This window comes from Oryzihumus sp. JJN4-3R (assembly GCF_057747915.1).
Map to the genome: position 1 here is coordinate 1251768 of NZ_CM173229.1, position 111201 is coordinate 1362968.

Below are 111201 nucleotides of genomic sequence, written 5' to 3' on the forward strand. Positions count from 1 at the left end.
GCGAGCGCCTCGGCCGCGCCGTACTCGGCCACCAGCCCGGCGGCCACGACGTCGCCGGGCTCGGCCACCCGGCTCCAGGCAGCCCGCGCCCAGCGCTCCTCGGCGAGCAAGCCCGTGCCCGGACGGCTGCTCATGCCGCCACCGCCGCATGGGCGCGCAGGGTCAGCGCCAGGCCGACGTCGTCGCGCGTCGGCGGACCCCCGTCGCCGAGGTCGCGCAGCGTCCACGCCAGCCGCAGCACCCGGTCGTAGCCGCGCAGGGTCAGCAGGCCCCGGTCGATGGCCCGGTCGAGGTCGGCGGTCACCGCCGAGGGCAGCCGCAGGTCGCCGCGCCGCAGCACGTCGCCGGGGACCTGGGAGTTCAGGCGCCACGTCGTCCCCGCCAGGCGCCCGGCCTGGCGCTCGCGCGCGGCCGCGACCCGCGCCGCGACGACCGCTGTGGCCTCCCCCGGCTCTGCGGCCAGCGCCGCGCGGGAGACCGCACGCACCGGCAGCTGCAGGTCGACCCGGTCCAGCACCGGGCCGGCGAGCTTGCCCAGGTAGGCACGCTTGGCGATCGGCGTGCAGGAGCAGTCCGCGCCCTTGCCGAACCCCAGTCCGCAGGGGCAGGGGTTGGCCGCCATGACCAGCTGGAAGCGCGCCGGGTAGGTGACGACCCCCGAGGCCCGGGCGACCACGACCCGGCCGGACTCGGTCGGCTGGCGCAGCGCCTGGAGCACGCTGGTCCGGAACTCCGGCGCCTCGTCAAGGAAGAGCACCCCGTGGTGGGCCTGCGAGATGGCGCCGGGCCGGATCTGGCCGCTGCCGCCGCCGATGACCGCGGGCATCGAGGCCCCGTGGTGGGGCGCGACGAACGGCGGTCGCCGGACCAGGCCGCCACTGGACGGGACGAGGCCGAGCACGGACTGCACGGCCGTGACCTCCAGCGCCTGCTGGTGGTCCAGCCGGGGCAGCAGCCCGGGCAGCCGCTCGGCGAGCATCGTCTTGCCCGCGCCCGGCGGGCCGACCATGAACACGTGGTGCCCACCGGCGGCCGCGATCTCCAGGGCGAGGCGGGCCTCGTCCTGCCCCACGACGTCCCGCAGGTCCGGCAGCAGCGGCTCGACCGTCGGCGGCTGCGGGGACTCGTCGGGCTCGGCGGCCACCCCGCCCCGGCCCAGCGTCCGGTAGCGCTCCACGAGCTCGGCCAGGTTGTGGGCCGTGTACACCGACACGTTGGACACCAGCCTGGCCTCCGCTGCGTTGCCGGCCGGCACGACCACCTCGCGCACCCCGGCACGCGCGGCGGCCAGCACGGCCGGGAGGACGCCGCGCACCGGGCGGACGGTGCCGTCCAAGGCCAGCTCACCGAGGTGGACGACGTCCTCGACGAAGGCACCGGGCAGCTCGCCGGCGGCCGCCAGGACCGCGACGGCGATGGAGAGGTCGAACCCGGAGCCGGCCTTGGGCAGCGACGCCGGAGAGAGGTTGACCGTCCAGCGCCGCTTGGGCACGGGCACCCCGGAGTTGGCCGCGGCGGCCATGATCCGGTCTGGCGACTGCCGGCAGGCGGCGTCGGGCAGGCCGCCGACCGCCCAGTGCGGCAGCCCCTGGGTGTAGTCCGCCTCCACCTCGACCAGCGCCCCCTCGATCCCGCTGAGCGCCACGGCCCGGGTGCGGCCCAGGGTCATGCCATCACCCCCACGAGGTGCTCCACGACCGCACGGCCGTGCCGCGGCCGCAGCACCCCGATCACGTCGATGCGCACGTCCTGCACCGCGGTGTCATGCTCGGCCAGCCAGCAGGCCGCCAACCGGCGCAGGCGAGCCGCCTTGCGCCAGGTGACCGCCTCCACGGGCGAGCCGAACTCCAAGCTGCGCCGGGTCTTCACCTCGCACACGACGAGGCAGTCACCATCCAGGGCGACGATGTCGATCTCGCCCTGGTCGCACCGCCAGTTGCGGTCCACCACCTCCAGCCCCGCCTCGGTGAGGTAACGCGTCGCCAGCCGCTCGCCATACGCCCCCACCGCACCGGCGACCCGGTGCGGCATCCCGCCGCCGCCCCGCCCACTCCCCTGCCCTGTCGCCCCCACGGCAACCACCTCCGGTCACCGATGCTGGCCGGGCCGGCACGGCGGGGACAGCCCCGGCCACCGGCCTGTGGACAGTGGGACGAGGCGCGGACCCCATGTGGACAACCCGCGCGGGGTCAGTCCCGGGGGTCCTCGGACACCCCGCGGGCGGCGAGCAGCTCGGAGCGCTTGAACGCGTAGCCGACCATCCACGTCGGCTCGATCCGGCAGTAGACGATGTCCTCACCCCAGCTCGACGGGGAGCTGCCGTAGTGGGCGGTCAGGTGCGCCTCGACCTCGGCGCGGTCGGGGTGGTCGGTCCCGAGGAACTCCACCTGGCCGTGGGTGAACACCCCCAGGTCGTCGCCCTCGAGGTAGGCGGCGCTGGTCGCCGGCCGCACCCGCAGGTGCCGCGCCTTCCAGGCGCTGCCGCTGGTGGTGAACACCCAGCGGCCGTGCAGGAGGTGGCCGTCGAGGCCGCTGATCCTCGGCTCCCCCGCGGCCGTCACCGTCGCCACGGCCAAAGTGCGCATGCCGGTCAGCAGCCCGGTGAGCTCCCGCGCCGTGAGGGTGCGCTCGTCGCGGATGATGTCGCGAAGGTGTCCGCCGGCCCCGGCGTGGGAGCGATCGAGAAGCGCCTGCAACCGGTCGAGGTCAGCGGAGGTCTCGAGCATGACCCGATCATCGCGCCGCGCCCCGACAAACGGCAGCAGCGACGGCGTCGACCACCCGGGCCGCGTCAGCCCGCGAAGCCACCCTCCTTGGGCAGCTCGAGGTCGGACTTGGCCAGCTCCTCGACGTTGACGTCCTTGAACGTCACGACGCGCACGTTCTTGACGAAGCGGGCCGGGCGGTAGACGTCCCACACCCAGGCGTCGGCCATCGTCACGTCGAAGTAGACGTCGCCGCCGTCGTTGCGCACCTGCACGTCCACGGAGTTGGCCAGGTAGAACCGCCGCTCGGTCTCCACCACGTGGGAGAACAGGCCGACGACGTCGCGGTACTCCCGGTAGAGCTGCAGCTCCATCTCGGTCTCGTACTTCTCGAGGTCCTCGGCACTCATACGACGCTCATCTCCACGATCTGCGGCGGGTCCGTCCCGCCCCCCTCATCATCGTCCATCGCCGCGTCCGGCGTCCCGCCCCGCGCCGAGGCCACGCCGGGCAGCCGCCACGAGCGTCGGTGGTGCTCGCACGGCCCGTGCAGCTCCAGGGCGGCCAGGTGCTCGGGTGCGGAGTAGCCCTTGTTCAGGGACCAGCCGTATGCCGGGGCCTCCTGCGCGAGCGCGACCATCATCGCGTCGCGCTCGACCTTGGCCAGGACGCTGGCCGCCGCGACCGAGGAGCACCTCATGTCGGCCTTGATCATCGTCGTCACCGGCGGCACGACTGGGCCGGCGGCCGGGTCGTCGACGAAGCCGAGCAGGCCGACCCGCTCGGGGTCGGTGAGCCAGTCGTGGTTGCCGTCGAGGATCACCAGGTCGGGCACGACCGGCAGCTGCGCCAGGGCGCGGGTGCCGGCCAGGCGCAGCGCGGCCATGATGCCGACCTCGTCGATCTCGGCCGGTGAGGCGTGCCCGACGGCGTGGGCGAGGGCCCACCGCTGGATCCGGGGCACCATGCGTTCGCGCGCCTGGGGCGTGAGCAGCTTGGAGTCGGCCACCCCGGTGGGGGCGGAGCGGCACTCCTCGTCGATCACGACGACCCCGACGCTGACCGGACCTGCCAGGGCCCCCCGGCCGACCTCGTCCATGCCGGCGAGGACCCGGTGGCCCTGACGCTGCAGCGTGCGCTCCACCCGCAGCGAGGGCTTCCGGCTGGGCGTCGCCCCGGCCATCAGTGCCCCGAGGCGCTCGTCTGCGGCGGCGGCACCTTGGCGAACGTCTCGTCCGGACGGCTCAGCCAGGACCAGTCGGCGACCGGCCAGACGACGCTGACGGCGCGCCCGACGATCTTGGACTCGGGCACCGAGCCGGTCTTGCCGCCGTCGCCGTTGTCGTGGAAGCGCGAGTCGGAGGAGTCGGAGCGGTGGTCACCCATGACCCAGACGCGGCCGGCCGGCACGGTGATGTCAAACTCCTGGCGGCTGGGCGCGTCGCCCGGCTTGAGGTAGGGCTCGTTCAGCGGCTGGCCGTTGACGGTCACCCGGTGCTGGTCGTCGCAGCACACGACGTGGTCCCCGGGCAGGCCGATGACCCGCTTGATGAGGTGGTTGCCCTCGTCGGTGGGCAGCAGGCCCACGAAGGTCAGGCTGTCGTGGATCGCCGCGCCGATCGGCCCGCGCTCGACGTGCTGCGGCTCGCCCAGCCAGTTGGCCGGGTCCTCGAACACCACGACGTCGCCGCGCTCGAGCGCGAACGGGCCGGGCGTCAGCTTGCTGACGATGACCCGGTCGCCGCTGACCAAGGTGTTCTCCATCGACCCCGAGGGGATGTAGAACGCCTGCATCAGCCAGGTCTTGACGACCAGGGAGAGCACCAGGGCCATGCCGACGACGATGGCGGCCTCGCGGACCGCCGACATGATGGCGGCGCCGGGGCGCGGGTGCTTGCTGTAGGTCTCGACGTACTCGTCGTCGTCCTCGTCGAGCTCGTGCTCGTGCTCGGGCGCGGTGTCGACGGGGCCGGCCTGCTCATGGCGGCCCTGCTCGTGCCGGCCCTGCTCATGCCGGCCCTGCTCGTGCCGGCCAGGCTCGTGGCCAGCCGGCTGAGGGCGGCCCTGCTCGGGCGCGGTCGGCGTCTGCTCGACGTCGGCCGCCTCGCCGAGACCGTCGGGGCGGGGGTCCTCGGTCACGTTCACCGGGGACCTTCACCGTGGGGCAGCGCAGCCAGGCCGCCGGGCGCCGGGAGCGTCGCCGTGCGGCCCAAGGGCCAGTACACGAACGCCGCGCGCCCGATCACGTCATCCAGCCGCACCATTCCTCCTCCGGGGTCGCCCAGGTGGGCGCGTGAGTCTGCCGAGTCGCTGCGGTGGTCCCCGAGCACCCAGATGTGGCCGGGCGGCACCGTGACGTCGAACGTCAGGTCGCTCGGCTTGTCGCCGGGGTAGAGGTACGGCTCGTGCACCGCCTCCCCGTTGACGGTGATCCGGCCCTGGGCGTCGCAGCAGACGACGTGGTCGCCGGGCATGCCGACGACCCGCTTGACGAAGTCGCTCTCGTTCGCGTTCACCGACAGCATCGAGGCGGCCGCGGAGACCACCTTGCTGATGACGCCCGCGGGCGCCGGCTCGGCGCCGCCGTGGGCGGCGAACGTGGTGCTGCCGTCGAACACGACGACGTCCCCCCGGTGCACGCCCCCCACCTTGGTGACCAGGATCCGGTCACCGGGCTGCAGGGTCGGCTGCATCGAGGCCGACGGCACGAAGAACGACTGCACGAAGAAACCCCGGACCACCAGGGTCAGCACCAGCGCGACAGTCACCACCACGAGCCAGCGGAGACCGCTGGCGTGGCGGGGGACGACCTCCCGGTCAGGGGCGGTCGTCGGCGTGTCGGCAGATGCCGTCGGTGGTCCGGGGTTCATCGATCCCGAGCCTAGTCCGCGAGCCTGTGAACGCTCGCGCAGGCGCAGCAGTCGAGCCGTCGAGGACTCAGCGCGCCGGGGTGGTCTCGCGCTTCTCCTTGATCTTGGCAGCCTTGCCGCGCAGGTCGCGCAGGTAGTACAGCTTGGCGCGACGCACGTCACCGCGGGTCATGACCTCGATCTTGTCGACGATCGGGGTGTGCACCGGGAAGGTGCGCTCCACGCCGACGCCGAAGCTGACCTTGCGGACGGTGAAGGTCTCGCCGACACCGCGGCCGTGGCGGCGGATGACCACGCCCTGGAAGACCTGGACACGCGAGCGGTTGCCCTCGACGACCTTGACGTGGACCTTGAGGGTGTCACCGGCGCGGAAGGCCGGGATGTCCTCGCGGAGGCTCGCCTGGTCGATGGCGTCGAGCTGGTGCATGATCAGTTCGCTTTCCCGCCGGTGCCACAGGTCACCGTGCGCGTCAGGTGCCGGGCAGGAGTGCCTGACCCGGCGGATTCTCGTATGGGTGCTCTTGCGGGCCGTGGTTCGCTGCACTCCCCCTGTGGCAGGGGCGCGAGTCGGTGCAAGACGCGAGGAGTCAGTCTGCCACAGCGGGGGGCGCGGGCTGAAATCCGCCGGCGGCCTCCGCCAGCACCTCGCGGTCGCGGGCGTCGAGCGCGCCCGGGTCGAGGGCGGCGACCATGTCGGGGCGCCGCTGCGCGGTGCGCCGCAGCCGCTCGTCGCGCCGCCATCGCGCGATCCGGCCGTGGTGCCCGGACAGCAGCACCTCCGGTATGCCGCGCCCGCGCCACACCGGGGGCTTGGTGTAGACGGGGTACTCCAGCAGGCCGTCCTCGTGCGACTCCTCCACGAGGGACTCGGCGTTGCCGATGACGCCGGGCAGGAGCCGGGCGATCGCCTCGACCATCGCCAGCACGGCGACCTCTCCGCCGTTGAGGACGTAGTCCCCGAGGGAGAGCACGCTGACCGGCATGTGCTCGCGGGCCTCGTCGTAGACGCGCTCGTCGATGCCCTCGTAGCGCCCGCAGGCGAAGGCCAGCCACGGCTGGGCGGCCAGCTCGCGGGCCGTCTCCTGGGTGAACGGGCGGCCGCCGGGGCCGGGCACGACCAGGTGCGGCACTCCCCCACCGACGGCCGGGGCGCCCGTGGCCACGACGTGGTCCAGCGCCTCACCCCAGGGCTCGGGGCGCATCACCATCCCGGCGCCGCCGCCGTAGGGGGTGTCGTCGACGGTGCGGTGCCGGTCGTGGGTGAAGTCGCGCAGGTCGTGCACGTGCAGGTCGACCAGCCCCTCCCGTCGGGCCTTGCCGATCAGCGACAGGTCCAGCGGCGCGAGGTAGTCGGGGAAGATCGAGACGACGTCCAGCCTCATCGGCGGGGCCCTCAGCCCTCGTCCAGGTCGAGCAGACCGCCCGGAGGGTCGATGACGACGCGGCCCGCCTCGACGTCGACCTCGGGCACGATCTGCTTCACGAACGGCACGAGCGCCTCGCGCCCGCCGGCCAGGCGCACCACGAGCAGGTCCTGCACCGGCCGACTGTCCAGGGCGGCCACCTCACCGACGTCCTCGCCACCGACGGTGACGACGCGCAGCCCGATGAGGTCCTTCTCGTACCAGGAGTCGCCGTCGTCCTCGGCCTCGTCCTCGACGTCGGCGAGCAGCAGCGTCCCGCGCAGCCCCTCGGCGGCCGTGCGGTCGGTGGCCTCGTCGAAGCCGAGCAGGGTGATGCCGTTGTGGTCGCGGACGCTGCGCAGGTGCAGCGGGCCGACCTTGGCCGGGTCGGTGGTGAACTCCGCCCCCACGACGAACCGCTCCTGCGGCGCGTCGGTGCGCACCTCCACGGTCACCTCTCCACGCAACCCGTGCGCCTTGCCGATGCGTGCCACCACGACGTCCATGCCGCAGATCCTCTCAGGTCGCGCGGACCCGGCCGGACGGCATACCCGCGGGGTGCGCCACCGGTCCGGTCAGGGACCGGGATGGGCTTGGTCAAGATCGCGTATGCACCGTTGACCCCACCTGTCGCCCGTCCCTAGCGTCGGCCCACTTTCGTTGACCAGTCACCAAACTGGAGGCACCCCCGTGGTCGACAGCTCGAGCAAGGCCCTGCACGAACAGCTGCAACGCATCTACGTCCTGCTCGACGACGGCGACCGTCGGGCCCTGCGCGGCGCGGGGGTGAGCCCGACCCAGTACACGCTGCTGCGCCAGCTGGCCGGCTCGCCCTCGGACGCCCTGACGATCAGCCGCCTCGCGGAGGTCCTGCTCTGCACCCGCGGCAACGCCACCCGGCTGGTGCGCCGCCTGGTCGAGCACGGACTGGTGTCAACCCACGGCGACGAGGCCGACCTGCGGGTCGTGCTGGTCTCGCTCACCCCGGAGGGGCAGCGCCGCCTCGACATCGCCGAGCGGGCCCTGGACAAGGCCAACCACCGACGCTTCGGCGGCCTGACCCCCCAGGAGCGGTCGGCCCTGCACGACCTGACCCAGACCGTTGCCGAGGTCCTGGGCAAGGACCTGGAGAACCACCCGTGAGCGCCTTCGCCCGCCGCCACCTCGGCGTCCTCGCCGTCGCCTGCGGCCTGCTGGCGACCCCCGCCATGCTGCCCGCGGCCCACGCCGACGCCCCGGTCAGCAACCGGGCCAGCCTCAAGCAGGACCTGTGCTACCAGGTCATCACCGACCGGTTCGCCGACGGCAACACCGCAAACGACGACCCGGCCAAGAGCCCCGGCATGTATGACGCGACCAGGTCGAACTGGAAGCTCTACTGGGGCGGGGACTTCGCCGGCATCCAGCAGCACCTTCAGTACCTCAAGGACCTCGGCGTCACCGCCATCTGGATGTCCCCGCACGTCGACAACATCGACAAGCCGGCGGTCTACAGCGGGGTCCCCAACGCCGGCTACCACGGCTACTGGGCCCGGGACTTCAAGCGGCCCGAGGAGCACTTCGGCACCCTGGCCGAGTTCGACTCGCTGATCAGCGCCGCCCACTCGATGGGCATCAAAGTGATCATGGACTGGGCGCCCAACCACACCAGCCCGGCCGACCCGGCCAACCCCTCCTTCGCCGAGGGCGGGGCGCTCTACGACGACGGGGTGCTCAAGGGCACGGCGGTCAACGACACGAGCGGCTACTTCCACCACAACGGCGGCATCAGCAACTGGGACGACCGCTACGAGACGCAGTACAAGAACCTCGCCGACCTCGCGGACCTCGACCAGCAGCAGACCACCGTCAACAGCCTGCTCAAGACGGACGCCAGCTACTGGATGAACCGCGGCGTGGACGGCATCCGGATGGACGCCGTGAAGCACATGTCCAGCGGCTGGCAGCGCTCCTTCGCCGACACAGTGCTCGCCAACAAGGACGCCTTCCTCTACGGCGAGTGGTACCTCGGGTCCAAGACCGACCCGCTGTATGCCGACAACGTGCGGTTCGCGAACGACAGCGGCGTCTCGGTGCTGGACTTCTACCTCAACATCGCCATGCGCGAGACGTTCGGCTCGGGCGCCTCGATGACCAACCTCGACGCGGCGATCGCCAAGACCGGGACCGACTACACCTACAAGGAGAACCTGGTCACCTTCCTGGACAACCACGACATGTCCCGGTTCCTGACCCTGAAGAACGACACCACCGCGCTGCACGACGCGCTGGCGTTCCTGCTCACGGTCCGCGGCACGCCGTGCCTCTACTACGGCACCGAGCAGTACCTGCACAACGACACCAGCGGCGGCGGCGACCCCTACAACCGCCCGCAGATGCCCGGCTTCGGCGAGACCACCACGGCGTTCAAGGAGATCCAGAAGCTCTCCGCGCTCCGCCAGAACCAGCCGGCGCTGGCCTGGGGCACCCACCAGCAGCGCTGGATCAACAACGACGTCTACGTCTACGAGCGCCGGTTCAACAACGACACCGTGCTCGTGGCGATCAACAAGTCCGGCACGGCCTACCCGATCACCGGCCTGAACACCGCCCTGCCCGCGGGCAGCTACACCGACCAGCTCGGCGGCCTGCTCGGCGGACAGTCGATCACCGTCGGCAGCGGCACCGGCGGCAACAACCCGGTCACCTCCTTCACCCTCGGGGGCGGCCAGGTCGCGGTGTGGTCGTACAAGGGCCCCGAGCCCACCTCCCCCACGATCGGCAGCGCCGCGCCCACGCTGACGCGGGCCGGCAACACCATCACCGTCGAGGGCCGCGGCTTCGGCACCTCGGGCACCCTCAAGGTCGGCGGCGTCACGGCCACCGTCTCCAGCTGGGGCGCCAACCGGATCACCGCGACCGTGCCGACCGGCACCCCTGCGGGCACCGACCAGGTCACGGTGAGCACCGCCGGCGGCACCAGCAACGGCTACGCCCTCAAGGTGCTCTCCGGGGCGCAGGTGCCGGTGACCTTCACGGTCACCAACGCCACGCCGACCAACCCCGGCGACAACATCTACATCAGCGGCAGCATCCCCGAGCTGGGCAGCTGGTCGACCGACCGCAACACCGCCGTCGGCCCGCTGCTGGCACCGAGCTACCCGAACTGGTTCGGCGTCGCCAGCGTCCCGGCGTGCACGACCTTCCAGTACAAGTTCCTCAAGATCGCCGCCGACGGCACCGTCACCTGGGAGAACGGCGCCAACCACAGCTACACCGCGCCCTGCTCGGGCACGAGCGCGACCACGGTCGGCTGGCAGTACTGAGCCGGCATCCCGGCCCGCGCACGACAGCGCGGGCCGGGACGCCTGGCGCGAGCACGACGAACGGCGGGGTATGCCGCGGACGTGAGTCCACGGCATACCCCGCCGTCGTGTGTCGTGCAGGCTGCGTCAGGGACGCAGCCGGAGGTCAGCGGGCGCGGTCGGTGTCGACGATGTCGACGCGGACCGGCTGCCCGCCGGCCAGCGCACCCATGACGGTGCGCAGGGCGCTCGCGGTCCGGCCGGAACGGCCGATCACGCGACCGAGGTCGTCCGGGTGGACGCGGACCTCGAGGACCTCACCGCGGCGCAGCTCCTTGCGCCGGACGGCGACCTCGTCCTCGTGGTCGACGATGCCCTTGACGAGGTGCTCGAGCGCCTCCTCGAGCACGCTCAGGCCTCGGCCTTCGCGGTCTCGTCGGCCGCAGCCTCGGTGCCCTCGTCAGCCTTGGGCTCCTCGACCTTCTTGGTGGCCTTCTTCTTGGCGGTGGTGGCGCCGTCCTTGGTCTCCTCCGCCTTGCCGGCGGCGGCGATGGCAGCCTCGTAGAGGTCCTTCTTGGAGGGCTTGGCCTCCTTGACCTTCAGCGTGCCCTCGGCGCCCGGCTCGCCCTTGAACTTCTGCCAGTCACCGGTGATCTTCAGCAGCTTCTCGACCTGCTCGGTCGGCTGGGCGCCGACGGCGAGCCAGTGCTGCGCACGCTCCGAGTTGATCTCGATGAGCGAGGGCTCCTCGGTCGGGTGGTACTTGCCGATCTCCTCGATCGCACGACCATCGCGCTTGGCGCGGGAGTCCATGACGACGACGCGGTAGAACGGTGCACGGATCTTGCCCATGCGCTTCAGACGAATCTTGACGGCCACGGTTGTGGTGTCTCCTGTTTCTGTTGAGTGAGCACGGCGAGACCGGGTGGGGAACACGCGGGGTGCCGACGCTCGGTGTGTAGGCGTTCCAGCCAGCCGAGAGGGTGGTGGCTGGACGGGTACAGCCGACCATTCTGCCAGATGGCCCGCGGCACCCTGACCACGCGCAGGTCAGCGGTTCTGCCACGCCCCGGGGTCGGTGGCCAGCTCGCGGACCAGGCTCGGCAGCTCGCCGGTGCGCAGCTGCTCCAGGGAGGTGTCGTCCAGCACCCGCCGCAGGCTGGCCCGCACGGCCACCCACACGACGGGCAGGTGCCGGGCCACCCCCTGGTATGCCGTCTCGTGCGGCCGCAGGCCCCTCACCTCCGCGAGGGGCCCGTCCACGACGCGGAACACCTCACCGAGGGAGATCTCCCCCGCGGGGCGGGCCAGGGTGTAGCCGCCGGTGGCGCCGCGCTGGCTGGTGACGATGCCGGCCCGGCGCAGGTCGGACAGGATCGCCTCGAGGAACTTGCGCGGCAGCTGCTGGGCCTGCGCGAGGGTCTCCACCGACACCGGGCCGCCGGGGCTGTCGGCCAGCGCCAGCAGCGCCCGGATCGCGTAGTCGGTCTTGGCGGAGATGTCCACGCTGCTGATTCTGTCCCACGCGACCGGCTGCGGCGACGCACCCGGCCGGTGCACGATCGCGGCATGTCCTTCTTCCCGCCCCTACCCGAGCCGGAGCCCGAGCAGGTCCAGCCGCGCTACTACCCCGCCTGGCCCGGCCAGCAGCCGCAGAACTGGCTGCCCGGGGCCCTGGGATGGGCGGTCGAGCTGGCTCGGACCGGGGACACCGCGGTCTGGCTGTCGCAGGCGATGGCCTACCCGCAAGGGCTGGCCTTCACGGTCGGCACCCTGCTGCGGCCGGGGACCGAGGGCGACGAGCCGCACTTCTGGGGGCACCGCCGGTCGTCCGGCGCCGGCCTGCGGGTCGGCGTCGCGGCGGCGGACGGCCGGCAGGCGCTGGCCGAGGACGAGCACCTGCCCTCCGAGGAGGCCGCCGCGCAGGACCCGTCGGCCCTCCACCTTTCGCCCCACGGGGGCGGCGGGGGCGGCCTGAGCTTCCAGCAGGACTTCTGGCTGTGGCCCCTGCCACCGGCCGGGTCGCTGCGCGTCTACTGCGAGTGGCGGGACCGCGGCATCAGCGAGACCAGCGTCGAGGTCGACGCCACCGAGGCCGTGGCCGCCGCTGCCCGGGCCGTCGAGCTGTGGCCCATGCCCCAGCCGCCCGAGGACGAGGAGTCCGCGGGCGGCTGGTGGATGTTCGGCGGAAGGTGAACCTCAGGCGCTGACCCCACGCCGGCGGCGCAGGCCGGAGTCGACCGAGGCGAAGACCGCGTCGACGACGATGCCGATCACGAGGATGGCGATCATCAGGGCGATCATGTAGGTCGTGTCGCCGAGCTCCCGGCTCTGGGTGAGGAAGACCCCGAGGCTGGGGCGGTTGGCGATCGAGACGAGCAGCTCGCCGGCCAGCAGCGAGCGCCACGCGAACGCCCACCCCTGCTTCAGCCCCGAGACGATGCTCGGCAGGGCCGCCGGCAGCACCACGTGGCGGTAGAGCGCCAGGCCGCTGGCACCGAGGTTGCGCCCCGCCCGCACCAGGATCGGCGGCACGTAGTCGACACCGCCGATGACACCGTTGGCGATCGAGGGCACTGCGCCGATGAGGATGACGAACAGGATCGCCTGCTCCGAGAGCTGGAACAGCAGGATCGCCAAGGGGAACCACGCGATGGACGGCATGGTCTGCAGCCCGGTGATCAGCGACCCGATCGCCGCGCGGAGCACCCGCGAGCGTGCCACGAGCACGCCGAGCGCGAGGCCGACCACGGTGGCGATGGCGAAGCCGACCAGGCCGCGCGTCATCGTGATCGAGACCGCCTGCCAGAAGTCGCCGGTCGTGACCTGGTGGGCCAGCTCGGCGAACACCGGCGCCGGGCCGGGCAGCAGGTAGCTGGGCTTCCAGCCGCTGAGCACCACGAGCTGCCACGCACCGAGGGCGATGACGACCGCGGCGAGCTTGGGCCAGGTGGCCTGCCACAGCGCCCCGCCGCGACGCGGGGGCCGGTCGCCGAGGTCCAGGGCGTCCAGCCCGCGCAGCTCGGTGCCCTGTGAGGCCTCGGCCCGATGGGTCAGGTCAAGCGCCATGACGGGCCACCTCCTCCCGCAGGGCGCGGGTGATCTCGCCGGCGAGGCGGGACACCCCGGCGTCCTCGATCCGGCGCGGGCGGGCGATGTCCACGGGGTACTCCTTCACGACGCGGCCGGGCCGGCTGGACAGCAGCACGACACGGTCGCCGAGCCGGACCGCCTCGCGGACGTTGTGCGTCACGAAGAGGACGGACAGCCCGCGGTCACGCCAGATCGACTCGAGCTCGTCGTGGAGCAGGTCGCGGGTCATCGCGTCCAGCGCCCCGAACGGCTCGTCCATGAGCAGCACCGGAGCCTGGGTGGCCAGGGTCCGGGCCAGGGCCACGCGCTGGCGCATCCCACCGGAGAGCTCGTGCGGGCGCCGGTCGGCGAACTCGGCCAGGTGCACGGCGCCGAGGTACTCCCGCGCCTGGGCCTCCCGCTCCTTGCGGCCGATGCCCTTGAGCCGCAACGGGGTGGCGACGTTGTCCAGGGCCGACAGCCACGGGAACAGCGCCGACTCCTGGAACATCAGTGCCGCGTGGCCTTCCACGCCGACCTCCCCGGAGCTGGCCCCGTCGAGTCCGCTGACGATGTTCAGCAGGGTCGACTTGCCGCAGCCCGAGGCGCCGACGAGGCAGACGAACTCCCCGGGCGAGACCTGCAGGTCGATCCCGTCGAGGGCGAGCACCCCGTGCTCCCCGGCATACCGCTTGGTGACGCCCCGGAGGGTGACGGCGTGGCGGGTGCTGTCCGCCACGCCGTCCCTCCCCCCAACGGTGGGCGCCGTGACGGCCGCTGTCACGACGCCACCGCCGGCTTGCCGCGCTCCTTGAGGAGGGCGTTGAGCAGGTCGAGGTTGATCAGGTTGCCGAGCTCGGGCTCCTTCTTGAGCACGCCCACGTCGTAGGCGTTCTTCGCCCCGGTGAGGATCGAGGAGGAGACCGGGTCGACGGTGAAGGTCAGCTGTGGCCATGCCGCCGTGATGACCTCGGGCTTGAGCGGCTTGCCGGAGACCGTGGCGATGACGTCGGCGACGTCCTGCTGGCTCTTCTTGGGGTCCTTGGCGATGAAGTCCGCCGCATCCAGGTCACCCGCGAGAAGAGCGCGAACGGTGCCGGGGTGGGCCTTGAGGAAGTCGGTGCGCACGGCGAGCACCGTCGTGGCGAACTTCTTGTCCGGCCACAGCGAGCGCTCGTCGACGAGGACCTTGCCACCGGCCTGGACCATCCGGGTCGCGTAGGGCTCGGGCACCCATGCGCCGGCGATGAGGTGCTGCTTGAACGCGTCCAGCGTCTGGGAGTTGTCCTGCGGGGCGATGTTGACGTCGCCGCCGCCCTGCAGGTCGGTCTTGAGGCCCTGGCCCTTGAGCCAGTGACGCAGCGCGATGTCCTGGGTGTTGCCCAGCTGCGGGGAGCTGACCTTCTTGCCCTTGAGGTCGGCCGCACTGCGGATGGACTTGTCCACGACGAACGACGCCCCGCCCGAGGCCGCGCCGGCCACGATGGTGACCGCCTGGCCGCCGGTGTTGATGTACGCGTTGGTGGCCGGCCCGGGGCCGACGTAGGTGGCGTCGATGGCGCCGGACTTCAGCGCCTCGATCGCCGCCGGGCCGGCGTTGAAGGTCTTGACCTCCAGCTTCGTCCGGCCGAGCTCCTTGGTGAAGAAGCCCTCCTTGTCGGCCACGATCGCGGTGGCGTGGGTGAGGTTGGGGAAGTAGCCGAGCTTGACGCTGGACGGCGCCTTGTCGGAGGCCTGCGAGTTGCCTCCGCAGGCGGCGAGCGACAACGCGGTGCTCACGACACCCATCGCGAGAGCGATACGGCCCAGGGGTCGGGACATGCGGTTCTCCTTGCCTGCACTGGCCGGCACCGGGATCGACACCGACTTTTCCTATGCTTGTAGTAGGACTTCAACCGCCACCACTGTGCGGTCCGCACGGCGGCGACGGACTCGATGAAGCGCGGATCTGCCCTCACCCCTTCGGTGGAAAGCCAGGGCCTCCAGCCGGAGGAGGCGACGAGCGCCTCAGCGGTATGCCGTGCCGCTCACCTGGGCAGGTGCGCGGCGCCGCCGCATCCTCTACGTCATGGGTAGGAGTTTTGGATAGCGTCACGTTATTGGTCAAATAACGTGGCGTTACTTCTCGCATGCTGGAAGCCGGCGCGGTCGACGGACGTGACACCCCCGGCACCGGGAGGTGTGCCTTCCGTCGACCTCGGCGCGGGCGGGCGACCCTCGGCGACCCGCGAGCTGCCCGCGGACCCGGCGCCTGCTCCATCAGCCCGACGGGCGCCCGGCGGGCCGGCGCACCATCGACGGGGTCGGGAGGCAGACCGGGGGTCGCGGGGCAGACCCGGGGGTCGCGCGTCAGACCCCCGGGCGTCGGGCGCACCGCGGGTTGGCGCAGCCCGGGTCGGGAGGCAGGAGGGTTCGCCTCAGGCGGAGGCGGCGCGGACTGCGAGCGCCAACCTGGCCACCTGGCCGGCACTCACGGGCGTCGACGTGTCCACCCGGTGCACCGGCCCCACCCCCAGCGGCTGCATGGTGGCCTCACCGGCGGGCCCCTCGCACCAGACCTCGGGCACGGCGGCCGGGTCCAGCCCCGCGCCGGCCAGCCCCTGCCGCAGCTGGTCCTCCTGCTGCGCCCCGAAGGACGCCGCCACGACGCCCCCCACCGGCGAGTCGGCCAGGAGGCGCCACACGGCGTCGGCGCCGACCACGTCGGTCGAGTAGAGCGGCACCCCGAGCTCCTCGGCGAGCGCGCGAGCCAGCGACGTCTTGCCCGAGCCGGGCACGCCGTTGACGAGCACCACCGAACGACGCCGTCGCTGCGGGGCGTAGGCCGCCGCCGGCCACTCCTCCAGCGTCAGGGCGTAGCGGTCGTGGTCGCGCCAGGCATCACGGCCGCCGGTGTCGGACAGCCACAGCATCCGGGGGGTGAACCCCTCGTGCCGGAAGCCCATCGAGCGCAGCAGGCCCGCCGAGACGGCGTTGCCGGGCTGCACGCTCGCCTCGAGCCGGTGCAGGCCCATCCCGTGCGGCTCGGGGCTGAAGGCCAGCCCGATGACCAGCCGCATGCCTTCGGCGAAGAGTCCGCGACCGGCATACGGGTCGTAGGCGTCGTAGCCCATGGCGGCCGAGAGGAACCGCCCGTGGACGACGTTGGTGACGTTGACCTTGCCCACGATGTCGTGATCGCCCTCGGGCTGCCGCGCCCGGATGACGAAGGTGCGGTGGGCACGGGACTGGGCGCCGAGGTGGGTGGCCAGGTCGTCGGGGTTGACCGGGTTCCACCGGGCCAGCCGCGGGCGGGACCGCTCCACCGCCCGGCGGTAGGGGCGCAGGTCGGCGGCCCGCACCGGGCTGACCCACACGCGCTCCCCCACCGCGTGCAGGTCGGCCGAGGCGCCCGGTGGCTCAGGCGACAACGCGGCCCCGCAGCACGACGTGGGCCGGGTGGGCCAGGACGGCGATGTCCTCGCGCGGGTCGGCCGCGTAGACGACGAGGTCGGCGCCGGCGCCCTCCTCCAGCCCGGGGCGGCGCAGCCAGCGGCGGGCACCCCAGCTGGCCGCCTCCAGCGCCTCGGCGGTCGAGAGGCCGGCCTTGACCAGCTCGGCCGCCTCGGCGGCGACGAGCCCGTGCGGCAGCGAGCCGCCGGCATCGGTGCCGAGGTAGATCGGGATGCCCGCGTCATGGGCAGCCGCCACGGTCTCGAACCGGCGGGCGTGCAGGTCGCGCATGTGCTTGGCGTAGAGCGGGAACTTCTCCACGGCCGATGCCGCGATCGAGGGGAAGGTGTCGATGTTGACCAGGGTGGGCACGATCGCGATGCCCTGCGCGGCGAACGCGTCGATCGTGTCGGGCTCCAGGCCGGTGGCGTGCTCGATGCAGTCGGTGCCGGCGGCGGCGAAGTCGCGCAGCGACTCCTCCCCGAAGCAGTGCGCGGTGACCCGGGCGCCCTCCTCATGGGCGGTGGCGATCGCCGCGACCAGGGCCTCCCGCGGCCAGCACGGCGACAGGTCGCCGGTCTCGCGGTCGATCCAGTCCCCCACGAGCTTGACCCACCCGTCGCCGCGCCGGGCCTCCTGCCGGACGTACGCGGCCAGGTCCTCGGGCTCGATCTCGTGGGCGTAGTTGCGGATGTAGCGCCGGGTGCGGGCGATGTGCCGGCCGGCCCGGATGACCCGCGGCAGGTCCTCGCGCTCGTCCACCCAGCGCGTGTCGGCCGGCGAGCCGGCGTCGCGGATCAGCAGCGTGCCGGCCTCCCGGTCGGCCAGCGCCTGCGCCTCGCTCGTCGCCTCGTCCACGGCGCCGTGGGCGTCCAGCCCGACGTGGCAGTGCGCGTCGACCAGACCCGGCAGGACCCAGCCGGAGACGGTCTGGACGTCGGCACCCGCGTGCGGCGCCGCATACGAGATCCGGCCGTCGACCACCCAGACCTCGTCGCGCACCTCCTCCGGACCGACGAGGACCTGTCCTCTGACGTGCAGCACCGGCGCGCTCATGGCGCGACCCTACCCACCGCCCGCGGATCCGGCGTCCCGGCCCGTGAGCGCATCGAGCTCGCGGGTGAGCGCGACTCCGAGCCCGTCGAGCTCGGGCACACGCTCCGGGTCGGCCAGTACGGCAACCGCGAGGGTGCCCGCGTAGGAGAGCACGCCGAAGGTGACTGTCACGTTGCCGGGGGTCGGCGCCACCGGGACGAGCGCCTCCACCGGCACGCCGGCGAGAGTCCAGCGCTCGGGCGGTCCGCGCAGGTCGGTGACGAAGGTGTGCACCAGCCGCTGGTGGTCCACGAACCACCGGAACAGCCCGAGCGCAGCCAGCAGCCGGAACCCCGGAACCAGCAGCGCCGCCGACCCTCCGCGCTGGGTGGCGAGACGGCCGGCCGTCAGGGCGGCGACGCGGCGCAGGCGCTCTGCGCGGTCGGCACGCAGGTCGACCGCCACGGGCATGGCGCCGACCTGGTTGCCCAGCTGGGTCGCGGAGGTGTGCGTGCGGGCGCTCACCGGCACCGACACCACGATCTCGGTGAGCGGCTCCCCCCGTGCCGCGACCAGCTCACCCAGAGCGCCGCCGATGGACGCGACCACCGCGTCGTTGACCGTCGCCCCATGCCGGTGCGCAGCCTCGCGGACCCCGGCCAACGGCACCGAGACGACGAGGAGTCGGCGGCGGGGGCCGGTACGGACGTTGAGCGAGGTCCGACGCGCGAGCCGTACCCCGCGCAGCAGCCCCAGCTCCCTGGTCGCCGCCCCCAACCGCCGCACCGCGAGCGGCAGCCGACGGATCGCCCGGGCCCGTCCTGCCCAGGCGTCCCGCGCCAGGACCGTCGCCGGCGGCAGGGAGTGGTGGCCGCCGGCCGAGGCCACCGGGCGAGCGCCGTCGGCGAGTGCCCCGAGCACCGCCAGGCCCCCTACGCCGTCGGCGACCACGTGGTGCATCACGAACACCACCGCCACTCCCCCGCCGGCCAGGCCGTCGACGACCACAGCAGCCCACAAGGGGCGATCCGCGGGCAACCGCGTGGTGACCAGCGCGGCGGTCAGGTCCAGCAGGTCGCCTTCGAGCGTCACCCGCCGCACGTGCCGTTCAGCCCTGAACGCCGCGTCCTCGACCCACACCGGCCGGCCGCACCCCGGCGGCGTGCGCAGCAGCCGATGCCTGAGCCGGGGCACCCGCCCGCAGGCGGCGCCGACGGCGGCCGCCACCACGCCGGCATCGGCCCCCTCGGCGAGGAGCAGCAGGGCCCCCACCTGCATGGGCACGGGGCCGCGGTCGACGGCGAGCGCCATGAGGTCGTCGGCGCTGGCCCGGTCGACCGACGCCCTCGCCATTCCCGTCCCCGCAGCGCTCAGCGGTACTCGGGGTTGAAGTCGAAGCGCTGCCCGGACTCCCACGCCGAGCGCTGGTTGCCCCACGCCGGGATGCCGCCGGCGTCGCGGATCATCTTCGCCAGGTGCATGAGGTTCCACGTCATGAACGTCGTGTTGCGGTTGGTGAAGTCGTTCTCCGGACCGCCGGAGCCCGGGTCGAGGTAGGACGGCCCCGGCCCGACCTCCCCGATCCAGCCGGCGTCGGCCTGCGGCGGGATGACGTAGCCGAGGTGCTGCAGGCTGTAGAGGATGTTGCTGGTGCAGTGCTTGACCCCGTCCTCGTTGCCGGTGATCAACGCGCCGCCGACCCGGCCGTAGAAGGCGTACTGCCCCTGCTCGTTGAGCAGGCTGGACTGGGCGTAGAGCCGCTCGATGACCCGCTTGGTCACGCTGGAGTTGTCCCCCAGCCAGATCGGCCCGGCCACGACGAGGATGTGCGCCGCCTGCACCCGCGGCCACAGCTGCGGCCACTCGTCGGTCGCCCAGCCGTGCTCGGTCATGTCGGGGTAGACGCCTGTCGCGATGTCGTGGTCCACCGCGCGGAGCTGGTCGACCTCGACGCCGTGCTTGCGCATGATCCCGGCGCTGACCTCGACCAGCCCCTGGGTGTGCGACATCTCCGGAGAGCGTTTGAGCGTGCAGTTGATGAACAGGGCCCGCAGGCCGGTGAAGTCCCAGGTGCGCTGACCGTCGTCGCTCATGGGCCGGACGCTACGCCCGCCCCCCGGGTCGGGCACCCGCTCCGCGACGTATGCCGTGGGCCGGCTCGAGCGACCTGCCGGCTCTCGCGCGCCGCTCGCGCGCTCAGCCCGCGAGCGGCGCGGGCACGGCCACGACGTCCACCAGCGCGTCGCCGCGGACCGCGGTCAGCTCGGTGCGTCGGCCGACCGCCTCGGCGAACAGCAGCCGTTGCAGCGACTGGGCATCCCGCAGCGGCTGGCCGTCGACCGCCAGCAGCAGGTCACCCCGGCGCAGGCCGGCCTGCTCGGCCGGGCTGCCACCGACGACCTCGACGACCCGCAGCGCGGTCCGCTGGCCGGTCGACTCGGCGAACCGGGGCGGCAGCGGCGCCGGGGTGGTGACCAGGCCGAGGTAGGCGCGGCGCACCCGGCCCTCGGCGCGCAGTGCGTCGATGATCCGCCACGTCGTGATGTTCATGGGCACGGCCAGGCCGACACCGATGCCGGCGACCGCGGTGTTGATCCCGACGACCCGGGCCCGGGCGTCGGCGAGCGCCCCGCCGGAGCTGCCCGGGTTGAGCGCCGCATCCGTCTGGATGACGTCCTCGACGATCCGGCTCGCCGTGCCCGAGCGGGTCGGCAGCGAGCGCCCCAGGGCGCTGACGACGCCGGCGGTGACGCTGCCGGCCAGCCCGAGGGGGTTGCCGACGGCGACCACGAGGGTGCCCACGCGCAGCCGGTCGGCACTGCCGAAGTCGGGCGGGTCGGGCACCTCGCCCTCGGCGCGGAGCACGGCCAGGTCCGAGAGCGGGTCGGCGCCGACGACGTGCACGCGCACCATGACGCCGCTGGAGAACTCCGCCGTGCCGCCCACGGCGCCGTCGACGACGTGGGCGTTGGTCAGCAGGTGCCCCTGGGCGGACAGGACCACTGCCGAGCCCCCGGCCTCGGCCTCGCCGCCGCGCACCCGGCGCCGGACCCGGATGCTGGCCACGCGCGGGATGAGCCGGTCGGCCACCCCGGTCACGACCTGGGAGTAGGCGTCCAGCGCCTCCTGCTCCGACCGGTCCTCGAAAACGTCCATCGCTTGCTCCCGCTTACACCGTTACAGGTGCAAACGGCGGTGCGGGTGCGCGTGTTCCGCCGCACGCCGGCGGCGCGTGGCCGACCTAGCCGGCGAGGGGCGGGGCCAGCCCGTTGGCGGCCAGCGTCTTGTAGGCCGCGATGACGATCTCCTCGATGTGGTCCTGGGTGGGGGCACTGTTCACGCCCGTGGCCATGAGGATCCCCGAGGTCGGGAGCCAGACGTGCAGGGTGCGGAAGCCGAGCGTCTCGCCTTCGTAGAACCAGACCGTGCCGAACCCGGGGAAGGTCGCCTGGGCGACCCCGAGGCCGAAACCACCGGGGTCGCTGGGCGACGTGGTCGCGATGGGCTTGCCGGTCATGGTCGAGACCAGGCTCAGCAGCTCCGCCTGCTGCCTGGCGGGCAGCAGGTGGCCGCCGTACATCGCCCGTTCCCAGCGGACCATGTCGGCGGTGGTGCCGATGATGCCGCCGGCGCCGCGGGCCCATGAGAGCGAGTCACGGCTGACGTCCCGGCCCTTGAGCCCCAGCAGCACCGGCGGCTGGTCGTTGAAGTAGTAGCCGGCCGGTTCGCGGGCGGTCACCGAGCGCGGGTAGACGTCAGTCCGGTACCAGAGGTCGCGCAGGTTCAGGGGACGGATGAGCCGGGAGTAGAGCTCGTCCCGGTAGCTGTGACCGGTCGCCTTCTCGATGACCATCTCGGCGAGGACGTAGTTGGTGTTGGAGTAGTGGTACCCGGTGGTGGCCGGCGCCCCGACGGCGAACGAGACCAGGGTGGCCGCCGGGAAGTACCGGTGCGGGTGCGCCGCGTAGGCGGCGAGCATCGGGTCCTGGTCGGAGTAGTTCGGGATGCCGCTGGTCATGTTCAGCAGCCGCTTGATCGTGACCCCACGCCACTGCGGGTACTGCGGCAGCCATCGGCCCAGCGTGTCGTCGATGGACAGGCGGTGCTCGGCCTCCAGCCGGAGCAGGAGCACCGACGTGAACGCCTTGGTGTTGCTCCCGATCTGCCATACGCCGTCGCTGCGCACAGGCGCGCCGCCGCCGTACCGCGTCGTGCCGGCCGCCACGTCGATGCCGCCCTGCCCAGGCAGGCTCACGGTCAGCCCCGCGGCCGAGGCGTGCTCCGCCGCGCCGTGCGCCTTCAGGTAGCCCTGCAGGTCGGCGCGCAGCTCCCCCGCCAGGCAGGTGCGGTCGCAGGAGACGGCCGCGCCGACCGCGCGGGTCGGCGCCGCCGGTGCCGCACGGGCCCCCGTGATGGGGAGAACTGCCGCGACGACCGCCACCAGGGCGGCCACGACGGCCCGGGCCAGACGCACCCGGCTGGACGGAGGGCGTGCTGATCGCTGCATGGTGGCCGGCTTCCGCGCCGAAGGGTCCGCCGGGCCCGCGTCGCGGGCCCGGCACGCTCCCTCAACCCTTGTCGCCGGCGGCTGAAGGCGTCAATCGCCCCAAAGCGTGAGCCTGCCTGCGTCAGAACGCTGGCAGGCCCCCGCCGTAGGCCGGTCGGTCCGGTCCGCGGGTCAGCGCCCGAGGAACTTCTCGAAGCCCTTGGGCAGCTCGACGTTGGCGGGGTCGGTGGCGCCCTTGGCACCCTCGTCCTCACCCGGCATACCGAAGGCGGCGTTGGCGGCGCTGATCCGGGCGTTGGCCGCCTTCTCGGCGGCGGCCTTCTCCTCCTGCGCGCGCTTGGCGGGGTTGCCGCTCTTGCCCTTCTTGCGCTGGGGCGCCTTGGCCTTCTTGCCGCCGCCCATGCCCGGCATGGCCGGCATCCCCGGCACGCCGGGCATCCCGCCGCCGCGGCGCAGCTGGCGCATCATCTTCTGGGCCTGGGTGAAGCGCTCGAGCAGCTGGTTGACCTCGGAGACCGACACGCCCGAGCCCCTGGCGATGCGCGCGCGGCGCGAGCCGTTGATCTGCTTGGGGTGGGTGCGCTCGAACGGGGTCATCGAGCGGACCATCGCCTCGACCCGGTCGAACTCCCGCTCGTCGAGGGAGTCGAGCTGGGCGCGCATCTGGCCCATGCCCGGCATCATGCCGAGCATCTGCTTGAGCGAGCCCATCTTCTTGATCGCCGACATCTGCTGCAGGAAGTCGTCGAAGGTGAAGTCCTCCTCCTCGAGGAACTTCCGCGTCATCTCTTGCGCCTGGCGCTGGTCGAAGGCCTTCTCGGCCTGCTCGATCAGCGTCAGGACGTCACCCATGTCGAGGATGCGCGAGGCCATCCGGTCGGGGTGGAAGACCTCGATGTCCTTGGTCTGCTCGCCGACGGAGGCGAACATGATCGGCCGGCCGGTGACCTTGGCGACCGACAGCGCGGCACCACCGCGGGCGTCGCCGTCGAGCTTGCCGAGGACGACACCGGTGAAGTCGACGCCCTCGAGGAAGGCCTGCGCCGTGTCCACGGCAGCCTGGCCGATCATCGCGTCGATGACGAAGAGGACCTCGTCGGGGTTGATCGCGCTGCGGATGTCGGAGGCCTGCTGCATCAGCGCGGCGTCGATCGCGAGGCGGCCGGCGGTGTCGACGATGACGACGTCGTGCTGGCGGGCACGCGCCTCGTCGATGCCCTGGCGCGAGACGGTGATCGGGTCGCCGAAGGAGCGGGTGCCCTCACCGGACTCCATCGCGGCGTCGTAGCCGGCGACGTTGCCCCGCTCGGGGGCGAACACCGGCACGCCGGCACGCTCGCCGACGACCTGCAGCTGGGTCACCGCGTTGGGGCGCTGCAGGTCGGCGGCCACGAGCATCGGGGTGTGGCCCTGGTCCTTGAGCCACTTGGCCAGCTTGCCGGCGAAGGTCGTCTTGCCCGAGCCCTGGAGGCCGGCGAGCATGATGACCGTCGGCGCCGTCTTGGCGAACCGGATCCGGCGCGTCTCGCCGCCCAGGATCGACACCAGCTCGTCGTTGACGATCTTGACGACCTGCTGGGCCGGGTTGAGCGCGCCGCTGACCTCGGCACCGAGGGCACGCTCGCGCACCGCAGTGGTGAACTCCTTGACGACGGGCAGCGCCACGTCGGCGTCGAGCAGGGCCATCCGGATGTCGCGGATCGTCGCGTTGACGTCGCTCTCGGAGAGGCGGCCCTTGCCCCGGAGGTTCTTGAAGGTCGCGGTCAGGCGGTCAGACAGGCTGGTGAACACCGGGCAAGGCTATCTTCCCGGCGCACCGGTGCCGTCGCATGCGTCGATCAGCACCGCCACGGCCTGCGCGACACGGGCCGGCGGGAGCTCCCGACCGGCGAACTCCGTGAGGTAGAAGGTGTCCAGCGTCTGCCCGGCGTAGGTGGCGATGTGGGCGCTGCGCACGCTCAGCCCGGCCTTGGCGAGGGCCAGCCCGACGTCGTGCAGCAGCCCCGGCCGGTCCTGCGTGCGGACCTCGATGACCGTGGCGTCCAGCGACGCCTGCGGCACCACCATCGCCCGGGTCTGCCCCGGCGAGCCCGAGCTGGCGTTGGCGCTGGCGGTGGGCCGGGGCGCTCGGCGCCGCTCCAGCGCCATCAGCGGCGCCCGGTCGCCGCGGGCCAGGCGGAACAGGCCACGGGACAGCTCGACCCCGTCGGGGGTGTCCCCACCGGGGGACTCCACCTGCCACTCGTTGGCCGCGATGCCGTCGACGGTGCGCACCACGGCGGTCCGCACGACCAGGCCGTGGGAGGCCAGCAGCCCCGCGGTGTCGGCGAACAGCCCGAGCCGGTCGCGGTCGTAGACGTCGAGCCGGTGCACCCCGCCGACGCTGGTGACCTCCACGTGGGGCTCCCCGGCCACGACGGAGGCGACGACCTCCGCGGACAACGGCCCCTCGAGCTCGTCGGGGGCGGGCAGCGCCGCCTCGTCGCCCAGTGCGGCGCGCACTCCCCCGGTCAGGCGGTCCAGCAACTGAGCCCTCCAGTCGGTCCAGGCGGCCGGGCCCGCAGCGCAGGCGTCGGCCTCGGTCAGCGCCCGCAGCATCTCCAGCACCCGGCGGTCGCCGCCGACCGTCTCCACGACGGCGGCCACGGTCTGCGGGTCCTGCGGGTCCCGGCGGGTCGCCAGGTTGATCAGCGTGAGGTGCTCACGCACGAGCAGGGTGACCAGCTCGGCCTCGGCGGGCGGCAACCCCATCCGGGTGGCCACCGTCCCGGCGACCGGCGCCCCGACCGCGGAGTGGTCGTGGGCCCCGGCGACCTTGCCGATGTCGTGCAGCAGCGCGGCCAGCAGCAGCAGGTCCGGGCGCTCGACGTCGGGCAGCAGGCCCTTGGCCTGCACCACGGTCTCCACCAGGTGCCGGTCCACGGTGTGCCGGTGCACGGGGCTGCGCTGCGGGCGGCTGCGGACCGCCGCCCACTCGGGGATCCACCGCTCGACCACCCCGGCCAGGTCCAGCCCCTCCCACACGGGGATCAGGCCGGGTCCGGCGGCGAGCAGGTCGGCGAACAGGCCCCGGGCCAGAGCCGACCACGGCTCGGCCAGCGGCGCGCTGTGCTCGGCCAGGTTGGCCAGCGTGGCCGGGGAGATGGGCAGGTTGTTGCGCGCCGCCGTGACGGCCGCCCGCAGCGCCAGCAGCGGGTCCCGGGCCGGGTCGACGCTGGGGCCGAGCACGACCTCCCCGTCGTGCTCGAACAGGCCGTAGCCGAGCGGGGTCAGCTGCGGGCGACGCGGCCCGATGCGCAGGGTGCGCGCACGCTGGGACTGGCCGGCGCGGCGTACGGTCGCATCGAGGGCGAAGGCGATGGTGCGCGCCGAGGTGGCCACGCCGGTGAGCATGGCGTCGGCGTCGGGCTCCCCCAGCAGCGCGGCGACCGCGTCGTGGTCCTCCCGGGTGAGGCGGTCGCGGCCGCGACCGGTGACGACGTGCAGCGCGTCGCGCACGTCCAGCAGGTGCTCGTATGCCGTGTCGACCGCCCCGTGCGGACGGTCGGCCAGCCAGGCCGAGGTCAGGGCGCGCAGGACGGTCATGTCGCGCAGCCCGCCGCGGGCCTCCTTCAGGTCCGGCTCGATGACGTGCGCCAGGTCGCCGTGCCGGCGGTGCCGGGTCTCCAGCGACTCCAGCAGCTCCGGCAGCCGGCGGCGGGCGTTGGCCCGCCAGTCGTGGGCCAGCGTGGCGCTGGCCGCCTGGACGACCTCCTGGTCACCGGCCACCCAGGTGAGGTCCAGCAGGCCCACCGCGGCGGACAGGTCGCCGGCGGCCACCGAGCGGCACTGGTTGACCGTGCGGACGCTGTGGTCGAGCTTGGCGCCGCCGTCCCAGATGGGGTACCAGACGCGGTCGGCCAGCTCGGTGACCTCGGTGGCGCTCAGCGAGCGCCCGTAGTGCAGCAGCACCAGGTCGTAGTCGCTGAGCGGCCCGCCGTCGCCGCGGGCCAGGCTGCCGACGGCGGCCAGGGCCACGCCCTCGTAGCGGGCAGCCTTGGTCGCCTCCGCCCAGATCTCCTGCAGCTGCTCGCGGGCGAAGGTGGCCAGCGTCGCCCGACGCTGCCGGCCGGCACCCGGAGCGCCGAAGCTCCGGGTGCCGGCCAGGTCGAGCCGCTGTGCGGTCAGGTCCATGTCGCGGGCCATGCCCTTACAGGGCGTCCGGGCCGCGCTCGCCGGTGCGGACGCGGGCGACGTCCTCGACGGGGACGGTCCAGATCTTGCCGTCGCCGATGCGCCCGGTCTGGGCGGACTTGAGGATGGCCTCGACGACGCTGGGGGCGTCCACGTCGTCGACGAGGACCTCCACCCGCACCTTCGGCACGAAGTCCACGGTGTACTCGGCGCCGCGGTAGACCTCGCTGTGGCCGCGCTGGCGGCCGTAGCCGCTGGCCTCGCTGACCGTCATCCCGGCGATCCCGAAGGCCTCGAGCGCCTCCTTCACCTCCTCGAGCTTGTGCGGCTTGATGATGGCGGTGACGAGCTTCATACCGAGGCTCCCTGCGTGGTCGTGGCGGGCTGGGGCGTGGCGGCGGGGGCACCCGCGACCGGGGGCGAGCCGCCGAAGCGGGAGCCACCGCTGAGGGTGCCGAGGTCGTACGACGTCTCAGCGTGCTGGTCGAGGTCGATGCCCGCCACCTCGGCGTCACGCTCGACCCGGAAGCCGAGCACCTTGGCGAGGACCGTGCCGATGGCGTAGGTCATCACGAAGGAGAAGGCCAGGACGGCGAACGCCCCGACGGCCTGGCGCCAGAGCTGGTCCACGCCGCCACCGTAGAACAACCCGTCGACCCCGGCGGGGGCCGAGGCGGAGGCGAAGAAGCCGATGGCGAGGGTGCCGACGATGCCGCCGACGAGGTGGACGCCGACGACGTCGAGGCTGTCGTCGAAGCCGAAGCGGAACTTCAGCCCGACGGCCAGGGCGCAGACGACGCCGGCGATGACGCCGATCGCGATGGCGCCGACGGGGGTGACCGCCGAACAGGAGGGGGTGATGGCAACCAGGCCGGCGACGATGCCCGAGGCGGCGCCCAGGGAGGTGGCGTGGCCGTCACGGAAGCGCTCGGTCGCGAGCCAGCCGACAGCGGCAGCCGCGGTGGCGACCATGGTGTTGACCCAAGTGACGGCGGCGGTGTTGTTGGCACCGAGCGCGGAGCCGGCGTTGAAGCCGAACCAGCCGAACCACAACAGGCCGGCGCCGAGCATCACCAGGGTGAGGTTGTGCGGGCGCATCGGCTCCTTGCGGAAGCCGATCCGCTTGCCGATCACCAGCGCCAGGGCCAGGCCCGCCGCACCGGCGTTGATGTGGACCGCGGTGCCGCCGGCGAAGTCGATCGCCTTGAGCTGGTTGGCGATCCAGCCGCCCTTGTCCGCGGCGTAGCCGTCGAAGGCGAACACCCAGTGGGCCACCGGGAAGTAGACGATCGTGGCCCACACGACGGTGAAGACCATCCACGTGGAGAACTTGGTGCGATCGGCGATGGCGCCGCTGATCAGCGCCACGGTGATGATCGCGAAGACGGCCTGGAAGGCCACGAAGGCCAGCGCCGGGATGCCGCCGTGGGCCGGGGCCCCGTCAGCGGCGGCGACGTAGCCGAAGATCGAGTCCTTGCTGAGCAGGTTGCTCAGGCCGAAGTGCTGGAAGGGGTTGCCGATGAGGCCGTTCCACGAGTTGCCGAACGCCTCGCTGTAGCCCCAGAGGACCCAGACGACGCCGACCGACGCCATGGCCCCGAAGCTCATCATCATCATGTTCAGGACGCTCTTGGCCCTGACCATGCCACCGTAGAAGAACGCGAGACCGGGGGTCATCAGCAGTACCAGCGCGGCACTGGCGAGAACCCAGGCGGTGTCGCCGCTGTCGATTGTCATGCCGATGAGGATGGCCAGCGCCCGTTTCACCGGATGCGGCGTTGTGTTACGGGCGTGTTAGCGATCCCCTCCCCACGTAAGGATCAGGTGAACGCCGGACGCTGGCACAATCGGCCCCATGACCCCCTCGCGGGAGGAGCCGGGACGGGTCGCGCCGATGGCGTCGGCGCGCACCCTGCTCGTGCGAGCGGTCCTGGCCGGCGGCCTGATCGCCGTGGCCTGCGCCCTCATCGGCCGCTTCGAGTTCGACAGCGAGTGGCTCTACGTGCCGTGGGGCTTCGGCCTGGTCGTGGGTCTGGCCCTGACCGTGGTCGGCCTGGCGATGTGGGGTGTGGCCCGGCTCGCACTCGGGGCGGGGCACGAGGCGGGCCGCGCCAGCCTGGGGCGGTTCTTCGCCCTCGTCGGCGCCGGAGCCCTGACGGTCTTCCTCCTGCTCTCGGCCCTGGGCCTGGTCCAGGGCGAGAAGCTCTTCTGACTCAGCCGGCCCCCCGGCAACAGCAAGCCCCTCCAGCCCCTGCGCGTGGGAGAGCAGGTGGGCCTGTATGACGGGCAGGAGCCTGCCGCACTCGGCCGCCGCGGAGTGGCACCTCGCGCTCCACGGCGGCCACGCCCTCAGGAGATGAGCGCGTCGACGAAGGCCTCGGGGTCGAACGGGGCCAGGTCGTCCGGGCCCTCGCCGAGACCGACCAGCTTGACCGGCACGCCGAGCTTGCGCTGCACGGCCACGACGATGCCGCCCTTGGCGGTGCCGTCGAGCTTGGTGAGCACGATGCCAGTGACGTTGACGACCTCGGAGAACACCTCGGCCTGGCGCAGGCCGTTCTGGCCGGTGGTGGCGTCGAGGACCAGCAGCACCTCGTCGATCGGGGACTGCTTCTCGATGACGCGCTTGACCTTGCCGAGCTCGTCCATCAGGCCGACCTTGTTGTGCAGCCGGCCGGCGGTGTCGATGAGCACGACGTCGGCCTCGGCCTCGGCGGCGCCCTTGACCGCGTCGAACGCGACCGCGGCCGGGTCGGCGCCGTCCCGGTCGGATCGGATGGTCGGCACGCCGACCCGCTCGCCCCAGGTCTGCAGCTGGTCCGCGGCGGCGGCGCGGAACGTGTCGGCCGCACCGAGCACGACGTCCTTGTCCTCGGCGACGAGCACCCGGGCGAGCTTGCCGACGGTGGTGGTCTTGCCGGTGCCGTTGACGCCGACGACCATCACCACGGCCGGGCGGCCGTCGACCCGCGAGGAGGCGATCTCGCGGTCCATCGAGGGGTCCACCAGGGTCAGCAGGTCGGCACGCAGCCACTCGCGCACGGTGGCCTCGTCGGTGGCGCCCTCGACCTTGACCCGGGTGCGCAGGGAGTCGACCAGCTCGGTGGTGGCCTCGACCCCGAGGTCGGAGGTCAGAAGGGTGTCCTCGACGTCCTCCCACGCCTGCTCGTCCAGGCCGCCCCGGGACAGCAGCGAGAGCAGCCCCTGGCCCATGGCCGAGTTGGAGCGGGCCAGGCGGGCGCGCAGCCGCTGCAGTCGGCCGACTGCCGGTGCGGGGGTCTCGACCGTGGGCGTCGGCTCGAGCACCGGCGGCTCGAGCAGGTCGACCCCGCCGGTCGTCTCGACGGGGCGCTTGGGGGTGTCCCGCGGCGGGGCGGAGTCGTCACCGACCGACGGCTCCCGGGTGGCCGGGGGCGCGCTGGGGCCCTGGGGCGGCAGCTGCTTGTCCTTGCCGCCGCGGCCACGCAGCAGGCCGACGAGCAACCCGACACCGACGAGGGCGATGACGACGACGAGGGCGAGGATCTCCTGGGTCTGGCTCACAACGCGCCATTCTCCCAGACCTCACGGGACGTGACGCCCGCGCCGCCGCCGGCCAGCGTGTCCGCCGGCCCCGGACGCAGGTATGCCGTGCCCCTCACCGGGAGGTGAGGGGCACGGCATACCGGTGCTGGGGTCACTGCGGGGCGGGGACGCTCCAGATCCCGCGACCGTGGGTGGCCACGTAGATGTCGCCGTCCGGGCCGGCCTCGACGTCCATCACCGTGGTGGTGGGCAGACCGGTGCCGAGGACCGACCAGCTGGTCGCGCCGGGGGCCCGGTAGAACGTCGCCAGGTCGGTGCCGAGCACCAGCCCGCCGTTCGCCAGCTGCTTGACCGAGCTGGCGGGGACGTCGGGCAGGTTCGCCGAGATGTCCGACCAGGTGGCGCCGCCGTCGGTCGTCTCGTAGACGTGGCCGACCCCGGCGCCGGGACCCTCGGTGAAGCGGCGGGAGAAGCCGTTGACCGCGAGGTAGGCGTGCTGGGTGTTGGTCGGGTCGATGCCGACACCGGCGAGGAACCGGTTCGGGACCGAGGCCGGCAGCGTCACCGCCTGCCACGTGCCACTGGCATTGGTGGCCACGCCGCGGGTGAAGCCGGCGTTGTTGCACGGCCCACACCAGGTGACGTAGCCGACGCCGCCGTGCATCGCGACCGCGGTGGCCGAGTGCCCGGCGCCGAGGTCGAACGCCTTGGTCCAGTCGCTGGCGCTGCGCATGCCCCAGCCCTTGGTGGAGGTGTAGACCCAGCGCCCACCGGTGATGAAGCCGCTGGAGTCCTTGGAGTCCACGGCGATCGGGGCGATGAACCGCGGCGAGGGGTCACCGGGGTTCAGGCTCCACGACGTGGCGTCGGCCTCGCTGAGCGCGCCCTTGTTGAGGGCACAGTTGTTGGTGATCTTGATGGCGAGGTTGACGTACTCCTGCAGCTGGTTGCAGCCGTTGGCCGGGTCGGCGGCGCCGTCGCCGCCGTCACCACCGAAGTTGGACCCCATGCCGGTGTCGCCGTTGGTGCCGTCGGGCTTGACCGCGAACAGGTTCGAGACGCCGTTGTCCTGCAGGCCTCCGGAGACGACCACGCCACCGTTCTTGGTGTCCTTGCCGACCGAGACCGAGTAGTACTGCAGGGCATCCATCGTGCCGTCTGCGGTCATCGAGGCCCAGTCGGTGCCGTTGCCGTTGGCGTTGTTCGTGCCGTTGACGGGCCGGCGGTAGATGCCGCCGTCGTTGCCGATGAACACGACCGGCGATGTGCCGGCCATCCCCACCGCGACCGAGTGCTGGTCGGAGTGCGGCGCCATCGGGCAGGTGTTCTTGGCGTCGCTGATGTCCCAGCACGGGAAGCCGAAGTTCCAGTAGGGCGCCACGGCGGCCCAGTGCGAGCCGGCGTCCTTGGTCTCGAAGACCTCCTCCAGGCCCGCCCAGACGTGGTCGGCGTTGGCCGGGTCCACCTGGAGGAACTGGTTGTACCAGGCCTGCACGCCGACGGCGTAGCCCTTGCGGTCCAGCGCCGAGCCGGAGTTGTGCAGCTGCGAGGACGTGGCGATCTGGTTCCACGGACCGGTCGGCGAGCCCGTCTTGGACACGTAGATGCCGGCCAGGCTGCTGGAGGAGTTGATCTTGCTCGGCGCCTGCACCATCGCGTAGAGGCGGGAGCCGTCCTTGCTGAACGCGAACGTCGTGTAGCCGATGTCCGAGCCGTTGCTGATGCCGCCGAGGACGACCGAGAGCTTCTTCCAGCTCGACGGGCCCTTGGTGAAGTCCTGCGTCTCGTAGAAGCCGTTGTAGGTGTCGCCGGAGCGCCAGCCGATGGCCGCGATGACGTGCTTGGGGTTCTTCGGGTCGACCGCGATGTCGTTGACGATGTTCTTGTACGCCGCGTTGGTGGGCCCGGAGGCCGCGTCACCCTGCCACTGCGACCCCGCGGGGACGAGCACCGTGCCGGCGTCGTCGGTGATCTGCGGCATCCAGTCGGGGTTGGGGTAGAACGCCGGCTTCCAGTCGCCCGAGGTGGTCGAGGCGTCGTGGTACCAGACACCACGGTTGGTGGCGGCGAACACCGTCCCGCCACCCCAGCGCAGGCGCCCGATCGTGGTCGACTCCAGCTCCTTGCCGCCGACCCGGTCGGTGGGGGCGAAGGTGCCCGCGGCCGGCGTGGCCAGGCGGTAGACCCCGGCGCCGACGTAGGAGGTGCCGCCGGTGTTCGCCTCGCCGGTGGCGTACCAGAGCGAGCCGTCGCCGGCGAGCTGCAGGTCACCGCCGCTCAGCGAGGGCAGGGAGTCGGCGATGGGCGTCCAGGCCCCGCCGCCGGTGCTCGAGCGCCACACGCCGCCGTTGGCGCCGGCCGCGTAGACGTGGCCCACCGTGTCGGCGGCCAGGCCGGTGATGCGGCCGGTGACGTGGCCGGCACCGCCGCTGGAGTTGGAGTACCAGTCGCGGTAACGCGGGTCGTCCCCGTCGTAGGGGACCTTGGTGACCTCGTGCCACGCCCCGCCCGTGTGGGGCATCGAGCTCAGGGCGGTGAAGGCCGCCCCGTAGGCACCCGGCGCGACGATGCCGGACGGCGCGGTGCGCGCCTGGGCGAACTCGTCGGCGATCGAGAAGGCCTCCTTGGACTCGTCCTGCGCCTCGGCGGGGTTGCCGCCGGCGATCATGAGCGCCTTCTCCATCACGGCGGCGTTGTAGTGCCGCCCCTCGAACTGGTGCTCCAGCCACTTCTCGCGCAGCTCGTAGCGGCCGAGGTAGCCGCCGACGGCACCGGCCGCCAGGGCCAGGCCGAGTGTGCCCGCGATGATCTTCCGTCGCTTGGTCAGCGAGGTCCGCATGTCCCCTCCTGGGAGAACCCGTCGGGGCTGGGCCCCGGGGCGACAGGGGCCGTGCTCTCGACCCCCGCAAGAAGGTCCCGTATGTCCGGGACCTGAGCGGACCCTAGGCCCGCGGGAGGGCGCACGGAAGAACGGTCGCGCTTCTTGACGAAATCTTTGAACTTGGGGTCACAGCGAGCCCACAGCGGGCATCCAGCGGTCCTGCAGGCAGCTCCGACGACGGGATCGCGTCCGCCCCGCCGGACAGCTCAGTCCTGGGGGCGGGAGGTGGCGTCGGTGACCTTGTCCTTGGCGCTGGAGAGCGCCTCGCCGGTCTTCTCCATGGCGGCCTGGGTGACCTCGCTGGTCTTCTCCACCGCCGTCTCGACGGCGGCGCCGGTCTTCTCCTTCACCAGGGCGACGACCTCCTCGCCCTTGGGGGTCAGCACGTCGCGCCCCTCCCGGCGTGCCGGCACGGCGACCATGCCGACGACCGCGATGGCAAGCCCCAGGCACAGCAGCATTCCGACGATGAGCACGACCATGGCTCAACGATGCCCGTCGGAGCTGTGACCCGACAAATCAGCCGGGGCTGGTGTGACGGGCGTCACCAGAGGGTCAGGTGGTGCAGCGCTGCCGGCGAGAGAGCCACTCCTCCGCCGCAGGTCAGGCCGGGGCCAGGCTCAGGCGGGCTGGACGTCGCGGATCCGCTGGGAGACCACCGTCGTCACGCCGTCGCCGCGCATCGTCACGCCGTAGAGCGCGTCGGCGATCTCCATGGTGCGCTTCTGGTGGGTGATCACGATGAGCTGGCTGGAGTCGCGCAGCTCCTCGAAGAGGGTGATCAGCCGGCCGAGGTTGGTGTCGTCGAGCGCCGCCTCGACCTCGTCCATGATGTAGAAGGGGCTGGGCCGGGCCTTGAAGATCGCCACGAGCAGGGCCACCGCCGTCAGCGAGCGCTCGCCGCCGGAGAGCAGCGAGAGGCGCTTGATCTTCTTGCCGGGCGGGCGGGCCTCGACCTCGATGCCGGTGGTGAGCATGTTGGCCGGGTCGGTGAGCACCAGCCGGCCCTCGCCGCCGGGGAAGAGCCGCTGGAAGACGCGCTCGAACTGCGCCGCGGTGTCGTGGTAGGCCTCGGTGAACACCCGCTCGACCCGCTCGTCGACCTCGCGGACGATGTCGAGCAGGTCGCGCTTGGAGCTCTTGAGGTCCTCGAGCTGCTCGGTGAGGAACTTGTGCCGCTCCTCCAGCGCCGCGAACTCCTCCAACGCCAGCGGGTTGACCCGGCCGAGCTGGGCGAGCTTGCGCTCGGCCGACCGCAGCCGCTTGGCCTGGGCCTCCCGGACGTAGGGCTGGGGCTCCAGCGCGTCGGCCTCCTCCTGGCTCATGTCGGGGTCGGGCACGACCGGCACCATCTGGTGCGGGCCGAAGTCCTCGACGAGCACGTCGGGGTCGATGCCGAGCTCCTCGACCGCCTTGGCCTGCAGGGTCTCGATGCGCAGCCGCTGCTGCGCGCGGGCCACCTCGTCGCGGTGGACCGAGTCGGTCAGCTCGCGCAGCTCGTCGCCGAGGCTGCCCATCTCGCCGCGCACCTGCGCCAGCGCCGTATCGCGCTCGGTCCGCTCCTGCTCGGCCGTCGCCCGTGCGCGTGCGGCCAGCTCGAGGGAGCGGCCCACCGCCTCCACCGCATGGGCCGCGCCACGGCGGACCGCCTCGGCCACGGTCGCCTGGCGGCGGCGGCGCTCGCGTCGGGCGGCGGCGCGCTCGCGGGCCGCCAGCTCGTTGCGGGCGGCGGCCTCGAGGGAGTCCGCCCGCCCCGACATGGCGCGGGCGCGTTCCTCGCGGGTGCGCAGGGTGAGCCGGAGCTCGGTCTCGGCAGCGCGGGCCGCGGTCGCGGCCGCGTCGAGGCGGTCCCGCTCGTCGGTGGAGGGGTCCTCCTCGGTGGGCTCGGCGGAGGCGTCCTCGAGGCGCTGCTCCAGGGCGGCCAGCTCCTCGCGGTCCGAGACCAGGGCGGCCTCGGCTGTGGCGATCGCCTTCTCCGTGCGCTCGGACTCCCCGCGCGCCGAGCGCACGGAACCGCCGAGGTGTCCGAGGCGCTCGGCGACCGCCGCCATGCGGGCGTCGGACTCGTGCAGGCGCTCGAGGGCCTCCTCCACGGCCTGCCCGAGGCCGGCCGCGCGCTCCTTGGCCGAGGCCAGGGCGAACCTGGCCTGCTCCCCCCGGCGCGTGGCCTCCTGCGCCCGCTCGCGCGTCTCGTCGACGGCCGCCTGGACCTCGATGAGGCTGGGAGCGGACGCGCTGCCGCCGCGGACGTAGCCGGGGGCGAAGACGTCGCCGTCGGGCGTGACGGCGGTCGTCCCGTCCGCGCGGCGCAGCAAGGCCGTGGCCGCGTCGGCGTCGGGCACGAGCACCACCCGGTCGAGCAACTGCGCCAGGGCCGGACGCACCGTGTCGGGGCTGGTCACGACGTCGAGCGCCCACACGGCACCGTCGGGCAGGGCCGGCCAGCCGGCGCGGTCACCGGGGCGGGCCGTGGCCGCCACGAGGAGACCGGCCCGGCCGGCGTCGTCGTCGCGCAGCGTCCGCACCGCCTGCGCCGCAGCAGCGACGGACTCCACGGCCACCGCATCGGCGGCCCAGCCCAGCGCGGCTGCGACGGCGCCCTCGTGGCCGGGGGCCACCTGCAGCAGCGCGGAGACCGACCCGAGCACTCCGTCCACGCGGTCGGTCGCGGCGAGCAGCGCGGCAGCGCCGTCCTTGCGGCGCAGCCCCAGCTCCAGGGCCTCCAGGCGCGCGGTCAGGCTGCCCCGGTCGCGCTCGGCGGCACGCTCGGCCTCCCGCCACCGCTCGACCTCGGCCTCGGCGGTCTCGAGCTCGGCGGCGGCCGACTCGTAGGCGGAGTCCAGCCCCTCCTCGCCCTCCTCGTCGACGGCGACCGAGGCCTCCAGCTCGGCGAACTCGGCCTCCGCGGCCGCGGCCCGCTGCCGGCTCTGCTCGGCGCTCTGGCGCAGCCGGCCGATCTCGGCCTCGCCGGCCTCGATCCGGCTGCGCCGGGCGGCGACCTGCCCGGTGAGACGGGCCAGGCCCTCGCGCCGGTCGGCTGCGGCGCGCACCAGGCGCGCCAGGCGCTGCTGCTCCTCCGCGAGCGCCTTCTCGAGCGCGCCCCGCTCGGTGCTCGCCTGCTCCAGGGCCAGCTTGGCCTCGGCGATCTCGGCGTGCAGCGCCCGCTCCTGCTCGCGGATCGTGGCTGCCTGGGCGCGCAGCTGCTCGGGGTCGCGCCCCTGGCCCTGGGAGACCTCGGCCTCGTCCTCGGAGAGCAGGCGCACCCGCTCGGCGGCCAGCGACCCGGTCGCGGTGAGCCGCTCGCGCAGCGAGGACAGGGCGAACCAGCGCTCCTGGGCACGGGCCAGCTCGGGAGCGGCCTCGCTGGCCTGGCGCTCCAGCTCGCTCATCCGCGCGCGCACCTGCGCCAGGGACTCCTCCACCTCGGTGCGCCGGGCGATGAGGGCGCTCTCGTCGGCGACCTCCTGCTCCAGGGTGCTGGTGAGCTGGATCAGGTCGTCGGCGAGCAGCCGCAGCCGGGCGTCGCGGGCGTCGGCCTGGATGACGGCGGCCTTGCGGGCGGCCTCGGCCTGACGGCCCAGCGGCCCGAGCTGGCGGCGGATCTCGCCGGTGAGGTCGGTGACCCGGGTGAGGTTGGCCTCCATCGCCTCGAGCTTGCGCAGCGCACGCTCCTTGCGCTTGCGGTGCTTGAGGACGCCGGCGGCCTCCTCGATGAAGCCGCGGCGCTCCTCCGGCGTGGCGCGCAGCACCGTGTCGAGCTGGCCCTGCCCGACGATGACGTGCATCTCCCGACCGATGCCGGAGTCGGAGAGCAGCTCCTGGACGTCGAGCAGCCGGCACGGGGTGCCGTTGATGGCGTACTCGGAGCCGCCGTTGCGGAACATCGTCCGCGCGATCGTCACCTCGGTGTAGTCGATCGGCAGGGCGCCGTCACTGTTGTCGATGGTGAGGGTCACCTCGGCCCGGCCCAGCGGCGGGCGCCCGGAGGTGCCGGCGAAGATGACGTCCTCCATCTTGCCGCCGCGCAGGCTCTTGGCCCCCTGCTCCCCCATCACCCAGGCAAGGGCGTCGACCACGTTGGACTTGCCGGAGCCGTTGGGTCCGACGATGCAGGTGATGCCCGGCTCGAGCCGCATGGACGTTGCGGAGGCGAAGGACTTGAAGCCCCGCAGGGTCAGGCTCTTGACATACACGAGCGATGGGCTCCTCTAACCGGTGGTGGTCGCGCCAACTGTACCGGCGAGGGGTCCCGTGTCCGGGTATTCGGGAGTTCTGCGGAGAGGCCGCCTAGCTGACCGGCTCCGGCACCTTCAGCTCCTCCTGCTCACGCAGGTTGTCGCGAAGGCGGTCGTTGTCGTGCTGAAGGTGTTCGATCAGGGTCTCGAGGTCGCGCACACGGGTCCGCAGACGCGCCGCCTCGAGCACGAGGCGATCGTCCCGGAATGCACGCTGACCCAGCAGGGCCTTGGCCATACCAACTCCGACAGGATCCTTCGCGCGTGCGAAGGGCGATGGATGGGGTCCGGGGACTGCGACCGACGCTGCCCCCTCGACCCAGAGTGACACCGCCATCGCCGCAGGTCAACGGCACGACCCCCGGCCCCAGGCGCCCCGCTCACCGTTCGTGGAACCCGGAGAGCCCCTCCCGCGGCACCCCGTGCTGGACCGCCACCGACTCGACCCGGCCGGGTCGCCGGTGCCGGCTCGGGGACTCCCGCAGCAGCGTCTCGAGCGCCGCGACGGCCTCCTCAGTGCCCTGGGCGACGACCTCGACGCGGCCGTCCACGGTGTTGCGGGCGTGCCCCACCAGGCCCAGCTCGAGGGCCCGGGCGCGGGTCCACCAGCGGAAGCCGACGCCCTGGACCTGCCCCCGCACGAAGATGACCGCCCGGATCATGCCTGCGGGGCCTCCTCCAGCCAGCGACGGAACGCCTCGGCGTTGTAGGGCCGGCCGAGGAAGTCCTCGACGAGGTCCGCGGCGTCCTTGCTGCCCCCGGCGGCAAGGATGTGGTCGCGGTAGCGGCGGGCCGTCTCCGGGGCGAAGAGATCCGCCGCGTCGAAGGCCGAGAACAGGTCCTTGGCGATGACCAGGCTCCACATGTAGGTGTAGTAGGCCGAGGAGTAGCCCTCGAGGTGGCCGAACGCCGCCTGGAAGTGGGTGCCCTCCATGTAGGGGAACAGGTCGTAGTGCTCCTGCAGCGAGCGCACCAGGGCCGTGGTGTCCTCCACCCGCTCGCGGTGCAGCCGGTAGGACACCGACGCGTAGAACATCTGCGTGCGGGCCTGGTAGCCCTTGCCGAAGTCGTCGGCGGCCTTCATCCGCGCCACGAGCTCGGCCGGGATCGGCTCGCCGGCGGCGTTGCGGGCGAAGGTGCGCAGCACGTCGGCGTCCCAGGCCCACTCCTCCAGCATCTGCGAGGGCGCCTCGACGAAGTCCCACTCGGTGGCGACGCCGGAGAAGCGCGCCCAGGCGTGCCGGCCGGCGAGCACGTGGTGCACCAGGTGGCCGAACTCGTGGAACAGGGTCACGACGTCGGAGTGCTCCATCAGCCCGCGGGGGAAGTTGCAGACCAGGACGCCCTCGGCCAGCTGGCGGCCGGCGATGCCGGGCTGGAGGTCGAACTGGGCGGCGTGCTTGTACTTGCCCTCGCGGGGGTGCAGGTCCAGGTGGATCCGCCCGACCGGCGCCCCCTCGAGCAGCACGTCGTAGACGGCGACGTCCTCGTGCCACGCGGGGGCGTCCTCGACCCGGCGGTACTCCAGCCCGAACAGCCGGCCGGTCACGTCGAGCAGGCCCTGGCGCACCGCGGCGAAGTCGAAGTAGGTGCGCACCTGCTGGGCGTCGACATCGAAGTTCTCGCGGCGGATCACCTCGGCGTAGTAGGAGGCGTCGGAGCCGGCGACCTGCGTGGCCTCCGGGCGGTCCTGCTGCAGCCGCGCGAGCAGCACCGCGACGTCGCGCCGCCCGGACTCCTCGGCGGCCTCGGCGATCTCGTCGATGAACTCCGCGATCGCGCTGCCGCGGGCGATCATCTTGACCTCGGCGTCGAAGTCCGGCCACCCGTCGTAGCCGAGCAGCCCGGCGTGCTCGGCGCGCAGGGCCAGCAGCTCCTGGAGCACGCCGTCGTTGGCGGGCCACGCCCGGTTGAGGAACTCCCGGCGCAGCGCCGCCCGCGCCTCGGGGTCGTGGGCGAAGGACATGAACGGGATGACGTCGGGGTAGTCGGTCGTCACCTCGACCCGGCCGTCCTCCCCCACCGGGTGGGCCTCGACCCAGTCCTGGGGCAGGCCGGCGAGCTGCTCCGGGGCCAGGTGCACGCGCCGCACGTCGTCGCGGATGTTCTTGGAGAACTGCTGGCCGACGAGCGTCTCGCGCTCGGCGAGCGCGCGCAGCCGCTCGCGCGTGGTCTCGTCCCGGTCGACGCCTGCCCGGCGGAAGTCACGCAGGGTCAGGTGCAGCACGCGGCGGCCGCCCTCGTCGAGGGCCTCGGGGTCGACCGCGGCGAGCACCTCGTAGAGCGCCCGGTCCAGGCCGAGGTCGGTGAGCAGCTTGTGCCCGGCCTGCTCGGCCGCCTCGGCCCTGCTGCGCACGGCCTCGCGCGGGTGGACCTGGCTGGTGAGGCTGGCCGCGGCCAGGGCGTTACCGAGCGCGATGCTGGCGTCGTTCCACCGCGCCATGACCTGGTCCGCCCCGGCGGACGGGTCGGCCTTGAGCTCCTCCACGACACGACGGGCCTGCTCGAGCTGGCCGTCGCAGCGCTGCTCCAGCCAGTCCTCCCAGGCCTCGTCCGCGGCGGGCAGGGTCAGCGGCGCAGGCGTCTGCGGGGTGGTCATCCCTGCACGATAGCCACGCCGGACGGAGGCGGGCAGGTGGGTCAGCGGCGCGTCGCGCGGGGTCGCGGCTGGCAGCGCGGGCAGGAGAAGGACGAGCGGTTCATGAACGCCTCGCGCCGGATCGCCGTCCCGCACCGGGGGCAGGGGCGACCCTCCTGGCCGTAGGCCGCCAGCGAGCGGTCGAAGTAGCCCGAGGCCCCGTTGACGTTGACATAGAGGGCGTCGAAGCTCGTGCCACCCTGACCGAGCGCCTCGCTCATCACGTCGGTCGCGTGGTCGAGCAGCCGGCCGAGCGCCGGCCGGGTCAGCGTCGCCGCCTCGCGCTCGCCGTGCACCTGCGCGCGCCACAGGGCCTCGTCGGCATAGATGTTGCCCACCCCGGAGACCAGCCCCTGGTCGAGCAGGGCCCGCTTGACCGCCGTATGCCGTGCCTTCAGCCGCGCGACGACCGCACCGCGGTCGAAGGCCGGTTCGAGCGGGTCCGGGGCGATGTGCGTGATCGTGGAGGGCACGCCCCACGGGCGTGGCTGGGAGGTGGGGTCGGGCACGAGGTCCGCGAGCGCCATACCGCCGAAGGTGCGCTGGTCGACGAAGCGCAGCTGGGGCCCCTCGTCGTGGAAGTCGAACGTGGCGTGCAGGTGCTTCTCGCGCGGGGCGTCGGCCGGCTCGACGAGCAGCTGGCCGCTCATGCCCAGGTGCACGATGAGGGCCTGGCGATGGCCGTCCGGGGCGCTGAGGACGAGCCAGAGGTACTTGCCTCGGCGCTCGGCGGCCTCGACGGTGTTGTCGGTCAGCCGGGCGGCCAGATCGGCCGGGCCGGGCACATGCCGGCGCGCCACGCGGGCGCCCAGGAAGCCGGCCGAGTCGATCCGGCGGCCGACGACGTGGTCGGCCAGCCCCCGTCGGACGACCTCGACCTCGGGGAGCTCAGGCATCCACCGGGGTGGCCGCGGCCTCGGTCTCCGGGCCCGGCTCGCGGGAGGCCGTGGGCCCGCCGTTGAGCTCGGCCCAGGCGCGCTCGGCGGCCTTCTGCTCGGCCTCCTTCTTGCTGCGCCCCACGCCCTCACCGAGGGTGCGCTCGCCGACGACGGCGCGAGCGGTGAAGACCTTCTCGTGGTCGGGGCCCTCCTCCGTGACGCGGTACTCGGGCACGCCGAGGCCGCTGGAGGCGGTGAGCTCCTGCAGGCTGGTCTTCCAGTCCAGGCCGGCGCCGAGGCTGGCCGAGGACCGCATCAGCGGGTCCAGCAGGTGGTGCACCAGCGCGCTGGCCGCCTCGAGCCCGGCCGAGAGGTAGACGGTCCCGATGACCGCCTCCATCGTGTCGGCGAGGATCGAGGCCTTGTCGCGACCGCCGGTGCTCTCCTCGCCCCGCCCGAGCTGGAGGTAGTCCCCCAGGCCGATGGCCCGGGCGACGTCGGCCAGGGCACGCATGTTGACCACCGCGGCCCGCAGCTTGGCCAGCTGGCCCTCGGGCAGGTCGGGGTGGTCGGCGTAGAGCGTGTCGGTGACGACCAGGCCCAGCACCGAGTCCCCGAGGAACTCGAGGCGCTCGTTGTGCGGGAGGCCACCGTTCTCGTAGGCGTACGAGCGGTGGGTGAGGGCACGCACAAGCAGCGGCTCGTCGATGTCCGTGCCGACCACCTCACGGAGGTGTTCGACCAGACCGTCGACGGGCCGCTGCGTCGCGCCGTCCCCCTTGGGGGGCTGGGACGAAGTCACGCGTGAAGGGCTTGTCAGCCCTGGTGCTCGGTGCGCTCCGCGACGCCGTAGTGGCGACCGGCGTAGGTACCGCAGGACGGGCACGCGATGTGCGGCTGCTTGGGGGCAGAGCACTGCGGGCACGCGGTCAGCGTGGTCGCCGTCGTCTTCCAGTTCGCGCGACGCGAACGGGTGTTGGAGCGCGACGTCTTCCGCTTCGGGACAGCCACGTCAGTTCCTTTTCTCTTCGGTACCGCTGTTGGTCAAGTTCTGCAGGGCCGCCCACCGGGGGTCGAGCACCTCGTGGTGGTGGTCCGGGTCGTCCGCGAGCTTGGCTCCGCACTCGGAGCACAGCCCGGGACAGTCCTCCCGGCACACCGGCTGGAACGGCAGGGCGGGCACCACTGCGTCCCGGAGCACGGGCTCGAGGTCGAGCAGGTCGCCCACGAGCACGTACTCGTCGGCCTCGTCGTCGTCGGGCGCCACCTCGTGGTGGTGCTCCGCGCGATCGGCGTAGGCGAACAGCTCCTGGAACCCTACGTCGACCGGCTGGTCGACGGGGTCCAGGCACCGCACGCAGGCGCCGGTCGCCGTGGCGCGGGCCGAACCGGTGACGAGGACACCCTCCACGACGGACTCCATGCGCAGCTCCAGCTCGACGGGCTGGCCGGGCGCCACGGCGATCACGTCGCTCCCCAGGTCCTCCGGGGCCTCGATCGTCCGTGACAGCTTCGCCATCGAACCGGGTCGGCGGCCGACCTCCTTGGTGTCGAACACCAGGGGGTGGCGCGGGTCGAGTCGGGTCATGGCTCCGTTGCGTGCAGGTCGTCCAGTGGCGCGTGCGCGTCACAGGCTCGGCCCCCATCCGTGCTTGGACGAGGACCGACGTATGAGGTTACCGGAGGGTGGACCCCGCACCCAAATGCGGTGCTAGTGGGTCCGCGCAGGCGCGTTGGCCGGCGACGCGGCGCCCTGCTCCTCGCCCGCCACGTCGTCATCGCCCTCCGGCGTCCGGGCCGGCAGGTCGCGCACGGCACTGAACGGCTCGGTGAGCGGGTCGGCGTCGGCCTCGGCCTCGGCTGCCGCGCGGGCCAGGTCGGCCTCCCGGCGGGCCGCGAGGCGGTCGCGGCCGTTGCCGACCTGCGCGGCGAGCTGGCCGAGCACCACCTCGAACTCCCCCAGCTTGCGGTCGACGTAGTCGTCGGCGTCGCTGAGCAGCCGGGTCGCCTCGGCCCGCGCCTCGGCGACGACGGTCGCGGCGCGCTCCCGGGCCGCCACCAGGACGTCGGTCTGCTCGAGCAGCTGCTCCCGCTCGGCATGGGCGTCCTCGAGGAGCTGCCGCGCCTGCGCCTCCCCCGAGGCGACGATGGCGTCGCGGTCGCTGAGCAGCGCGTCGGCGTGCTCGAGGTCGGCCGGCAGCGCCGCTCGCAGCTCCTCGAGGTCCTCGAGGAGCTCGGCCCGGTTGACGAGGCAGGACGCCGACATCGGCATGGCCTTGGCCTCGCGCACGGTGGCGGTGATCCGGGCCAGCCGGTTCTGGACGTCCATGTCAGCTCCCCTCGGTGGGCCTCAGCCGTGCGTGCAGCGCCGCCCGGGTCTCGTCGTCGACCAGCCCGGTGATGTCCCCGCCCAGCGCCGCGACCTCCTTGACCAGGGAGCTCGAGACGTGCTCGAACCGCGGGTCGCCCGGGAGGAACACGGTCTCGACCCCGGTGAGGTGGCGGTTCATCAGCGCCATCGGCAGCTCATAGGCGAAGTCGGTGCCGCTGCGCAGGCCCTTGACGATGGCCTGGGCGCCCACCTCGTGGCAGACGTCCACGAGCAGGGTGCTGGCGAACGCCTCGATGCGCAGGTTGGGCACGTCGGCCAGCGCCGCCTTGAGCAGCTGGAGGCGCTGCTCGACCGGCAGGGTGCCGGCCTTGGCGGGGTTGTGCAGCACCGCCACGACAACCTCGTCGTAGAGCGCCGCCGCGCGACTGATGACATCGACGTGACCCACGGTCACGGGGTCGTAGGACCCGGGACAGACGCAGCGGCGCACGGTGCTCACGTCACCGAACCTAGCAGCGGGCCCGGGGTGTCGAGGCTCACCCCGGGACTACTCGCCGGATGCCGTGTGCGCCCTGACGCACCCCGGGCCCGCCGCGCCGCGGCCCCCTCGGTCCGCGCCGGCTCACTCCCCGGAGTCGTCCCCGTCGTCCTCGAGCTTGCCCTCCTGCTCGGCCTGCTCCACGAGTCGGCGGACGTTGTCCACCGAGCCGGGTCGCTCGTCGAGCAGGGCGTTGCGGGCTTGTGCGAACTGCGCGCCGAGCTCGGCCCGTGCCGCCTCGGAGACGTCGGTGCGGGCGGGGTTGAGGATCGTCTGCTCCTCCTCCCCGATGTGGTGCATCAGCGCCTTCTGCAGCTCCTCGACCGCGTCGTCGAACTTCTGGGTGTCGGTGCCCTTGCACTCCAGCAGGGCGAGCAGCTTCTCGTTGCCCTCGGCATGCTCGTGCTCACCGTGCTCGGCCTCGTGGGTGCCGATGGCGTCCTTGCGCACGAGCTTGGGGTAGACGTGCTGCTCCTCCGCCTCACCGTGGGCGATGAGGGCGTCGGCCAGGGCCTCGCGGGCGGCCTCACGATCGGCGGTCGCGTCGCGAAGCTGGCGCAGCAGGTCCTCGAACAGGCGGTGGTCGTCGAGGATCAGCTGGACCACGTCGCCGGCGGTCGGGCGCGGGATGTAGAGGTTCGTCATGGCCGAAGCATTACCCATGGCCCTGCTCCGGAAACGCCGGCGACACGACGTGGGACGGCCCATCGGGCCGCGCCGGCGGGGTCGACCCGGGTCAGGCCACCTCGGGGTCGCCGGCGAAGTCGGCGAACCACATCTTCGTCTCCCCGTAGCGTCGCTCCCCCGCCTCGTCCAGGCCGGCCGGCCAGCGGGGCTCCGGCGACCGGGCCGACCGCTCGACGACGACGAGTGCCTCGGGGCTGAGCCAGTCGTGGGTGACCAGCAGCTGAAGGACGTCGCCGAGCGCCTCCTCGGTCACGTCGTAGGGCGGGTCGGCCAGGACGAGGTCGTAGCGACCCACGGACGGCGCCGGCCCGGACAGCAGGGCCCGCTCGACCGTCTCGGCCCGGACGGTGACGCCGGGCAGACCGAGGTCGGCGATGTTGCGGCGCGCCACGGCGGCCGCGCCCCGGGCGGACTCCACGAGCAGCACCGTGGCCGCCCCGCGGCTGGCCGCCTCGAGGCCGAGGGCGCCGGAGCCGGCATACAGGTCCAGGACGTTGGCGCCGTGGACCACGTCGAGGTGCTCGAGGCGGGAGAAGAGCGCCTCCCGGACCCGGTCGCTCGTCGGGCGGGTGCCACTGCCCGGCGGTGTCTGGATCCTGCGACCGCCGGCACGGCCGCTGATGATGCGCGTCACGGGGTTGCTCAGCCTCGTTCCAGGTAGGCGGCCTGCTCGTCGTCGAGCGCGGCCGTGATGCGGTCCCGCAGCGTCGGGTGCTGCGCAAGGTGGGGGTCTGCCCGGACCAGGGCCACGGCGTCCTCGCGCGCCTGCAGGATCAGGTCCTCGTCGCGCAGCAGGCTCAGGTGGCGCAGCGCCCGGCGGCTGCCGCTCTGGCGCGCGCCCAGCACGTCGCCCTCACGGCGCTGGGTGAGGTCGAGGCGGGCCAGCTCGAAGCCGTCGGTGGTGTCGGCCACGGCCGTGAGCCGCTCCATCGCCACCTCGGCCTCGGAGTCGGTCATCAGCAGGCACAGGCCCGGCGCGCTGCCCCGGCCCACGCGGCCGCGCAGCTGGTGCAGCTGGGAGACGCCGAAGCGCTCGGCGTCCATGATCACCATGACGGTGGCGTTGGGGACGTCCACGCCGACCTCGATGACCGTCGTCGCGACCAGGACGTCGGTCTTGCCGGCGGCGAAGTCACGCATCACGGCGTCCTTGTCCTCCGGGGCCAGGCGGCCGTGGAGGACCCCGATCGACAGGCCCTCCAGCGCCGGGTTGGCGCGCAGCTCGGCCTCGACGGCGTGCACGCTGCGCAGCTCGCGCGCCGGGCCGGTCGTCTCGTCCTGCTCGTCCGGCTCGGCCAGCTCGACGCCGTCGTCGGAGGCGTCGGGGCCGCCGGCCGGACCACCGGGGCCGGCCGCCTCGTCGGCGTCACCGATGCGCGGGCACACGACGTAGGCCTGGTGCCCCTGGCGCACCTCCTCGGCGACCCGCTCCCAGGTGCGCTGGACCCAGCCGGGCCGGGAGCCCGGGACGACGTGGGAGGCGATCGGCGAGCGGCCCCGGGGCAGCTCGGACAGCGTCGAGGTCTCCATGTCGCCGAAGACGGTCATGGCGACGGTGCGCGGGATCGGCGTGGCCGTCATGACCAGCATGTGCGGGGGCTGGGCGCCCTTGCCGCGCAGCGCGTCGCGCTGCTCGACGCCGAAGCGGTGCTGCTCGTCGACGACGACGAGGCCGAGGTCGAAGAAGCCGACGGTGTCCTGGATGAGCGCGTGGGTGCCCACGACGATGCCGGCCTCGCCGGTCTGTGTCTCGAGCAGGGCGCTGCGGCGGGCGGCCGTGGACTGGCTGCCGGTCAGCAGGGCGACCCGGGTGCCGACCTCGCTGCCCCCGAGCATGCCGCCCTGGGCCAGGTCGCCCAGCATCGCCGTGATCGAGCGGTGGTGCTGGGCGGCGAGGACCTCGGTCGGGGCGAGCAGCGCCGCCTGGCCCCCGGAGTCGATGACCGAGAGCATCGCGCGCAGGGCGACCACGGTCTTGCCGGAGCCGACCTCGCCCTGGAGGAGGCGGTGCATGGGGTGGGTGCTCGCGAGGTCCTCGGCGATGGTCTCCGACACCGCCCGCTGCCCGGCGGTCAGCTCGAACGGCAGCCGGGCGTCGAAGGCCTCGAGCAGGCCGCCGGGCCGTGGCACCCGGGCGGTGGTGCGCAGGTCCTCGTTGGCGAGCCGGCGCTGGGCGAGGACCGTCTGCACCGTGAACGCCTCGTCGTAGCGCATCCGGCGCAGCCCGGCGTCACGCTCGGCCCAGCTCTCCGGCAGGTGGAGCATGCGGTAGGCCTCCCGCAGCGGCGGCAGGTCGCGGTGCTGGCGCACCTCCTCCGGCAGCGGGTCATCCACCTCGTCGAGGACGTCGAAGACCATCCGGACCGTCTTGGCGATGGTCCACGAGCGCAGCCCCGGGACGTCGAGGTAGACCGGGACCAGCCCGGTGTAGGTGCCGACCGCCTCGTCGACGGTGTCCTCGTCGACGAGCTCGTAGTCGGGGTGGTCGAGCTGCCACTTGCGCCCGAACCGCTTGGCCCGCCCGGCGAACAGCCCGACGCGACCCGGCCGCAGCTGCTGCTCGTGGTAGCCCGCCCGGGCGAAGAAGGAGATCGACAGGTCGTTGGTGCCGTCCGTGAGGACCACCGTGAGCATGTGGCCCTTGCGCTGGCGCATGGAGCGTGTCTGGGCCGAGCGCACCCGGGCCACGACGACGGTGTCCTCGCCCTCGTGCAGCCGGCTCAGGTCGGTCGGCTGGCTCAGGTCGCGGTAGCGGCGGGGCAGGAAGTCGAGCAGGTCGCCGACCGTCCTCAGGTCACGCCCCTTGGCCAGCTTGGTGGCCGCCCCGCTCACGACCCGGGACAGCGGCGTGGAGGTGTCGACCACGGCTCACTCCACCCCGAGCAGGAGCGGGTATGCCGGCTGGCCGCCGGCGATGACGCTCACCTCGACGTCGCGGCGGCGGACCCGCGCGGCCGCTGCGACGGCCTCGCCGAGGTCGGCCGGGGCCTGCTCGCCGGTCACGACCGTCAGCAGCTCGCCGCCACTGGCCAGCAGCCGCTCGACGACGTCGCCCCCCACGGCGCCGAGGTCGTCGCCGATCGCGACGACGTCGCCGTCGACGACCCCCAGGACGTCACCCTCCCGGCACCAGCCGGCGCTGGTCAGCGCCTCGCGGTCGGCGACCGTGACGGCGCCCTGCCGGGTCGCCGCCGCGGCGCTGCTCATGGCCAGGAGGTTCTCGCGCACCCCCGTGGTGGGGTCGAAGACCGCGAGCGCCGCGATGCCCTGGACGGCGGCGCGGGTCCTGACGACGTGGACCTCGATGCCCTCGTCGGCGGCGACCCGGGCCGCGGCCTGGGCGGCGAGCCGGGTGTCGGCGTCGTTGGGCAGGACGAGCACGGCCAGGGCGTGGGTGCGCCGCACCGCATCGAGCAGCTGCCCGGTCGAGGCGCGCCGGCCGGGCCCGCTGTCCACGACCTCGGCGCCGGCCTCGCGGAACACCGCGGCCAGGCCGGGGCCGGGGGCGCAGGCCACCACGGCGACCGGCGTGACGGCCGCCAGCGCGGCCGGCTCCCCGCCCTCCCGGGCGGCCCGGTCGGTGAGCAGCGTGACCCGGATCCGGTGCGGCCGCCCGGCCTCGATGCCGGCCTCGATCGCGGCGCCGACGTCCTCGGTGTGCACGTGGACGTTCCACAGGTCGCCGCCGCCGACGACGAGGACGGAGTCACCGAGGGCGTCGAGCCGCCGGCGCAGGGCCCGGACCGCCTCCTCGTCGCTGTCGGCGAGGAGGAACATCACCTCATGGCCCGGATCCCCGACCGGCTCCGCGGCACCGTGCCCGACCAGCCGGTGGGCACTGCCGTGGCCCGGGCCCGGCAGGGCGGCACCCTCGAGCGGGTGCGGCGCCGGCTCGGCGCCGGTGACCACCCGCTCCAGCGCCTCGAGCAGCAGGACGTAGCCGGCGCCACCGGCATCGACCACGCCGGCAGCCTCCAGCGCCGGGAGCTGGGCCGTCGTGGCGGCCAGCGCGTCGCGGGCCGCGGACAGCGCGTCCGTCACCACGGCATACAGGTCGGAGCCGGTGGCCACGGCTTTCTCCGCGGCCGCGGCGGCCGCGTCGCCCACCGACAGGATGGTGCCCTCGACCGGCCGGCTGACGCTGTCGTAGGCCAGCTCGCTGGCCCGCCGCAGGGCGTCCGCGAGCTCGCCCGGGCCCAGCCCGCACGGGTCCTGCCCGGTCACCCGCGCGACGACCTCGCTGATGCCGCGGACCATCTGGCTGAAGATCACGCCGGAGTTGCCGCGGGCGGCCAGCAGCGTCGAGCGCGCCAGGGCGGCGGCGTCGGCGGCGAGCGACGCCTCCCCCTCGGAGGCCCGGGCGGTGCTGTCCGAACGCGCGGCGTCGAGCGCGGCGTCGAGGGTGAGGTAGAGGTTGGTGCCGGTGTCACCGTCGGGGACGGGGAAGACGTTGAGCGCGTCGAGCTCGCTGCGCCGCGCCGCCAGGGCAGCGCGCGCCGTGACGGCCCACCGGCGCGCGGCGACCGCGTCGATGCGCGCCAGCCGGCTCTCGGGACCGGGCCCGACCTCGCTCATGCACACCTCCTCGTCAGCCGTGAGGGTAGCGGGGCTGTGCGACGATGGGCTCCCGCCCGCCGGTGGCACGCCGAGCGTCCCACGCGGTCCGGGTGGCGCATTTTGGTCGCAGGGTCCGCCTCGGCTACTCTTGACCGGTTCCCCGGGTCGGCTCACCATCGAGCGCTGCCCTCGGGGAGCACCCGTACTTCCGATGTATCAAACGAGTTCAGGAGATCACCCGTGGCTGCCAACTGCGATGTCTGCGGCAAGGGACCGGGCTTCGGTCACAACATCTCGCACTCGCACCGCCGCACCAAGCGTCGCTGGAACCCCAACATCCAGCGCGTGAAGGCTCTGGTGGGCGCGGCCGGTGTGACCCCGAAGCGTCTCAACGTCTGCACCTCGTGCCTCAAGGCCGGCAAGGTCAAGCGCTGACCAGCGCCCCTGCCGCCTGACCCCAGGCACTCGACGAAGGCCGGTCCCGTGAGGGGCCGGCCTTCGTCATGCCCGAACACTGCGTGCCCGTCCACTGCGTGCCCCGCCCGCTGCGTGCCCGCCCGTCCCGGACGCGGGCGACGCGGCCGGTCTCACCCCGCGAAGTGGTCCCACCCGCCGGGCCCCTGCGGGCTGCCGTCGAGGGTGACCCCCGCGCCGGCGTGGACGCGGCCGACCCGGCGCCAGCCGTCGGGCAGCTCGACCGAGGCCGGGAAGCAGGCGAGCAGGGAGTGCTCCTCGCCGCCGGTGAGGACGCACTCCCAGGCGGTCTCCTCCCCCACGGCCGGCGCCAGCGCCGCGACGTCGGGCCGCAGCAGCTCGCGGTCGAGGTCGATTCCCACGCCGCTGGCCGCCGCGACCCGTCCGGCGTCGCGCACGAGGCCGTCGCTGAGGTCGAGCATGGCGCTCGCGCCCGCCCGCGCGGCCAGCGGACCCTGCGCGTAGGCCGGTCGCGGGCGCAGGTGCCAGGCCACCAGCTCCGGGGCCGTGTCCGCGGCGCCCCGCTCCAGCAGCTGCCATCCGGCGTGGGAGTGCCCGAGGCTGCCCGAGACCGCGACGACGTCACCCTCCCGGGCGCCGGATCGCAGCACGGGCTCGCGGCCCTCGAGGTCGCCGAGCGCCGTCACGGAGACCACCAGCATCCCGGGCGGGGCCGAGGACAGGTCGCCACCGACGACCGGCGCACCGGCCTCCCGGGCGGCCTCGGCCAGCCCGGTGGCGAAGTCGTGGACCCAGGCCAGCTGTGTGGCGGGGTCGGCGATCAGCGTGACGAGCAGGCCGGTCGGCACCGCGCCCATCGCGGCCACGTCGGCGAGGTTCTGCGCCACCGTCTTGGCGCCGACGTCGGCGCCGGTGGACCAGTCGTCGCGCCAGTCCCGGTCGCGCACCATCGCGTCGGTCGTGGCGACCACGCTGCCGCCGGGCGCCGACACCAGCGCCGCGTCGTCACCGGGCCCGAGCAGCACGCCGTGGCCGCCCGGCAGCAGCGGGAAGATGCCGGCGAGCAGCTCGGACTCGCTCACCTCGGCGAGCGTGGGTCCGCCGGAACCGTTGTGATCCTTGACCACTCGTCGACCTCCTGCTGGGACGAAACCTGCGTCGGCACGGTAGCGTCTGCGGTGTCCGGAGCCACCTCGGCCCCGGACCAGGTTTCCTCGGGACGCGCCTGCGTCCCGGCCAACCCTTGGAGGCATCGTGGTGGTCCAGGCCTACATCCTGATCCAGACCGAGGTGGGCAAGGCTGCCACCGTCGCCGAGGCGATCGCCGGCATCTCCGGGGTCACCCTGGCCGAGGACGTCACCGGCCCCTATGACGTCATCGCCCGTGTCGAGGCCCGCAACGTCGACGAGCTGGGCAAGCTCGTCATCGCCAAGATCCAGGACGTGCCCGGCATCACCCGCACCCTGACGTGCACGGTCGTCCACGTCTGACCAGACTGCTCGTCCCGCGTATGGCGGCCGGTCGCCCGAGGCGACCTGGCCGCCATACGCGTTGTGTGGCAGTGCTGTCCGCGCTGGGGGTGGTGCTGACGCTGCCTGCCTGCTCTCGGGCCCTGGAGGTCACGGTCGCGCCCGAGGCCGGCTCGGCGGCCTGCCGGGCGGCTGCGGCGAGGTGGCCGGCGACCGTCGGGAACCAGGGGCGCGTCGACACCACCTCCGACTCCCCCGCCGTGCGCGCCTGGGGCGACCCGGCGGTGATCGCGCGGTGTGGGGTGGCCCCGCCCGGGCCGACCACCGACCAGTGCCTCGACGTCTCCGGCGTGGACTGGGTGGCGCACCGGCTCACCGACGGCTACCGGTTCACCACCTACGGGCGGACCCCGGCGATCGAGGTCCTGGTGCCGTCGCAGTACTCCCCGGAGCCGTTGCTGCTGCCTGCGTTCGGCGCGGCCGCCCGGGCGATCCCCCAGGGCACCCACCGCTGCCGCTGAACCCGGGCCCGGGCGGTCCTCAGCGCAGGCCGGTCCGCCGGGCCAGGGCCAGCTGGAGCAGCTCGTCGATGAGCTGGGGGTAGTCGATCCCCGAGGCCGCCCACATCCGCGGGTACATCGAGGTGGGGGTGAAGCCGGGCATCGTGTTGATCTCGTTGATCACCACGTCGCCACCGGTGGTCCAGAAGCAGTCGACGCGGGCCAGGCCCTCGCAGCCGAAGGCGTCGAACGCCGCGGCGGCCAGGCGGCGCACCTCGTCGGACACCTCGGCCGGGACGTCGGCCGGGCAGGAGAGCTGGACGTCGGCCTCGGCGATGTACTTGGCCTCGAAGTCGTAGAAGTCGTGGCCCTGGACGACCTCGACCTCGGCGACCTCGCTGGTGCGGGTCGGCTCGCCGTCACGGCCCTCGAGCACACCGCACTCGATCTCGCGGCCGACGATCGCGGCCTCGACGATGACCTTGGGGTCGTGCTCGCGCGCGGCCTCGATCGCCGCCGCGAGGTCCTCCTTGGCGGTGACCTTGGTGATGCCCATGCTCGACCCGGCACGCGCCGGCTTGACGAACACGGGGAAGCCGAGCGAGGTCACCGCGTCGAGGGCGGCGGCCGGGTCGTGGCGCCACGCCTTGTCGGTGATGACGGTGTAGGGGCCGACGGGCAGGCCGTGACCGGCGAGGACGACCTTCATGTAGTGCTTGTCCATGCCCGCGGCCGAGGCCAGCACGCCGGAGCCGACGTAGCGGATGTCGGCCAGCTCGAGCAGGCCCTGCAGGGTGCCGTCCTCACCGAACGGGCCGTGCAGCAGCGGCAGGACGACGTCGACGTCACCGAGCGCCCGCGGCGGCTGGCCGGGCTCGAGGACGGCCAGGCTGCGGTCGGTGGTGCTCAGCGGCACGATCACGCCGTCGGCGGCGTCGTCGACCTCGGGGGTGTGGCCGGGGGTGAGCGCGAGGCGGTCGGGGTCGTCGGCGGCCAGGACCCACCGGCCGTCCTTGGCGATGCCGATCGGCAGCACGTCGTAGGTGTCGCGGTCGATCGCGCGCAGGACACCGGCGGCGGTGGAGCAGGACACGGCGTGCTCGGAGGACCGGCCACCGAAGACGACGGCGACCCGCGGCTTGCGGCCGGGCTGGGGGGACGGGGTGCTGGGGACGATGTCGGAGGCGCTCATCGAGAGGTGACCCTACCGCCCGGCATACGGCCACCGGCACTCCCCGCCGCCCGGCTGCACCTACTGTGTGGGCGTGGACGCGACGCACGACGACGACCTGGCCCCGGCCTCCCTCCTGGTCTCCGCCGGCCGCCCGCCGAGGGTGCCCGGAGCGCCGGTGAGCCCCCCGCTGGAGCTGACCTCGACCTACGTCGCCGACGGCGCGGTCAACTACGCGCGCGCCGGCAACCCGACGTGGACGGCCTTCGAGGAGGCCCTCGGGGCGCTCGAGGGTGGTGCGGCGCTGGTCTTCGCCTCCGGTATGGCCGCCGTGGCGGCCGCGCTGTCCCTGGCACCCGAGGGTGGGGTCGTCGTGGCGCCCACCCACGCCTACAACGGCACGGGCTCGATCCTGGGTGACCTGGCCGACGCCGGGCGCCTGACGGTGCGGCGGGTGGACATCAGCGACACGGCCGCGGTGGTCGCCGCCCTCGACGGGGCCGACCTGCTCTGGGTGGAGTCCCCGACGAACCCGATGCTCGAGGTCGCCGACCTGCCCGCCCTGGTTGCCGCGGCCCACGAGCACGACGCGATCGTGGTGTGCGACAACACGTTCGCCACCCCGCTGCTCCAGCAGCCGCTCGCCGAGGGCGCCGACGTGGTGATGCACTCGGTGACCAAGTTCCTCTCCGGGCACTCCGACGTGCTGCTCGGGGCGACGGTCACCGCCGACTCACCTCGCGGTCGCGCCCTCCAGGAGCGGCTCGCCCACCACCGGCTGATCCACGGCGCGGTCGCCGGGCCGATGGAGACCTGGCTGGCGCTGCGCGGGATGCGCACGATGCACCTGCGGGTCGAGCGGGCCGGCAGCAACGCGGCCGAGCTCGCCCTGCGCCTGGAGGGACACCCGGCGGTGGAGCGGGTGCGCTACCCCGGCTTCGGTGCCGTCGTCTCGATCGAGGTGCGCGGCGGTGCCGACGCCGCCGAGCGGGCCTCGGCCGCGGTGCGCCTGTGGACGCATGCCACGAGCCTGGGCGGGGTGGAGTCGCTCATCGAGCGGCGCCGCCGGATCAGCACCGAGCCGCTCACCGTGCCGGAGAACCTGCTGCGCCTCTCGGTGGGCGTCGAGGACGTCGAGGACCTCTGGCGCGACCTCGACCGCGCCCTCGGCCAGGTCTGACCTCCCCATCAGGCCGATCTCCCCATCAGGCCGACCCCGCGTCCGACCCCGCGCCTGCCCGCCGACCCGGGTCCTGCCACCGCAGGCCCACGGGCGCGCGCAGGGTCGTCCAGACAGGCCCGGGGCCGTCGGGCTGACCTAGTTCTTCTCGGCCTTGCGGGCGCGGGTCATCAGCGCGGTCACGACCTCCTCGGGTGTGCGCCCGTCGTGCACCACCGCCGCGACGTTCTCGATGATCGGCACGTCGACGCCGTGGTGCCGGGCCAGGTCGAGGATCGACTCGCAGGACTTCACACCCTCGGCCGTCTGCTTCGTGGCGGCGATGACCTCCTCGACCGTCATCCCCTTGCCGAGGTTGACCCCGAAGGTGCGGTTGCGCGAGAGGGGCGACATGCAGGTGGCGACAAGGTCACCGACGCCGGCCAGGCCGGAGAACGTGGCCGGGTCGGCCCCCAGGGCCACCCCGAGGCGGGTGGTCTCGGCCAGGCCCCGGGTGAGGATCGAGGCCTTGGAGTTGTCCCCCATGCCCATGCCCTCGGCCATGCCGACCGCGAGCGCGATGACGTTCTTGACCGCCCCGCCGAGCTCGGTGCCGATGACGTCGGTGTCGGTGTAGGGCCGGAAGTACGGCGCCGCGCAGGCTTCGGCGACCCGCTCGGCGACGGCGTGGTCGGCGCAGGCCACGACGCTCGCAGCCGGGTGCTTGGCCGCGATCTCCGGCGAGAGGTTCGGCCCGGAGAGCACGGCGATGCGCTCCGGCTCGACCTTGCCGACCTCGGCGATGACCTCGCTCATCCGCTTGGTCGTGCCCAGCTCCACGCCCTTCATCAGGGAGACCACCGCGGCGTCGCGCGGGATCAGGTCGGCCCAGCGGCCGAGGTTGTCCCGCAACGTCTGTGACGGCACCGACAGGACGACGATGTCGACCCCGTCCATGGCCTCGGCCGGGTCGGTGGTCGCCGACACGTTCTCCGGCAGGACGAGCTGGGGGTGGTAGTCGCCGTTGATGTGCGTGCGGTTGATCTGGTCGGCGACCTCCTGGCGCCGGGACCAGAGCCGGACCGAGGTTCCGGCATCGCCGAGCACGGCGGCGAAGGCGGTGCCCCAGCTGCCGGCGGTCAACACTGCGGCCCGTGTCATGCCGCTCCTCCTGTCGTGCCTGTCGGCGGCTTGTGCGCGGCCCGCCGCGGGTTTCCGGTCTCCGGGACGCCCGCCGTGCGCGGGTCGAACCGCCGTGCGGGGGCCTTCTCGCCGCGGATCTGCTCCAGCAGCGCGGTGATCGCCCCGACGATCCGGTCGGTCGCCTCCTGCAGGGTGGCCCGGTCGAGCGGTTGACCGTACAGGTCGCTCAGGTCGACCGCGGGACCGGCCCAGACGTGCATGGTCCTGCGCGGGAACGGGTGCGGCTTCCTGCCGTAGGGCGCGAGCAGCTCCTGCGGACCCCACTGCGCGACCGGGATGACTGGGCACCTCGTGGTCAGCGCCACCCGCGCGGCACCGGTGCGGCCGGTCATCGGCCACAGGTCCGGGTCACGGGTGAGCGTGCCCTCGGGGAAGATCGGCACGCACTTGCCGTCGCCGATGGCGACCACGGCGGCACGGAACGCCTCCACGGCCTGGCTCGTCCCGCGATACACGGGGATCTGGTCGGCGCCCTTGAGGATCCGGCCGATCACCGGGATGCGGAAGACGCTCTCCTTGGCCAGGAAGTACGGCGGGTGGCCGTTGTCGTAGAGGAAGTGCGCGAACGCCAGCGGGTCGGCGTAGGAGATGTGGTTGGGGCTGACGACGAAGCCGCCCTCGGCCGGCAGGTGCTCGGCGCCACGCCAATCCCGCCGGGTGATCAGGAACATCAGCGGTCGCAGCAGTGCAGCGGCGAACCGGTAGGCCAGGGGCAGTCGTCTCCGTGGTCGAATCCGCCGCACCAGTGCCCCGCCTTCCCTGCGTCCGCACCCTGCGGCCGTCGCCGTCATCTTCCCGGTCGGCGAGGGTGCGTGTCGAGGCGGGGGCGACGGCTGGGACGATCGTGGCGATGCGCACACCAACGGACCGGGGATGGCGCCTCGTCGTGCCCGTGAAGGGGCAGCTGTCGGCCAAGAGCCGGCTGCACCCGCCCGCCGGTGTCCGCCGCTCCGACCTCGCCCACGCCTTCGCGCTGGACACGCTCGATGCGGTCCACGCCTGTATGCCGGTGGGGCAGCTTCTCGTCGTGACCTCCGACGTGCCCACGTCGGAATGGGCGGCGGCGCGGGGGGTTCTGGTCGTCCCCGACCCGGGCGGCGGTCTCAACGATGCCGTGCGCGAGGGGATCGCGGCGCTGCACCGGGACGGCGACGGCCCGACCGCAGTCCTGCTGGGAGACCTGCCGAGCCTGCGGCCGGAGGACCTGACCGTCGCGCTGGAGGCGTGCGCGGCCCACGAGCGCAGCTTCGTGCCGGACGCCGAGGGCACCGGGACCGTACTGCTGGCAGCGCGGTCGGCGACCGGCCTGCGGCCCCGCTTCGGCACCGGCTCCGCCCTGGCCCACGCGCGGGACCACACCAGGCTCGAGCCGGACCTGCCCACGCTGCGCTCGGACGTCGACGACGACCGCGCCCTGGCACGCGCCCTCTCCCTCGGCGTGGGGCCGCACACCAGCGCGGTCCTGGCGGCGGCCCGGCGCTAGCCTTGCCGGCATGCAGGCCAGCGTGCACCGCTTCGATCCCGACACGGGCGCCGGCAGCGTGCTGCTCGACGACGGTCGCGAGCTGCCGTTCGACGGCGCGGTCTTCGACGCCAGCGGGCTGCGCCACGTCCGTCCCGGGCAACGGCTCAGCATCACCAGCGACGGGGAAAGACTGACCCGCCTGTGGATCGTCGGCATCGGCGAGGGAGAGCCGATCCGCTGACTCGCCCGCGATGACGAAGGGGTCGGCACCCTCGGGTGCCGACCCCTTCGTCGTGAGCGTGGTGCGTCAGGCCTTCTTCGCCGCCCGCTTGGCCGGAGCCTTCTTCGCGGGCGCCTTCTTGGCGGCGGCCTTGGTGGCCGGCGCCGTGGTGACCTTCTTCGCCGGCGCCTTCTTGGCCGGAGCCGCCTTGGTGGCGGTCTTGGTCGCCGCCTTCTTCGCCGGCGTCGCCGCCTTGGTGGTCGTCTTCTTCGCCGCCGTCTTGGCCGGAGCCGCCTTGGTGGCGGTCTTGGTCGCCGCCTTCTTCGCCGGCGTCGCCGCCTTGGTCGTGGTCCTGGTCGTCGTGGTGGTCGCCTTCTTGGCCGCCGTCTTGGCCGGAGCCGCCTTGGTGGCGGTCTTGGTCGCCGCCTTCTTCGCCGGCGCCGCCGCCCTGGTGGCGGTCTTCTTGGCCGGTGCCGCCACCTTGGCCGCACCACCGGCAGCCCTCTTGGCCACGGCCGTGCCGGCCTTGGCCGCCGTGCCTGCCGCGGCACGGGCCCCGGCAGCCGCCGTCTTCGGCAGCTGGCGCGGGTCGGCCACGACCGTGCGGAACGCGGTGCCGGCCTTGAACTTCGGCACCGAGGTCTTCTTGATCTTCACCGTCTCACCGGTGCGCGGGTTGCGGCCCGTGCGCGCGGCCCGGGCTGCCTTCTCGAAGGTGCCGAAGCCGGTGATGCCGACCTTCTCGCCCTTCGCGACGGCCCGGATGATGACGTCGAGCACCGCTTCGAGAGCTTCTGCCGCGGCCTTCTTGCTGCCGAGGCGCCCTTCAAGGGCGTCGATCAGTTCTCCCTTGTTCACGTCTTCCCCTCCCGAGGAAATGTGCGCCGGACCCCTTGCCCGGCGGGTCTGCGGCCGAGCCTGTGCTCGACTTGGAGACGACGTTAGGCCTCCGGGGGTGTGGAGTCCACCACAAACGGAACATCGGATTCGTTGTGTCGCAACGTGTTTGAACGGGCTCCGAGACCACCCCTGACCTGCACAGACCCTCCGGAGGCGCCCCCGCGACCCGGCCCCGGACGCAGTTCGGCGCCCCCAATGAGGGGGCGCCGATCACCGTTGTTGTGTTGTGGGAGAACGGTTTTCGCGATAATGGAGCCGAGGGCTCAGCCGGCGGTCGAGCCGGCCAGGGTGCTCGGCTTGTAGGCCGGCCGGGTCGCCTCGAAGGCGCTCACCTCGGCCTCGTGGCGCAGGGTGAGCCCGATGTCGTCCAGGCCCTCCAGCAGGCGCCAGCGCGTGTAGTCGTCGACCTCGAACGGCGCCACGATGTCCTTGGCGGTGATGGTGCGCGACTCCAGGTCCACCGTCACCTCGGCGCCCGGCTCGCTCTCCAGGAGCTTCCACAGCAGCTCGACGTCGTCCTGGCTGGCCTGGGCGGTGAGCAGGCCCTGCTTGCCGCTGTTGCCGCGGAAGATGTCGGCGAAGCGCGAGGAGATCACCACGCGGAAGCCGTAGTTCATCAGCGCCCAGACGGCGTGCTCCCGGGAGGAACCGGTCCCGAAGTCGGGCCCTGCCACCAGGACCGACCCCGCGGCATACGAGGGGTTGTTGAGGATGAAGGTCTCGTCGCCTCGCCAAGCCGCGAAGAGGCCGTCCTCGAAGCCGGTCCGGGTGACGCGCTTGAGGTACTCCGCCGGGATGATCTGGTCGGTGTCGACGTTGCTGCGGCGCAGCGGGACGCCGACGCCGGTGTGGGTCGTGAACTGCTCCATGACGGGTGTCCTTCCTCAGGCGCTCAGGTCGGCCGGGCTCGAGAGGGTGCCGCGCAGCGCGGTGGCCGCGGCGACCAGCGGGCTGACCAGGTGGGTGCGGCCGCCCTTGCCCTGACGACCCTCGAAGTTGCGGTTGGACGTGGAGGCGCTGCGCTCCCCCGGCGCCAGCTGGTCGGGGTTCATGCCCAGGCACATCGAGCAGCCGGCCAGGCGCCACTCCGCCCCGGCGTCGGTGAAGACCTTGTCCAGCCCTTCGGCTTCGGCCTGCAGCCGCACCTTCGCCGAGCCGGGCACGACGAGCATCCGCACGCCGTCGGCGACCTGGTGGCCCTTGACCACGGCTGCCGCCGCGCGCAGGTCCTCGATCCGGCCGTTGGTGCACGAGCCGACGAAGACGGTGTCGACGTGGATCTGCTTCAGCGGGGTGCCGGCGGTCAGGCCCATGTAGTCCAGCGCCCGCTGCGCCGCAGCCTTCTCGGACTCGTCGGCGAAGGACTCCGGGTCGGGCACGCTTGCCGAGAGCGGCAGGCCCTGGCCGGGGTTGGTGCCCCACGTGACGAACGGGCTCAGCGAGGAGGCGTCGAGGTGGACCTCGACGTCGAACTCGGCATCGTCGTCGCTGCGCAGGAGCGACCAGTCGGCCACGGCGGCGTCCCAGTCGGCTCCGGTCGGCGCGTGCGGGCGTCCCTGGAGGTAGTCCAGCGTCGTCTGGTCCGGCGCGATCATCCCGGCGCGGGCCCCGGCCTCGATCGACATGTTGCACACCGTCATCCGGGCCTCCATCGACAGCGCCTCGATGGCGCGGCCGCGGTACTCGATGACGTGCCCCTGCCCCCCGCCGGTGCCGATCTGCGCGATGACCGCGAGCACGATGTCCTTGGCCGTGACGCCCTCGGGCAGCTCGCCGTCGACGTTGACCGCCATGGTGCGGAAGGGCTTGAGCGGCAGGGTCTGCGTGGCGAGGACGTGCTCGACCTCGCTGGTGCCGATTCCGAAGGCCAGGGCGCCGAACGCGCCGTGGGTGGAGGTGTGGCTGTCGCCGCAGACGATCGTCATGCCCGGCTGGGTCAGCCCCAGCTGCGGCCCGACGACGTGGACGATGCCCTGGTCGGCGTCCCCCATGGGGTACAGCCGGACGCCGAACTCCTCGCAGTTGCGGCGCAGCGTCTCCACCTGGGTCCGGCTCACGGGGTCGGTGATCGGGCCGGGGGTCGTGGGGACGTTGTGGTCCTCGGTGGCCAGCGTCAGGTCGGGGCGGCGGACCTTGCGGCCCTCGAGGCGCAGGCCGTCGAAGGCCTGCGGGCTGGTCACCTCGTGGAGCAGGTGCAGGTCGATGTAGAGCAGGTCGGGCTCCCCCTGCGCCCGCCGCACGACGTGCGCGTCCCACACCTTCTCGGCCAGCGTGCCTGCCATCGATCCACCCTTCGTCTGCCGTCCGCGGACGAGCCACTCTGCGCGTCTGCCTTCAGCAGGCTCGCGCACTTTCCGGGCCCACGAACTTGCGTCTCAGGCACTGAGACGGCAATATCAGGACATGGACAACTCTAGCGGAGTCGGCGTTCTCGACAAGGCCGCGATCGTTCTGGGCGCCCTCGAGGCCGGACCGTCGACCCTCGCCCAGCTCGTGGGGGCCACCGGACTGGCCCGGCCCACGGCACACCGCCTCGCGGTGGCGCTCGAGCACCACCGCCTCGTCGCCCGTGACATGCAGGGCCGCTTCGTGCTCGGCCCGCGCCTCGGCGAGCTGGCCGCCGCGGCCGGCGAGGACCGCCTCCTCGCGGCCGCCGGGCCGGTGCTCGGCGCGCTGCGCGACCACACCAACGAGAGCGCCCAGCTCTTCCGTCGCCAGGGCGACCAGCGCATCTGCGTCGCCGCCGCCGAGCGCCCGATGGGACTGCGTGACTCGATCCCGGTGGGGGCGAGCCTGTCCATGCTCGCCGGCTCCGCCGCCCAGGTGCTGCTCGCCTGGGAGGAGCCGGACCGCCTCCACCGAGGCCTGCAGGGCGCGAAGTTCACCGCTACGACGCTCTCCGGCGTGCGCCGCCGCGGCTGGGCGCAGAGCGTCGGCGAGCGCGAGCCCGGCGTGGCCTCGGTCTCGGCGCCGGTCCGCGGGCCGTCCGGCCGGGTCGTGGCCGCCGTGTCGATCTCCGGCCCGATCGAGCGCGTCTCGCGCCAGCCGGGCCGGCTGCACGCCGCCACCGTCGTGGCCGGCGCCAACAAGCTCACCGAGGTGCTGCGCCGGGCCCACGCCGCCCAGCAGGCGGCCCAGCAGTCCGAGCGCGGCGCCTGACCGGGCCGTCGGCGGCATGACCGAGCTCGTCCCGCCGGACGTGCGCTTCCATCGCTCGTTCCTGGCCACCGCTCGCGAGCTCGACGCCGAGGGCAACGGCGCCTACCTCGCCCTGGGGCACCACCCGGTGGCGACGCTGGAGGACGAGGCGGGCTTCACGGCATACGTGCAGTGGCTGCTGGCCAAGGCGCGGCCCGAGACGCCCCGGCCGGCCGACCACGTCCCCGACACCGTGCTGTGGATCGTCGCCGGGGAGGAGATGGTCGGTCGGGTGTCGGTCCGCCACGCGCTCACCCCCTTCCTCCTCGAGCAGGCCGGCCACATCGGGTATGCCGTGCGACCGTCCGCGCGTCGCCGCGGGCACGCCACGGCCGCCCTGCGGGCCGCGCTGGGGGTGGCCCACGGCCTCGGCATCGACCCTGCCCTGCTCACCTGCGACGAGGACAACCTCGCGTCGCGGCGCACCATCGAGGCGTGCGGTGGCGTGCTCGAGGACGTGCGGCGGGGCAAGCGCCGCTACTGGGTGCCGACGGCGCCCGCCTGACCCCGACCGGCCGGGACGCTGGTCACACCTTGCTCACCCGGACTTCCGGGACCGCCCGGGGACCCGTACCCTGCGCCGCGTGACCCCTGCCGCCGAGCTCGTGGACCGGACCAAGGTGTCCCGCATCCGTCGCGCGCTCCGGGACCGCGAACGACCACACCGCCTCGGCGTGCTGCTCGACTGCAGCAGCCTGCGCGACTCCTCGCGCGAGCCGCGGGAAGTCGCTCGCCGGCACGGCCTCGGCGCCAGGCACGGGGACGACCTGTTGCGCTGGTGCGAGGACTGGGGCATCGCCAACCTTGCGGTCCACCTGGTCGTCGCCGACGTCCTGCGCCGCAGGGAGGGGGCCCAGGTCGACTACGCGCAGGGCCTGGTCGACGCGGTCGTCGCCCAGACGGTGGCCGGCCCGGACCAGCGGTGGCGCCTGGAGATCAGCGGCAACCTCAGCCGGCTGCCGGAGAGCACGCGCACGGCGCTGCGCCTTGCCGGCCGCTGGACCCAGGGTCGAGACCGCGAGGTGGCCGTGTCGATCGGGCACCCCGGCCAGCCGACGGCGGCGCGGGTGAGCGAGGCCGCGGTCCGGCTCGCCCCGACGAGCGGCCCGGAGCTGGCCGAGCGCGACCTGGCCGAGGCCCTGCACCGCTGGGTGCGCGCCGGGGCCGGCCGGGCCGACTGGGGCTGACCGGGGTCCCGCCCCCGCCGAGGGCACGGGGCGTGAAAAAGACCGATCCCCGCCCTGGTGACCAGGACGGGGATCGGCTCTGCGAGTAGCCCCGACGGGATTCGAACCCGCGCTACCGCCTTGAGAGGGCGGCGTGCTAGGCCGCTACACAACGGGGCCCTAGCTGGTTGCTGTCCTTCACGCTCTCGCGCTCTTCGCAACGGAGAGAACCTTACCGAATGGCGTGGATTTCTCCGAATCCGCTCCGGCCCGTCTCCGGGCCGAACAACAGCGCTGGGGTACCAGGACTCGAACCTAGACTAACTGAACCAGAATCAGTCGTGCTGCCAATTACACCATACCCCAAGGGGGTATCCCGGCCGGCTTCCCCGAGGGGCTTCCGGACCGCGATCCGGGGGTGAACATTACCGGCCCCCTGCCCCGGTTCCCAAATCGGCCCCGCGCGCCGCCAGCAGCGGCCCCACCTCGGCCAGGGAGGACACCCGTGGGCCGTCCCACCCGCCCGTCGCGTCGGCCCCCACCGAGGTGACGTCCTCGCGGGCCAGCCACACGGCATACAGGCCCGCGGCACGCGCCCCGCGCGCATCCACCTCCAGGTCGTCACCGACGTATGCCGTGTCCGCGGGCTCGCTGCCCAGCAGCGCGCAGGCGTGCGCGAAGACCCGCGGGTCGGGCTTGCCGAAGCCGAGGTCGTCGGTGGTCACGACGACCTCGAAGCGGTCCGCCAGACCGGTCAGCCGCAGCTTCTGGGCGGTGTAGCCGGCGCCGGAGTTGGTGAGCACGCCCACCGGCCAGCCGTGCCCCTCGGCACGGCGCAGCAACGCGGTGACGTCCGTGAACGCACGCAGGTGCTCGGCGAACGCCGGGGCGTAGGCGGCCTCGAACCGCTCGTGGGCGTCCTGAACATGGTCGAGTCCGAGGTGGTCCACCAGGTCGGCGACGCGGGCACGACGCATCGCCGGGAAGTCGAGCTCGCCGCGCGTGTAGGCCCCGAACAGGCCGCGCGGGTCGGCCCGGAAGCGCCGGGCCGCGGCCTCGTGCAGGTCCGGACCGGCCTGCGGCCACAGCGACGCGGTCGCCGTCCTGCCCGCCGCGATCATCGCGGCGGTGCTGTCGACGAGGGTGTCGTCGAGGTCGAGCAGGACGGCGACCACGGGAGTCAGAGCGTGGCGCGCAGGCGGCGCAGGCGCTCCAGCGTGGACTCGCGGCCGAGGATCTCCATCGACTCGAACAGCGGCGGGCTGATCCGCTGGCCGGAGACGGCCGTGCGCAGGGGGCCGAATGCGAACTTGGGCTTGATGCCGAGCCCGTCCACGAGCGCCTCTCGCAGCGCGGCCTCGAGGTCGGCGGCCTGCCAGGAGCCCAGCGCCTCCAGCGCCTTCAGCCCGGCGTCGAGCACCGCACCGGCGTCGTCCTTGAGCTGGGCCCGGGCGTCCTCGGCGATCTCGAGCGCGTCGTCGGCGACGTAGAACGGCGCCACGAGGGCGGTGGCCTCGGACAGCAGTGCCATCCGCGTCTGGATCAGCTCGGTCACCGCGTGCAGCGTCGTCATCTGCTCGGGGGTCTGGGACTCCCCCAGCACCCCGGCCTCACGCAGGTGCGGCAGGAGCCGGGCCGCGAGGTCCTCCACGGTCAGCTTGCGGATGTAGACGCCGTTGAGCCACTCGAGCTTCTTGAGGTCGAAGATCGGCCCGACCGGGTTGACCTTGGACCAGGCGAACCGCTCGGAGAAGTCGGCGAAGTCGAAGACCTCGACGTCGTTGCCCTCCTCGTCCTGCACCGGCGGGTAGGCCAGCAGCGCAAGGAAGTTCACCAGCGCCTCGGGCAGGTAGCCCTGCTCCTGGAACCACGTCAGGCGCGCCGCGGGGTTCTTGCGCTTGCTGATCTTGGACTTGTCGGTGTTGCGCAGCAGGGGCATGTGCGCGAACGCCGGGGCCTCCAGGCCCAGCCAGCGGTAGAGCAGGATGTGCTTGGGGGTGGAGCTGATCCACTCCTCACCGCGCACGACGTGGGTGATGCCCATCTCGTGGTCGTCGACGACGACGGCCAGATGGTAGGTCGGGAACCCGTCGGCCTTGAGGATGACCTGGTCGTCCGGGCGCGGGGCACTGACCTGGCCGCGGATGAGGTCGGTGAAGGTCAGCTCGACGTCGTCGGGGATGAGCATCCGCACGACCGGCGTCTCGCTGAAGCCGGGCAGGGCGGCGCGCTGGTCGCGCGTCTTGCCGTGGCAGAGCCGGTCGTAGCCGGTCGGCAGCTTGCGACGCTGCTGCTCGTCGCGCATCTCCTTGAGCCGCTCGGTGGAGCACCAGCAGTGGTAGGCCTTGCCCTCGGCCAGCAACCGGTCGACATACGGCTGGTAGGTCTCCAGCCGCTCGGACTGGCGGTAGGGCGCGAACGGGCCACCCACGTCAGGGCCCTCGTCCCAGGTCAGGCCGAGCCAGCGCAGCGTGTCGAAGACCTGCTGCTCGCTGTCCTCACGGAAGCGTGCCCGGTCGGTGTCCTCGATGCGCAGGACGAACTGGCCCCCCTGCTGGCGGGTGAAGCCGAGGTTGAACAGCGACATGTAGGCCGTGCCGACGTGGGGGTCACCGGTCGGGGACGGCGCGACGCGCGTGCGGACAGGACGGGAAGGGGTCTCACTCATGATGGTCCGATTCCAGGTAGTGGTCGTGCGGGGCCCGGGCGCTCAGCCGCGGCGGACGAAGGGGTTGGACAGGGTGCCGATGCCCTCGATCTCGACCTCGACGCGCTGCCCCGGCTCGACCGGGCCGACCCCGGCCGGGGTGCCGGTGAGGATGACGTCGCCGGGCAGCAGGGTGAACGCCTGCGAGGCGTAGGACACCAGCGTCGCCACGTCGTGGAGCATGTCGGCCGTCGTGCCGTCCTGGACGACCTCGCCGTCGCGGCGGGTCACCAGCGACAGGTCGGCGGTGTCGAGCTCGGTCTCGATCCACGGACCGAGCGGGCAGAACGTGTCGAAGCCCTTGGCCCGGGCCCACTGGCCGTCGGACTTCTGCAGGTCGCGGGCGGTCACGTCGTTGGCGCAGGTGTAGCCGTAGACGACGTCCTTGACCTGGTCGGGCGCGATGTCCTTGCAGATCCGGCCGATCACGACGGCGAGCTCGCCCTCGTAGTGGACGTTGCTGCTCTGGCGCGGCATGACCACGGGGTCGCCGGGGCCGACGACGGCGGTGTTGGGGATGAGGAACATCAGCGGCTCGGCCGGTGCCTCGCTGCCCATCTCGGCGGCGTGGTCGGCGTAGTTCTTACCGATCCCGATCACCTTGCTGCGCGGGATGATCGGCGCGAGCAGGCGCACGTCCTCGAGCGCGGCGCGGTTGCCGGTGTAGACCACCGCCTGGTACATCGGGTCGCCCTGGATCTCCAGCACGACCTCCTCACGGGGGTCGCCCTGGACGATGCCGTAGGTCGGGTCCTCACCTGTCGTGTATCTCGCGATGCGCACGTCCCGAGGCTACCGGTGGCGCCACGTACCCTTGATGCCCGTGGTCAGGCAGTGGATGGAGCAGGACGCGTGGCTCCGGGTGGAGGCCGCGCACGGGTCCCGGGTGGACGCGGCGACGGCGGCGCACCTGCAGCGGCGCCACGACGGGCGCAAGCACCCGGTCCACGACTTCCTGTTCACCTACTACTCCCACCGCCCCGCCCAGCTGCGCCGGTGGCACCCGGGCGCCGGGGTCGCGCTGGCCGGCGCGGCAGAGCGCGCGGACTGGAAGCACTACCGGTATGACGGCCGCGCGGCGTCCGTGGACCTGCCCGCCTTCCTGGCGGCCCGGGGTGACACGGTGCGGTTCGTCCGCGACCTGCTCGCCGCGACGGCCGCGCGCCCGGCCCACCTGGGCTGCTTCGGGCTGCACGAGTGGGCGATGGTCTACCGGCTCACCCCCGAGCAGGTCCGGCACAGCGACTGGCCGCTGCGGCTGGGGGCCGCCGGCACCGACGCGGTGGTCGAGGGCCACCCGGTGCGCTGCTCGCACTTCGACGCCTACCGCTTCTTCACTCCCCCGGCCCGGCCGATGAACGCGGTGGCGCCCACCCGCGATACCCAGTCGTTGCTGGAGCAGCCGGGCTGCCTGCACGCCAACATGGACCTCTACAAGTGGGCGTACAAGCTGACCCCGCTCGCCCCCAGCGACCTGGTCATGGACTGCTTCGAGCTCGCGCGTGAGGTGCGCGAGCTCGACATGCGCGCGGCGCCCTACGACCTGGCGGAGCTGGGCTACGAGCCGGTGCGCATCGAGACGCCCGCGGGCAAGCAGGAGTACGTCGCCGCGCAGCGCGCCTTCTCCGCCCGCGCTCAGGTACTGCGCCAGCGCCTGGTCGAGGTCTGCGACGCGGCGCTGGCCGCTTGAGCGGCTAGTCCTCGACGGTGGCGCTGGTGTCGGCGTCGCTTCCGCCCTCGCTCTCGCTCTCGTCGAGGTAGAGGCAGAAGGGGTGACCGGCGGGGTCGAGCATGACCCGCACGGTCTCCTGCGGCTGGAAGGCCGCCTCCTGCGCGCCGACGCCGACCGCGTGGGCGACCGCCTGGTCGAGGTCGTCGACCTCGAGGTCGAGGTGCATCGACATCTGCGGCTGCCCCTCGGCGGCCGGCCACACCGGACGCACGTAGTGCGGCTCGGTCTGGAACGCGAGGTTGTAGCCGGCGTCCTTCGAGGGCGCGAGGGTGGCCCACTCCTCGCTGTCGGTGAAGACCTGCCAGCCGAGCAGCCGCTCGTAGAAGTGCGCCAGCTCCGAGGCGTTCGGGGCGTCGAGCACCACGCCGAACCAGGTCTTGCTCGTCCGTAGGGCCATGACCCCACGCTGCCACCCCACGGCGTCACGCTCCACCGGAGACGCCGGCCACCGAGCCCCGGAGTGGTGACGGAGGCGGCCGGAAGGCGCAGAACCTACGGTGGGGTCATGGACGCCGCGACGTTCCCCCAGCTGACCGCACGTGACCTCGAGGGCCGGGAGGTCGCCCTGCCCGGCGGCCTGCCCACGGAGCTGACGGTGGTGCTCGTGGCGTTCCACCGCTCGCACCAGCGGCTCGTCGACTCCTGGGTCCCCCGGCTCGAGGAGCTCACGCGACGCTTCCCGAGGTTGGGGCTCGTCGAGCTGCCGGTGATCGGCCTGCAGTGGGCGCCCGGTCGCGGCGCCATCGACGGGGGCATGGCCGCAGCGATCCCGGACCCTCGGGTGCGGCAGCGGACCCTGACCGTCTACACCGACGTGCGCCGGGTGACCGCAGCGCTCGGCATCGAGGACCGCGACACGATCACGGTGTGCCTGGTCGACCGGTCCGGGCGGGTGTGGTGGAAGGGCGCCGGCGGTTTCGAGGCGGCTAGCGCGGACGCCCTGGAGCGGGTGCTGGCGACGGTCGCCGAGGACCTCGGCGGGCCTGGCGGCACCGGTGTGCCTGCCGAGGCTGGGGCTCCCGGCGCGATGGGGGCGACCGTTCCACTGGAGGGCGTGGAGCAGTTCGGGTTCGACTTCGACCCGCGGTTCCGGCTGGTGCTGGCGGCCGTCGGCGCCACCCCGACGACCTCGCACGTCACCGTCGGCCCGGACCACCTCCTCGCCTGCCTGGGCCCGTGGTCGGTCCGGGTCGACCCGCGGGACGTCCAGGACGTCAGTGTCACCGGCCCCTACCGCTGGTATCGCGGGATCGGGATCCGCCTGTCCCTCACCGACCGCGGGCTGACGTTCGGCACGACCTACGCGCACGGGGTCTGCCTGACCTTCCTCGAACCCGTCCGCGGGCCGCTGCCGGGGCTGCGCCACCCGAACCTGACCCTGACCGTGGCGGACCCGGCGGGGCTCGCGGCCGCGGTCCGGCGGCACGCCGGACTGCCGTCAGTCGGCAGCTGACCCCGCTCCCCGGGCAGTCGGCAGAGCACCACGGCGAGCGGCAGCTCGACGACGCCCGCCAGCAGCAGCGCCCCGGCCAGCTCCACCGGGGACGCGGCCGTCATCACGTCGAACCACGCGTCGACCACGAACAACGGGGCCGACAGCAACGCGGACGTGCGCGCCTGCTCCCGCCCGCCCACCAGGAGCACCCCGGTCGCCGTGAGCCCGACGACCTCGAGCAGGTCCAGGCCGACCCAGGTCAGGGGCCAGTTGTCGAGGCCGGTCCACGCGGCCGACCAGGCCTGCCTCGGGCCGGCTGCTGGCAAGGCGGCGCCGATCCAGCAGGTCCAGACCAGCAACAGCGCGCCGGCCAGGAGGAGGAACCACCCCGCCCGCCTGTTGGACTCACCCGCCCTCTCCGGACGCTGTCGGCGCCATGCCACCCCTGCCATGGCCCGGCGCGGTCAGGCGGCCGGGGCCGGCGGGGTCTGGGAGGGCGGGCTCTGGGGCGGCTGGGTCATGACCGTCTCCTCCGAGGGCATCAGGATCCACAGGATCGGGTAGATCAGGATCTGGCTGCCGGGGATGACCATGAGCAGCAGCACGAAGAGGATGCGCGCGGGCCACGGCGCGATGCCGAAGCGCCGGCCGAGACCGGCGCAGACGCCGCCGAGCACCCGGCCCTCCCGCGGTCGGACCAGACCCTGCTGGGCGAAGCTCTGGTGGATGTCGTTCATGGGTGGAGCACTTCCTTCGGGATGTCCGCCAGGGCCCTTCCCTGACTCTCCAAGACTGCGCCGACGCGCGCCGCCGCGACATGGGGTGCGCCCCTGAACCGACCCCGAAGCCGTCACGGCAGGCTCAGGGTTGGACACCGCGTGGGCAGGACGGCGACCGGGCGGTGGGGTAGACATGCCCCCAACAACTCGCCCAAAAGAGGCGAAACGGACAAGGCAGGTGCCCATGGCTCTCCCCACCGCCACGATCGGCGTCCTGGCGGCGGTGGCCCTCGCCGCCGCCCCCGCCCTCACGGCCCTCGAGGCCGCACCGGCCGCCGCCGAGCCCCGCACCTGGCACCGCCTCCCCGACGACCCCGTGCTGCCCACGCAGTGGAACCTGGGCCTCGACCGGTCCCACCCGTCCGACGCCGCGACGCGCACGACGATCGACGTCGGCGGAGCCTGGCGGGCCACGCACTGCCAGGGGGTGCGCATCGCCGTGCTGGACACCGGCGTGGACCTCGACCACCCCGACCTCGCCGGCAAGCTCGAGCCCGGAGCCACGTTCGTCGACGGCACCAGCAGCGCCGACGACGACCAGGGGCACGGCACCGAGATCGCGGGCGTCATGGCGGCCGCCACCGACAACCACACCGGCATCGCCGGCATCTGCCCTGCCGGGCGCCTCATCCCGGTCAAGGTTGCCGACGCCGGCGGGCACACCGACGACGACCAGGGCGACGTCAAGGTCGCCGCCGGCCTGCGCTGGGCGGTCGACCACGGCGCCGACGTCATCAACATGAGCCTGGGCGTCCTGCCGACGCCCGCCATGCGCGACGCCGTCGACTACGCGCATGCCCACAACGTGCTCGTGGTCGCCGCCGTCGGCAACTCCGGCGACGCCCCCAACCCGTGGCCCGCGCCGGCGAACCTGCCGCACGTCCTCGCCATCGGGGCGACCGACCGCGACGGCAACCGGGCGGCATACTCCTCGACCGGTCCGCACGACCTGGTGATGGCCCCCGGCGACGGTGTCCCGACGACGGCCAGGGGCGGCGGTTACGGCCAGGGCGGCTACACCTCGATCGCCTCGCCGCAGGTCGCCGGCGTCGCCGCGCTCGTGCGCGCGGTCCGCCCGGACCTGACCGCCGACGAGGTCCGCGCCGTCCTCGAGCGCAGCGCCACGCCCCTGCCGGGGCAGCCGCGGTGGTCGCCGACGAGTGGCTACGGCCTGGTCGACGCCACGGCCGCCGTCGCCCTGGCGCGCCGTATGCCGCGCCGCGGCTGAGGCGCGCCCCTCACCTCAGCGGACGGGGATGCCTTGCCGCATGAGGCCGTAGGTCACCCCGTCGACCAGCGCGATCCAGCTCGCCTCGACGATGTTCGGCGCCACCCCGACGGTCTCCCACGAGGTGGCGCCGTCGGAGGTCTCGATGAGCACGCGGGTCACGGCGTCGGTGCCGTGCGCGGCGTCGAGGATGCGCACCCGGAAGTCGATGAGCTCCAGCTTGTCCAGCTCGGGGTAGGCGCTGGACAGGGCCTGGCGCAGGGCGTGGTCGAGGGCGTTGACCGGGCCGTTGCCCTCGCCGGTGGCGACGACGCGGCTGCCACCGGCGAACAGCTTGACCGTCGCCTCCGAGAACGCCTCGCCGGCGCCGCGGGAGTCGGTGATGACCCGCCAGGACTCGACGTCGAAGTAGCTCAGGCGCTCCCCCTCGACCTCGCCGCGCAGCAGCAGCTCGAAGGAGGCGTCGGCCGCGTCGAAGGTGTAGCCGCGCAGCTCGAGGTCCTTGACCTTCTCCACGACCCGGCTGAGCAGCTCGTCCTCGCCGGCGAGGTCGTAACCGAGCTCGCGGCCCTTGAGCTCGATGCTGGCGCGTCCGGCCATGTCGGACACCAGCATCCGCATGTCGTTGCCCACGGCCTGCGGGTCGGTGTGCTGGTAGAGATCGGCGTCGATGCGGATGGCGCTGGCGTGCAGCCCGGCCTTGTGCGCGAAGGCGCTGGCACCGACATACGGCTGACGGCTGTAGGGCGGCACGTTGGTGACCTCGCTGATCGCGTGGGCGATCCGCGTAGCCTCGCGCAGCCGAGTCTCGGGGATGAGGGGCTGACCGAGCTTGAGCTGCAGGTTGCTGACGACGGTGAGCAGGTCGGCGTTGCCGGTGCGCTCGCCGTAGCCGTTGATCGTGCCCTGCACGTGCGTCGCCCCGGCGGCCACGGCGGCCAGGGAGTTGGCGACCGCGCACCCGGTGTCGTTGTGGCAGTGGATGCCCAGGCGCGCCTGCGTGCCGGCGAGGGTGTCGGCAACGACGTCCCCGACCTGCGGGGGCAGCATGCCGCCGTTGGTGTCGCACAGGGCGACCACCTCGGCGCCGGCCTCGGCCGCCGTCCGGATCACCTCGAGGGCGTAGGCGCGGTCGGCGAGGTAGCCGTCGAAGAAGTGCTCCGCGTCGAGGAAGACGCGCCGGCCCTCGCCGTGCAGGAACGCGACGGTGTCGCGCACCATCGCGAGGTTCTCCTCCAGCGTGGTCCGCAGGGCGGTCTCCACGTGGCGGGCGTGGGACTTGGCCACGAGCGTGACGACCGGGGCGCCGGAGTCGAGCAGGGCCCTCACCAGGGGGTCGTCGGCGGCGACCGCGCCCGCCCGCCGCGTGGCACCGAAGGCGGCGAGCGTGGCGTTGCGCAGCGAGAGCTCGCGCCGGGCGAGGGCGAAGAACTCGGTGTCCTTGGGGTTGGCGCCCGGCCAGCCACCCTCGATGAAGCCCACCCCGAGCTCGTCGAGGTGGCGGGCGATGTCCAGCTTGTCGGCGACGGAGAGGTTGAGCCCCTCCTGCTGCGCACCATCGCGCAGCGTGGTGTCGTAGACGTGCAGGTCGGTCATCGTCGGCCCCATCTCGAGTGCTCCGGGGCACCCCTCGGCGCACCGGTCATGCCCGCGTCGCGCCCCTTCAGGGCCCGACGCCCTTGTCCTCCATGGTCGTTCATCCCGGTCAGGTCCACGTCACCGGGGCGGGGTGGTGCCCGGTAACGAAAAAGACCCCCCAGGGTGTGGGAGGTCTGCGCGGCGGGAAGGTGTCCCGTCGCGCTAGCCGAGAATGATCGTGGCGGTGGCCACTGCCGTCCAGGTGTTCATGACAAGGCTCAGGGTGCCACGCACCGTCCGGATCGTGGCACCACGTCTCGCCATCTGGTCGGCGCCGATGCCGGTATGCCGTGTGCCCGCCGCGGTGGCCGGGAGCGCGTGAGGTGGACGTGCACGAGGGCACCCCGGCCCAGCCTCCGGCAGTCCTGGCCTGCGCCGGCCCACCCCTCACGGGCTGCTCCCCGGAACGGTGTGCCGCGCGCGGCACTCCTGCACCAGTGCCTCGAACAGGCGGGGGTCGGTGCCGACCTCCGGGTGCCACTGGACGGCCAGCCGGAACCGGGCCCGGGGGTCCTCCATCGCCTCCAGCGTCCCGTCGTCGGACCAGGCAGCCGGCACGTAGCCGGGGTGCTCCAGCACCGACTGGTGGTGGTAGGTCGGCACGTCCAGCGCCGGCCCCACGATCCCGGCCACCCGGGTCCCGGGCACGGTGGTCACCGGGTGCGAGCCGTAGACCCCGGGCGCCGGCGAGTGCTCGTCGTGGCCGACCCGGTCGGGCACGTGCTGCTCGAGGTGGCCGCCGGCCGCCACCGCCATGACCTGCATGCCGCGGCAGATGCCCAGCACCGCGAAGTCCTGCTCCGCCGAGGCGCGCGCGAGCGCCAGCTCGAGCGCGTCACGGTCAGGCCGTCCCGGCTGCACGCTGGGGTGCGGCTGCGCGGCATACCGATCGGGTTCGACATCGGCGCCCCCGGCGAGGACCAGCCCGTCGAGACGGGCGAGCACCTCCCGGGCGAGCGCGTCGTCGGCGTCGAGGCGGGGAGGGACCAGCAGCGCGATCCCGCCCGCCTCCTCGACCTTGGTGACGTAGTCCTGGGGCAGCAGCGCGCTCGGCACCTCGGTCCAGTCCCCCCGGGAGGCGGGTTCGACGTAGGCCGTGATGCCGATGACCGGCCGCCAGGCCGCACTGCCCATGCGCGCCCCTCAGACCGGGGTGACGTAGGCGCCGGAGATGCCGCCGTCGACCAGGAAGGAGCTCGCGGTGATGAAGCTCGACTCGTCGCTGGCGAGGAAGAGCACCGCGTTGGCGATCTCCTCCGGTTCGGCGAACCGGCCTGTGGGGATGTGCACGAGGCGCCGCGCGGCCCGCTCGGGGTCCTTGGCGAACAGCTCCTGCAGCAGCGGGGTGTTCACCGGTCCGGGGCAGAGGGCGTTGACCCGCACGCCCTCGCGGGCGAACTGCACGCCGAGCTCGCGCGACATCGACAGCACGCCGCCCTTGCTGGCTGTGTAGGAGATCTGCGACGTGGCCGCGCCCATGACCGCCACGAACGAGGCGGTGTTGATGATCGACCCGCGCTTCTGCTCCAGCATGTAGGGCAGCGCCGCCTTGCAGCACAGGTAGACGCTGGTCAGGTTGACCTCCTGCACCCGGCGCCACGCCTCGAGGTCGGTGGTGAGGATCGAGTCGTCCTCCGGCGGGGAGATGCCGGCGTTGTTGAACGCCACGTCGACGCTGCCCCAGGTGTCCTTCGCCGTCCGGAACAGGGTCTCGACGTCGCCGGCGTCGGTCACGTCGCAGCGCACGAACGTGCCGTCGACCTCGGTGGCCAGTGCGGGGCCGGCGCTCTCGTCGAGGTCGCCGATGACGACCTTGGCACCCTCCCGTGCGAACCGCCGCACCGTTGCCAGGCCGATGCCGCTGCACCCCCCGGTGACGACGGCGACCTTGCCCTCGAGCCTGCCTGTCATGGTCCTGCCTCTCAGAAGTCGTTGGTGCTGCTCAGGATTCGGTGGAGATGAAGACGTTCTTGACCTCAGTGAACGCGTCGAGCGCGTCCGGGCCCAGCTCGCGGCCCAGGCCGGAGGCCTTGAAGCCGCCGAACGGCGTGGAGTAGCGCACGCTGCTGTGCGAGTTGACCGAGAGGTTGCCGGCCTCGACCGCGCGCGCCACCCGCAGGGCCCGGCCGACGTCGCGGGTCCAGATGGACCCGGACAGCCCGTATGCCGTGTCGTTGGCCTTCGCGACCGCGTCCGCCTCGTCCTCGAACGGCATGACGGCGACGACGGGCCCGAAGACCTCCTCCTGCCAGACCGCGTCCTGCGTCGAGCGCGGCAGGACGACGGTGGCGGGGTACCAGAACCCCTCCCCCGTGGGCGCCTCACCGCGGAAGGCGACCTCGACCGGCTCGGCTGAGCCCTCGACGTAGGAGCGGACCCGCTCCCGCTGGCCGGCGCTGACCAGCGGGCCCATCTGCGTGCTGTCCCGGCTCGGGTCGGCGACGACGACACCGCGCACGGCGGGCTCGAAGAGCTCCATGAACCGCTCGTAGACGCTGCGCTGCACCAGGATCCGGCTGCGCGCGCAGCAGTCCTGGCCGGCGTTGTCGAAGACGGCCATGGGGGCGGCGGCGGCCGCCTGCTCGAGGTCGGCGTCCGCGAAGACGATGTTGGCGCTCTTGCCGCCGAGCTCCAGCGTGACCCGCTTGACCTGGTCGGCGGCCCCGCGCATGATCCGCTGGCCGACCGCGGTGGACCCGGTGAAGCAGACCTTGCGCACCGCCGGGTGGGTCACGAAGCGCTCCCCCACGACCGACCCCTTGCCGGGGATGACGGTGAGCACCCCCTCGTGCAGCCCCGCCTCGAGGGCCAGCTCCCCCAGACGCATCGCGGTCATCGGGGTGAGCTCGGCCGGCTTGAGCACCACCGTGTTGCCGGCCGCGAGCGCCGGCGCCAGCCCCCAGCCGGCGATGGGCATTGGGAAGTTCCAGGGGACGATGATGCCCACGGTGCCCAGCGGCTCCTTGAACGTCACGTCCAGGCCACCCGCCACGGGGATCTGCCGGCCGAAGAGCCGCTCCGGCGCGGCGGAGTAGTAGGCCAGCACGTCACGCACGTTGCCCGCCTCCCAGCGGGCGTTGCCGATGGTGTGGCCGGCGTTGAGGACCTCGAGCTGCGCGAGCTCCTCGAGGTGGCTGTCGACCACCTCGGCGAACCGGCGCAGCAGGCGCGCCCGGTCGGCGGGAGCCACCGACCGCCACGCGGGCCCGGCGGCCTCGGCCCGGGCGATGGCGGCGTCGGCCTGCTCCGGGCCGGCGAGCTCGATGGTGGTCACCCGCTCGCCCGTCGCGGGGTTGATGACGTCGTGGCGCTCGTCCACGGTGCTGTTGCTCATCGGTGCTCAGAGCCTCTCGAATCCTCGGACACGTTCCCAGTCGGTGACGGCGGCGTTGAACGTCGCGAGCTCGACGTCGGCGGCGTGGACGTAGTGCTCGACCACGTCCTCGCCGAACGCCGCACGGGCGACCTCGGAGGCCGCGAACAGGTCCCGCGCCTCGGCCAGCGTGGTCGGGACCCGGTCCTTGTCCGAGGTGTAGGCGTTGCCCTCGCACGGCGGCTCGAGCCAGATCTTCTCCCGCACGCCGTGCAGCCCTCCGGCGAGCATCGCGGCCACCGCCATGTACGGGTTGACGTCCCCGCCGGGCACCCGGTTCTCCACGCGCAGCCCGGCACCGTGGCCGACCACCCGCAGGGCGCAGGTCCGGTTGTCCCGCCCCCACGCGACGGCCGTCGGCGCGAACGACCCCGGCTGGAACCGCTTGTAGGAGTTGATGTTCGGGGCGTACATCAGCGTCATCTCGCGCATCGTCACCTGCAGCCCGGCGACGAAGTGCTCGAACATCTCGCTGTAGCCGTGCGGCCGGTCGTCGTCGGCGAAGACGATCGAGCCGTCCTCCCCGCGCAGCGACAGGTGGATGTGGCAGGAGTTGCCCTCACGCTCGTCGTACTTGGCCATGAAGGTCAGCGACTGCCCGTGCGCGCCGGCGATCTCCTTGGCGGCGGTCTTGTAGACGGTGTGGTTGTCGCAGGTGCGCACCACGTCGTCGTAGAGGAACGCGATCTCGTGCTGGCCGAGGTTGCACTCGCCCTTGGCGCTCTCGACGGTGACGCCCGCGGCATACATCTCGTTGCGGATCTCGCGCAGCAACGGCTCGACCTTGGTGCCGCCGAGGATGGAGTAGTCGACGTTGTAGCGGTTGGCCCCGGTCAGCCCCTGGTAGCGGCGGTCCCAGGCCTGCTCGTAGGTGTCCTCGAAGACGATGAACTCCAGCTCGGTGCCGGCCAGCGCCACGCAGCCGAGCTCCGCCGCGGCGGCGACCTGCGCCTTGAGCACGCTGCGCGGCGACTGCCGCACCGGGCCGCTCCCGTCGAGCCACGACAGGTCGCACTGGACCGTGGCCGAGTGCGGCTGGCCCGGGGTGCGCCGCAGCGTGGCCAGGTCGAGGTCGAACATCATGTCGCCGTAGCCGCGCTCCCAGGAGCTGATGGCGTAGCCGCCGACGGTGTTCATGTCGACGTCGACGGCGAGCATGTAGTTGCATCCCTCGGTGCCGTGCCCGAGCACCCGGTCGAGGAAGAACCGGCCGTGGATCCGCTTGCCCTGCAGGCGTCCCTGCATGTCGGTGAACGCCGTGATCACGGTGTCGATGGCGCCGGACTCGATCTCGGCGCGCAGCTGGTCCACGGTCAGGGCGGGTGGTGCCGTCATGCTCTCTCCTCGTCGGTGGTGCCGGGGACGGGCGGTCGGGAGGTCATCCGATCAGGCCCCGCAACAGGGCCGAGGTGGCGTCGCAGTGCTCCTCCATGTGGGCGCGGGCGGCCTCGGGGTCGCCCCCGAGGACGGCGGCGACGACCGCCTCGTGCTGCTGCGTGGAGTGGGCGATGTTGCGCGGCAGCACCGGTATCGCGCTCAGCAGCTCGTGCAGCGCGGCCTGCGCCCGCGTCACGGACTCCACGAGCATCGGCGACCCGGACAGGGCGGCGACGGCCAGGTGGAAGCGGGAGTCCGCGACCCGGTGGGCCGCGCTGTCCGGCGCCTCGCGCACCGCCCGGGCCGCCTCCAGCAGCCAGGCGCGCTGGTCCGCCGACAGGGGTCGCGACGCCGCCAGGTAGGCGGCGCCGGGCTCGACCACCCGGCGGAAGCTCAGCGCGTCGACGAGGTCGGCACCATGGCGGACCGACTGGTCGGCGGCATCGGGCATCGGCGCGCCCCGGTAGACCACCTTGGTGCCGCCGCCGCGCCCGCGGGTGGTCTCGACCATCCCCGAGTCGCGCAGCGCGGCGATGGCCTCCCGCAGGGTCACCCGGCTGACGCCCAGCCGCTCGGCCAGCTCGCGCTCGGGTGGGAGCAGCTCGCCGCGGGCGAACACCCCGAGCCGGATCGCCGTCGCCAGCTGCTCGACGGTGGACTCGAAGGCGTTGCCCGGCGCCGGCCGCAGCACCGCGTCGGGCAGCCGGGTGGCGTCGGAGGGGGCGTCCGCCGGCATCGCCGTCACGGGCCCTCGGTGCCGAAGATCTCCTCCACGGGCTTGGTGTCGTGCCCTGGCGGGACGTCCTTCATGAAGTGGTGACGCCCACCGACGACCCACGTGATCGTGGCGAACAGGAGCACCGCCACCACCGCCACCGGGGCGTAGTTGAACGTGTTGACCGTGATCGGGTTGGCCGGCGGCAGCATGAACAGGATGACGATGAAGGCCACCCACACCACCGACACCCAGCCGACCAGCGGGCTCCACCGGCCGAGGTTCCAGACGCCGGGGCGGAAGTCGGGGTTGAGCCGGCGCAGCAGCACCGGGGTCACGTAGGCGATGTAGAGCCCGATGACCGCGATCGAGGTGACCGCCAGGTAGGCCGTCGCGTTGAACAGGGCCGGGCTGGCCAGGATGAGGGAGCAGGCCACGCACAGCCAGATGGAGTTCGTCGGCGTGCCGGTGCGGGGGTTGACCGAGGACCACCAGCGCGAACCGGGCAGCGCGTTGTCGCGCGAGAACGCGTAGGACATGCGCGAGTTGGCGGTCACCGACGCCATGCCGCAGAAGAACTGGGCCACGGCGCAGATGAAGACCAGGAAGATTCCCAGGGAGCGGCCGGCGGCGTCGATGAAGATCTGCGCCGGGGGCAGGCCGATGCTGGTCGTCCGCGCCGCGTCGAAGTTCTGGATCGAGGCGGTGATCGCCACGAGCAGCACCCAGCCGGCGAACAGCGACACCACCACCGAGTTGACGATGCCCTTGGGGGCGTTGACCGAGGCCGAGTGGGTCTCCTCCGCCACGTGGGCCGAGGCGTCGAACCCGGTGAAGGTGTACTGCGCCATCAGCAGGCCGAGGAAGAAGACGTAGACGACGTTGTGCCAGCCGCTGTGGTTCTCGAAGTGGGTGAACGTCCAGGACAGCGACTGGTGGCGGTCCGGCACGAACGCCAGGACGATGACGATCACGGCGACACCGGCCAGGTGCCACCACGCGCTGATGTTGGACAGCACCTTGACCAGGTTGACGCCGAAGGTGTTGAGCAGGCCGTGCAGCAGCAGGATGACCGCGAACGCGATGAAGGTCTTCGTCGCGGTGACGTCCACGCCCCAGGTGAGGTCGAGGAAGGCCATCCACGTGATGGCGGCGCCGTAGTCGATCGCCGCGGTGACGGCGACCTCCCCCAGGAAGTTGAACCACCCGACATACCAGGCCCACATCGGCTTGCGGCGGCGGGCGAGCCGGCCGGCCCAGAAGTAGAGCCCCCCGGCGGTCGGGTAGACCGAGCACACCTCGGCCATCGCCATGGCCACCAGCCAGACGAAGAAGCCGACGAGCGGCCAGCCGAGCGAGATCGCGATCGGGCCGCCGGCGGCCATGGCGATGCCGTAGCTCGTGATGGCGCCGGCGAGGATCGAGATGATCGAGAACGAGACGGCGAAGTTGGAGAAGCCGCTCATCCCGCGGTGGAGCTCCTGCTTGTAGCCGAGCTCGGCCAGCATGGCAGAGTCGGCGTCCTCGACGGGTTGCGGCGTGGGGGGAACAGCGCTCATCGGGCACCTCGAAGGGTCTGACGATGGACCATTACCCACCGAGACGATGGGCTAGATCGATTGAAGACCCCGGGAACACGCCCGTCAATGGTCTGCTAGCAGACCTTTACTTCCCGTTGACGCCAGCCGGGTGACTGCCGCCGGCGCGTCAGACCAGCCGGGTGAGCCACCCGCGGGTGTCCTCGGCGCGGCCGTACTGGATGTCCAGCAGGGCCTGGCGGATCGCGGTCGTGCTCTCGCCCACCTCGCCGTTGTTGATGAGCAGCTCCCCGCCCTCCCAGGCGAGTCGGCCGACCGGGGTGACGACGGCCGCGGTGCCGCAGGCGAAGACCTCGGCGATCTCGCCGCTCGCCACGCCCTCGCGCCACTCCTCGATCGAGATGCGACGCTCCTCCACCGTGTGGCCGAGGTCCTTGGCGATCTCCAGGATCGACGCCCGGGTCACGCCCTCGAGGATCGTGCCGGTCAGCTCGGGGGTGACGATGGTGCCGTCGCGGCGGACGAAGTAGAGGTTCATCCCGCCGAGCTCCTCGACCCAGCGGTGCTCGACCGCGTCGAGGAAGGCGACCTGGTCGCAGCCGTTGGCGCTGGCCTCGACCTGCGCGGCCAGGCTCGCGGCGTAGTTGCCGCCGCACTTGGCCGCACCGGTGCCGCCCGGCGCCGCGCGGGTGTAGTGCGTGGAGAGCCAGATCGAGACCGGCCGCACGCCACCGGCGAAGTAGGGACCGGCCGGCGAGGCGATGACGCAGTAGGTGACCTGCGCGGCCGGGCGCACGCCGAGGAACGCCTCGGAGGCGAACATGAACGGGCGCAGGTAGAGGCTGGCCTCGCCGGCCTCACCGCTGGGCACCCACGCCTGGTCCACCCCGACCAGCGCCTTGAGGCTGGCGATGAAGTCCGCCTCGGGCAGCTCGGGCAGCGCCAGCCGGCGGGCACTGCGGGCGAAGCGCGCCGCGTTGGCCTCCGGGCGGAAGGTCCAGATCGAGCCGTCCGCGTGGCGGTAGGCCTTCATCCCCTCGAAGATCTCCTGCGCGTAGTGCAGGACCGCGGCGGAGGGGTCCAGGGACAACGGCCCGTATGCCGTGACCTTGCCGTCGTGCCACCCCTCACCGGCCGTCCATGTCGCCAGGACCATGTGGTCGGTGAACTTCTTGCCGAAGCCGGGGTTGGCCAGGATCGCCTCACGCTCGGCGTCGGGGAGGACGTCCGCGCGCCTGCTGACCTCGAACGGGAGCGTCGAAGGGGCGGTCGCCTGGGTCATTCGAGGTCCTCCTTGACCGGGGGTGGGGTGGGCTCAGTGCCCTCTCGGCGAAGGCTACCCGGCACGGCGGCCTCCGCCGAGGCGGGAGGTCCTCAGCCGGTGCGTACGGAGCCGCTCAGCCCAGGCGCGCGGCGATGGCGTCGCCGACGGCGGAGGTGGACCGGGCCGCGGTCCCCCGCTCGGCCAGGTCGGCGGCCACGGCGGCCTCGACTCGGGCGGCGTCCTCGCTGCGGCCGAGGTGCTCCAGCAGCATGCCCACCGACAGGATCGTGGCGGTCGGGTCGGCCTTGCCCTGGCCGGCGATGTCCGGGGCGGACCCGTGCACCGGCTCGAACATGCTCGGCGCGGTGCGCTCCGGGTTGATGTTGCCGCTGGCCGCCAGACCGATGCCACCGGCGATGGCCGCGGCGATGTCGGTGATGATGTCGCCGAAGAGGTTGTCGGTGACGATGACGTCGAAGCGCCCCGGGTCCGTCGCGAGGAAGATCGTGGCCGCGTCGACGTGCTGGTACGCCGTCTCCACCTCGGGGAACTCGGCACCGACCTCCTCGACCGTGCGCCGCCACAGGTGACCGGCGTAGGTGAGGACGTTGTGCTTGTGCACCAGCGTCAGGTGCTTGCGCGGCCGGCCCTGGGCGCGTCGGAACGCGTCGCGCACGACACGCTCCACGCCGTACCGGGTGTTGACGCTGACCTCGGTGGCGACCTCGGCGGGGGTGCCGACCCGCAGCGCTCCCCCGTTGCCGACATAGGGACCCTCCGTGCCCTCGCGCACGACGACGAAGTCGATGCCGCCGGGCGCCACCCGCTCCACGGCCAGCGGGCTGGTCACCCCGGGGTAGAGCCGGGCCGGGCGCAGGTTGACGTAGTGGTCGAGGGCGAAGCGCAGCTTGAGCAGCAGGCCGCGCTCGAGCACGCCGCTGGGGACCCCGGGGTCGCCGACGGCGCCGAGCAGGATCGCGTCGTGGCCGCGGATCTCCTCCAGCACCGAGTCCGGCAGCGTCTCGCCCGTGGCGTGCCAGCGGCGGGCGCCGAGGTCGTACTCGGTGGTGCTGACCTTGGGCCCCTCCCCTGCGGTGACGGCGGAGAGGACCTTCAGGCCCTCGGCCACCACCTCCGGGCCGATCCCGTCGCCGCCGATGACGGCGATGTCGAGGGTGTCGGTCCCCTGCCCGGTGCTCTGCGCGTCAGCCATGCTCCCCAGCCTAGAAGTCGTCTTGCGTAGTGGAATCTTCGTCTCAGATGACGAACGACCCCGCGGGAGGTGCCGCGGGGTCGTGCGTCGGTCGGTCCGTCCGGACCGGCTCACTCGTCGTCGGAGTGGCCCTGGTCGCGCAGGTCCATGGACTCCTGCAGTGCGCGTCGGGTGGCCTCTTCGGCTTCGCTCATGTCGTCACGTCCTTCGCATGATCGTCACAGGTGACAAGGGATGTCTGGGTCTCGCACACGCGCCCCGTGATGACGGGGGGTGGGTCAGCGGCACACGCGGGATCTCCGCGGCGAGTCAGCTGACCTGACGGGACCCGCCGCGGCGGCGAAGGATGAGGACCAGCCGCGTCATGGTGTCGAGATTACGAGGACGTCCAAGTATGTGGAACCCGTTTCCCACGATCTGGGACGGCTGTCCACGTGCCGGTCAGCACGCCCGGAGGGGTCCGGGGCAGACGCGGGCCGGCACGACGAAGGGCCCGACCGTTGTGGTCGGGCCCTTCGGAGGGTGGAGCGGTGGTGCCGGCGTCAGCCGTCGAGGTCGACGACCTTCACGCCGCGGGCGCCGATCTCGGTGCCGATGTCGCTCAGCACGCCCGCCGGGATCGCGCTGTCCACGGTCAGCGCGACGAGCGCGTCGCCGCCCTGGGCCTTGCGCGCGACCTGCATGCCGCCGATGTTGATGTCCGCCTCGCCGAGGACCCGGCCGACCGTGCCGATGATGCCGGGGCGGTCGACGTAGGTGAAGAACGCCATGTGCTCGGAGATCGGCACCTCGAGGTCGAAGCCGTTGACGCCGACCACCTTCTCGACCAGCTTGGGCCCGGTGAGCGTCCCCGCGACGCTGACCTCGGTGCCGTCGGCGAGGGTGCCGCGCAGGGTCGTGATGTTGCGGAAGTCCCCGGCCACGGGGTCGGTCAGCAGACGCACCTCGCAGCCGCGCTCCTGCGCCAGCAGGGGGGCGTTGACGTAGGACACCTGGTCCTCGACGACGTCCTGGAACAGACCCTTGAGCGCCGAGAGCTTCCAGACGCTGACGTCGTGCTCGGTGATCTCGCCCCTGACGTCGACCGTCAGCTGCGAGGGGACGGCGCCGGCGAGGGCGGTGAAGATCCGGCCGAGCTTCTCCACCAGGGCGATGCCGGGGCGCACCTCCTCGGCGATGACACCGCCGGAGACGTTGACCGCGTCGGGGACCAGCTCGCCGCCGAGGGCCTGCCGCACCGACTTCGCGACGGCGACACCGGCCTTCTCCTGGGCCTCCTCGGTCGAGGCGCCCAGGTGCGGGGTGACGACCACTGACTCGAACTCGAACAGCGGCGACTCGGTCGTCGGCTCCTTCGCGAAGACGTCGATGCCGGCGCCGGCGACCCGGCCCTCCTTGAGCGCGACCGCGAGGGCCTGCTCGTCGACGATGCCACCGCGGGCGGCGTTGATGATCCGCACCGAGGGCTTGACCAGCTTGAGCGCGTCCTCGCCGATCAGGCCGAGGGTCTCGGGGGTCTTGGGCAGGTGCACGGTGATGAAGTCGGACTCGCGCAGCAGGTCCTCCAGGGGCAGCAGCTGCACCCCGAGCTGGCCGGCGCGGGCGGCGGAGACGTAGGGGTCGTAGGCGACGACCTTCATCCCGAAGGCCGCGAGCCGCTCGGCGACCAGGACGCCGATCCGGCCGAGGCCGACGACGCCGACGGTCTTGTCGAGCAGCTCCACGCCGGCGTACTTGCTGCGCTTCCACGCCCCACCCTTGAGCGCCTCGTTGGCGGGGGCGATGTTGCGGGCGGTGGCCAGCAGCAGGCCCACGGCCAGCTCGGCGGCGGAGGTGATGTTGGAGGTCGGCGCGTTGACGACCATGACCCCGGCGACCGTGGCCGCCTTGACGTCGACGTTGTCGAGGCCGACCCCGGCGCGCGCGACGACCTTGAGGTTCTTCGCGGCGCCCAGCGCCTCCTCGTCGATCTTGGTCGCGGAGCGGATCAGCACCGCGTCGACGTCGGCGATCGCAGGGAGCAGCTGGGAGCGGTCAGCCCCGTCGCAGTGGCGGATCTCGAAGTCCGGCCCGAGCGCGTCGATCGTGGCGGGCGAGAGCTCTTCGGCAATCAAGACAACGGGTTTGGTCACTGGCCTGTCCTTCACGGGTGGTGGGTTCGGCCGAGCCCCCTGCGGGCTCGCCGGGTCTGAGCGGGAGACCCGCTCGGCACCGCGCTGTGCCCGCTCGCCAGTCTAGACACCGCGAGCCGGGGCCTCCGGCCCCGGCTCGCGATATGGACGTGACCCCCGGTGGCGACCACCCGGCGTACCGACCAGCAGGTATGCCGGGTGCTCGCCCCCGTGCCACGGTCAGGTCAGTGCTGGTCCTGGTCTGCCTCACCGGCGTCGGGGGCGATCCGGGTCGGGGACAGCCGGCGCCACAGCAGGAACAGGGCGCCCAGGACAAACATGACGATGCCCGCCCAGAGGTTGATGTTGGTGCCGGCGGCCTTGGTCTTCTCCGCCTCGCCCGCCATCAGCCCCATGACCAGCACGATCGCGCCGTAGGCGAGGAACAGCCCGCCGAGGACGCTGCGCAGGTCGAACAGCTTGGCCCGGGTCGGGGCCTGGGCCGGGATGTTCGGCTCCTCGGAGTGTGCTCCGGTGCTCATGTCAGACGCTCCTTCAGGCCTAGATGAACGGGATGTAGAGGGCGAAGGACAGCGCCAGCGCCACCAGGCCGAAGACGACCGGCGAGCGGTACCACGCCTCGTCGCCGACCACGGCGCCGGCGCTCATGTCGTGCTTGCCCAGGCCGTAGACCAGGCCCTGCAGCTCGGTGACCGGCTTGGGGCGGCTGAGCAGCGTGACGATGACCGAGACGACGATGTCGGCGACGAACGCCACGATCGCGCCCTTGAAGTTGCCGTCGCTGTCGCTGTTGTAGTGCACCAGCGAGAGCGTCCCGGCGCCCCAGGCTGCTGCCGCGCCGAGCGTGCCGGCGACCAGACCCCAGAAGCCGGCCCAGCCGGTCATCCGCTTCCAGAAGAGGCCGAGGATGAAGGTGGCGAACAGCGGCGCGTTGAAGAAGGAGAACAGCAGCTGCAGGTAGTCCATGATCGAGCCGAACTTCGAGGCGATGAACGCGGTGCCGATGCCGCCGAGGACGCCGATCACGGTGACGATCCGGCCGACGCGCAGGTAGTAGCCGTCGGGGCGGTCCTTCTTCACGTAGTCCTGCCAGATGTCGTACGTGAAGACCGTGTTGAAGCTGGAGATGTTCGCGGCCATGCCGGCCATGAAGGCGGCGAGCAGGCCGGTGACGGCGACGCCGAGCACGCCGGAGGGCAGGTAGCGCTCCATCAGTGCCGGGATGGCGTCGTTGTAGGTCAGGCCCTTGCCCTCGGTGTCGGTTGCGCCGAGGCCGGGGACCATGGCGAGGGCGATGAGGCCGGGGATGACCGTGAAGAACGGGATGACCAGCTTGGGGAACGCGCCGATGATCGGGGTGCGCCGGGCGGCAGACATGTTCTGCGCCGACAGCGCGCGCTGCACCTCGGCGAAGTTGGTGGTCCAGTACCCGAAGCTGAGCACGAAGCCCAGGCCCATCGCGATGACCAGCCAGTTGGAGCCGATCGGGTTGGTGACATGGCCGATCGCCGTGCCCTGCCAGGCGTGCAGGAAGCCCTCACCGGCGTTCTTGTTGCCCTGGATCTTGCCGGTCAGGCCGCCCCAGCCGCCGGCGGCCTTGAGGCCGACGAAGGTCAGCGGGATGAGGCCCGCGAGGATCACGAAGAACTGCAGCACCTCGTTGTAGATGGCCGAGGACAGGCCGCCGAGGGTGATGTAGACGAGGACGAAGATGCCGGCGGCGATGATCGAGAGGTACTTCGGCCAGCCGAGCAGCGCCTCGAGGATCACCGAGAAGGCGAAGAGGTTGACGCCGGCCTGGGCGACCGCCGACAGCGCGAACGTGCCCGCGTTGAACAGGTGGGTCGGCGCGTTGAACCGGCGGCGCAGGTACTCGGGGACGCTGCGGACCTTGGAGCCGTAGTAGAACGGCATCATCACCAGCGCGAGGAAGATCATCGCCGGGACGGCGCCGATCCAGTAGTAGTGCACCGTGGAGATGCCGTACTTGGCGCCGTTGGCGGCCATGCCGAAGATCTCGGTGGCGCCGAGGTTGGCCGAGATGAACGCCAGTCCGGTGATCCACGCGGGCAGGGACCGCCCGGAGAGGAAGAAGTCCTCGCTGTTGTGGATGCTGCGCCGGACGGCGAAGCCGATGAACAGGACCACCGCGAAGTAGGTGATCAGGATCAGGTAGTCCGCGCCTCCCAACGAGAGACGCAGGCCCTGAGCGGGCACGACGGTGTGCAGCATGTGCGGGTTTTCCCCTTCCAGGGCGGCGGGAGAGCGGACCCACGCTAGACCCGAACCGCACATTTCGCCCACCTCGCCCGCACGCGACGAGGGACTGATCACACCTGTGACCAGTCCCTCGCCGGTGTGCCGGGTGGCCGGGTGCCGCTGTCGGCGGCCCCGGCTCAGCCGCCTCAGCGGGCGGCGGTGCCCTCCACGTAGTCGCTGTCGGTCGGCTTGATCCAGCTCATCAGGCCGCGCAGCTCACGCCCGGTCTTCTCGATCGGGTGCTGCTCGCCCTTGGCCCGCAGGGCCGTGAACTCCGGGGAGCCGGCGTCCTGGTCGTCGATGAAGCGCTTGGCGAAGGTGCCGTCCTGGATGTCCTTCAGGACCGCCTGCATGTTCTCCTTCACGTGGGCGTCGATGACCCGCGGCCCGGAGACGTAGTCGCCGTACTCGGCCGTGTCGGACACCGACCAGCGCTGCTTGGCGATGCCGCCCTCGTACATGAGGTCGACGATGAGCTTGAGCTCGTGCAGGCACTCGAAGTAGGCGACCTCGGGCTGGTAGCCGGCCTCGATGAGCGTCTCGAAGCCGTACTGCACCAGCTGCGAGGCGCCACCGCACAGGACCGCCTGCTCACCGAACAGGTCGGTCTCGGTCTCTTCGGTGAAGGTGGTCTTGATGCCGCCGGCACGCAGGCCGCCGATCGCCTTGGCGTAGGACTTCGCCAGGTCCCAGGCCTTGCCCGAGGCGTCCTTCTCCACGGCGACGAGCACCGGCACGCCGCGGCCGTCGACGTACTCGCGGCGGACCAGGTGGCCCGGGCCCTTGGGGGCGACCATGGCCACGTCCACGCCCTCGGGGGCGGTGATGTAGCCGAAGCAGATGTTGAAGCCGTGGCCGAAGAACAGCGCGGCGCCGTCCTTGAGGTGGGGCTCGATCGACTCGGCGTAGACCTTCCGCTGCACCTGGTCGGGGGTGAGGATGACGATGATGTCGGCCTCCTGGACCGCCTCGGCCACGGAGAGGACCCGCAGGCCCTCGGCCTCGGCCTTGGCGCGCGAGCGGCTGCCCTCGGCGAGGCCGACGCGCACGTCGACCCCGGAGTCGCGCAGGTTCAGGGCGTGGGCGTGCCCCTGGCTGCCGTACCCGATGACGGCGACCTTGCGGCCCTGGATCACGGACAGGTCAGCGTCGTCGTCGTAGAACATCTCGGCCACGTCGGCCAGCTCCTTCGGTTGCGTCGAACAGGTTTGCGTCGAACGGTTCTCGTCATGCAGGTGGCGCGGGGCAACCTGCGTGGGTCAGGTGGTGCGGGTATGCCGTGCGGTCGCCTCAGGCGGACCGCAGGGCACGGTCGGTGATGGAGCGCGGCCCGCGGCCGATGGCGACCATGCCGGACTGCACGAGCTCCTTGATGCCGAACGGCTCCAGGACGCGCAGCAGCGCCTCGAGCTTGTCGCTGTTGCCGGTGGCCTCGATGGTCACGGCATCGGGGGCCACGTCGACGACCTTGGCGCGGAACAGCTGCGCGGTCTCGAGGACGTGGGAGCGGCTGCCGAGATCCGCCTTGACCTTGACCAGCAGGATCTCGCGCTGCACCGCGGCGGCCCGGTCGAGCTCGACGACCTTGAGCACCTCGATGAGCTTGTTCAGCTGCTTGGTCACCTGCTCCAGCGGCAGCTCCTCGACGTCGACCACGACGGTCATCCGGGAGATCTCCGGGTGCTCGGTCGGGCCCACCGCGAGGGAGTCGATGTTGAAGCCGCGCCGGGAGAACAGGCCGGCGATGCGTGCGAGCACGCCGGGCTTGTTCTCCACCAGCACCGACAGGGTGTGCTTGCTCATTCCTCACGCTCCCAAACAGGTGTCATGCCACGCGCGGTCTGGATCTTGTCGTTGCTCACGCCGGCCGGGACCATCGGCCACACCATCGCGTCACGGTGGACCACGAAGTCCACGACCACCGGCACGTCGTTGATCTCCATCGCCTTGGCGATCGTCGCGTCGACCTGGTCGGGGGTCTCGCAGCGCAGCCCGACGCAGCCGTAGGCGTCGGCGAGCTTGACGAAGTCGGGGACCCGGCGGTTGACGCTCGTGTGCAGGTCGGTGTTGGAGTAGCGCTCGTTGTAGAACAGCGTCTGCCACTGCCGGACCATGCCCAGGCTGGAGTTGTTGATCACCGCGACCTTGATCGGGATGTTGTTGATGACGCAGGTGGCCAGCTCCTGGTTGGTCATCTGGAAGCAGCCGTCGCCGTCGATGGCCCAGACGGTGCGGTCGGGCTGGCCGACCTTGGCGCCCATGGCCGCCGGCACCGCGAAGCCCATGGTCCCGAGGCCGCCGGAGTTGATCCAGCTGTTGGGGCGTTCGTAGCCGATGAACTGGGCTGCCCACATCTGGTGCTGGCCCACACCGGCGACGAACACCGACTCCGGGCCGCTGATCGCCCCGAGCCGCTCGATGACGTGCTGCGGGGCGACGGAGTCGCCCTCGGGCGCGGTGTAGCCGAGCGGGTAGGTCTGCTTCCACTCCTGCACCTGGGCGTGCCAGGCCTCGTAGTCCCCACGATGGCCCGCCTCGGCGTCGGCGCGGATCGCGGCGAGCAGGTCGTGGATGACGTCCTTGCAGTCCCCGACGATCGGCACGTCGGCGACCCGGTTCTTGGAGATCTCGGCCGGGTCGATGTCGGCGTGGATCACCTTGGCGTGCGGGGCGAACGTCGACAGCTGCCCGGTCACCCGGTCGTCGAAGCGGGCGCCCAGCGTGATCAGCAGGTCGGCCTTCTGCAGGCCGGTGACGGCCGCGACCGTGCCGTGCATGCCCGGCATACCGAGGTTGAGCGGGTGGCGGTCGGGCACGGTGCCGCGTGCCATCAGCGTGGTGACCACGGGGATCTGGGTGAGCTCGACCAGCTCGCGCAGCGCGTCGCTGGCCCCGGAGCGGATCACCCCGCCGCCGACGTAGAGGACCGGCCGGCGGGACTCGGCGATGAGCCGGGCCGCCTCGCGGATCTGCTTGTTGTGCGGGCGGGCAACGGGCCGGTAGCCGGGCAGGTCGATCTTCGGCGGCCAGTCGAAGGTGGTCTGTGCCTGGAGCGCGTCCTTGCTGATGTCGACGAGGACGGGGCCGGGCCGGCCGGTCGAGGCGATGTGGAACGCCTCGGCGATCGCCCGCGGGATCTGCGCCGGGTCGGTGACCAGGTAGTTGTGCTTGGTGATCGGCATCGTGATGCCGCGGATGTCGGCCTCCTGGAAGGCATCCGTGCCGATGGCGGCAGAGGAGACCTGGCCGGTGATCGCGACCATCGGGACCGAGTCCATGTAGGCGTCGGCGATCGGGGTCACCAGGTTGGTGGCGCCCGGGCCGCTGGTCGCCATGCACACGCCGACCCGGCCGGTGGCCGAGGCGTAGCCCTCGGCGGCGTGGCCGGCGCCCTGCTCGTGGCGCACGAGGATGTGGCGCACCTTGGTGGAGTCCAGCAGGGGGTCGTAGGCCGGCAGGATGGCCCCGCCCGGGATGCCGAAGACCGTGTCGACGCCGACCGACTCCAGCGACCGGACCAGGCTCTGCGCGCCGGTGACGGAGGCCCCGCCACGGGGGCGGGCCGTCGCCGCGAGGTCGGCCGGCGAGGGGGCGTGGGAGTCCGGGGAACCCGACCCGGGGGGCGTTCCGTCCGTCACTGTCGTCACCGCTTTCACGTCCTGTCTGGTGCACCCGCGGGTGCGTCGTGGTGCTGCCCTGGTCCTGCTCTGCCGACAAAAAAGCCCCTCGGTCCGGTGTCGGACATGAGGGGCAGCGCGCTGACCGGGGACTTCAGTCGGCGCGCTTGGGGAGTACGAGGATTCGGGCCACGGCCCAACATTGCGCCCCGCCCCGAAGGGGTGTCAATCGGCCCCTCCTTTCGTCCCACGATGTGGGATGGGCGTCCGCTTCGTGGACGGACGCCCATCCCGACACCCCCGGAGGTCAGTCGCAGACCGCGCCGCGGGACGCGCTCTGGACCAGCTTGCGGTACTTCGCGAGCACGCCCCTGGGGTACTTGCTCGCCGGCGGCTCGAAGCCCTCGGCCCGCTGCGCGAGCTCCTCCTCGGAGACGTCCAGGTCGAGGGTGCCGGCGGCGACGTCGAGGCGGATCCGGTCCCCGTCGCGGATGAACGCGATCGGCCCGGCGTCGACCGCCTCGGGCGCCACGTGGCCGACGCACAGGCCGGTCGTCCCGCCGGAGAAGCGCCCGTCGGTCAGCAGCAGGACGTCCTTGCCCAGCCCGGCACCCTTGATCGCCCCGGTGACGGCGAGCATCTCGCGCATCCCCGGCCCGCCCTTGGGCCCCTCGTAGCGGATGACGACGACGTCCCCGGCAGCCAGCTTGCCGGCCTCGACCGCGTCCATCGCGGCCCGCTCGCCGTCGAAGACCCGCGCGGTCCCCTCGAAGACCGTCTCGTCGAAGCCCGCGGTCTTGACCACGGCACCCTCGGGAGCCAGCGACCCCTTGAGGATGGTCAGGCCGCCGGTGGCGTGGATCGGCGAGCCGACGGCGCGCAGCACGTGCCCGTCCGGGTCCGGCGGGCGGATGTCGGCGAGGTTCTCGGCGACGGTGCGGCCGGTGACGGTGAGGCAGTCCCCGTGCAGCAGGCCGGCGTCGAGCAGGGCCCGCATCACCACCGGCACTCCGCCGACCCGGTCGATGTCGGTCATGACGAACTGCCCGAACGGCTTGACGTCGGCCAGGTGCGGGACCTTCGCGCCGATCCGCTGGAAGTCCTCGATGCTCAGCTCGACGTCGGCCTCGTGGGCGATCGCGAGCAGGTGCAGGACGGCATTGGTCGAGCCGCCGAAGGCCATCACCACGGCGATGGCGTTCTCGAACGCCTCCTTGGTCATGATCTGGCGCGCGGTGATCCCGCGACGCAGCAGCTCCACGACCGCCTCGCCCGAGCGCCGGGCGAAGCCGTCCCGGCGGCGGTCCGTGGCCGGCGGGGCCGCGCTGCCGGGCAGGCTCATGCCGATCGCCTCGGCCACACTGGCCATGGTGTTGGCGGTGTACATCCCGCCGCAGGCGCCCTCACCGGGGCAGATCGCCCGCTCGATGGCGTCGACGTCCTCGCGGCTCATCCGGCCCGCGGCGCAGGCGCCCACCGCCTCGAACGCGTCGATGATCGTGACCGTCCTCTCCGACCCGTCGCTGAGCTTGGCGATCCCCGGGAGGATCGACCCGGCATACAGGAAGACGCTGGCCAGGTCGAGGCGCGCGGCGGCCATGAGCATGCCCGGCAGCGACTTGTCGCAGCCGGCGAGCAGCACGCTGCCGTCGAGGCGCTCGGCCTGCATGACCGTCTCGACCGAGTCGGCGATGATCTCGCGGCTGACGAGGGAGAAGTGCATGCCCTCGTGGCCCATCGAGATGCCGTCGCTGACGCTGATCGTGCCGAACTCCAGCGGGTAGCCGCCGCCGGCGTGCACGCCGTCCTTGACCGCCTTGGCCAGCCGGTCCAGCGACAGGTTGCAGGGGGTGATCTCGTTCCACGAGCTGGCGACGCCGATCTGGGGCTTGGCGAAGTCCTCGTCCCCCATGCCGACCGCTCGCAGCATGCCGCGGGCAGCGGCCCGCTCGAGACCGTCGGTGACGTCGCGGCTGCGGGGCTTGATGTCGGGCGTGCCGGAAGCGGGCGTCGGGGTCTGCGTCATGACCGGATCATAGGACGCGGCGTCCGAGGACTGGGACGGCCGTCTCGATGAGCGGTCCAGACATGGTCCGGAGGTCGCCGGGGGGCTCAGCCGCGCGGGACGAGCACGTCCTCCAGCACGGCGTCCTCCGGGCCGAGCTCGGCCCAGCTGCCCGTGTAGGACAGCACCGCGATCCCGGACGTGGGCAGACCGTCATCCAGGCGCGCCCACGCGCGGTCCGAGCCGCCGCCGCTCACCGCGAGGTCGCCCGCCAGGGCCGGTATGCCGGGTGCGTGCCCCACGAGCACGACCACCGTCGCGGTCTCGGGCACCTCCCGCACGACCTCGAGCAGCTCCTCCGGGCTGGCGTCGTAGACCCGGCGGTCGAACCACACGTCGTCGGCCTCGGCGCCGGCCTCGGCCGCGGTCTCCCACGTCTGCCGGGTGCGGGCCGACGTCGAGCAGACGACGAGGTCGACGGCGAAGTCCTGGTCGGCGAGCCACTGCCCCACCGCCTCGGCGTCGCGGCGGCCGCGCGCGGACAGCTCGCGCTCGATGTCAGGCACTCCCCCGCCGTGTTCGGCCTTGGCGTGGCGCAGCAGGATCAGGGTGCGTTCTGCGACGGTCACGGCACGAGCATCCCGAAGCGGACGGCGACACGCCAGTGGTTCAGAGCACGAGCTCGGGCTTGACCCGCGAGGGCGTCCACATGCGGGCACCGCGGGCGGTGACGCTGGAGACCGCGAGCCCCAGGACGAGGTAGGCCGCCAGCACCGCGACGTCCTTGCCCACGGAGGTGAGCGAACCGCCATACATCAGGTGGCGGATGCCGTCGACGGCGTAGCTCATGGGCAGCACGTGGTGCAGCGCGTGCAGGGGCAGCGGCAACGTCTGCCACGGGAACGTGCCGCCGGCGCTGACCAGCTGCAGGACCAGCAGCACCAGGCCGAGGAACTTGCCGGCGGAGCCGAAGCGCGCCGCGAGCGCGTGCAGGATCGCGATGAACGTGGCGGAGGTGAACAGCACGAACCCGACCACGCCGAGCGGGTGGGCCGCGTGCAGGTCGATGCCGAGGAAGACCACGCTCAGGACCACGGCCACCTGGGCGACGCCGAGCAGCGCGGGCGTCAGCCAGCCGCCGAGGGCGACGCGCCAGGCCGGCTGCCCGGCGACGAGGGCGCGGGGCGAGAGCGGCCGGACGAGGAGGAAGAGCACGTAGGCCCCGATCCACAGCGCGAGGCAGAGGAAGAAGGGCGCCAGGCCGGCTCCGTAGCTGCCGGCGCTCGCCTGGCTGCTGTGCCGCACGGCGACCGGGTCACCGATCGTCTGGGCGACCGCCTTGCGGTTCGCGGCGCTGGGGTCGGGGATGGAGCGCAGCCCCTGGGCCAGGCCGTCGTGCAGCTTCGTCGCGCCGGCGTCGAGGCGGCCGAGGCCGTCGTGCAGCGAGGCGGCCCCCGAGTGCAGCTGCTCGGCCCCGGACAGGGCCTTGCGCTGGCCGGCCTGCAGCTGGTGGCCGCCGGTGGACAGCTGGTCCATCCCGGTGGCCAGGGCGGCGGCGCCGGTGTGCGTGCGGGCCGCGCCGGTCGAGGCCCGGTGGATGCCGTCGTGCAGCGGGCCGGCCGCGTCGGCGAGGCGGCGCGCGCCGGCGGCCACCTGGTTGGACCCGTCGGACAGCGCCGTCATCTGGCCGCTGACCTGCTGCACCCGGCCGTTGGCCGTGGTGACAGGGCCGGACAGCTGGCGTGTGGCGGCCAGCACCCGGTCGACCTGCGCCGGGGTCAGGCCCTGGGCCCGCAGCACCGCGGCGAGGCTGCCGTCTGTCGCGGTGACGGCGTCGGCCAGGCGCTGGGAGCTGGCGGCGACCTCGCGGGCACCGGCGGCCATCTGCGCGTTGCCGTCGGCGACCCGTTGCGCCCCGTCCGCGAGAGCGCGGGTCTGCGCGGGCATCGAGGCGGTCTGCTGGTCCATCGTCGCCAACCCGGCGGCCAGGCGTGCCGTGCCGTCGCTGAGGTCGTGGGCGCCGCCGTCGGCGCGGTCGATCCCTGCCGCGAGCCGGTCGGTGCCGCGGACGAGGTCGCGCTCGCCGTCGACCAGCTGCCCGGCGCCGTCGGCCAGGCGCGCGGAGCCGGCCTCGGCCCGGGCGGCACCGTCGCTCAGGTCGCCCGCGCCGGCGACCGCCTGGGCGACCTTGCCGTGGATCGTCGAGAAGCCCAGCAGCAGCTGGTTGGCCGCGGTCGAGCTCACGTCTTCGGCGACCGCCTTGGTCACCTGCGCCACGACGTTGTTGGCGATCGTGTGGGCGAGGTAGTTGTTGGCGTCGTTGGTCGCGATCTCCAGCTGCGCCTGGCGCGGGTGGAACTCGGCACTGGAGGCCAGCGCCGCGGAGAAGTCGCGCGGCACGATGAGCGCGAAGTCGTAGCGGTCGTCGGCCACCCCCCGCACCGCCTCGGCCCGGCTGACCTGGTGCCAGTCGAAGCTGCGGGAGGCCACGAGGTCGTGCCCGACCCGCGGGCCGGCGTCGAGGCGCTCGCCGTTGGCCAGCGTGGTGCCGGCGTCCTCCACGACGACGGCGGCCGGGACCCGGCTCAGCCCGCCGTAGGGGTCCTTGTTGGCGTAGAGGTACAGCCCGGCGTAGATCGTCGGGACGAGCACCAGCGAGGCGAGCGCGACGCGGGGCAGCCGACCCGAGGTCAGCCGGCGCAGCTCGGTGAGGGCGAGGCGCAGGGCGGTCATGACAGGGCTCCTCCGAGCTGATGACGGATCGGGTGACGCAGCAGCCGGGCCGAGTCGTGGGTGCACTGGACGACGACGGCGAGGCCCCTGGCAGCGAGGCCCTCGGCCACCGACCACCAGTCGAACGGGTCGCCGCCGAAGCGGTCCGGGTTGGCCAGCACCACCACCTCGACCCCCTCGCGCCGGGAAGCCAGGTCGGCGAGCCAGGCGGTGCGCACACCGGTGGGCACGTGCTCGAACCGCTCGGACCACAGCGCGGCGGCGTCGCGCTCGGCCAGGAAGGCCCGCACGTCGCGGCGCCGCGCCCGGCGCCCGGCCAGGGCCAGCTGCTCCCCCAGCACGGCATGGACCGGCACGCTGGCCTCCGGCTCGCTGACGCCGGCGAGGTCCACGAGGGCGACGGCACGGCGCCGGCGCTCGAGGCCCGCGTCGCCGTCCACGGTGACGCTGCCGCCCGTCAGGGGAAGGTGGCCCGCCACGGCCAGGGCGAGGGCCACGTGCCCGTATCCCGGGTCGCCGGCCACCAGCGTGACCTCACCACTGCGTGCCTCCAGTGAGGTCGGGAGCAGCAGCGGGGCGTGGCTCCCGGCGACGTGGACGTCCTCGACGACGAGGTGCACCGTCAGCCTCCTTGGTTCGATACACATCTGTATTCAATACGCAAGTGTATTCTCGCTCCCATGGTGCGATCGACCGGGAGGGACGTGACCTCCCCCACCGCTGAGGACCCGACACCGGCGCCTCGCTCGGCCCGACGCGAGGCGACGCGCACCCGGCTGCTGGGCGCCGCCACCGAGGTCTTCGCCGACCGCGGCTTCCACGGCGCGAGCGTGGAGGACATCTGCGAGCGCGCCGGCTTCACCCGCGGCGCCTTCTACTCCAACTTCTCCTCCAAGGACGACCTGGTCCTGGCGCTCTACGAGCGGCACGTCCAGCGCCTGACCGAGCGGGTGGAGTCGCTGGCGGCCCGTGCGTCGGCCGACCCCGAGGCGATCCTCGAGGGCGTGTTCGACGTGTGGGCCGAGCGCCCGCAGGCGCAGGAGCAGTGGTTCCTCCTGCAGACCGAGTTCACCCTCCACGCGATCCGGGACAAGGAGGCCGGTCGGGCCTGGGCGCGCCAGCAGGCCCAGGTGCGCAGCCAGCTCGCCCGGCTGGTCCGGCGCATCGCCGACGAGCACGGGCTCGAGCTGTCGGTGACCCCGGAGGAGTTCGTCCGCCTGGCACTGGCGGTCTACCAGGGTGGCCTGGCCCAGCACCTGCTGGAGCCGCGCAGGGTCCCCCGCGGCAGCCTGGAGCGCCGGTTCCTCCCGCTGGTCCTGGCCGCCGTCTCCGAGCCCCCGCCCGCCGCCACCCCCTGAGCCCACCTCTCGCCCGCACGCCGAGCTTCGTGCTGCCGGTCCCAGGTGCACCCGGGCCATCGGTCCCGGGGTGCGGCGGCCGGCCGCCGAATACTGGGGTGGTGACTCACCGCGTCACGACCAGGCCTGTCTCGGTGGGGGACCACATCACCCTCGAGGCGGACATCGCCCTGCCGGACCGGGCCCACGGGGTCGTCATGTTCGCCCACGGCAGCGGGAGCAGCCGCCACAGCCCGCGGAACCGTCAGGTGGCCCGCGCCCTGCAGGACCGCCGGCTCGCCACGGTGCTGCTGGACCTGCTGACCGTCGCGGAGGAGCGCCTCGACGCCATCGACGGCAGCTTCCGCTTCGACATCCCGCTGCTGGCCCGCCGCCTGGCCGGTGCCGGCCGGTGGGTGGCGCGCCAGCCGGTGCTCGAGGCCCTGCCGCTGGGCTACTTCGGCGCCAGCACGGGCGCCGCGGCGGCCCTCATCGCGGCGGCGGGGTCCCCCACCCACGTGCGCGCCGTGGTCTCCCGGGGCGGCCGGGTCGACCTCGCCGGCGAGGCCCTCGGCCAGGTGCAGTGCCCGGTGCTCATGATCGTCGGGGCCCGGGACCGCATCGTGCTCGACCTCAACCGCGCCGCCCTCGAGCGCCTCCCCCGGGCGGAGCTCGCCGTGGTGCCCGGCGCCACGCACCTGTTCGAGGAGCCCGGCGCGCTCGAGGAGGTCGCCGACCTCGCCGCGTCCTGGCTCGCCTCCCACCTGGTGGTGCCCGCCGCCTGACCCCACCGCGGCCTGGCGACACCCCGGCCGGGCTCAGCCCCCGGAGACCGACGGCAGGATGTGGATGACGTCGCCGGCGTGGACCGGCGTGTCCTGACCGGCGTCGAAGCGCACGTCACGGCCGCCGAGGAAGACGTTGACGTGGCGGCGGACCGCCCCCGTCTCGTCGCGGACGCGTGTGCCGAGCAGCGGGCGGTCCGCCAGGGCTCGGTCGAGCACGTCACGGACGACGGCTCCGTCGTCGCACGGCACGTCGAGCTCGGCCTGCCCGCCGGCCAGCTCGCGCAGCACGCCCGGCAGGACCACCCGCACGTCGGGGCTCACGGCAGGTCCACCGCCCGCACGCAGAGGACGTCCGGCAGCTGCTCGGCGATCCGGGTGAACGCGGTCCCGCCGTCGGTCGAGGCGTAGACGTCGCCGTTGCGGGTGCCGAAGTAGAAGCCGGTGTCCTCGCGGGAGTCCACGCCGGACGCGTCGCGCAGGACACAGGTCCACGACGGCTGCGGCAGGCCGGAGTCGTGGACCTGCCACGTGCGACCGGCGTCGGTGGTGTGCTGCACCTGCAGCTCGCCGTGCGGGGGCACGTGCTCACGGTCGGAGGTGATCGGCACGACCCACACGCTGTCGCCACGGTGCGGATGGGCCTGCATCACGAAGCCGAAATCGGTGGGCAGGCCCTCGGCGATGGAGTCCCACGAGGCGCCGTCGTCGTCGGAGCGGTAGACCCCGTGGTGGTTCTGCGCGTAGAGGCGCGAGGGGTTGACGGCGTCGCGGGCCACCTTGTGGACGCACTGGCCGAACTCGGGGAACGGGTCGGGGTAGAACGAGGCGCGGATGCCCCGGTTGCTGGCCTCCCAGGAGCGCCCGGCGTCGGCCGTCCGGTACACGCCGCCGGTGCTCATGGCCACGAGCATCGCGTCGGCGGAGCGCGGGTCGGGCAGGATCGTGTGGATCGCACCCCCGCCGGCGCCCTCACCCCACTCCGGACGGTGCGGGTGGTCCCACAGCCCGCGCACGAGCTCGAAGGTGCGGCCGCCGTCGGCGCTGCGCCACAGGCCGTGCGGCTCGGTGCCGGCCCAGACGACGTCGTCGTCGTGCGGGTCGGGCACGATCTGCCAGACCCGCGCCAGCGCGGCCCCGGTGTCCTCGGGGAAGCGGATCGCCCCCTCGGGCGTCTCCTCCCAGGCACCGCCGAGGTCCTCGCTGCGCATGACGGTCGGCCCCCAGTGCTCCGAGCGCACCCCGACCAGCACCCGGTGCCGTCCCGCGCGGGTGTCGAAGGCGATGCTCGGGACCTCGCGCATCATGAAGTGCGGTCCGTCCAGCGTCCACGTCCGACGGTCCTCGCTGCGGGCCACCCAGAGCCCCTTGCGCGTGCCGATCCCCACCACGGTCTGCGTCATGTCTCGCAGTCTGGACCTATGGTCCGACAGCGGCAACGGGTTCAGCCGGAGTGGACCAGGTTCAGCAGCGGCCGCCCTCCGACGAAGGCCGAGAGCTGCTCGCGCAGCAGCCGCGCGGCCCGGGGGGCAAAGGCCTCGGTGGCACCACCGACGTGCGGGGTGATGATCGTCCCGGGCGCCTGCCACAGCGGGTGGTCGGCCGGCAGCGGCTCGGGGTCGGTGACGTCGAGCGCGGCACGCACGCGGCCGGCATACAGGGCCTCGACCAGCGCGTCGGTGTCCACGACCTTGCCGCGGGCCACGTTGACCAGCAGCGCACCGGGCTTCATCGCACCCAGGAAGTCGCGATCGACCAGACCGGCCGTGTCGGGGGTCAGCGGCACGATGACGACCACGACGTCCTGCTGCGGGAGGAGCTCGGGCAGCTCGGCGACGCCGTGCACGGACGGCACGAGCTCGTCCCCGGCGCGGGCCGTGGAGGCCACCGCGGTCAGCGCGACCTCGAAGGGCGCCAGCCGCCGGGCGATCGCGTGCCCGATCGAGCCGTAGCCCAGGACCAGCACCTTCTTGTCCGCCAGCGACCCGCGGATGGTCGTCGGCAGCCACTCCGCGCGCGACTGAGCGGCCACCAGCTCGGGCAGGCCGCGCTGGGCGGCGAGCACCAGCGCCACCGCCAGCTCCGCGGTCGAGGCGTCGTGAACCCCGGCGGCGTTGGCGAGCTGGACCCCCGGCGCGACGTGCGGCAGCACGTCCTCGTAGCCGGCGGTCAGCAGCTGGACGAGCCGCAGCCGGGGCAGGTCCCGCACGTCACGCAGGCGCGGGCGCGGCCCCAGGTAGGGCGGCACGACGACCTCGAGCTCGTCAGCCCGCGGTGGCGGACAGGTCATGTCCCAGTGGACGACCTCGACCCCGGGAAGCGGACCGACGAGCCCCGACCACGAGGGGTCGGGCAACGAGATGACGGGCATGCAGGGGACGTTACCGACCCTGCTGCGCCGTCCCGAACTGCTCCAGGTGGCGTCGCGCGGCGCGCTCGGACAGCGCGAAGCGGACCCGCGGCTGGCGCGGGAGGCGCAGTGCCGAGGTGCAGGTGGTCGTGGTCGAGTCGGCGAGGCGGGCGTCAAGGGTGGGAGTCGGGGTCTGGGTCACGGTCACGCTGGCCTCCAGGGTCGTCAGATCGCGGGAGCCGACAGGTCGGTCCCGGATGTGGAAGGGCTTGGACGGCAACGCAACTGAAGGCGCGCCCTCCGGGTGGTACAAGTCATCGGAGGGCCCAGGTATTCCCGCGGCGCGACAATGGGTGGCATGAGGACGGGCGCGACGGCCCTGGTCGCCGCGGTGATGGCGCTGGTCGGGTGCACCTCGGGCTCCCCGGCCGGTCCGGTCGTGTCCTCACCCGCAGGGTCGGGGTCGGACACGACGACAACGACGACCCTGGCGTCGCCCACGTCCGGTTCCCCGGGCCCTGCGACGGCGACGCCGTCCCCGGTGAGCACCACGACGGTCGTGGCCACCGGCCTGTCCGTCCCGTGGGGACTCGCCCTCTTCGGTGACGGCAGCGCCCTGGTGACCGAGCGCGATACGGCCCGGGTGCTGCTGGTGCGACCGGGTGCGCCGCCACGCACCTTGGGGCGGGTCCCCGGGGTCGTGCCGGGTGGGGAGGGTGGCCTGCTCGGTATCGCGCTGTCGCCCCACTTCGCCTCGGACCACCAGGTCTTCGTCTACCTCACCGCCGCCGGGGACAACCGGGTCATGCGGATGTCCTTGCAGGACAACGTTCTTCGCCCGGGACCGGTGATCATCTCGGGCATCTCCAAGGCCGGCAACCACAACGGTGGGCGCCTGGCGTTCGGCCCGGACGGCTACCTCTACGTCACGACGGGCGACGCCGGGATCCGGCCGAACGCCCAGGACAAGGGCTCGCTGGGCGGCAAGATCCTGCGCGTGACGGCCGACGGGCAGCCGGCACCGGGCAACCCGTTCCCGGGCTCGCGGGTCTGGTCGCTCGGGCACCGCAACGTGCAGGGCATCGCGTGGGACCCGCACGGCCTGATGTACGCCAGCGAGTTCGGCCAGGACACGTGGGACGAGCTCAACCTGATCCGCCCCGGCGCCAACTACGGCTGGCCGGAGGTGGAGGGCATCGGGCACCGCGCCGGGTTCGTCGACCCGCTGGTGGAGTGGCCGACCGACGACGCCTCGCCGAGCGGGCTGGCGATCGGGGCCGACGGGGCGGCCTACCTCGCGGCCCTGCGCGGGGAGTGCCTGTGGCGGGTGCCGCTGGACGGGGGCACGTCCGTCGGTCAGCCGCGACGGCTGCTCTACCGCACCTACGGCCGGCTGCGCACCGTGGTGTCCGCGCCGGACGGGCGGCTGTGGCTGGTCACGAGCAACACCTTCCGCGGCAGCCCCCGTCCCGGCGACGACAGGATCGTCATCCTGCCCACCGACTGGTACCGCCAGGCCCTCCGGTAGGGGCGGTGCGCTGCCTTGTGCACTCCGGCTAGCGGGGACCGCGCCCGGTGACGCCGTCGAGGAGCTCACGAGCCGCGTCCAGGTGCCCGGCGTGGCGCGCGGTCTCCTCGACCAGGTGCAGGGCCACCCAGCGCAGGTCGGTGATGGGCTCGCCGGGCCAGTACAGCCCCGGGTCGCCGGGCAGTGGCGCGTCGAGGTCGCGGGAGTGCAGGACCTCGTTGGAGATGCGGCACTGCCGCCGGTAGTGCTCGATCACCGCAGCGCTGGCGTGGCCGGTCGTGAGCGGGCCCTCGGGGTCATAGGGCGGGTCGTCGATGCCGTCGTCCCACGTGACCTGGGGCGACGTCCCGAGGGCGACTCGCTGGAACCACAAGGACTCGGCACCCGCCAGGTGCAGGACCAGCCCGATCGGCGTCCAGCCCGACGGCAGCACCGGCGTGTGCAGCTGGGTCTCGTCCAGGCCCTCGATGATCGCCAGCACGGCGCCGCGCTGCTGGTCGAGGAAGTACTGCAGACGGTCGCGCTCGCTGATGCCCGGTTCCCCCATGGTCGGACTCTAGGTGGCCCGGCCGTTGCCCGCCCACCGGACGCGGGACCTCACCCGGTCGCCGTGACCGGGGACCACCTGCCGAACCACTGCTCGGCACCCCACGCCTCGAACCGCGACACCTCGGTGAACCCCAGCTTCGCGGCGAGGCGCATCGAGCGGTCGTTGGCGGTCTGGGTGGCGAGCACCACCGACTCACCGGGCCGCGCGTCGGCGAACCAGTCGAGAGCCGCGGCGCACCCCTCGGCGGCGTAGCCGTGCCCCCACGCCTCCGGCAGGAACAGGTAGCCGAGCTCGGCGGTCTCCCCCACGTCCGGACGGGCCGGGCTGCGCTGCTCCGCGTCACGCTGGTTGAGCTCGATGGTGCCGATCATCGCCCCGTCGAGCTCGACCACGAAGAGGCCTGGGCGCCGTCCGGGCACCTCGGGCACCGCCCGCTCGAGCTCGTCATGCGGTCGGGCGCCACCGACGTAGGCACCCACCTCCGGTGAGGCGAACAGCTCGATGGTCGCCGCACGGTCCCGGGCCTCGGACTCGCGCAGCACGAGCCGCTCCGTCCGGATCGGGGAAGGCGGCCACGAGACGTCCCCCAGGTCAGCCATGGCCCGACCCTACCGACGGGAGGAGGGGCGGCCGATCGAGGAGCGCGCGGGCAAGGAAACGTCAAGGCAGGTCGTCCGCTGGGTCGTCGCGGGACCCTGCGAGCAAGGCCTGAGGAGGCTGGGACAGTGGCTCGCCGGGCCATCAAGGGAGCCTGCGATTCAAGGCCTGAGGAGGCTGGGACAGTGGCTCGCCGGGCCATCAAGGGAGCCTGCGATTCAAGGCCTGAGGAGGCTGGGACAGTGGCTCGCCGGGCCATCAAGGGAGCTTGCGAGCAGGCCTGAGGAGGCTGGGACAGTGGCTCGCCGGGCCATCAAGGGAGCTTGCGAGCAGGCCCAAGAGCCACTGTCCCAGCCGACGACCCAGAGGGTCGCCGGAAACGATCAGGAGACCCCGAGCTTCTCCAGGATCAGCGTGCGGACCTTGGCGGCATCGGCCTGGCCCTTCATCTCCTTCATGACCTGGCCAATGAGCGCACCGGCGGCCTGGACCTTGCCGTCGCGGATCTTGGCGGCCACGTCCGGGTTGGCCTCGATGACCTTGTCGACGGCCGCGCCGAGCGCGCCGTCGTCACTGACGAGCTGCAGTCCGCGGGCGTCGGCCACCTCGGTCGGGGCGCCCTCGCCGGCGATGACGCCCTCGAGGACCTGACGCGCCATCGAGTCGTTGAGCCGGCCGGAGGCCACGAGCCCGTCGAGCTCGGCGATGTGCGCCGGCGTCACGCCGAAGTCGGCCACGTCGCGGCCCTCGGCGTTCGCGCGGCGGGCCAGCTCACCGGACCACCACTTGCGGGCACCCGACGGCGACGCACCGGCCTCGACGGTCTCCTCGATGAGCTCCACCGCTCCGGCGTTGACGACGTCGCGCATCTCCAGGTCGGAGAAGCCCCAGTCCCCCTGCAGCCGGCGACGGCGCTGGGCCGGCGGCTCGGGCAGGGTCTCGCGCAGCTCCTCGACCCGCTCCCGGGTCGGGGCGACCGGCACCAGGTCGGGCTCGGGGAAGTAGCGGTAGTCCTCGGCGTCGGACTTCACGCGGCCCGAGGTGGTGACCCCGGTGTCCTCGTGCCAGTGCCGGGTCTCCTGGGTGATCGAGCCGCCGTCGGTCAGGATCGCGGCCTGGCGGGTGATCTCGTAGCGCACCGCACGCTCGACCGAGCGCAGCGAGTTGACGTTCTTGGTCTCGGTGCGGGTGCCGAACGGCACGGCCTGCTGGTCCTCGGCCCGGGCGCGCAGCGAGACGTTGGCGTCGCAGCGCAGCGAGCCCTGCTCCATGCGCACGTCGCTGACGTGCAGGGCGCGCAGCAGGTCACGCAGGGTGGCGACGTAGGCGCGGGCCACCTCGGGCGCCCGCTTCCCCGCGCCGACCAGCGGCTTGGTCACGATCTCGATCAGCGGGATGCCGGCGCGGTTGTAGTCGACCAGCGAGTACTCCGCACCGTGGATGCGCCCGGTGGCGCCACCGACGTGCAGCGACTTGCCGGTGTCCTCCTCCATGTGGGCGCGCTCGATCTCCACGCGGTAGGTCGTGCCGTCCTCGAGCTCCACGTCGAGGTAGCCGTTGAACGCGATCGGCTCGTCGTACTGCGAGGTCTGGAAGTTCTTCGGCATGTCCGGGTAGAAGTAGTTCTTCCGGGCGAACCGGCACCACTCCGCGATCTCGCAGTTCAGCGCCAGGCCGATGCGGATCGCCGACTCCACGGCCGTGTCGTTGACGACCGGCAGGGCGCCGGGCAGGCCGAGGCAGACGGGGCAGACCTGGGAGTTGGGCTCGGCGCCGAACTCCGTGGCGCAGCCGCAGAACATCTTGGTCGCGGTGTTGAGCTCGACGTGGACCTCGAGGCCCATCACCGGGTCGAAGGAGCCCAGCGCCTCGTCGTAGGACAGAACCGGCTCGGCGGTGGTGGTGCTCATGCGCGCGCCTCCTTGGCGACAGCGGAGGTCAGGTCGGCCAGGTCGGGGGCCTGCGCGAGCAGGTGCCCGCCCCAGCGGTCGGAGAGCATGCCCTCGAGAGCCGCGCCGACGCCATACAGGCGCTCGTCCTTGGTGGCGGGGGCGAGGATCTGGATGCCGGTGGGCAGGCCGTCCTCGGGGGCGAGGCCGCTGGGCAGGGACATGCCGGGCACGCCGGCCAGGTTGGCCGGGATGGTGGCGATGTCGTTGAGGTACATGGCCATAGGGTCCTCGAGCTTCTCCCCGATCTTGAACGCCGTGGTCGGCGCGGTCGGCGAGACGAGCACGTCGGCCTGCTCGAACGCGGCGGCGAAGTCGCGCGAGATCAGGGTGCGGACCTTCTGCGCCTGGCCGTAGTAGGCGTCGTAGTAGCCGCTGGAGAGGGCGTAGGTGCCCAGGATGATGCGGCGCTTGACCTCGTCGCCGAAGCCGGCCTCACGGGTGGCGGCCATGACCTGCTCGGCGCTGGGGTCGTCGATGCCCTCGGGCAGGACCCGCAGGCCGTAACGCATCGCGTCGAACTTGGCCAGGTTCGAGGACGCCTCGCTCGGCAGGATCAGGTAGTAGGCCGCGAGGGCGTACTCGAAGTGCGGGCAGGAGACCTCGACGACCTCGGCCCCGGCGTCGACGAGCAGCTGCACGGACTCCTCGAAGCGCTGGCGCACGCCGGCCTGGTAGCCCTCGCCGCCGAGCTCCTTGACGACGCCGATGCGCATGCCCTTGACGTCGGCGCGGCGCGCGGCCTCCAGCACCGGCGGGACCGGGGCGTCGATCGAGGTGGAGTCCATCGGGTCGTGGCCGCCGATGACCGAGTGCAGCAGCGCCGCGTCGAGCACGGTGCGGGTGCACGGGCCGGCCTGGTCGAGGCTGCTGGCCAAGGCGATGAGGCCGTAGCGGGAGACGCCGCCGTAGGTCGGCTTGGTGCCGACGGTGCCGGTGACGGCCGCGGGCTGGCGGATCGAGCCACCGGTGTCGGTGCCGATCGCGAGCGGGGCCTCGAAGGCCGCGACCGCCGCGGAGGAGCCACCGCCGGAGCCGCCGGGGATCCGCTCGAGGTCCCACGGGTTGCGCGAGGGGCCGTAGGCCGAGTGCTCGGTGGAAGAGCCCATCGCGAACTCGTCCATGTTGGTCTTGCCCAGGATCGGCATGCCGACGGCCTTGATCTTGCTGACCAGCGTGGCGTCGTAGGGCGGGATCCAGCCCTCGAGGATCTTCGAACCGGCCGTGGTCGGCAGGCCCTTGGTGGCCATGACGTCCTTGACCGCGATCGGCACACCGGCGAGGACGTGCAGGTCCTCCCCCGCGGCGCGGCGCTGGTCGATGTCGCGGGCGGACGCGAGCGCGCCCTCGGTGTCGACGTGCAGGAACGCGTGGACGTCGCCGTCGACGGCGGCGATCCGGTCGAGGTGGGCCTGGGTGGCCTCGACCGCACTGATGTCCTTGCGGGTGAGCGCGTCCGCCAGCTCGGCGGCGCTCGCGCGGGTGATGTCGGAAGTCACGGGGAACCTTCGGTCAGGAGGTGTCTGGCGGGCTCGTTCGGTGGCGGCGCTGCGGGTGCGGCCGCCGGCGCGTCAGTCCTCGTCGAGGATGCGCGGCACGGAGAAGCGCTGCTGCTCCGCGGCGGGCGCGCCGGCGAGGGCCACGTCGGCGCCCAGGCTCGGGCGCACCTCGTCCCGCCGCGTGACGTTGGTCAGCGGCAGGGGGTGGGACGTCGGCGGGATGTCGTCGGCAGCAACCTCGCCCACGCGGGCGACCGAGTCGAGGATGACCGCCAGCTCGCCGGCCATCTTGTCGAGCTCGGCGTCGCTGAGGTTGATGCGCGCGAGCATGGCCAGATGGGCGACCTCGTCGCGGGTGAGAGCGGACATGGGCGTCAGTCTAGGGGGCTGGCCTGCCCCACTCGCGGGGTGCTTGGTGCGCGGACACGCCGGTATGCCGGCCGGTCGCCACCGGGCGCGGCGCACCCAGGGGCGCCGCGCCGTCCCGGCGTCGGTCAGCCGGCGAGCGAGGACGTCAGTCGGGGCTGCCGGTCTCCAGCAGCCGGCGGAAGCCGGCCTCGTCGAGGATCGTCAGCCCGAGCTCCTGCGCCTTGTCGGCCTTGGAGCCGGCGTTCTCGCCGACGACGACGTAGTCGGTCTTCTTCGACACCGACCCGGCCGCCTTGCCGCCGCGGGACAGGATCGCCTCCTTGGCCTCGTCGCGGGAGAACCCGTCGAGCGAGCCGGTGACGACCACCGTCTTGCCGAGCAGGGTCCTGGGGGTCGACTCGTCGACCTCGTCGGCCATGCGCACGCCGGCCCGGGCCCACTTGTCGACGATGGCGACGTGCCAGTCGACGGTGAACCACTCGGTGACGGCCTCGGCGATGACCGGGCCGACGCCCTCGACCCCGGCGAGCTCCTCCAGGCCGGCCGCGCGGATCGCCTCCAGGGAGCCGAAGTGCCCGGCCAGCGCACGGGCGGCGGTCGGCCCGACGTGGCGGATCGACAGCGCGACGAGGACCCGCCACAGCGGCTGGGCCTTGGCGGCCTCGAGGTTGGCCACGAGACGGGAGCCGTTGGCCGACAGGACCCGCGCGCCTTCGGGGTCGCCCTCGACCTCACCCTTCTTCGCTGCACGGGTGTAGAGCGGGACCTTGGCGATGTCGTCCTCGGTCAGGGAGAAGAGGTCGCCCTCGTCGGCGATGACCTTGGCCTCGAGCAGGGCGATGGCGCCCTCCCAGCCGAGGGCCTCGATGTCGAACGCGCCGCGGCCGGCCATGCCGAACACCCGCTCGCGCAGCTGCGCCGGGCAGAACTGGCTGTTGGGGCAGCGGATGTCCTTGTCGCCCTCCTTCTGCGGGGCGAGCTCGGTGCCGCACTCGGGGCAGTGCGTCGGCATGACGAACTCACGCTCGGTGCCGTCGCGCAGGTCGACCACCGGGCCGACGATCTCGGGGATGACGTCGCCGGCCTTGCGCAGCACGACCGTGTCGCCGATGAGCACGCCCTTGCGCTTGACCTCGAAGGCGTTGTGCAGCGTGGCCATCTCGACGGTGGAGCCGCTGACCTTGACCGGGGTCATCACGCCGAACGGGGTGACCCGGCCGGTGCGCCCGACGTTGACCCGGATGTCGAGGAGCTTGGTGTTGACCTCCTCGGGCGGGTACTTGAACGCGATGGCCCAGCGCGGTGCCCGGCTGGTCGACCCGAGCCGGCGCTGCACGCCGACCTCGTCGACCTTGATGACGATGCCGTCGAGCTCGTGCTCGACGGAGTGCCGGTGCTCGCCGTAGTAGTCGATGTAGTCCTGCACCGCCGTCAGGCCGTCGACGACCTTGTAGCGCTGCGACACCGGCAGGCCCCACTCGCGCAGGAGGGCGTAGGCGTCGGACTGCCGCTCGATCTCGAAGCCGTCGCGGGCGCCGATGCCGTGCACGAGCATCCGAAGCGGCCGCGACGCGGTGACCTTGGGGTCCTTCTGCCGCAGCGACCCGGCTGCGGCGTTGCGCGGGTTGGCGAACGGCGGCTTGCCGGCCTCGACCAGCCCGGCGTTGAGCTCCTCGAACGCGGCGACGGGGAAGAACACCTCCCCGCGCACCTCCATCCGCTCGGGGTGCCCGTCACCGGCCAGCACGTGCGGGACGCCCTCGATGGTGCGCACGTTGTGGGTGACGTCCTCCCCGGTGCGCCCGTCGCCGCGGGTCGCGGCGCGCACGAGGCGCCCCCCTTCATACAGGAGGTTGATCGCCAGGCCGTCGATCTTGAGCTCGCACAGCAGGTGGTATGCCGTGCCGCCGGCGTCGCGGTCGACCCGCGCCGCCCACGCGGCGAGCTCCTCGGTGCTGAAGGCGTTGTCCAGGCTCATCATGCGCTCGAGGTGGTCGACCGCGGTGAACTCGGTGGAGAAGGTGCCGCCGACCTGCTGGGTGGGGCTGTCGGGGGTGCGCAGCTCGGGGAACTCCTCCTCGAGCTGCTCGAGACGCCTCATCAGCGCGTCGTACTCCCCGTCGCTGACGGTGGGGGCGTCACGCACGTAGTAGGCGAACTGGTGCCCGCGCACCTCCTCGGCGAGCGCGGTCCACTCGTGGCGGGCGTCGTCGGGCACGTCGGTGGGCAGGTCGGTCACAAGCCACATCCTGCCGCACCGCACCGACAGCCGGAGGCTGACCGGCCGGGCCGGCGGACGCGTGCGTGAGCACAATGGCGGGGTGTCCACCTACACCGTCCGCGCCGCCGAGCCCCGCGACCACGACGCCGTCGGCGCCCTGACCGTCCGGGCCTACGTCGACGGCGGGCACATCCCCGCCGACGCCGACTACACCCTGCACCTGGCCGACGCCGGCGGCCGGGCCCGCGACGCGGTGCTGCTCGTCGCGGTGGACGAGGACGACCAGCCCGTGGGCACCGTGACCTTCGCGCACGCGGGCAGCCCGATGGCCGAGCTGTCCCGGGAGGGCGAGGCGGAGTTCCGGATGCTGGCGGTCTCGGACCGCGCCCGGGGCCGGGGCGTCGGCGAGGCGCTGGTGCGGGCCTGCCTGGAGGAGGCGCGGCTGGCCGGGGCCACGGCGATGGTCCTGTCGACCCAGCCCGGCATGACGTCGGCGCACCGCATCTACGAGCGGCTCGGCTTCACCCGGACCCCCGAGCGCGACTGGTCGCCGGTGCCCGGAGTGGACCTGCTGGCCTACCGCCTCGACCTCTGACCAGCGTTCGTGCGACCGTGCGACACGGCAGGACCACGCTCCACCAGTTCAACGCCGAGCCCCTCGCAGTCATCGCCCACCGGTGGCGACTGCCGGAGCGATGGGAGGACACCTGATGAAGATCCGCCTCACCAGCGTCTACGTCGACGACCAGCGAGCCGCCCGCGAGTTCTACACGGACGTCCTCGGGTTCACGGTCCACCACGACATCCCCCTCGGAGACAACGCCTGGCTCACCGTGGTCTCCCCGGAGGACCGGGACGGACCGGAGCTCCTGCTGGAGCCCTCCGAGCACCCTGCCGTCGGCCCCTACCGGGAGGCCCTCGCCAGGGACGGGATCCCCTCGGCCCAGTTCGCCGTCGACGACGTCACCGCCGAGTACGAGCGCCTCGTCGGGCTGGGGGTCACCTTCACCCAGCCGCCCACCGACATCGGGCCGGCTGTCGTGGCGGTCCTCGACGACACGTGCGGCAACCTCATCCAGCTGATCACCCAGAAGCCTGGCGCCGGCACCGGCGACTGACCGGCGCCGGCGACCGACCCCGACCACCGTGGCGGCGGCCCGCAGGACCCGGACGGCGCCTCCCCGACGTGGTGCCCCGTGCGCCCTCCGGCTCAGGTCGCGGCGGTGACCGGAGGCTTGCGCACCGGGCGCTGGATGAGCACCGCGGCCGAGAGCACGATCGCGGCGCCGAGCGCCTGCGGCCACTGAAGGTGCTCGTGCAGCAGCAGGACGCCGAGCGCGACGGAGACCACCGGGATCAGGTAGGTCACCGTCGAGCCGACCGTCGGCCCTGCGGCGCGGACCACGTCGAAGTGGAACGAGTAGGCGATGCCGGTGCCCACCACGCCCAGTGCGCTGACGGCCAGCAGCGGGCCGACCGCCACCGACGGGGCCGAGTGCAGCGACCACGGCGCCGCGAGGTGCCCACGGTTCATCAGCCACCAGACGAGCAGCACGAGCACCATCTGCCCGGAGGCGATGAGCAGCTGGGCGGTCGGCTGGGCCAGCCCGCCGAGGTCGGCCTTGGCCAGGAAGCGCCGGTTGTAGGTCCAGCCGATGCCGTAGGACGCCCCCGCGATCAGGGTCATCCCGAAGCCGAGGAGGTCGGGCCGGCCGGCGGCCTGCCACGGCTGCATGATCACCAGCACGCCGAGGAAGCCGGACAGCACGCCGAGCACCTTGCCCAGCGCCATCCGGTCCGAGGGCAGCAGGAGCAGGGCGAAGAGCACCGTGGCGATCGGGGTGGTCGCGTTGCCGATGCCGGCCAGCGCCGAGCTGACCCGCTCCTCCCCCAGCGCGAACAGGCTGAACGGCAGCGTGCACAGGAAGAAGGCCGAGACGACCAGGTGCGCCCAGGTATGCCGTCCGCGCGGCAGCCGGCCCCGGGTCACCAGGAGCAGGACGGTGAGGACGGCGGCGCCGCTGAGGATGCGGAACCCGGAGATCTGCAACGGCGCGAGGGAGCGCAGCCCGATCTTCATGAACAGGAAGCTCGATCCCCAGATGAAGGCCAGGGCGACGAACTTGGCCTGCCAGGGAACCCGGGTGGTCGGGCCGGCGACGGGCGCGGCCGGCCCCGGCAGCGGTCGGGTCATTGCGGTCATGGTGCTCCTCAGCCCCCGGATCTCTCGGTCAGCTCCTGCGCGATGTGCACGGCTGCCCGTTGAACGTTGCGGGCCCCCTGCGGTGTGAGTCCGGCCAGCCCGCAGGCGGGGGTGACGATGACGTCGGCCAGCCCGGACAGGGGCAGCCCCACGCCGCGCCAGCCCGTGACCAGCGCGTTCGCCAGCTCGGTGGCCCGGAGCGACTCCCCGTCGGTCGGCACCACCCCGGCCCAGAGGGCGACGTCGGACTCGACCGTGGCCGCGATCGACTCCCACCCGGCCGCGCGCACCAGCGAGGTGTCGAGGGAGACGGCCCGCGCCCCGCTCGAGCGCAGCAGCGGCAGCGGCACCGAGGGCGCGCAGCAGTGCACGGCGGTGGGCCGCTCGCCCGCCGCGGCCAGGACGTCACGCAGCCCGGCGGCGACCACCTGCGGGTCGATAGCGCGCAGCCGCCCGAAGCCCGAGGCGGTGGGCAGCGACCCGGCCAGGACCGAGGGCAGGCCGGGCTCGTCGACCTGCAGGACGAACGACGGCTTGGGCACCAGCCGCTCGAGCGTCGCGAGGTGCTGGCGCACACCCTCCGCGAGCGAGCCCACGAGGTCACGGCAGGCGCCCTCGTCGACGACCGCCCGCTCGCCCCGCGGCAGCCAGACCGAGGAGGCCAGGGTCCACGGGCCGGCGACCTGGACCTTGAGCTCGCCCTCGTAGCCGTCGAAGGCCTCGGCCAGCTCGTCGAGGTCCTCGCGCAGCAGCGCGCCCGTGCGCGAGGCGTCACGGCCGGGCCGGTCGACCAGGCGCCAGCCGGCAGGCTGGAGGTCGACGTGCAGGTCGACGAGCAGGCCGGCGGCGCGGCCGATCATGTCGGCCCCCGGACCGCGCCCGGGCAGCTCCGGCAGGTAGGGCAGGTGCCCGTCGGCGAGCAGGTCGCGGACCACCGCCAACGCGTCCCGGATGGACGTGCCCGGCCAGGACCCGATGCCGCTCGCTCTGCTCACGCGCGGAGCCTAACGGCCGGGTCGGACAGGCCCGGCACCGATCCGGACAGGCGGCCGGATCCCGGTGGAGGTTGGCCGGATCGGCCCGGTCGGCCCGCTCCGCGGCGCCCTGCCGCAGGCGCCGGGAGGCGGCGGCCACCCCCGGGTCGGGGGCGGCGTCAGCGCGCGAGCGAGGCGGCGCTGATGGTGGCGGACCCGACGACCCGGGTGCCGTCATACAGGACCACGGACTGGCCGGGGGCGACGCCGCGGAGGCGGCGCCCGAGCCGCACGTGCACCTGCTCGCCCTCCGCCCACGCGGTGGCCGGCACCTCCTCGCCGTGGGCGCGGACCTGCGCGCCGACCGACACGACGCCCGTGGGGGCCGGGCCGCACCAGCGGGCGTGGTCGCCGACGAGGGCGTCGACGCCCAGGAGGTCGGCGGTCCCGACGACCACCGTGTTGGTCCGCGTCTGCACCTCGACGACGTAGCGGGGCTGCCCGTCCGCCGCCGGCCGCCCGAGGGCCAGGCCCCGGCGCTGGCCCACGGTGTAGGCGTAGGCGCCCTGGTGCTGCCCGACCACCTGGCCGTCGGTGTCGACGATGTCGCCGGGCTGCTCCCCCAGCCGCTGGGTGAGCCACTTCTTCGTGTCGCCGTCGGCGATGAAGCAGATGTCGTGGCTGTCCGGCTTCTTCGCGACGTAGAAGCCGCGGTCGGCTGCCTCCTGGCGGATCTGCGGCTTGGCCGTGTCGCCGAGGGGGAAGAAGGAACGGGCGAGCTGGTCCTCGGTCAGCACGCCGAGGACGTAGGACTGGTCCTTGGCCATGTCGACGGCACGGTGCAGCTCGCGGGTGCCGTCCTCGCGCTCGACCACCTGCGCGTAGTGGCCGGTCGCGACCGCGTCGAAGCCCAGCGCCAGCGCCTTGTCGAGCAGGGCGGCGAACTTGATCTTCTCGTTGCAGCGCAGGCACGGGTTGGGCGTGCGACCGGCGGAGTACTCGGCGACGAAGTCCTCGACCACGTCGTCCTTGAACCGCGCGGCCATGTCCCAGACGTAGAAGGGGATGCCGAGCATGTCGGCCACCCGCCGGGCGTCGCCGGCGTCCTCGATCGTGCAGCAGCCGCGGGCGCTCTCACGCAGCGTGGCCGCGCTCTGGGACAGCGCGAGGTGGACGCCGACCACGTCGTGCCCGGCGTCGAGCATGCGGGCGGCGGCGACCGCAGAGTCGACGCCGCCGCTCATCGCCGCGACGACACGCATCAGGCCGGCCGCCTCGAGGAGGTCGCCACCTGCGCCCGGCGTGCGCGCTCGACGGCCGCGGGCAGCGCGTCGAGGAAGGCCCGGACGTCGGCCTCGGAGGAGGTGTGGCCCAGCGTCAGCCGCAGGGCCCCGCGGGCGTCCTGCTCCGAGACGCCCATGGCCAGCAGCACGTGGCTGGGCTGCGGCACGCCGG

The 111201-nt window shown here is 72.9% G+C and carries 110 protein-coding genes and 2 tRNA genes (2 of these 112 running past the window's edge); 21 read left to right on the forward strand and 91 right to left on the reverse strand.

Translation table 11 applies throughout. The features are described from left to right. The 11 genes from dprA to rimM all read right to left on the reverse strand — a co-directional run. A protein-coding gene (dprA, locus tag AC3ANM_RS05615; RefSeq protein WP_488287161.1) for a DNA-processing protein DprA crosses the window boundary here: on the reverse strand, window positions 1-134 show its 5' portion. Its footprint begins 982 nt before the window's first position; the window shows 134 of its 1116 coding nt (coding positions 1-134); its start codon is at window positions 132-134; the stop codon falls past the left edge of the window. Beyond that, the gene (locus tag AC3ANM_RS05620; protein WP_488287162.1) at window positions 131-1669 is read right to left on the reverse strand and encodes a YifB family Mg chelatase-like AAA ATPase; all 1539 of its coding nucleotides are present in this window, start codon (window positions 1667-1669) and stop codon (window positions 131-133) included. The genes dprA and AC3ANM_RS05620 overlap by 4 nt, the downstream gene beginning before the upstream one ends. Beyond that, on the reverse strand, window positions 1666-2031 hold the full coding sequence (locus AC3ANM_RS05625) for a YraN family protein (protein ID WP_488287915.1): 366 nt from the start codon (window positions 2029-2031) through the stop codon (window positions 1666-1668). The genes AC3ANM_RS05620 and AC3ANM_RS05625 overlap by 4 nt, the downstream gene beginning before the upstream one ends. A 158-nt stretch (window positions 2032-2189) precedes the next feature. Continuing rightward, complete coding sequence (locus AC3ANM_RS05630; protein ID WP_488287163.1) at window positions 2190-2726, reverse strand: pyridoxamine 5'-phosphate oxidase family protein; 537 nt, start codon at window positions 2724-2726, stop codon at window positions 2190-2192. Window positions 2727-2791: 65 nt separating this feature from the next. Beyond that, window positions 2792-3115: a DUF2469 domain-containing protein gene (locus AC3ANM_RS05635; protein ID WP_488287164.1), complete on the reverse strand. Its 324-nt coding sequence runs from the start codon at window positions 3113-3115 to the stop codon at window positions 2792-2794. After that, window positions 3112-3888 (reverse strand): ribonuclease HII, encoded by a 777-nt coding sequence (rnhB, locus tag AC3ANM_RS05640; RefSeq protein WP_488287165.1) that lies wholly within the window; start codon window positions 3886-3888, stop codon window positions 3112-3114. The genes AC3ANM_RS05635 and rnhB overlap by 4 nt, the downstream gene beginning before the upstream one ends. Continuing rightward, the gene (lepB, locus tag AC3ANM_RS05645; protein ID WP_488287166.1) at window positions 3888-4844 is read right to left on the reverse strand and encodes a signal peptidase I; all 957 of its coding nucleotides are present in this window, start codon (window positions 4842-4844) and stop codon (window positions 3888-3890) included. Before lepB (AC3ANM_RS05645) ends, rnhB begins: the two co-directional genes overlap by 1 nt. A 2-nt stretch (window positions 4845-4846) precedes the next feature. Then, on the reverse strand, window positions 4847-5575 hold the full coding sequence (gene lepB, locus AC3ANM_RS05650; RefSeq protein WP_488287167.1) for a signal peptidase I: 729 nt from the start codon (window positions 5573-5575) through the stop codon (window positions 4847-4849). 67 nt (window positions 5576-5642) lie between these two features. Further along, entirely contained in the window at window positions 5643-6002 is a 360-nt protein-coding gene (rplS, locus tag AC3ANM_RS05655) for a 50S ribosomal protein L19 (RefSeq protein ID WP_488287168.1), read from the reverse strand. Window positions 6003-6162: 160 nt separating this feature from the next. Next, the gene (gene trmD, locus AC3ANM_RS05660) at window positions 6163-6957 is read right to left on the reverse strand and encodes a tRNA (guanosine(37)-N1)-methyltransferase TrmD (protein ID WP_488287169.1); all 795 of its coding nucleotides are present in this window, start codon (window positions 6955-6957) and stop codon (window positions 6163-6165) included. 11 nt (window positions 6958-6968) lie between these two features. Then, window positions 6969-7484: a ribosome maturation factor RimM gene (gene rimM / locus AC3ANM_RS05665; RefSeq protein WP_488287170.1), complete on the reverse strand. Its 516-nt coding sequence runs from the start codon at window positions 7482-7484 to the stop codon at window positions 6969-6971. Between the two features lie 184 nt (window positions 7485-7668). Here rimM and AC3ANM_RS05670 point away from each other — a divergent pair, with 184 nt between their 5' ends. Both AC3ANM_RS05670 and AC3ANM_RS05675 read left to right on the forward strand, forming a co-directional pair. Next, window positions 7669-8121 carry a MarR family winged helix-turn-helix transcriptional regulator gene (locus AC3ANM_RS05670; protein ID WP_488287171.1) on the forward strand — a complete coding sequence of 151 codons (453 nt, stop codon included), beginning with the start codon at window positions 7669-7671 and terminating at the stop codon, window positions 8119-8121. Continuing rightward, window positions 8118-10283 (forward strand): alpha-amylase family glycosyl hydrolase, encoded by a 2166-nt coding sequence (locus AC3ANM_RS05675; RefSeq protein WP_488287172.1) that lies wholly within the window; start codon window positions 8118-8120, stop codon window positions 10281-10283. The genes AC3ANM_RS05670 and AC3ANM_RS05675 overlap by 4 nt, the downstream gene beginning before the upstream one ends. A gap of 145 nt (window positions 10284-10428) precedes the next feature. Here AC3ANM_RS05675 and AC3ANM_RS05680 read toward each other — a convergent pair whose 3' ends face one another. The 3 genes from AC3ANM_RS05680 to AC3ANM_RS05690 all read right to left on the reverse strand — a co-directional run bounded on the left by AC3ANM_RS05680 (window position 10429) and on the right by AC3ANM_RS05690 (window position 11768). After that, window positions 10429-10671, reverse strand: coding sequence for an RNA-binding protein (locus AC3ANM_RS05680; protein ID WP_488287173.1), 243 nt, complete (start codon window positions 10669-10671; stop codon window positions 10429-10431). A gap of 2 nt (window positions 10672-10673) precedes the next feature. Next, window positions 10674-11141 (reverse strand): 30S ribosomal protein S16, encoded by a 468-nt coding sequence (gene rpsP, locus AC3ANM_RS05685; RefSeq protein WP_488287174.1) that lies wholly within the window; start codon window positions 11139-11141, stop codon window positions 10674-10676. 171 nt (window positions 11142-11312) lie between these two features. Continuing rightward, window positions 11313-11768 carry an RrF2 family transcriptional regulator gene (locus AC3ANM_RS05690; protein ID WP_488287175.1) on the reverse strand — a complete coding sequence of 152 codons (456 nt, stop codon included), beginning with the start codon at window positions 11766-11768 and terminating at the stop codon, window positions 11313-11315. Between the two features lie 63 nt (window positions 11769-11831). Between AC3ANM_RS05690 and AC3ANM_RS05695 the strand changes: the two genes are divergently transcribed. Beyond that, window positions 11832-12458 (forward strand): hypothetical protein, encoded by a 627-nt coding sequence (locus AC3ANM_RS05695; RefSeq protein WP_488287176.1) that lies wholly within the window; start codon window positions 11832-11834, stop codon window positions 12456-12458. A 3-nt stretch (window positions 12459-12461) separates the two neighbouring features. Here the strand turns inward: AC3ANM_RS05695 and AC3ANM_RS05700 are convergent, their stop codons facing one another. The 13 genes from AC3ANM_RS05700 to AC3ANM_RS05760 all read right to left on the reverse strand — a co-directional run bounded on the left by AC3ANM_RS05700 (window position 12462) and on the right by AC3ANM_RS05760 (window position 28218). Next, window positions 12462-13331, reverse strand: a complete 870-nt coding sequence (locus AC3ANM_RS05700) for an ABC transporter permease (RefSeq protein ID WP_488287177.1) — start codon at window positions 13329-13331, stop codon at window positions 12462-12464. After that, a complete protein-coding gene (locus AC3ANM_RS05705) occupies window positions 13321-14073 on the reverse strand; it encodes an ABC transporter ATP-binding protein (protein ID WP_488287178.1) in 753 nt (250 codons plus the stop codon). The genes AC3ANM_RS05700 and AC3ANM_RS05705 overlap by 11 nt, the downstream gene beginning before the upstream one ends. Window positions 14074-14114: 41 nt before the next feature. Then, window positions 14115-15155, reverse strand: coding sequence for an ABC transporter substrate-binding protein (locus AC3ANM_RS05710; protein ID WP_488287179.1), 1041 nt, complete (start codon window positions 15153-15155; stop codon window positions 14115-14117). A gap of 596 nt (window positions 15156-15751) precedes the next feature. Next, entirely contained in the window at window positions 15752-16744 is a 993-nt protein-coding gene (locus AC3ANM_RS05715) for a GNAT family N-acetyltransferase (RefSeq protein ID WP_488287180.1), read from the reverse strand. After that, window positions 16734-17822, reverse strand: coding sequence for an amidohydrolase family protein (locus tag AC3ANM_RS05720; RefSeq protein WP_488287181.1), 1089 nt, complete (start codon window positions 17820-17822; stop codon window positions 16734-16736). Before AC3ANM_RS05720 ends, AC3ANM_RS05715 begins: the two co-directional genes overlap by 11 nt. A gap of 9 nt (window positions 17823-17831) precedes the next feature. Continuing rightward, entirely contained in the window at window positions 17832-19154 is a 1323-nt protein-coding gene (locus tag AC3ANM_RS05725) for a wax ester/triacylglycerol synthase domain-containing protein (protein WP_488287182.1), read from the reverse strand. Between the two features lie 17 nt (window positions 19155-19171). Then, window positions 19172-19894, reverse strand: coding sequence for a flavodoxin family protein (locus AC3ANM_RS05730; RefSeq protein ID WP_488287183.1), 723 nt, complete (start codon window positions 19892-19894; stop codon window positions 19172-19174). A 103-nt stretch (window positions 19895-19997) separates the two neighbouring features. Next, window positions 19998-20957: a S1C family serine protease gene (locus AC3ANM_RS05735; RefSeq protein ID WP_488287184.1), complete on the reverse strand. Its 960-nt coding sequence runs from the start codon at window positions 20955-20957 to the stop codon at window positions 19998-20000. A gap of 85 nt (window positions 20958-21042) precedes the next feature. Continuing rightward, the gene (locus AC3ANM_RS05740) at window positions 21043-22308 is read right to left on the reverse strand and encodes a serine hydrolase domain-containing protein (RefSeq protein ID WP_488287185.1); all 1266 of its coding nucleotides are present in this window, start codon (window positions 22306-22308) and stop codon (window positions 21043-21045) included. Between the two features lie 171 nt (window positions 22309-22479). Continuing rightward, entirely contained in the window at window positions 22480-24099 is a 1620-nt protein-coding gene (ffh, locus tag AC3ANM_RS05745; protein WP_488287186.1) for a signal recognition particle protein, read from the reverse strand. 9 nt (window positions 24100-24108) lie between these two features. Beyond that, window positions 24109-26481: a [protein-PII] uridylyltransferase gene (locus AC3ANM_RS05750; RefSeq protein WP_488287187.1), complete on the reverse strand. Its 2373-nt coding sequence runs from the start codon at window positions 26479-26481 to the stop codon at window positions 24109-24111. Between the two features lie 16 nt (window positions 26482-26497). Continuing rightward, the gene (locus AC3ANM_RS05755; RefSeq protein ID WP_488287188.1) at window positions 26498-26836 is read right to left on the reverse strand and encodes a P-II family nitrogen regulator; all 339 of its coding nucleotides are present in this window, start codon (window positions 26834-26836) and stop codon (window positions 26498-26500) included. After that, window positions 26833-28218, reverse strand: coding sequence for an ammonium transporter (locus tag AC3ANM_RS05760; RefSeq protein WP_488287189.1), 1386 nt, complete (start codon window positions 28216-28218; stop codon window positions 26833-26835). Before AC3ANM_RS05760 ends, AC3ANM_RS05755 begins: the two co-directional genes overlap by 4 nt. Before the next feature lie 118 nt (window positions 28219-28336). Between AC3ANM_RS05760 and AC3ANM_RS05765 the strand changes: the two genes are divergently transcribed. Then, the gene (locus AC3ANM_RS05765; protein ID WP_488287190.1) at window positions 28337-28693 is read left to right on the forward strand and encodes a hypothetical protein; all 357 of its coding nucleotides are present in this window, start codon (window positions 28337-28339) and stop codon (window positions 28691-28693) included. A gap of 137 nt (window positions 28694-28830) precedes the next feature. On the opposite strand, the gene ftsY is transcribed toward AC3ANM_RS05765, so the two are convergent. From ftsY to AC3ANM_RS05850, 17 genes are all read right to left on the reverse strand, one after another. Further along, window positions 28831-30024, reverse strand: a complete 1194-nt coding sequence (ftsY, locus tag AC3ANM_RS05770; RefSeq protein WP_488287191.1) for a signal recognition particle-docking protein FtsY — start codon at window positions 30022-30024, stop codon at window positions 28831-28833. A 133-nt stretch (window positions 30025-30157) separates the two neighbouring features. Further along, entirely contained in the window at window positions 30158-32845 is a 2688-nt protein-coding gene (locus tag AC3ANM_RS05775; RefSeq protein WP_488287192.1) for a WD40/YVTN/BNR-like repeat-containing protein, read from the reverse strand. 248 nt (window positions 32846-33093) lie between these two features. Beyond that, entirely contained in the window at window positions 33094-33369 is a 276-nt protein-coding gene (locus AC3ANM_RS05780; RefSeq protein WP_488287193.1) for a hypothetical protein, read from the reverse strand. 138 nt (window positions 33370-33507) lie between these two features. Beyond that, a complete protein-coding gene (smc, locus tag AC3ANM_RS05785; protein WP_488287194.1) occupies window positions 33508-37080 on the reverse strand; it encodes a chromosome segregation protein SMC in 3573 nt (1190 codons plus the stop codon). 94 nt (window positions 37081-37174) lie between these two features. Continuing rightward, on the reverse strand, window positions 37175-37360 hold the full coding sequence (locus tag AC3ANM_RS05790) for a hypothetical protein (protein WP_488287195.1): 186 nt from the start codon (window positions 37358-37360) through the stop codon (window positions 37175-37177). Window positions 37361-37502: 142 nt separating this feature from the next. Further along, the gene (locus AC3ANM_RS05795) at window positions 37503-37784 is read right to left on the reverse strand and encodes an acylphosphatase (protein ID WP_488287196.1); all 282 of its coding nucleotides are present in this window, start codon (window positions 37782-37784) and stop codon (window positions 37503-37505) included. Continuing rightward, complete coding sequence (locus tag AC3ANM_RS05800) at window positions 37781-39721, reverse strand: M3 family metallopeptidase (RefSeq protein WP_488287197.1); 1941 nt, start codon at window positions 39719-39721, stop codon at window positions 37781-37783. Before AC3ANM_RS05800 ends, AC3ANM_RS05795 begins: the two co-directional genes overlap by 4 nt. Before the next feature lie 41 nt (window positions 39722-39762). Next, window positions 39763-40656, reverse strand: a complete 894-nt coding sequence (gene mutM / locus AC3ANM_RS05805; RefSeq protein ID WP_488287198.1) for a bifunctional DNA-formamidopyrimidine glycosylase/DNA-(apurinic or apyrimidinic site) lyase — start codon at window positions 40654-40656, stop codon at window positions 39763-39765. Beyond that, window positions 40649-41440, reverse strand: a complete 792-nt coding sequence (gene rnc, locus AC3ANM_RS05810) for a ribonuclease III (RefSeq protein ID WP_488287199.1) — start codon at window positions 41438-41440, stop codon at window positions 40649-40651. Before rnc ends, mutM begins: the two co-directional genes overlap by 8 nt. A gap of 14 nt (window positions 41441-41454) precedes the next feature. Then, window positions 41455-41649: a 50S ribosomal protein L32 gene (gene rpmF / locus AC3ANM_RS05815; protein WP_141789000.1), complete on the reverse strand. Its 195-nt coding sequence runs from the start codon at window positions 41647-41649 to the stop codon at window positions 41455-41457. A gap of 1 nt (window position 41650) precedes the next feature. Next, a complete protein-coding gene (locus AC3ANM_RS05820; protein WP_488287200.1) occupies window positions 41651-42226 on the reverse strand; it encodes a YceD family protein in 576 nt (191 codons plus the stop codon). A 123-nt stretch (window positions 42227-42349) separates the two neighbouring features. Beyond that, the gene (locus tag AC3ANM_RS05825; RefSeq protein ID WP_488287201.1) at window positions 42350-42967 is read right to left on the reverse strand and encodes a hypothetical protein; all 618 of its coding nucleotides are present in this window, start codon (window positions 42965-42967) and stop codon (window positions 42350-42352) included. Between the two features lies 1 nt (window position 42968). Then, on the reverse strand, window positions 42969-43469 hold the full coding sequence (gene coaD / locus AC3ANM_RS05830; RefSeq protein ID WP_488287202.1) for a pantetheine-phosphate adenylyltransferase: 501 nt from the start codon (window positions 43467-43469) through the stop codon (window positions 42969-42971). A 123-nt stretch (window positions 43470-43592) separates the two neighbouring features. Continuing rightward, window positions 43593-44153: a hemerythrin domain-containing protein gene (locus AC3ANM_RS05835; RefSeq protein ID WP_488287203.1), complete on the reverse strand. Its 561-nt coding sequence runs from the start codon at window positions 44151-44153 to the stop codon at window positions 43593-43595. A gap of 91 nt (window positions 44154-44244) precedes the next feature. After that, window positions 44245-44829, reverse strand: a complete 585-nt coding sequence (rsmD, locus tag AC3ANM_RS05840) for a 16S rRNA (guanine(966)-N(2))-methyltransferase RsmD (RefSeq protein WP_488287204.1) — start codon at window positions 44827-44829, stop codon at window positions 44245-44247. Window positions 44830-44837: 8 nt separating this feature from the next. Then, window positions 44838-47060, reverse strand: coding sequence for an ATP-dependent DNA helicase RecG (locus AC3ANM_RS05845; protein WP_488287205.1), 2223 nt, complete (start codon window positions 47058-47060; stop codon window positions 44838-44840). Between the two features lie 3 nt (window positions 47061-47063). Beyond that, window positions 47064-48770 (reverse strand): DAK2 domain-containing protein, encoded by a 1707-nt coding sequence (locus tag AC3ANM_RS05850; RefSeq protein WP_488287206.1) that lies wholly within the window; start codon window positions 48768-48770, stop codon window positions 47064-47066. Window positions 48771-48992: 222 nt separating this feature from the next. Between AC3ANM_RS05850 and rpmB the strand changes: the two genes are divergently transcribed. Continuing rightward, complete coding sequence (gene rpmB, locus AC3ANM_RS05855; RefSeq protein WP_141789007.1) at window positions 48993-49187, forward strand: 50S ribosomal protein L28; 195 nt, start codon at window positions 48993-48995, stop codon at window positions 49185-49187. Between the two features lie 152 nt (window positions 49188-49339). Here the strand turns inward: rpmB and AC3ANM_RS05860 are convergent, their stop codons facing one another. Next, window positions 49340-50440, reverse strand: a complete 1101-nt coding sequence (locus tag AC3ANM_RS05860; RefSeq protein ID WP_488287207.1) for a thiamine-phosphate kinase — start codon at window positions 50438-50440, stop codon at window positions 49340-49342. A gap of 4 nt (window positions 50441-50444) precedes the next feature. On the opposite strand from AC3ANM_RS05860, the gene AC3ANM_RS05865 reads away from it, so the two are divergent. Beyond that, window positions 50445-50678 carry an Lrp/AsnC family transcriptional regulator gene (locus AC3ANM_RS05865; RefSeq protein ID WP_488287916.1) on the forward strand — a complete coding sequence of 78 codons (234 nt, stop codon included), beginning with the start codon at window positions 50445-50447 and terminating at the stop codon, window positions 50676-50678. Between the two features lie 65 nt (window positions 50679-50743). Next, the gene (locus AC3ANM_RS05870) at window positions 50744-51178 is read left to right on the forward strand and encodes a DUF3515 family protein (protein ID WP_488287208.1); all 435 of its coding nucleotides are present in this window, start codon (window positions 50744-50746) and stop codon (window positions 51176-51178) included. 19 nt (window positions 51179-51197) lie between these two features. On the opposite strand, the gene AC3ANM_RS05875 is transcribed toward AC3ANM_RS05870, so the two are convergent. Next, window positions 51198-52349 (reverse strand): D-alanine--D-alanine ligase family protein, encoded by a 1152-nt coding sequence (locus AC3ANM_RS05875; RefSeq protein ID WP_488287209.1) that lies wholly within the window; start codon window positions 52347-52349, stop codon window positions 51198-51200. A 73-nt stretch (window positions 52350-52422) separates the two neighbouring features. On the opposite strand from AC3ANM_RS05875, the gene AC3ANM_RS05880 reads away from it, so the two are divergent. Beyond that, window positions 52423-53508: a trans-sulfuration enzyme family protein gene (locus tag AC3ANM_RS05880; protein WP_488287210.1), complete on the forward strand. Its 1086-nt coding sequence runs from the start codon at window positions 52423-52425 to the stop codon at window positions 53506-53508. Between the two features lie 138 nt (window positions 53509-53646). On the opposite strand, the gene AC3ANM_RS05885 is transcribed toward AC3ANM_RS05880, so the two are convergent. Further along, window positions 53647-54648 (reverse strand): NAD(P)H-dependent glycerol-3-phosphate dehydrogenase, encoded by a 1002-nt coding sequence (locus AC3ANM_RS05885; RefSeq protein ID WP_488287211.1) that lies wholly within the window; start codon window positions 54646-54648, stop codon window positions 53647-53649. Beyond that, complete coding sequence (locus AC3ANM_RS05890; protein ID WP_488287212.1) at window positions 54645-55361, reverse strand: lysophospholipid acyltransferase family protein; 717 nt, start codon at window positions 55359-55361, stop codon at window positions 54645-54647. The genes AC3ANM_RS05885 and AC3ANM_RS05890 overlap by 4 nt, the downstream gene beginning before the upstream one ends. Before the next feature lie 179 nt (window positions 55362-55540). Here AC3ANM_RS05890 and cofC point away from each other — a divergent pair, with 179 nt between their 5' ends. Then, a complete protein-coding gene (gene cofC, locus AC3ANM_RS05895) occupies window positions 55541-56173 on the forward strand; it encodes a 2-phospho-L-lactate guanylyltransferase (RefSeq protein ID WP_488287213.1) in 633 nt (210 codons plus the stop codon). Between the two features lie 10 nt (window positions 56174-56183). Continuing rightward, window positions 56184-56396 (forward strand): hypothetical protein, encoded by a 213-nt coding sequence (locus tag AC3ANM_RS05900; protein ID WP_488287214.1) that lies wholly within the window; start codon window positions 56184-56186, stop codon window positions 56394-56396. Between the two features lie 66 nt (window positions 56397-56462). Here AC3ANM_RS05900 and AC3ANM_RS05905 read toward each other — a convergent pair whose 3' ends face one another. The 3 genes from AC3ANM_RS05905 to leuC form a co-directional block, all read right to left on the reverse strand. Further along, window positions 56463-57233 carry an HU family DNA-binding protein gene (locus AC3ANM_RS05905; RefSeq protein ID WP_488287215.1) on the reverse strand — a complete coding sequence of 257 codons (771 nt, stop codon included), beginning with the start codon at window positions 57231-57233 and terminating at the stop codon, window positions 56463-56465. Between the two features lie 305 nt (window positions 57234-57538). Continuing rightward, a complete protein-coding gene (leuD, locus tag AC3ANM_RS05910; RefSeq protein ID WP_488287216.1) occupies window positions 57539-58144 on the reverse strand; it encodes a 3-isopropylmalate dehydratase small subunit in 606 nt (201 codons plus the stop codon). Window positions 58145-58159: 15 nt separating this feature from the next. Then, window positions 58160-59557 (reverse strand): 3-isopropylmalate dehydratase large subunit, encoded by a 1398-nt coding sequence (gene leuC / locus AC3ANM_RS05915; RefSeq protein ID WP_488287217.1) that lies wholly within the window; start codon window positions 59555-59557, stop codon window positions 58160-58162. A gap of 121 nt (window positions 59558-59678) precedes the next feature. On the opposite strand from leuC, the gene AC3ANM_RS05920 reads away from it, so the two are divergent. From AC3ANM_RS05920 to AC3ANM_RS05930, 3 genes are all read left to right on the forward strand, one after another. Beyond that, window positions 59679-60434 carry an IclR family transcriptional regulator gene (locus AC3ANM_RS05920; protein ID WP_488287218.1) on the forward strand — a complete coding sequence of 252 codons (756 nt, stop codon included), beginning with the start codon at window positions 59679-59681 and terminating at the stop codon, window positions 60432-60434. A gap of 16 nt (window positions 60435-60450) precedes the next feature. After that, window positions 60451-60978: a GNAT family N-acetyltransferase gene (locus AC3ANM_RS05925; protein WP_488287219.1), complete on the forward strand. Its 528-nt coding sequence runs from the start codon at window positions 60451-60453 to the stop codon at window positions 60976-60978. A 79-nt stretch (window positions 60979-61057) separates the two neighbouring features. Next, complete coding sequence (locus AC3ANM_RS05930) at window positions 61058-61660, forward strand: undecaprenyl diphosphate synthase family protein (protein ID WP_488287220.1); 603 nt, start codon at window positions 61058-61060, stop codon at window positions 61658-61660. 86 nt (window positions 61661-61746) lie between these two features. Here AC3ANM_RS05930 and AC3ANM_RS05935 read toward each other — a convergent pair. From AC3ANM_RS05935 to AC3ANM_RS05955, 5 genes are all read right to left on the reverse strand, one after another. Next, a tRNA-Glu gene (locus AC3ANM_RS05935) sits at window positions 61747-61819 on the reverse strand. 114 nt (window positions 61820-61933) lie between these two features. Continuing rightward, window positions 61934-62005 (reverse strand) — tRNA-Gln (locus AC3ANM_RS05940). Between the two features lie 59 nt (window positions 62006-62064). Continuing rightward, entirely contained in the window at window positions 62065-62814 is a 750-nt protein-coding gene (locus AC3ANM_RS05945; protein WP_488287221.1) for an HAD family hydrolase, read from the reverse strand. A 5-nt stretch (window positions 62815-62819) separates the two neighbouring features. Continuing rightward, a complete protein-coding gene (gltX, locus tag AC3ANM_RS05950) occupies window positions 62820-64307 on the reverse strand; it encodes a glutamate--tRNA ligase (protein ID WP_488287222.1) in 1488 nt (495 codons plus the stop codon). A gap of 42 nt (window positions 64308-64349) precedes the next feature. Beyond that, on the reverse strand, window positions 64350-65129 hold the full coding sequence (locus AC3ANM_RS05955; protein ID WP_488287223.1) for a fumarylacetoacetate hydrolase family protein: 780 nt from the start codon (window positions 65127-65129) through the stop codon (window positions 64350-64352). 34 nt (window positions 65130-65163) lie between these two features. Between AC3ANM_RS05955 and AC3ANM_RS05960 the strand changes: the two genes are divergently transcribed. Further along, window positions 65164-66036, forward strand: a complete 873-nt coding sequence (locus AC3ANM_RS05960; RefSeq protein ID WP_488287224.1) for a 3-methyladenine DNA glycosylase — start codon at window positions 65164-65166, stop codon at window positions 66034-66036. 4 nt (window positions 66037-66040) lie between these two features. On the opposite strand, the gene AC3ANM_RS05965 is transcribed toward AC3ANM_RS05960, so the two are convergent. Continuing rightward, the gene (locus AC3ANM_RS05965) at window positions 66041-66475 is read right to left on the reverse strand and encodes a VOC family protein (RefSeq protein WP_488287225.1); all 435 of its coding nucleotides are present in this window, start codon (window positions 66473-66475) and stop codon (window positions 66041-66043) included. Between the two features lie 108 nt (window positions 66476-66583). Here AC3ANM_RS05965 and AC3ANM_RS05970 point away from each other — a divergent pair, with 108 nt between their 5' ends. Further along, window positions 66584-67531 carry a hypothetical protein gene (locus AC3ANM_RS05970; RefSeq protein ID WP_488287226.1) on the forward strand — a complete coding sequence of 316 codons (948 nt, stop codon included), beginning with the start codon at window positions 66584-66586 and terminating at the stop codon, window positions 67529-67531. 446 nt (window positions 67532-67977) lie between these two features. Here AC3ANM_RS05970 and AC3ANM_RS05975 read toward each other — a convergent pair whose 3' ends face one another. After that, window positions 67978-68250, reverse strand: a complete 273-nt coding sequence (locus AC3ANM_RS05975) for a PspC domain-containing protein (protein ID WP_488287227.1) — start codon at window positions 68248-68250, stop codon at window positions 67978-67980. A gap of 226 nt (window positions 68251-68476) precedes the next feature. Between AC3ANM_RS05975 and AC3ANM_RS05980 the strand changes: the two genes are divergently transcribed. After that, window positions 68477-69520, forward strand: a complete 1044-nt coding sequence (locus AC3ANM_RS05980) for a S8 family serine peptidase (protein ID WP_488287228.1) — start codon at window positions 68477-68479, stop codon at window positions 69518-69520. A gap of 15 nt (window positions 69521-69535) precedes the next feature. Here AC3ANM_RS05980 and cimA read toward each other — a convergent pair whose 3' ends face one another. The 19 genes from cimA to AC3ANM_RS06075 all read right to left on the reverse strand — a co-directional run bounded on the left by cimA (window position 69536) and on the right by AC3ANM_RS06075 (window position 94004). Then, the gene (cimA, locus tag AC3ANM_RS05985; RefSeq protein WP_488287229.1) at window positions 69536-71116 is read right to left on the reverse strand and encodes a citramalate synthase; all 1581 of its coding nucleotides are present in this window, start codon (window positions 71114-71116) and stop codon (window positions 69536-69538) included. Between the two features lie 429 nt (window positions 71117-71545). Beyond that, window positions 71546-72292 (reverse strand): gamma-glutamyl-gamma-aminobutyrate hydrolase family protein, encoded by a 747-nt coding sequence (locus AC3ANM_RS05990; protein WP_488287230.1) that lies wholly within the window; start codon window positions 72290-72292, stop codon window positions 71546-71548. A 9-nt stretch (window positions 72293-72301) separates the two neighbouring features. Next, window positions 72302-73069 carry a 3-oxoacyl-ACP reductase gene (locus AC3ANM_RS05995; protein WP_488287231.1) on the reverse strand — a complete coding sequence of 256 codons (768 nt, stop codon included), beginning with the start codon at window positions 73067-73069 and terminating at the stop codon, window positions 72302-72304. A gap of 31 nt (window positions 73070-73100) precedes the next feature. Further along, complete coding sequence (locus tag AC3ANM_RS06000) at window positions 73101-74492, reverse strand: aldehyde dehydrogenase family protein (protein ID WP_488287232.1); 1392 nt, start codon at window positions 74490-74492, stop codon at window positions 73101-73103. A gap of 6 nt (window positions 74493-74498) precedes the next feature. Beyond that, entirely contained in the window at window positions 74499-75866 is a 1368-nt protein-coding gene (locus AC3ANM_RS06005) for a glutamine synthetase family protein (RefSeq protein WP_488287233.1), read from the reverse strand. 43 nt (window positions 75867-75909) lie between these two features. Beyond that, window positions 75910-76644: a FadR/GntR family transcriptional regulator gene (locus AC3ANM_RS06010; RefSeq protein WP_488287917.1), complete on the reverse strand. Its 735-nt coding sequence runs from the start codon at window positions 76642-76644 to the stop codon at window positions 75910-75912. A gap of 5 nt (window positions 76645-76649) precedes the next feature. Next, window positions 76650-78182, reverse strand: a complete 1533-nt coding sequence (locus AC3ANM_RS06015) for an amino acid permease (RefSeq protein WP_488287234.1) — start codon at window positions 78180-78182, stop codon at window positions 76650-76652. A 148-nt stretch (window positions 78183-78330) separates the two neighbouring features. Further along, window positions 78331-79443, reverse strand: coding sequence for a branched-chain amino acid aminotransferase (locus tag AC3ANM_RS06020; protein ID WP_488287235.1), 1113 nt, complete (start codon window positions 79441-79443; stop codon window positions 78331-78333). Between the two features lie 115 nt (window positions 79444-79558). Further along, window positions 79559-80638 (reverse strand): 3-isopropylmalate dehydrogenase, encoded by a 1080-nt coding sequence (locus AC3ANM_RS06025; RefSeq protein ID WP_488287236.1) that lies wholly within the window; start codon window positions 80636-80638, stop codon window positions 79559-79561. A gap of 542 nt (window positions 80639-81180) precedes the next feature. Further along, window positions 81181-82770: a phosphoglycerate dehydrogenase gene (gene serA / locus AC3ANM_RS06030; protein ID WP_488287237.1), complete on the reverse strand. Its 1590-nt coding sequence runs from the start codon at window positions 82768-82770 to the stop codon at window positions 81181-81183. A 224-nt stretch (window positions 82771-82994) separates the two neighbouring features. Next, the gene (locus AC3ANM_RS06035) at window positions 82995-83291 is read right to left on the reverse strand and encodes a hypothetical protein (RefSeq protein ID WP_488287238.1); all 297 of its coding nucleotides are present in this window, start codon (window positions 83289-83291) and stop codon (window positions 82995-82997) included. 19 nt (window positions 83292-83310) lie between these two features. Further along, the gene (locus tag AC3ANM_RS06040) at window positions 83311-85002 is read right to left on the reverse strand and encodes a sodium:solute symporter family protein (RefSeq protein ID WP_488287239.1); all 1692 of its coding nucleotides are present in this window, start codon (window positions 85000-85002) and stop codon (window positions 83311-83313) included. A 173-nt stretch (window positions 85003-85175) separates the two neighbouring features. Next, window positions 85176-86204 (reverse strand): ketol-acid reductoisomerase, encoded by a 1029-nt coding sequence (ilvC, locus tag AC3ANM_RS06045; RefSeq protein ID WP_488287240.1) that lies wholly within the window; start codon window positions 86202-86204, stop codon window positions 85176-85178. Window positions 86205-86319: 115 nt separating this feature from the next. Further along, entirely contained in the window at window positions 86320-86832 is a 513-nt protein-coding gene (gene ilvN, locus AC3ANM_RS06050; protein ID WP_488287241.1) for an acetolactate synthase small subunit, read from the reverse strand. Continuing rightward, window positions 86829-88676, reverse strand: coding sequence for an acetolactate synthase large subunit (locus AC3ANM_RS06055; RefSeq protein ID WP_488287242.1), 1848 nt, complete (start codon window positions 88674-88676; stop codon window positions 86829-86831). Before AC3ANM_RS06055 ends, ilvN begins: the two co-directional genes overlap by 4 nt. A 277-nt stretch (window positions 88677-88953) precedes the next feature. After that, the gene (ilvD, locus tag AC3ANM_RS06060; protein ID WP_488287243.1) at window positions 88954-90672 is read right to left on the reverse strand and encodes a dihydroxy-acid dehydratase; all 1719 of its coding nucleotides are present in this window, start codon (window positions 90670-90672) and stop codon (window positions 88954-88956) included. Window positions 90673-90758: 86 nt separating this feature from the next. Next, window positions 90759-91280: a SixA phosphatase family protein gene (locus AC3ANM_RS06065; RefSeq protein ID WP_488287244.1), complete on the reverse strand. Its 522-nt coding sequence runs from the start codon at window positions 91278-91280 to the stop codon at window positions 90759-90761. Window positions 91281-91320: 40 nt separating this feature from the next. Beyond that, window positions 91321-93384: a YhgE/Pip family protein gene (locus AC3ANM_RS06070; protein WP_488287245.1), complete on the reverse strand. Its 2064-nt coding sequence runs from the start codon at window positions 93382-93384 to the stop codon at window positions 91321-91323. Further along, a complete protein-coding gene (locus tag AC3ANM_RS06075; protein ID WP_488287246.1) occupies window positions 93381-94004 on the reverse strand; it encodes a P-loop NTPase family protein in 624 nt (207 codons plus the stop codon). The genes AC3ANM_RS06070 and AC3ANM_RS06075 overlap by 4 nt, the downstream gene beginning before the upstream one ends. Before the next feature lie 60 nt (window positions 94005-94064). Here AC3ANM_RS06075 and AC3ANM_RS06080 point away from each other — a divergent pair, with 60 nt between their 5' ends. Together AC3ANM_RS06080 and AC3ANM_RS06085 are read left to right on the forward strand one after the other, a co-directional pair. Further along, the gene (locus AC3ANM_RS06080; protein ID WP_488287247.1) at window positions 94065-94742 is read left to right on the forward strand and encodes a TetR/AcrR family transcriptional regulator; all 678 of its coding nucleotides are present in this window, start codon (window positions 94065-94067) and stop codon (window positions 94740-94742) included. Window positions 94743-94843: 101 nt separating this feature from the next. After that, a complete protein-coding gene (locus tag AC3ANM_RS06085; RefSeq protein WP_488287248.1) occupies window positions 94844-95506 on the forward strand; it encodes a dienelactone hydrolase family protein in 663 nt (220 codons plus the stop codon). Window positions 95507-95539: 33 nt separating this feature from the next. Here the strand turns inward: AC3ANM_RS06085 and AC3ANM_RS06090 are convergent, their stop codons facing one another. Genes AC3ANM_RS06090 through AC3ANM_RS06105 form a run of 4 tightly spaced genes read right to left on the reverse strand, consistent with a single transcriptional unit; the run spans window position 95540 to window position 98064 of the window. Then, window positions 95540-95830, reverse strand: coding sequence for a ubiquitin-like small modifier protein 1 (locus AC3ANM_RS06090; protein WP_488287249.1), 291 nt, complete (start codon window positions 95828-95830; stop codon window positions 95540-95542). Continuing rightward, the gene (locus AC3ANM_RS06095) at window positions 95827-96909 is read right to left on the reverse strand and encodes a WD40/YVTN/BNR-like repeat-containing protein (protein WP_488287250.1); all 1083 of its coding nucleotides are present in this window, start codon (window positions 96907-96909) and stop codon (window positions 95827-95829) included. The genes AC3ANM_RS06090 and AC3ANM_RS06095 overlap by 4 nt, the downstream gene beginning before the upstream one ends. Window positions 96910-96950: 41 nt before the next feature. After that, the gene (locus AC3ANM_RS06100; RefSeq protein WP_488287251.1) at window positions 96951-97877 is read right to left on the reverse strand and encodes a 2-hydroxyacid dehydrogenase; all 927 of its coding nucleotides are present in this window, start codon (window positions 97875-97877) and stop codon (window positions 96951-96953) included. A gap of 10 nt (window positions 97878-97887) precedes the next feature. Continuing rightward, window positions 97888-98064: a hypothetical protein gene (locus AC3ANM_RS06105; RefSeq protein WP_488287252.1), complete on the reverse strand. Its 177-nt coding sequence runs from the start codon at window positions 98062-98064 to the stop codon at window positions 97888-97890. A 150-nt stretch (window positions 98065-98214) separates the two neighbouring features. Between AC3ANM_RS06105 and AC3ANM_RS06110 the strand changes: the two genes are divergently transcribed. Then, window positions 98215-99384: a PQQ-dependent sugar dehydrogenase gene (locus AC3ANM_RS06110; RefSeq protein WP_488287253.1), complete on the forward strand. Its 1170-nt coding sequence runs from the start codon at window positions 98215-98217 to the stop codon at window positions 99382-99384. 28 nt (window positions 99385-99412) lie between these two features. Here the strand turns inward: AC3ANM_RS06110 and AC3ANM_RS06115 are convergent, their stop codons facing one another. The 6 genes from AC3ANM_RS06115 to ligA all read right to left on the reverse strand — a co-directional run bounded on the left by AC3ANM_RS06115 (window position 99413) and on the right by ligA (window position 106596). Next, window positions 99413-99931, reverse strand: coding sequence for a DinB family protein (locus AC3ANM_RS06115; protein WP_488287254.1), 519 nt, complete (start codon window positions 99929-99931; stop codon window positions 99413-99415). 50 nt (window positions 99932-99981) lie between these two features. Next, window positions 99982-100533 (reverse strand): GNAT family N-acetyltransferase, encoded by a 552-nt coding sequence (locus AC3ANM_RS06120; RefSeq protein ID WP_488287255.1) that lies wholly within the window; start codon window positions 100531-100533, stop codon window positions 99982-99984. Between the two features lie 381 nt (window positions 100534-100914). After that, entirely contained in the window at window positions 100915-102441 is a 1527-nt protein-coding gene (gene gatB / locus AC3ANM_RS06125) for an Asp-tRNA(Asn)/Glu-tRNA(Gln) amidotransferase subunit GatB (RefSeq protein ID WP_488287256.1), read from the reverse strand. Continuing rightward, the gene (gene gatA, locus AC3ANM_RS06130; protein ID WP_488287257.1) at window positions 102438-103979 is read right to left on the reverse strand and encodes an Asp-tRNA(Asn)/Glu-tRNA(Gln) amidotransferase subunit GatA; all 1542 of its coding nucleotides are present in this window, start codon (window positions 103977-103979) and stop codon (window positions 102438-102440) included. Before gatA ends, gatB begins: the two co-directional genes overlap by 4 nt. Before the next feature lie 72 nt (window positions 103980-104051). Next, the gene (gene gatC, locus AC3ANM_RS06135; protein WP_141789059.1) at window positions 104052-104348 is read right to left on the reverse strand and encodes an Asp-tRNA(Asn)/Glu-tRNA(Gln) amidotransferase subunit GatC; all 297 of its coding nucleotides are present in this window, start codon (window positions 104346-104348) and stop codon (window positions 104052-104054) included. Between the two features lie 145 nt (window positions 104349-104493). Further along, the gene (gene ligA, locus AC3ANM_RS06140) at window positions 104494-106596 is read right to left on the reverse strand and encodes an NAD-dependent DNA ligase LigA (RefSeq protein ID WP_488287258.1); all 2103 of its coding nucleotides are present in this window, start codon (window positions 106594-106596) and stop codon (window positions 104494-104496) included. 73 nt (window positions 106597-106669) lie between these two features. On the opposite strand from ligA, the gene AC3ANM_RS06145 reads away from it, so the two are divergent. Together AC3ANM_RS06145 and AC3ANM_RS06150 are read left to right on the forward strand one after the other, a co-directional pair. Beyond that, window positions 106670-107164: a GNAT family N-acetyltransferase gene (locus AC3ANM_RS06145; protein ID WP_488287259.1), complete on the forward strand. Its 495-nt coding sequence runs from the start codon at window positions 106670-106672 to the stop codon at window positions 107162-107164. A 115-nt stretch (window positions 107165-107279) separates the two neighbouring features. Beyond that, window positions 107280-107687 (forward strand): VOC family protein, encoded by a 408-nt coding sequence (locus tag AC3ANM_RS06150; protein WP_488287260.1) that lies wholly within the window; start codon window positions 107280-107282, stop codon window positions 107685-107687. A gap of 92 nt (window positions 107688-107779) precedes the next feature. On the opposite strand, the gene AC3ANM_RS06155 is transcribed toward AC3ANM_RS06150, so the two are convergent. From AC3ANM_RS06155 to AC3ANM_RS06170, 4 genes are all read right to left on the reverse strand, one after another. Beyond that, entirely contained in the window at window positions 107780-108763 is a 984-nt protein-coding gene (locus AC3ANM_RS06155; RefSeq protein WP_488287261.1) for a DMT family transporter, read from the reverse strand. Window positions 108764-108780: 17 nt separating this feature from the next. Continuing rightward, a complete protein-coding gene (locus AC3ANM_RS06160; RefSeq protein WP_488287262.1) occupies window positions 108781-109767 on the reverse strand; it encodes a uroporphyrinogen decarboxylase/cobalamine-independent methonine synthase family protein in 987 nt (328 codons plus the stop codon). Between the two features lie 158 nt (window positions 109768-109925). Beyond that, complete coding sequence (gene mnmA / locus AC3ANM_RS06165; protein WP_488287263.1) at window positions 109926-111008, reverse strand: tRNA 2-thiouridine(34) synthase MnmA; 1083 nt, start codon at window positions 111006-111008, stop codon at window positions 109926-109928. Beyond that, window positions 111008-111201, reverse strand: partial view of a cysteine desulfurase family protein gene (locus tag AC3ANM_RS06170; RefSeq protein WP_488287918.1) — the 3' portion only. It continues 973 nt past the right edge of the window; only the last 194 of its 1167 coding nucleotides appear in the window; the start codon falls outside the window, past its right edge — the gene reads right to left on this strand; its stop codon occupies window positions 111008-111010. The genes mnmA and AC3ANM_RS06170 overlap by 1 nt, the downstream gene beginning before the upstream one ends.

What these genes read in the sequence shown, in the direction of transcription:
- AC3ANM_RS05620 (WP_488287162.1), bottom strand. Translation starts at nt 1,669, where the DNA reads ATGACCCTGGGCCGCACCCGGGCCGTGGCGCTCAGCGGGATCGAGGGG.
- AC3ANM_RS05625 (WP_488287915.1), bottom strand. Translation starts at nt 2,031, where the DNA reads ATGCCGCACCGGGTCGCCGGTGCGGTGGGGGCGTATGGCGAGCGGCTG.
- AC3ANM_RS05630 (WP_488287163.1), bottom strand. Translation starts at nt 2,726, where the DNA reads ATGCTCGAGACCTCCGCTGACCTCGACCGGTTGCAGGCGCTTCTCGAT.
- AC3ANM_RS05635 (WP_488287164.1), bottom strand. Translation starts at nt 3,115, where the DNA reads ATGAGTGCCGAGGACCTCGAGAAGTACGAGACCGAGATGGAGCTGCAG.
- rnhB (WP_488287165.1), bottom strand. Translation starts at nt 3,888, where the DNA reads ATGGCCGGGGCGACGCCCAGCCGGAAGCCCTCGCTGCGGGTGGAGCGC.
- lepB (WP_488287167.1), bottom strand. Translation starts at nt 5,575, where the DNA reads ATGAACCCCGGACCACCGACGGCATCTGCCGACACGCCGACGACCGCC.
- rplS (WP_488287168.1), bottom strand. Translation starts at nt 6,002, where the DNA reads ATGCACCAGCTCGACGCCATCGACCAGGCGAGCCTCCGCGAGGACATC.
- trmD (WP_488287169.1), bottom strand. Translation starts at nt 6,957, where the DNA reads ATGAGGCTGGACGTCGTCTCGATCTTCCCCGACTACCTCGCGCCGCTG.
- rimM (WP_488287170.1), bottom strand. Translation starts at nt 7,484, where the DNA reads ATGGACGTCGTGGTGGCACGCATCGGCAAGGCGCACGGGTTGCGTGGA.
- AC3ANM_RS05695 (WP_488287176.1), top strand. Translation starts at nt 11,832, where the DNA reads ATGTCCTTCTTCCCGCCCCTACCCGAGCCGGAGCCCGAGCAGGTCCAG.
- AC3ANM_RS05700 (WP_488287177.1), bottom strand. Translation starts at nt 13,331, where the DNA reads ATGGCGCTTGACCTGACCCATCGGGCCGAGGCCTCACAGGGCACCGAG.
- AC3ANM_RS05710 (WP_488287179.1), bottom strand. Translation starts at nt 15,155, where the DNA reads ATGTCCCGACCCCTGGGCCGTATCGCTCTCGCGATGGGTGTCGTGAGC.
- AC3ANM_RS05720 (WP_488287181.1), bottom strand. Translation starts at nt 17,822, where the DNA reads ATGAGCGCGCCGGTGCTGCACGTCAGAGGACAGGTCCTCGTCGGTCCG.
- AC3ANM_RS05725 (WP_488287182.1), bottom strand. Translation starts at nt 19,154, where the DNA reads ATGGCGAGGGCGTCGGTCGACCGGGCCAGCGCCGACGACCTCATGGCG.
- AC3ANM_RS05730 (WP_488287183.1), bottom strand. Translation starts at nt 19,894, where the DNA reads ATGAGCGACGACGGTCAGCGCACCTGGGACTTCACCGGCCTGCGGGCC.
- AC3ANM_RS05735 (WP_488287184.1), bottom strand. Translation starts at nt 20,957, where the DNA reads ATGGACGTTTTCGAGGACCGGTCGGAGCAGGAGGCGCTGGACGCCTAC.
- AC3ANM_RS05740 (WP_488287185.1), bottom strand. Translation starts at nt 22,308, where the DNA reads ATGCAGCGATCAGCACGCCCTCCGTCCAGCCGGGTGCGTCTGGCCCGG.
- AC3ANM_RS05750 (WP_488287187.1), bottom strand. Translation starts at nt 26,481, where the DNA reads ATGGACCTGACCGCACAGCGGCTCGACCTGGCCGGCACCCGGAGCTTC.
- AC3ANM_RS05755 (WP_488287188.1), bottom strand. Translation starts at nt 26,836, where the DNA reads ATGAAGCTCGTCACCGCCATCATCAAGCCGCACAAGCTCGAGGAGGTG.
- AC3ANM_RS05760 (WP_488287189.1), bottom strand. Translation starts at nt 28,218, where the DNA reads ATGACAATCGACAGCGGCGACACCGCCTGGGTTCTCGCCAGTGCCGCG.
- AC3ANM_RS05765 (WP_488287190.1), top strand. Translation starts at nt 28,337, where the DNA reads ATGACCCCCTCGCGGGAGGAGCCGGGACGGGTCGCGCCGATGGCGTCG.
- AC3ANM_RS05775 (WP_488287192.1), bottom strand. Translation starts at nt 32,845, where the DNA reads ATGCGGACCTCGCTGACCAAGCGACGGAAGATCATCGCGGGCACACTC.
- AC3ANM_RS05780 (WP_488287193.1), bottom strand. Translation starts at nt 33,369, where the DNA reads ATGGTCGTGCTCATCGTCGGAATGCTGCTGTGCCTGGGGCTTGCCATC.
- AC3ANM_RS05790 (WP_488287195.1), bottom strand. Translation starts at nt 37,360, where the DNA reads ATGGCCAAGGCCCTGCTGGGTCAGCGTGCATTCCGGGACGATCGCCTC.
- AC3ANM_RS05795 (WP_488287196.1), bottom strand. Translation starts at nt 37,784, where the DNA reads ATGATCCGGGCGGTCATCTTCGTGCGGGGGCAGGTCCAGGGCGTCGGC.
- AC3ANM_RS05800 (WP_488287197.1), bottom strand. Translation starts at nt 39,721, where the DNA reads ATGACCACCCCGCAGACGCCTGCGCCGCTGACCCTGCCCGCCGCGGAC.
- mutM (WP_488287198.1), bottom strand. Translation starts at nt 40,656, where the DNA reads ATGCCTGAGCTCCCCGAGGTCGAGGTCGTCCGACGGGGGCTGGCCGAC.
- AC3ANM_RS05820 (WP_488287200.1), bottom strand. Translation starts at nt 42,226, where the DNA reads ATGACCCGACTCGACCCGCGCCACCCCCTGGTGTTCGACACCAAGGAG.
- AC3ANM_RS05825 (WP_488287201.1), bottom strand. Translation starts at nt 42,967, where the DNA reads ATGGACGTCCAGAACCGGCTGGCCCGGATCACCGCCACCGTGCGCGAG.
- AC3ANM_RS05835 (WP_488287203.1), bottom strand. Translation starts at nt 44,153, where the DNA reads ATGACGAACCTCTACATCCCGCGCCCGACCGCCGGCGACGTGGTCCAG.
- AC3ANM_RS05850 (WP_488287206.1), bottom strand. Translation starts at nt 48,770, where the DNA reads ATGAGCGAGGTCGGGCCCGGTCCCGAGAGCCGGCTGGCGCGCATCGAC.
- AC3ANM_RS05860 (WP_488287207.1), bottom strand. Translation starts at nt 50,440, where the DNA reads ATGCCTCCAAGGGTTGGCCGGGACGCAGGCGCGTCCCGAGGAAACCTG.
- AC3ANM_RS05875 (WP_488287209.1), bottom strand. Translation starts at nt 52,349, where the DNA reads ATGAGCGCCTCCGACATCGTCCCCAGCACCCCGTCCCCCCAGCCCGGC.
- AC3ANM_RS05885 (WP_488287211.1), bottom strand. Translation starts at nt 54,648, where the DNA reads ATGACACGGGCCGCAGTGTTGACCGCCGGCAGCTGGGGCACCGCCTTC.
- AC3ANM_RS05890 (WP_488287212.1), bottom strand. Translation starts at nt 55,361, where the DNA reads ATGTTCCTGATCACCCGGCGGGATTGGCGTGGCGCCGAGCACCTGCCG.
- cofC (WP_488287213.1), top strand. Translation starts at nt 55,541, where the DNA reads ATGCGCACACCAACGGACCGGGGATGGCGCCTCGTCGTGCCCGTGAAG.
- AC3ANM_RS05900 (WP_488287214.1), top strand. Translation starts at nt 56,184, where the DNA reads ATGCAGGCCAGCGTGCACCGCTTCGATCCCGACACGGGCGCCGGCAGC.
- leuD (WP_488287216.1), bottom strand. Translation starts at nt 58,144, where the DNA reads ATGGAGCAGTTCACGACCCACACCGGCGTCGGCGTCCCGCTGCGCCGC.
- leuC (WP_488287217.1), bottom strand. Translation starts at nt 59,557, where the DNA reads ATGGCAGGCACGCTGGCCGAGAAGGTGTGGGACGCGCACGTCGTGCGG.
- AC3ANM_RS05920 (WP_488287218.1), top strand. Translation starts at nt 59,679, where the DNA reads ATGGACAACTCTAGCGGAGTCGGCGTTCTCGACAAGGCCGCGATCGTT.
- AC3ANM_RS05925 (WP_488287219.1), top strand. Translation starts at nt 60,451, where the DNA reads ATGACCGAGCTCGTCCCGCCGGACGTGCGCTTCCATCGCTCGTTCCTG.
- gltX (WP_488287222.1), bottom strand. Translation starts at nt 64,307, where the DNA reads ATGAGTGAGACCCCTTCCCGTCCTGTCCGCACGCGCGTCGCGCCGTCC.
- AC3ANM_RS05960 (WP_488287224.1), top strand. Translation starts at nt 65,164, where the DNA reads ATGCCCGTGGTCAGGCAGTGGATGGAGCAGGACGCGTGGCTCCGGGTG.
- AC3ANM_RS05965 (WP_488287225.1), bottom strand. Translation starts at nt 66,475, where the DNA reads ATGGCCCTACGGACGAGCAAGACCTGGTTCGGCGTGGTGCTCGACGCC.
- AC3ANM_RS05970 (WP_488287226.1), top strand. Translation starts at nt 66,584, where the DNA reads ATGGACGCCGCGACGTTCCCCCAGCTGACCGCACGTGACCTCGAGGGC.
- AC3ANM_RS05975 (WP_488287227.1), bottom strand. Translation starts at nt 68,250, where the DNA reads ATGAACGACATCCACCAGAGCTTCGCCCAGCAGGGTCTGGTCCGACCG.
- AC3ANM_RS05980 (WP_488287228.1), top strand. Translation starts at nt 68,477, where the DNA reads ATGGCTCTCCCCACCGCCACGATCGGCGTCCTGGCGGCGGTGGCCCTC.
- cimA (WP_488287229.1), bottom strand. Translation starts at nt 71,116, where the DNA reads ATGACCGACCTGCACGTCTACGACACCACGCTGCGCGATGGTGCGCAG.
- AC3ANM_RS05990 (WP_488287230.1), bottom strand. Translation starts at nt 72,292, where the DNA reads ATGGGCAGTGCGGCCTGGCGGCCGGTCATCGGCATCACGGCCTACGTC.
- AC3ANM_RS05995 (WP_488287231.1), bottom strand. Translation starts at nt 73,069, where the DNA reads ATGACAGGCAGGCTCGAGGGCAAGGTCGCCGTCGTCACCGGGGGGTGC.
- AC3ANM_RS06000 (WP_488287232.1), bottom strand. Translation starts at nt 74,492, where the DNA reads ATGAGCAACAGCACCGTGGACGAGCGCCACGACGTCATCAACCCCGCG.
- AC3ANM_RS06005 (WP_488287233.1), bottom strand. Translation starts at nt 75,866, where the DNA reads ATGACGGCACCACCCGCCCTGACCGTGGACCAGCTGCGCGCCGAGATC.
- AC3ANM_RS06010 (WP_488287917.1), bottom strand. Translation starts at nt 76,644, where the DNA reads ATGCCGGCGGACGCCCCCTCCGACGCCACCCGGCTGCCCGACGCGGTG.
- AC3ANM_RS06015 (WP_488287234.1), bottom strand. Translation starts at nt 78,182, where the DNA reads ATGAGCGCTGTTCCCCCCACGCCGCAACCCGTCGAGGACGCCGACTCT.
- AC3ANM_RS06020 (WP_488287235.1), bottom strand. Translation starts at nt 79,443, where the DNA reads ATGACCCAGGCGACCGCCCCTTCGACGCTCCCGTTCGAGGTCAGCAGG.
- AC3ANM_RS06025 (WP_488287236.1), bottom strand. Translation starts at nt 80,638, where the DNA reads ATGGCTGACGCGCAGAGCACCGGGCAGGGGACCGACACCCTCGACATC.
- AC3ANM_RS06035 (WP_488287238.1), bottom strand. Translation starts at nt 83,291, where the DNA reads ATGAGCACCGGAGCACACTCCGAGGAGCCGAACATCCCGGCCCAGGCC.
- AC3ANM_RS06040 (WP_488287239.1), bottom strand. Translation starts at nt 85,002, where the DNA reads ATGCTGCACACCGTCGTGCCCGCTCAGGGCCTGCGTCTCTCGTTGGGA.
- ilvN (WP_488287241.1), bottom strand. Translation starts at nt 86,832, where the DNA reads ATGAGCAAGCACACCCTGTCGGTGCTGGTGGAGAACAAGCCCGGCGTG.
- ilvD (WP_488287243.1), bottom strand. Translation starts at nt 90,672, where the DNA reads ATGACGCAGACCCCGACGCCCGCTTCCGGCACGCCCGACATCAAGCCC.
- AC3ANM_RS06070 (WP_488287245.1), bottom strand. Translation starts at nt 93,384, where the DNA reads ATGACCGCCCTGCGCCTCGCCCTCACCGAGCTGCGCCGGCTGACCTCG.
- AC3ANM_RS06080 (WP_488287247.1), top strand. Translation starts at nt 94,065, where the DNA reads ATGGTGCGATCGACCGGGAGGGACGTGACCTCCCCCACCGCTGAGGAC.
- AC3ANM_RS06095 (WP_488287250.1), bottom strand. Translation starts at nt 96,909, where the DNA reads ATGACGCAGACCGTGGTGGGGATCGGCACGCGCAAGGGGCTCTGGGTG.
- AC3ANM_RS06100 (WP_488287251.1), bottom strand. Translation starts at nt 97,877, where the DNA reads ATGCCCGTCATCTCGTTGCCCGACCCCTCGTGGTCGGGGCTCGTCGGT.
- AC3ANM_RS06110 (WP_488287253.1), top strand. Translation starts at nt 98,215, where the DNA reads ATGAGGACGGGCGCGACGGCCCTGGTCGCCGCGGTGATGGCGCTGGTC.
- AC3ANM_RS06115 (WP_488287254.1), bottom strand. Translation starts at nt 99,931, where the DNA reads ATGGGGGAACCGGGCATCAGCGAGCGCGACCGTCTGCAGTACTTCCTC.
- AC3ANM_RS06120 (WP_488287255.1), bottom strand. Translation starts at nt 100,533, where the DNA reads ATGGCTGACCTGGGGGACGTCTCGTGGCCGCCTTCCCCGATCCGGACG.
- gatB (WP_488287256.1), bottom strand. Translation starts at nt 102,441, where the DNA reads ATGAGCACCACCACCGCCGAGCCGGTTCTGTCCTACGACGAGGCGCTG.
- gatC (WP_141789059.1), bottom strand. Translation starts at nt 104,348, where the DNA reads ATGTCCGCTCTCACCCGCGACGAGGTCGCCCATCTGGCCATGCTCGCG.
- ligA (WP_488287258.1), bottom strand. Translation starts at nt 106,596, where the DNA reads ATGTGGCTTGTGACCGACCTGCCCACCGACGTGCCCGACGACGCCCGC.
- AC3ANM_RS06150 (WP_488287260.1), top strand. Translation starts at nt 107,280, where the DNA reads ATGAAGATCCGCCTCACCAGCGTCTACGTCGACGACCAGCGAGCCGCC.
- AC3ANM_RS06155 (WP_488287261.1), bottom strand. Translation starts at nt 108,763, where the DNA reads ATGACCCGACCGCTGCCGGGGCCGGCCGCGCCCGTCGCCGGCCCGACC.
- mnmA (WP_488287263.1), bottom strand. Translation starts at nt 111,008, where the DNA reads ATGCGTGTCGTCGCGGCGATGAGCGGCGGCGTCGACTCTGCGGTCGCC.